Source organism: Qipengyuania sp. NPDC077410 (assembly GCF_044543405.1).
GTDB lineage: Bacteria > Pseudomonadota > Alphaproteobacteria > Sphingomonadales > Sphingomonadaceae > Qipengyuania > Qipengyuania pacifica.
In genome coordinates this window covers 1-112973 of the sequence record NZ_JBITWB010000001.1, presented here as the reverse complement: position 1 = coordinate 112973, position 112973 = coordinate 1, and the positions used below count along the sequence as shown (strand labels likewise).

General features: G+C 60.4%; 108 protein-coding genes, 1 tRNA gene and 1 pseudogene (1 of these 110 running past the window's edge). 42 read left to right on the top strand and 68 right to left on the bottom strand.

The genetic code is table 11. The features are described from left to right. Nucleotides 1–347, bottom strand: the beginning of a protein-coding gene (locus ACIGGE_RS00550; protein WP_397489096.1) for a hypothetical protein. The gene continues 421 nt to the left of window position 1, outside the view; the window shows 347 of its 768 coding nt (coding positions 1–347); its start codon is at nt 345–347; the stop codon falls past the left edge of the window. 38 nt (nt 348–385) lie between these two features. Between ACIGGE_RS00550 and ACIGGE_RS00545 the strand changes: the two genes are divergently transcribed. Further along, complete coding sequence (locus tag ACIGGE_RS00545) at nt 386–1108, top strand: hypothetical protein (RefSeq protein WP_397489095.1); 723 nt, start codon at nt 386–388, stop codon at nt 1106–1108. Here the strand turns inward: ACIGGE_RS00545 and mmsB are convergent. The 13 genes from mmsB to ACIGGE_RS00480 all read right to left on the bottom strand — a co-directional run bounded on the left by mmsB (nt 1095) and on the right by ACIGGE_RS00480 (nt 11866). Then, nucleotides 1095–1961 carry a 3-hydroxyisobutyrate dehydrogenase gene (gene mmsB / locus ACIGGE_RS00540; protein WP_397489094.1) on the bottom strand — a complete coding sequence of 289 codons (867 nt, stop codon included), beginning with the start codon at nt 1959–1961 and terminating at the stop codon, nt 1095–1097. The two genes, ACIGGE_RS00545 and mmsB, sit on opposite strands and share 14 nt — an antisense overlap. Before the next feature lie 40 nt (nt 1962–2001). Beyond that, nucleotides 2002–2784: an enoyl-CoA hydratase-related protein gene (locus ACIGGE_RS00535; protein WP_397489093.1), complete on the bottom strand. Its 783-nt coding sequence runs from the start codon at nt 2782–2784 to the stop codon at nt 2002–2004. Then, nucleotides 2781–3824, bottom strand: a complete 1044-nt coding sequence (locus tag ACIGGE_RS00530) for an enoyl-CoA hydratase/isomerase family protein (RefSeq protein ID WP_103022380.1) — start codon at nt 3822–3824, stop codon at nt 2781–2783. Before ACIGGE_RS00530 ends, ACIGGE_RS00535 begins: the two co-directional genes overlap by 4 nt. Further along, nucleotides 3821–4975: an acyl-CoA dehydrogenase family protein gene (locus ACIGGE_RS00525; RefSeq protein ID WP_221598035.1), complete on the bottom strand. Its 1155-nt coding sequence runs from the start codon at nt 4973–4975 to the stop codon at nt 3821–3823. Before ACIGGE_RS00525 ends, ACIGGE_RS00530 begins: the two co-directional genes overlap by 4 nt. A 111-nt stretch (nt 4976–5086) precedes the next feature. After that, on the bottom strand, nt 5087–5620 hold the full coding sequence (locus tag ACIGGE_RS00520; protein WP_272020023.1) for a DUF308 domain-containing protein: 534 nt from the start codon (nt 5618–5620) through the stop codon (nt 5087–5089). 172 nt (nt 5621–5792) lie between these two features. After that, nucleotides 5793–6326 carry a hypothetical protein gene (locus ACIGGE_RS00515; protein WP_397489092.1) on the bottom strand — a complete coding sequence of 178 codons (534 nt, stop codon included), beginning with the start codon at nt 6324–6326 and terminating at the stop codon, nt 5793–5795. A gap of 80 nt (nt 6327–6406) precedes the next feature. Further along, on the bottom strand, nt 6407–6805 hold the full coding sequence (locus tag ACIGGE_RS00510; RefSeq protein WP_397489091.1) for a RidA family protein: 399 nt from the start codon (nt 6803–6805) through the stop codon (nt 6407–6409). Then, nucleotides 6802–7104 carry an I78 family peptidase inhibitor gene (locus ACIGGE_RS00505; protein ID WP_397489090.1) on the bottom strand — a complete coding sequence of 101 codons (303 nt, stop codon included), beginning with the start codon at nt 7102–7104 and terminating at the stop codon, nt 6802–6804. The genes ACIGGE_RS00510 and ACIGGE_RS00505 overlap by 4 nt, the downstream gene beginning before the upstream one ends. Nucleotides 7105–7115: 11 nt before the next feature. Beyond that, a complete protein-coding gene (locus ACIGGE_RS00500) occupies nt 7116–7583 on the bottom strand; it encodes a hypothetical protein (RefSeq protein ID WP_397489089.1) in 468 nt (155 codons plus the stop codon). Nucleotides 7584–7610: 27 nt separating this feature from the next. Further along, nucleotides 7611–9104 carry a CoA-acylating methylmalonate-semialdehyde dehydrogenase gene (locus tag ACIGGE_RS00495; protein WP_301642221.1) on the bottom strand — a complete coding sequence of 498 codons (1494 nt, stop codon included), beginning with the start codon at nt 9102–9104 and terminating at the stop codon, nt 7611–7613. Between the two features lie 91 nt (nt 9105–9195). Beyond that, on the bottom strand, nt 9196–10410 hold the full coding sequence (locus ACIGGE_RS00490) for a DUF819 domain-containing protein (protein WP_397489088.1): 1215 nt from the start codon (nt 10408–10410) through the stop codon (nt 9196–9198). A 30-nt stretch (nt 10411–10440) separates the two neighbouring features. Then, entirely contained in the window at nt 10441–11514 is a 1074-nt protein-coding gene (locus ACIGGE_RS00485; RefSeq protein WP_397489087.1) for a PLP-dependent cysteine synthase family protein, read from the bottom strand. Between the two features lie 145 nt (nt 11515–11659). Further along, the gene (locus ACIGGE_RS00480) at nt 11660–11866 is read right to left on the bottom strand and encodes a hypothetical protein (protein ID WP_397489086.1); all 207 of its coding nucleotides are present in this window, start codon (nt 11864–11866) and stop codon (nt 11660–11662) included. A gap of 239 nt (nt 11867–12105) precedes the next feature. Between ACIGGE_RS00480 and ACIGGE_RS00475 the strand changes: the two genes are divergently transcribed. Next, nucleotides 12106–12179: transfer RNA gene (locus tag ACIGGE_RS00475), tRNA-Gly, on the top strand. A gap of 82 nt (nt 12180–12261) precedes the next feature. On the opposite strand, the gene ACIGGE_RS00470 is transcribed toward ACIGGE_RS00475, so the two are convergent. Continuing rightward, nucleotides 12262–13203, bottom strand: coding sequence for a LysR family transcriptional regulator (locus ACIGGE_RS00470; RefSeq protein ID WP_397489085.1), 942 nt, complete (start codon nt 13201–13203; stop codon nt 12262–12264). Between the two features lie 454 nt (nt 13204–13657). On the opposite strand from ACIGGE_RS00470, the gene ACIGGE_RS00465 reads away from it, so the two are divergent. Next, complete coding sequence (locus ACIGGE_RS00465) at nt 13658–14440, top strand: GGDEF domain-containing protein (protein ID WP_397489084.1); 783 nt, start codon at nt 13658–13660, stop codon at nt 14438–14440. Between the two features lie 78 nt (nt 14441–14518). Here ACIGGE_RS00465 and ACIGGE_RS00460 read toward each other — a convergent pair whose 3' ends face one another. Beyond that, nucleotides 14519–14707, bottom strand: coding sequence for a DUF1328 domain-containing protein (locus ACIGGE_RS00460; protein ID WP_103022701.1), 189 nt, complete (start codon nt 14705–14707; stop codon nt 14519–14521). 202 nt (nt 14708–14909) lie between these two features. Between ACIGGE_RS00460 and ACIGGE_RS00455 the strand changes: the two genes are divergently transcribed. Continuing rightward, complete coding sequence (locus ACIGGE_RS00455; RefSeq protein WP_397489083.1) at nt 14910–16109, top strand: MFS transporter; 1200 nt, start codon at nt 14910–14912, stop codon at nt 16107–16109. Between the two features lie 54 nt (nt 16110–16163). Here ACIGGE_RS00455 and ACIGGE_RS00450 read toward each other — a convergent pair whose 3' ends face one another. Beyond that, on the bottom strand, nt 16164–16424 hold the full coding sequence (locus ACIGGE_RS00450; RefSeq protein ID WP_397489082.1) for a hypothetical protein: 261 nt from the start codon (nt 16422–16424) through the stop codon (nt 16164–16166). Nucleotides 16425–16514: 90 nt separating this feature from the next. Here ACIGGE_RS00450 and ACIGGE_RS00445 point away from each other — a divergent pair, with 90 nt between their 5' ends. Then, nucleotides 16515–18386, top strand: coding sequence for an ABC-F family ATP-binding cassette domain-containing protein (locus ACIGGE_RS00445; RefSeq protein WP_397489081.1), 1872 nt, complete (start codon nt 16515–16517; stop codon nt 18384–18386). Nucleotides 18387–18534: 148 nt separating this feature from the next. On the opposite strand, the gene ACIGGE_RS00440 is transcribed toward ACIGGE_RS00445, so the two are convergent. Beyond that, the gene (locus ACIGGE_RS00440) at nt 18535–19329 is read right to left on the bottom strand and encodes an SDR family oxidoreductase (protein WP_397489080.1); all 795 of its coding nucleotides are present in this window, start codon (nt 19327–19329) and stop codon (nt 18535–18537) included. Between the two features lie 76 nt (nt 19330–19405). Here ACIGGE_RS00440 and ACIGGE_RS00435 point away from each other — a divergent pair, with 76 nt between their 5' ends. The 4 genes from ACIGGE_RS00435 to ACIGGE_RS00420 all read left to right on the top strand — a co-directional run bounded on the left by ACIGGE_RS00435 (nt 19406) and on the right by ACIGGE_RS00420 (nt 21675). Continuing rightward, on the top strand, nt 19406–19969 hold the full coding sequence (locus ACIGGE_RS00435) for a hypothetical protein (RefSeq protein ID WP_397489079.1): 564 nt from the start codon (nt 19406–19408) through the stop codon (nt 19967–19969). Nucleotides 19970–20061: 92 nt separating this feature from the next. Beyond that, nucleotides 20062–20523: a Dps family protein gene (locus ACIGGE_RS00430; protein WP_196846845.1), complete on the top strand. Its 462-nt coding sequence runs from the start codon at nt 20062–20064 to the stop codon at nt 20521–20523. A gap of 73 nt (nt 20524–20596) precedes the next feature. Continuing rightward, nucleotides 20597–21217 carry a 6-phosphogluconolactonase gene (locus ACIGGE_RS00425; protein WP_397489078.1) on the top strand — a complete coding sequence of 207 codons (621 nt, stop codon included), beginning with the start codon at nt 20597–20599 and terminating at the stop codon, nt 21215–21217. Nucleotides 21218–21237: 20 nt separating this feature from the next. After that, the gene (locus ACIGGE_RS00420) at nt 21238–21675 is read left to right on the top strand and encodes an NUDIX domain-containing protein (RefSeq protein ID WP_397489077.1); all 438 of its coding nucleotides are present in this window, start codon (nt 21238–21240) and stop codon (nt 21673–21675) included. Here ACIGGE_RS00420 and dinB read toward each other — a convergent pair. After that, nucleotides 21672–22793: a DNA polymerase IV gene (gene dinB / locus ACIGGE_RS00415; RefSeq protein ID WP_397489076.1), complete on the bottom strand. Its 1122-nt coding sequence runs from the start codon at nt 22791–22793 to the stop codon at nt 21672–21674. The genes ACIGGE_RS00420 and dinB overlap by 4 nt on opposite strands. Nucleotides 22794–22858: 65 nt before the next feature. On the opposite strand from dinB, the gene ACIGGE_RS00410 reads away from it, so the two are divergent. Further along, nucleotides 22859–24124, top strand: coding sequence for a multidrug effflux MFS transporter (locus tag ACIGGE_RS00410; RefSeq protein WP_397489904.1), 1266 nt, complete (start codon nt 22859–22861; stop codon nt 24122–24124). On the opposite strand, the pseudogene ACIGGE_RS00405 reads toward ACIGGE_RS00410, so the two are convergent. The 6 genes and pseudogenes from ACIGGE_RS00405 to crtY form a co-directional block, all read right to left on the bottom strand. After that, a pseudogene (locus ACIGGE_RS00405) lies at nt 24121–25672 on the bottom strand (acyl-CoA carboxylase subunit beta). The gene ACIGGE_RS00410 and the pseudogene ACIGGE_RS00405 overlap by 4 nt on opposite strands. Before the next feature lie 56 nt (nt 25673–25728). Continuing rightward, a complete protein-coding gene (locus ACIGGE_RS00400) occupies nt 25729–27600 on the bottom strand; it encodes an acetyl/propionyl/methylcrotonyl-CoA carboxylase subunit alpha (protein ID WP_397489075.1) in 1872 nt (623 codons plus the stop codon). A 151-nt stretch (nt 27601–27751) separates the two neighbouring features. Further along, nucleotides 27752–28753, bottom strand: a complete 1002-nt coding sequence (locus ACIGGE_RS00395; protein WP_397489074.1) for a phytoene/squalene synthase family protein — start codon at nt 28751–28753, stop codon at nt 27752–27754. 17 nt (nt 28754–28770) lie between these two features. Further along, nucleotides 28771–29352 (bottom strand): TIGR00730 family Rossman fold protein, encoded by a 582-nt coding sequence (locus ACIGGE_RS00390; RefSeq protein WP_221597999.1) that lies wholly within the window; start codon nt 29350–29352, stop codon nt 28771–28773. Between the two features lie 8 nt (nt 29353–29360). Next, nucleotides 29361–30899 (bottom strand): phytoene desaturase, encoded by a 1539-nt coding sequence (locus tag ACIGGE_RS00385; RefSeq protein ID WP_103022404.1) that lies wholly within the window; start codon nt 30897–30899, stop codon nt 29361–29363. Continuing rightward, nucleotides 30896–32071, bottom strand: a complete 1176-nt coding sequence (gene crtY, locus ACIGGE_RS00380) for a lycopene beta-cyclase CrtY (protein ID WP_397489073.1) — start codon at nt 32069–32071, stop codon at nt 30896–30898. The genes ACIGGE_RS00385 and crtY overlap by 4 nt, the downstream gene beginning before the upstream one ends. A 127-nt stretch (nt 32072–32198) precedes the next feature. On the opposite strand from crtY, the gene ACIGGE_RS00375 reads away from it, so the two are divergent. From ACIGGE_RS00375 to ACIGGE_RS00355, 5 genes are all read left to right on the top strand, one after another. Next, the gene (locus ACIGGE_RS00375) at nt 32199–33050 is read left to right on the top strand and encodes a MipA/OmpV family protein (protein WP_397489072.1); all 852 of its coding nucleotides are present in this window, start codon (nt 32199–32201) and stop codon (nt 33048–33050) included. Between the two features lie 66 nt (nt 33051–33116). Then, complete coding sequence (locus tag ACIGGE_RS00370) at nt 33117–34385, top strand: amidohydrolase family protein (RefSeq protein ID WP_397489071.1); 1269 nt, start codon at nt 33117–33119, stop codon at nt 34383–34385. A 127-nt stretch (nt 34386–34512) separates the two neighbouring features. Beyond that, nucleotides 34513–36336, top strand: coding sequence for a DUF885 domain-containing protein (locus tag ACIGGE_RS00365; protein ID WP_397489070.1), 1824 nt, complete (start codon nt 34513–34515; stop codon nt 36334–36336). A 6-nt stretch (nt 36337–36342) separates the two neighbouring features. After that, on the top strand, nt 36343–37503 hold the full coding sequence (locus ACIGGE_RS00360) for a glycosyltransferase family 87 protein (protein WP_397489069.1): 1161 nt from the start codon (nt 36343–36345) through the stop codon (nt 37501–37503). A gap of 47 nt (nt 37504–37550) precedes the next feature. Beyond that, nucleotides 37551–37700 (top strand): hypothetical protein, encoded by a 150-nt coding sequence (locus ACIGGE_RS00355; protein WP_173829935.1) that lies wholly within the window; start codon nt 37551–37553, stop codon nt 37698–37700. Between the two features lie 77 nt (nt 37701–37777). Here ACIGGE_RS00355 and ACIGGE_RS00350 read toward each other — a convergent pair whose 3' ends face one another. Beyond that, the gene (locus tag ACIGGE_RS00350) at nt 37778–39316 is read right to left on the bottom strand and encodes a sodium:alanine symporter family protein (RefSeq protein WP_103022410.1); all 1539 of its coding nucleotides are present in this window, start codon (nt 39314–39316) and stop codon (nt 37778–37780) included. Between the two features lie 254 nt (nt 39317–39570). Between ACIGGE_RS00350 and secE the strand changes: the two genes are divergently transcribed. Together secE and nusG are read left to right on the top strand one after the other, a co-directional pair. After that, nucleotides 39571–39774 (top strand): preprotein translocase subunit SecE, encoded by a 204-nt coding sequence (secE, locus tag ACIGGE_RS00345; protein ID WP_103022411.1) that lies wholly within the window; start codon nt 39571–39573, stop codon nt 39772–39774. 30 nt (nt 39775–39804) lie between these two features. Next, nucleotides 39805–40341, top strand: a complete 537-nt coding sequence (gene nusG, locus ACIGGE_RS00340) for a transcription termination/antitermination protein NusG (RefSeq protein ID WP_103022412.1) — start codon at nt 39805–39807, stop codon at nt 40339–40341. Between the two features lie 93 nt (nt 40342–40434). Here the strand turns inward: nusG and ACIGGE_RS00335 are convergent, their stop codons facing one another. Continuing rightward, a complete protein-coding gene (locus tag ACIGGE_RS00335) occupies nt 40435–40713 on the bottom strand; it encodes a metal-sensitive transcriptional regulator (protein WP_272020516.1) in 279 nt (92 codons plus the stop codon). Between the two features lie 69 nt (nt 40714–40782). Between ACIGGE_RS00335 and ACIGGE_RS00330 the strand changes: the two genes are divergently transcribed. Both ACIGGE_RS00330 and ACIGGE_RS00325 read left to right on the top strand, forming a co-directional pair. Beyond that, nucleotides 40783–42519 (top strand): copper resistance system multicopper oxidase, encoded by a 1737-nt coding sequence (locus tag ACIGGE_RS00330; protein WP_397489068.1) that lies wholly within the window; start codon nt 40783–40785, stop codon nt 42517–42519. Beyond that, complete coding sequence (locus tag ACIGGE_RS00325; RefSeq protein WP_397489067.1) at nt 42516–43442, top strand: copper resistance protein B; 927 nt, start codon at nt 42516–42518, stop codon at nt 43440–43442. The genes ACIGGE_RS00330 and ACIGGE_RS00325 overlap by 4 nt, the downstream gene beginning before the upstream one ends. On the opposite strand, the gene ACIGGE_RS00320 is transcribed toward ACIGGE_RS00325, so the two are convergent. Next, nucleotides 43443–44441 (bottom strand): retroviral-like aspartic protease family protein, encoded by a 999-nt coding sequence (locus ACIGGE_RS00320; RefSeq protein ID WP_397489066.1) that lies wholly within the window; start codon nt 44439–44441, stop codon nt 43443–43445. Between the two features lie 248 nt (nt 44442–44689). Here ACIGGE_RS00320 and rplK point away from each other — a divergent pair, with 248 nt between their 5' ends. Both rplK and rplA read left to right on the top strand, forming a co-directional pair. Beyond that, the gene (gene rplK, locus ACIGGE_RS00315) at nt 44690–45121 is read left to right on the top strand and encodes a 50S ribosomal protein L11 (RefSeq protein WP_103022417.1); all 432 of its coding nucleotides are present in this window, start codon (nt 44690–44692) and stop codon (nt 45119–45121) included. 4 nt (nt 45122–45125) lie between these two features. Beyond that, a complete protein-coding gene (gene rplA, locus ACIGGE_RS00310) occupies nt 45126–45818 on the top strand; it encodes a 50S ribosomal protein L1 (protein WP_397489065.1) in 693 nt (230 codons plus the stop codon). An 83-nt stretch (nt 45819–45901) separates the two neighbouring features. On the opposite strand, the gene ACIGGE_RS00305 is transcribed toward rplA, so the two are convergent. The 5 genes from ACIGGE_RS00305 to ACIGGE_RS00285 all read right to left on the bottom strand — a co-directional run bounded on the left by ACIGGE_RS00305 (nt 45902) and on the right by ACIGGE_RS00285 (nt 50589). Continuing rightward, nucleotides 45902–46612: a GNAT family N-acetyltransferase gene (locus ACIGGE_RS00305; protein WP_397489064.1), complete on the bottom strand. Its 711-nt coding sequence runs from the start codon at nt 46610–46612 to the stop codon at nt 45902–45904. 212 nt (nt 46613–46824) lie between these two features. Beyond that, the gene (locus tag ACIGGE_RS00300; RefSeq protein ID WP_397489063.1) at nt 46825–47793 is read right to left on the bottom strand and encodes a hypothetical protein; all 969 of its coding nucleotides are present in this window, start codon (nt 47791–47793) and stop codon (nt 46825–46827) included. 51 nt (nt 47794–47844) lie between these two features. After that, nucleotides 47845–48603: a competence/damage-inducible protein A gene (locus ACIGGE_RS00295; RefSeq protein ID WP_397489062.1), complete on the bottom strand. Its 759-nt coding sequence runs from the start codon at nt 48601–48603 to the stop codon at nt 47845–47847. Nucleotides 48604–48635: 32 nt separating this feature from the next. After that, nucleotides 48636–50144 (bottom strand): flavin-containing monooxygenase, encoded by a 1509-nt coding sequence (locus tag ACIGGE_RS00290; RefSeq protein ID WP_397489061.1) that lies wholly within the window; start codon nt 50142–50144, stop codon nt 48636–48638. Nucleotides 50145–50283: 139 nt separating this feature from the next. Continuing rightward, nucleotides 50284–50589, bottom strand: coding sequence for a hypothetical protein (locus ACIGGE_RS00285; protein ID WP_196846826.1), 306 nt, complete (start codon nt 50587–50589; stop codon nt 50284–50286). 131 nt (nt 50590–50720) lie between these two features. Between ACIGGE_RS00285 and ACIGGE_RS00280 the strand changes: the two genes are divergently transcribed. Together ACIGGE_RS00280 and ACIGGE_RS00275 are read left to right on the top strand one after the other, a co-directional pair. Next, nucleotides 50721–51749, top strand: a complete 1029-nt coding sequence (locus tag ACIGGE_RS00280) for a LacI family DNA-binding transcriptional regulator (protein ID WP_397489060.1) — start codon at nt 50721–50723, stop codon at nt 51747–51749. Nucleotides 51750–51777: 28 nt separating this feature from the next. Further along, entirely contained in the window at nt 51778–55104 is a 3327-nt protein-coding gene (locus ACIGGE_RS00275) for an amidohydrolase family protein (RefSeq protein WP_397489059.1), read from the top strand. A 42-nt stretch (nt 55105–55146) separates the two neighbouring features. On the opposite strand, the gene ACIGGE_RS00270 is transcribed toward ACIGGE_RS00275, so the two are convergent. From ACIGGE_RS00270 to ACIGGE_RS00230, 9 genes are all read right to left on the bottom strand, one after another. After that, nucleotides 55147–56493 carry a methyl-accepting chemotaxis protein gene (locus tag ACIGGE_RS00270; protein ID WP_397489058.1) on the bottom strand — a complete coding sequence of 449 codons (1347 nt, stop codon included), beginning with the start codon at nt 56491–56493 and terminating at the stop codon, nt 55147–55149. Between the two features lie 56 nt (nt 56494–56549). Continuing rightward, nucleotides 56550–58352: a methyl-accepting chemotaxis protein gene (locus ACIGGE_RS00265; RefSeq protein WP_397489057.1), complete on the bottom strand. Its 1803-nt coding sequence runs from the start codon at nt 58350–58352 to the stop codon at nt 56550–56552. After that, nucleotides 58349–59848 carry a bifunctional diguanylate cyclase/phosphodiesterase gene (locus tag ACIGGE_RS00260; RefSeq protein WP_234003034.1) on the bottom strand — a complete coding sequence of 500 codons (1500 nt, stop codon included), beginning with the start codon at nt 59846–59848 and terminating at the stop codon, nt 58349–58351. The genes ACIGGE_RS00265 and ACIGGE_RS00260 overlap by 4 nt, the downstream gene beginning before the upstream one ends. 145 nt (nt 59849–59993) lie before the next feature. Beyond that, nucleotides 59994–60857, bottom strand: coding sequence for a CheR family methyltransferase (locus tag ACIGGE_RS00255; RefSeq protein WP_397489056.1), 864 nt, complete (start codon nt 60855–60857; stop codon nt 59994–59996). Continuing rightward, nucleotides 60848–61942: a chemotaxis-specific protein-glutamate methyltransferase CheB gene (cheB, locus tag ACIGGE_RS00250; RefSeq protein ID WP_397489055.1), complete on the bottom strand. Its 1095-nt coding sequence runs from the start codon at nt 61940–61942 to the stop codon at nt 60848–60850. Before cheB ends, ACIGGE_RS00255 begins: the two co-directional genes overlap by 10 nt. Nucleotides 61943–61953: 11 nt before the next feature. After that, the gene (locus tag ACIGGE_RS00245) at nt 61954–62319 is read right to left on the bottom strand and encodes a response regulator (protein ID WP_103022429.1); all 366 of its coding nucleotides are present in this window, start codon (nt 62317–62319) and stop codon (nt 61954–61956) included. Between the two features lie 57 nt (nt 62320–62376). Next, nucleotides 62377–62811: a chemotaxis protein CheW gene (locus ACIGGE_RS00240; RefSeq protein WP_397489054.1), complete on the bottom strand. Its 435-nt coding sequence runs from the start codon at nt 62809–62811 to the stop codon at nt 62377–62379. Continuing rightward, a complete protein-coding gene (locus ACIGGE_RS00235; RefSeq protein ID WP_397489053.1) occupies nt 62808–65195 on the bottom strand; it encodes a chemotaxis protein CheA in 2388 nt (795 codons plus the stop codon). The genes ACIGGE_RS00240 and ACIGGE_RS00235 overlap by 4 nt, the downstream gene beginning before the upstream one ends. Before the next feature lie 62 nt (nt 65196–65257). Further along, the gene (locus ACIGGE_RS00230; protein ID WP_397489052.1) at nt 65258–66607 is read right to left on the bottom strand and encodes an MATE family efflux transporter; all 1350 of its coding nucleotides are present in this window, start codon (nt 66605–66607) and stop codon (nt 65258–65260) included. 119 nt (nt 66608–66726) lie between these two features. Between ACIGGE_RS00230 and ACIGGE_RS00225 the strand changes: the two genes are divergently transcribed. The 3 genes from ACIGGE_RS00225 to arsC are packed head-to-tail and all read left to right on the top strand — an operon-like array spanning nt 66727 to nt 68429. Then, complete coding sequence (locus ACIGGE_RS00225; protein ID WP_196846818.1) at nt 66727–67494, top strand: class II aldolase/adducin family protein; 768 nt, start codon at nt 66727–66729, stop codon at nt 67492–67494. A 22-nt stretch (nt 67495–67516) separates the two neighbouring features. Continuing rightward, complete coding sequence (locus ACIGGE_RS00220; RefSeq protein WP_196846817.1) at nt 67517–68062, top strand: (2Fe-2S)-binding protein; 546 nt, start codon at nt 67517–67519, stop codon at nt 68060–68062. Between the two features lie 22 nt (nt 68063–68084). Continuing rightward, nucleotides 68085–68429 carry an arsenate reductase (glutaredoxin) gene (gene arsC, locus ACIGGE_RS00215; protein ID WP_301642260.1) on the top strand — a complete coding sequence of 115 codons (345 nt, stop codon included), beginning with the start codon at nt 68085–68087 and terminating at the stop codon, nt 68427–68429. Here arsC and ACIGGE_RS00210 read toward each other — a convergent pair. Then, a complete protein-coding gene (locus ACIGGE_RS00210; protein WP_397489051.1) occupies nt 68426–69790 on the bottom strand; it encodes an MFS transporter in 1365 nt (454 codons plus the stop codon). The two genes, arsC and ACIGGE_RS00210, sit on opposite strands and share 4 nt — an antisense overlap. A 121-nt stretch (nt 69791–69911) precedes the next feature. On the opposite strand from ACIGGE_RS00210, the gene ACIGGE_RS00205 reads away from it, so the two are divergent. Beyond that, entirely contained in the window at nt 69912–70520 is a 609-nt protein-coding gene (locus ACIGGE_RS00205; RefSeq protein WP_345725382.1) for a methyltransferase domain-containing protein, read from the top strand. Here the strand turns inward: ACIGGE_RS00205 and ACIGGE_RS00200 are convergent. Continuing rightward, nucleotides 70517–71341, bottom strand: coding sequence for a glycerophosphoryl diester phosphodiesterase membrane domain-containing protein (locus tag ACIGGE_RS00200; protein ID WP_397489050.1), 825 nt, complete (start codon nt 71339–71341; stop codon nt 70517–70519). The two genes, ACIGGE_RS00205 and ACIGGE_RS00200, sit on opposite strands and share 4 nt — an antisense overlap. A 58-nt stretch (nt 71342–71399) precedes the next feature. On the opposite strand from ACIGGE_RS00200, the gene lipB reads away from it, so the two are divergent. Together lipB and ACIGGE_RS00190 are read left to right on the top strand one after the other, a co-directional pair. After that, the gene (lipB, locus tag ACIGGE_RS00195) at nt 71400–72071 is read left to right on the top strand and encodes a lipoyl(octanoyl) transferase LipB (protein ID WP_222828334.1); all 672 of its coding nucleotides are present in this window, start codon (nt 71400–71402) and stop codon (nt 72069–72071) included. Then, nucleotides 72068–72391 (top strand): hypothetical protein, encoded by a 324-nt coding sequence (locus tag ACIGGE_RS00190; RefSeq protein ID WP_397489049.1) that lies wholly within the window; start codon nt 72068–72070, stop codon nt 72389–72391. The genes lipB and ACIGGE_RS00190 overlap by 4 nt, the downstream gene beginning before the upstream one ends. Nucleotides 72392–72413: 22 nt before the next feature. Here the strand turns inward: ACIGGE_RS00190 and ACIGGE_RS00185 are convergent, their stop codons facing one another. Beyond that, the gene (locus ACIGGE_RS00185) at nt 72414–73526 is read right to left on the bottom strand and encodes an alkene reductase (protein WP_221597970.1); all 1113 of its coding nucleotides are present in this window, start codon (nt 73524–73526) and stop codon (nt 72414–72416) included. Between the two features lie 54 nt (nt 73527–73580). Between ACIGGE_RS00185 and ACIGGE_RS00180 the strand changes: the two genes are divergently transcribed. After that, the gene (locus tag ACIGGE_RS00180; protein ID WP_397489048.1) at nt 73581–74489 is read left to right on the top strand and encodes a DMT family transporter; all 909 of its coding nucleotides are present in this window, start codon (nt 73581–73583) and stop codon (nt 74487–74489) included. Nucleotides 74490–74491: 2 nt separating this feature from the next. Here the strand turns inward: ACIGGE_RS00180 and ACIGGE_RS00175 are convergent, their stop codons facing one another. The 7 genes from ACIGGE_RS00175 to ACIGGE_RS00145 all read right to left on the bottom strand — a co-directional run bounded on the left by ACIGGE_RS00175 (nt 74492) and on the right by ACIGGE_RS00145 (nt 82145). Beyond that, nucleotides 74492–75808, bottom strand: coding sequence for a DUF2254 domain-containing protein (locus tag ACIGGE_RS00175; protein ID WP_103022706.1), 1317 nt, complete (start codon nt 75806–75808; stop codon nt 74492–74494). A gap of 59 nt (nt 75809–75867) precedes the next feature. Continuing rightward, complete coding sequence (locus tag ACIGGE_RS00170) at nt 75868–77985, bottom strand: prolyl oligopeptidase family protein (RefSeq protein ID WP_397489047.1); 2118 nt, start codon at nt 77983–77985, stop codon at nt 75868–75870. A 21-nt stretch (nt 77986–78006) separates the two neighbouring features. After that, entirely contained in the window at nt 78007–78669 is a 663-nt protein-coding gene (locus ACIGGE_RS00165) for a hypothetical protein (protein ID WP_397489046.1), read from the bottom strand. Between the two features lie 8 nt (nt 78670–78677). Beyond that, nucleotides 78678–79664: a quinolinate synthase NadA gene (gene nadA, locus ACIGGE_RS00160; protein ID WP_103022442.1), complete on the bottom strand. Its 987-nt coding sequence runs from the start codon at nt 79662–79664 to the stop codon at nt 78678–78680. Nucleotides 79665–79734: 70 nt separating this feature from the next. Continuing rightward, a complete protein-coding gene (locus tag ACIGGE_RS00155) occupies nt 79735–80511 on the bottom strand; it encodes a hypothetical protein (protein ID WP_397489045.1) in 777 nt (258 codons plus the stop codon). Nucleotides 80512–80601: 90 nt separating this feature from the next. Continuing rightward, a complete protein-coding gene (locus ACIGGE_RS00150) occupies nt 80602–81288 on the bottom strand; it encodes a DUF4230 domain-containing protein (RefSeq protein ID WP_397489044.1) in 687 nt (228 codons plus the stop codon). Further along, the gene (locus ACIGGE_RS00145) at nt 81273–82145 is read right to left on the bottom strand and encodes an MBL fold metallo-hydrolase (protein WP_221597965.1); all 873 of its coding nucleotides are present in this window, start codon (nt 82143–82145) and stop codon (nt 81273–81275) included. The genes ACIGGE_RS00150 and ACIGGE_RS00145 overlap by 16 nt, the downstream gene beginning before the upstream one ends. 62 nt (nt 82146–82207) lie before the next feature. On the opposite strand from ACIGGE_RS00145, the gene ACIGGE_RS00140 reads away from it, so the two are divergent. Beyond that, complete coding sequence (locus ACIGGE_RS00140; protein WP_397489043.1) at nt 82208–83671, top strand: glycerol kinase; 1464 nt, start codon at nt 82208–82210, stop codon at nt 83669–83671. On the opposite strand, the gene ACIGGE_RS00135 is transcribed toward ACIGGE_RS00140, so the two are convergent. After that, nucleotides 83672–84127 (bottom strand): DUF1465 family protein, encoded by a 456-nt coding sequence (locus tag ACIGGE_RS00135; protein WP_103022447.1) that lies wholly within the window; start codon nt 84125–84127, stop codon nt 83672–83674. It lies immediately after the preceding gene. Nucleotides 84128–84221: 94 nt separating this feature from the next. After that, nucleotides 84222–84431: a YdcH family protein gene (locus tag ACIGGE_RS00130; protein ID WP_103022707.1), complete on the bottom strand. Its 210-nt coding sequence runs from the start codon at nt 84429–84431 to the stop codon at nt 84222–84224. 165 nt (nt 84432–84596) lie between these two features. Between ACIGGE_RS00130 and ACIGGE_RS00125 the strand changes: the two genes are divergently transcribed. The 5 genes from ACIGGE_RS00125 to tilS all read left to right on the top strand — a co-directional run bounded on the left by ACIGGE_RS00125 (nt 84597) and on the right by tilS (nt 90083). Beyond that, on the top strand, nt 84597–84752 hold the full coding sequence (locus ACIGGE_RS00125) for a YdcH family protein (protein ID WP_103022448.1): 156 nt from the start codon (nt 84597–84599) through the stop codon (nt 84750–84752). A 71-nt stretch (nt 84753–84823) separates the two neighbouring features. Further along, a complete protein-coding gene (gene ptsP / locus ACIGGE_RS00120) occupies nt 84824–87094 on the top strand; it encodes a phosphoenolpyruvate--protein phosphotransferase (RefSeq protein ID WP_221597962.1) in 2271 nt (756 codons plus the stop codon). Nucleotides 87095–87236: 142 nt separating this feature from the next. Continuing rightward, on the top strand, nt 87237–88064 hold the full coding sequence (locus ACIGGE_RS00115; protein WP_397489042.1) for a helix-turn-helix domain-containing protein: 828 nt from the start codon (nt 87237–87239) through the stop codon (nt 88062–88064). A gap of 104 nt (nt 88065–88168) precedes the next feature. Further along, nucleotides 88169–89098, top strand: a complete 930-nt coding sequence (locus ACIGGE_RS00110) for a tol-pal system YbgF family protein (protein ID WP_103022451.1) — start codon at nt 88169–88171, stop codon at nt 89096–89098. Nucleotides 89099–89162: 64 nt separating this feature from the next. After that, the gene (gene tilS, locus ACIGGE_RS00105; RefSeq protein ID WP_397489041.1) at nt 89163–90083 is read left to right on the top strand and encodes a tRNA lysidine(34) synthetase TilS; all 921 of its coding nucleotides are present in this window, start codon (nt 89163–89165) and stop codon (nt 90081–90083) included. Nucleotides 90084–90092: 9 nt separating this feature from the next. On the opposite strand, the gene ACIGGE_RS00100 is transcribed toward tilS, so the two are convergent. The 8 genes from ACIGGE_RS00100 to rimO form a co-directional block, all read right to left on the bottom strand. Continuing rightward, nucleotides 90093–90749: a L,D-transpeptidase family protein gene (locus ACIGGE_RS00100; protein WP_221597959.1), complete on the bottom strand. Its 657-nt coding sequence runs from the start codon at nt 90747–90749 to the stop codon at nt 90093–90095. Nucleotides 90750–90832: 83 nt separating this feature from the next. Further along, nucleotides 90833–91444: a bifunctional 4-hydroxy-2-oxoglutarate aldolase/2-dehydro-3-deoxy-phosphogluconate aldolase gene (gene eda / locus ACIGGE_RS00095; RefSeq protein ID WP_196846798.1), complete on the bottom strand. Its 612-nt coding sequence runs from the start codon at nt 91442–91444 to the stop codon at nt 90833–90835. Then, nucleotides 91441–92412, bottom strand: coding sequence for a glucokinase (glk, locus tag ACIGGE_RS00090; RefSeq protein WP_397489040.1), 972 nt, complete (start codon nt 92410–92412; stop codon nt 91441–91443). Before glk ends, eda begins: the two co-directional genes overlap by 4 nt. Before the next feature lie 2 nt (nt 92413–92414). Continuing rightward, nucleotides 92415–94232: a phosphogluconate dehydratase gene (edd, locus tag ACIGGE_RS00085; RefSeq protein ID WP_397489039.1), complete on the bottom strand. Its 1818-nt coding sequence runs from the start codon at nt 94230–94232 to the stop codon at nt 92415–92417. Then, nucleotides 94222–95664: a glucose-6-phosphate dehydrogenase gene (gene zwf / locus ACIGGE_RS00080; RefSeq protein ID WP_221597957.1), complete on the bottom strand. Its 1443-nt coding sequence runs from the start codon at nt 95662–95664 to the stop codon at nt 94222–94224. The genes edd and zwf overlap by 11 nt, the downstream gene beginning before the upstream one ends. 82 nt (nt 95665–95746) lie before the next feature. After that, on the bottom strand, nt 95747–96544 hold the full coding sequence (locus ACIGGE_RS00075) for a transglutaminase family protein (RefSeq protein WP_397489038.1): 798 nt from the start codon (nt 96542–96544) through the stop codon (nt 95747–95749). Nucleotides 96545–96743: 199 nt separating this feature from the next. Beyond that, on the bottom strand, nt 96744–99110 hold the full coding sequence (locus ACIGGE_RS00070; RefSeq protein ID WP_397489037.1) for an EAL domain-containing protein: 2367 nt from the start codon (nt 99108–99110) through the stop codon (nt 96744–96746). 237 nt (nt 99111–99347) lie between these two features. Further along, complete coding sequence (gene rimO / locus ACIGGE_RS00065) at nt 99348–100724, bottom strand: 30S ribosomal protein S12 methylthiotransferase RimO (protein WP_397489036.1); 1377 nt, start codon at nt 100722–100724, stop codon at nt 99348–99350. A 77-nt stretch (nt 100725–100801) separates the two neighbouring features. On the opposite strand from rimO, the gene ACIGGE_RS00060 reads away from it, so the two are divergent. Continuing rightward, nucleotides 100802–101200, top strand: coding sequence for a DUF1761 domain-containing protein (locus tag ACIGGE_RS00060; RefSeq protein WP_397489035.1), 399 nt, complete (start codon nt 100802–100804; stop codon nt 101198–101200). A gap of 1 nt (nt 101201) precedes the next feature. On the opposite strand, the gene ACIGGE_RS00055 is transcribed toward ACIGGE_RS00060, so the two are convergent. From ACIGGE_RS00055 to serS, 3 genes are read right to left on the bottom strand one after another with little or no spacing between them, the layout of a single operon-like run. Further along, nucleotides 101202–102320, bottom strand: a complete 1119-nt coding sequence (locus ACIGGE_RS00055) for a TrkA family potassium uptake protein (protein ID WP_103022462.1) — start codon at nt 102318–102320, stop codon at nt 101202–101204. A 48-nt stretch (nt 102321–102368) separates the two neighbouring features. Beyond that, nucleotides 102369–103133 carry a 5'/3'-nucleotidase SurE gene (gene surE, locus ACIGGE_RS00050; RefSeq protein ID WP_397489034.1) on the bottom strand — a complete coding sequence of 255 codons (765 nt, stop codon included), beginning with the start codon at nt 103131–103133 and terminating at the stop codon, nt 102369–102371. Beyond that, entirely contained in the window at nt 103133–104413 is a 1281-nt protein-coding gene (serS, locus tag ACIGGE_RS00045; protein WP_397489033.1) for a serine--tRNA ligase, read from the bottom strand. The genes surE and serS overlap by 1 nt, the downstream gene beginning before the upstream one ends. Before the next feature lie 125 nt (nt 104414–104538). On the opposite strand from serS, the gene ACIGGE_RS00040 reads away from it, so the two are divergent. Then, the gene (locus ACIGGE_RS00040; RefSeq protein ID WP_397489032.1) at nt 104539–105843 is read left to right on the top strand and encodes a sulfotransferase family protein; all 1305 of its coding nucleotides are present in this window, start codon (nt 104539–104541) and stop codon (nt 105841–105843) included. 61 nt (nt 105844–105904) lie between these two features. On the opposite strand, the gene ACIGGE_RS00035 is transcribed toward ACIGGE_RS00040, so the two are convergent. Then, nucleotides 105905–108226, bottom strand: a complete 2322-nt coding sequence (locus ACIGGE_RS00035) for a TonB-dependent receptor (RefSeq protein ID WP_397489031.1) — start codon at nt 108224–108226, stop codon at nt 105905–105907. Nucleotides 108227–108353: 127 nt separating this feature from the next. On the opposite strand from ACIGGE_RS00035, the gene ACIGGE_RS00030 reads away from it, so the two are divergent. From ACIGGE_RS00030 to ACIGGE_RS00020, 3 genes are all read left to right on the top strand, one after another. Further along, on the top strand, nt 108354–108977 hold the full coding sequence (locus ACIGGE_RS00030; protein ID WP_221597948.1) for a TetR/AcrR family transcriptional regulator: 624 nt from the start codon (nt 108354–108356) through the stop codon (nt 108975–108977). Nucleotides 108978–109030: 53 nt separating this feature from the next. Then, a complete protein-coding gene (locus ACIGGE_RS00025; protein WP_222828356.1) occupies nt 109031–109303 on the top strand; it encodes a hypothetical protein in 273 nt (90 codons plus the stop codon). Between the two features lie 419 nt (nt 109304–109722). Further along, nucleotides 109723–110709, top strand: a complete 987-nt coding sequence (locus ACIGGE_RS00020; RefSeq protein WP_397489030.1) for a tyrosine-type recombinase/integrase — start codon at nt 109723–109725, stop codon at nt 110707–110709. A 312-nt stretch (nt 110710–111021) separates the two neighbouring features. On the opposite strand, the gene ACIGGE_RS00015 is transcribed toward ACIGGE_RS00020, so the two are convergent. Together ACIGGE_RS00015 and ACIGGE_RS00010 are read right to left on the bottom strand one after the other, a co-directional pair. Next, complete coding sequence (locus ACIGGE_RS00015; RefSeq protein ID WP_397489029.1) at nt 111022–111261, bottom strand: hypothetical protein; 240 nt, start codon at nt 111259–111261, stop codon at nt 111022–111024. Between the two features lie 32 nt (nt 111262–111293). After that, a complete protein-coding gene (locus ACIGGE_RS00010; protein WP_397489028.1) occupies nt 111294–112034 on the bottom strand; it encodes a CPBP family intramembrane glutamic endopeptidase in 741 nt (246 codons plus the stop codon). 119 nt (nt 112035–112153) lie between these two features. Between ACIGGE_RS00010 and ACIGGE_RS00005 the strand changes: the two genes are divergently transcribed. Further along, nucleotides 112154–112801: a TetR/AcrR family transcriptional regulator gene (locus tag ACIGGE_RS00005; RefSeq protein WP_397489027.1), complete on the top strand. Its 648-nt coding sequence runs from the start codon at nt 112154–112156 to the stop codon at nt 112799–112801. Nucleotides 112802–112973 lie beyond the last annotated feature (172 nt).

The following is a 112973-nucleotide window of genomic DNA, read 5'->3' as shown; positions in this document are numbered from 1 at the left end:
CTCGCGCCATCGGCGCCTGCGAACATGCTATCGACCATGTCGAACGCTTCTGACGTGAACGCCAGCCGTCCTTTATCGACCAGTTTTGCAATCGACGGAATGGCTGCGATTTCATCGGCCTCGCGTGCGGCGATGTGGATTGCGCCGATGCGCGGGCTCTTGGCGGCATTCATGACAAGCCGCTCGATCATGGGCATGCCATCGACGGGAACCAGGTATTTGCGAGACACGCCCGCGCGTTCGGCCAGCTGATCGCGCGCGGGGGAGCTTGTCCCGGCCACGATCAGGGCAGTGACCTTGCCATCGTAAACGCTGCTCATCCCTGCGCAGATAGGCGCGACGGTCATGGTTGTCACTGTACCGGCCCTAGGGCACTGGAGGGGGCATGCGGATCATCTTTTCACGCAAGGGGTTCGATAGCGCGTCGGGTGGCGGGCCTTCGCCGATCGTCGGTGGGCGTCCGTTGAGCCTGCCGATACCCGCAGGAGCAGCCTCCCGCACCACATTTGGCGATCTCGGTCTCGGCGCTCACGCAAACAAGGCCAGCAGAGGGCGGCTTGGAGCAGACGATCTGTGTCATCACGACCCGATGTTCCTCAGCGATGGCACCTGCCTGTTCGGCCAGTGCGGCGCGGCGCAAACCCACCTTTCCAATCGCGGCGTAGGTGTGGGCGATGTCTTCCTGTTCTTCGGCCTGTTTCGCGAAGACGGGGGCGATCCGCATCATCGCATCTTCGGCTATCTCGAAGTGGAAGAGGTGATCGATCTGACAGGAGAGGTTCCGGACCGACTGATCGAGCATGGACACCCGCATGCCCTCGCCATGCACGCTTCGAACGATACGATATATTCGGGGCCGGGCGAAGAGGCACGGCGGGCCAGCGATGCCTTGCGCCTCACCGCTGCGGGCGCGTCGCCATCCGTGTGGGAGAGGCCGCCCTGGATGGCGCGCGGTGGGCTGAGCTATCATGACCGCGCCGACCGCTGGCTGCGGGGCGGGAGGTTGAAAAGCGTCGCCCGCGGACAGGAATTCGTAGCCGATGTCGGCCGGCGCAAGGTCCCGCGCGAATGGCTCGCGCGGGTACTCGATGAAATCAGAGCGTCTTGATGATCGCCGAGAAATCGAGGCCGGCGTTGTCCTTGGCGAACTGTTCGTAAAGCTCTTTCGCGTGGGCGCCCAATGGGGTGGACGCATCGGCGGTCTGTGCGGCTTCCATCGCGAGACGCAGGTCCTTGAGCATCAGACCGGTAGCGAAGCCGCCTTTGTAATCCTTGTCCGCAGGGCTTTCCGCGCCGACGCCGGGCATGGGCGTATAGGCGTTGAGCGACCAGCAGTAGCCCGACGACTGGCTGGAAATCTCGTAGAATTTCTGCGGGTCGAGGCCCAGCTTCTCTGCCATCTTCATGGCTTCGGCAGTGCCGATCATGGAAATGGCGAGCAGCATGTTGTTGCAGATCTTGGCGGTCTGGCCAGCGCCTGCATCGCCAGCGTGGATGACGGCCTTGCCCATGGCCTGAAGCACCTCTTCGGCACGTCCAAAAGCCTTCTCGGTCCCGCCGACCATGAAGGTGAGTGTGCCGCCGTTGGCCGCCGCGATCCCGCCTGAAACAGGCGCGTCGACCATGTCGTAACCGGCGGCCTCGGCCGCAGCGCTCACCTCCTTGGCGGTGGCAACGTCGATGGTCGAACAATCGAGCAGGACGGCCCCCTGCGGAGCCTTGCCGATCACGCTGCCTTCGTAGACCGACTTCACGATCTCCCCATTAGGCAGCATGGTCACGACGCCGTCGACGCCTTGGACGGCTTCGCCCGGATCTGCGAAAGTTTCACAGCCGTTGGACTTGGCCGTTGCCAGCGCTTCTTCCGACAGGTCGAAGGCGTTCACTTCGTGCCCCGCCTTGACGAGGTTCGCGGCCATGCCGCCGCCCATGTTGCCGAGGCCGATGAAGGCGATTTTCATGTTCTCTCTCCGGGTATTCTTTTATTCCGAGGGGATCGGCTTAACGGCCCTTCCACTGGCCTTCGCGCTTTTCGACAAAGGCGGCCATGCCTTCGCTCTTGTCCTCGCTCGCGGCGAGAATCTGGAAGATGCGGCGTTCGACGATCAAGCCCTGATCGAGGCTGGTTTCGAAAGCGGCGTTTACCATTTCCTTGTTCGCGATCGCGGCCATCGGTGGCATCGAGGCGATCTGCTTCGCTGTCTTCATTGCTTCATCGAGAAGCTGATCGTGCGGCACCACGCGGGCGACGAGATTGCTGCGTTCTGCTTCCTCGGCATCCATCATGCGCCCGGTCAGGCACATCTCCATGGCCTTGGACTTGCCGATGGCCTTTGTGAGGCGCTGCGAGCCGCCCATGCCCGGCGCAACGCCGAGCTTGATTTCCGGTTGGCCGAACTTGGCGTTCTCCGACGCGATGATGAAATCGGCCATCATCGCAAGTTCGCATCCGCCGCCCAGCGCGAAGCCGTTGACCGCGGCGATCCACGGCTTGCGGGTTTTCTTGACGATCTCGCTGGTCCAGGGCGCGAAGAAGTCCTCGAGATAGAAGTCGGCTGCTTCCTTCTCGCTCATTTCCTTGATGTCGGCGCCTGCGGCGAATGCCTTGTCGCCCGAGCCGGTCAGCACGGCGCACAGCTGGCTGTCGTCGGCCTGATAGGCGGCGAACGCATCGATCAGTTCTTCCAGGACCTTGCTGTTAAGCGCGTTCAGCGCCTTGGGGCGGTTCAGGGTGATCAGCGTTACGGCATCGCGCTGTTCGACCGTGATGGTTTCATAGCTCATAGGGGTCTCCATTCCTCGTCGGCGGGAAGCGGGGCGAAGATCTGGTCGAGCAGTTCCTCGCTCACGCCCTCGGGCGTCGCCGGGTCCCATTTAGGGTCGTTGGTCTTGTCCACGATCACTGCGCGCACGCCTTCCGAAAAATCCGGACGGGTCAGAACGCGGCTGGCGATGCGGTATTCCATGCGCATGTTGTCGGCGAAGCTGTCGAGCTGTTCGCTTTCCTTAAGCTGCCGCAGGGCTACCTTGCAGGTCTGCGGGCTCTTGGTGCGCAGCGTCGCGAGTTCCTTCGCTGCCCATTCGCTATCGTCCGCTTCAAGGCTTGCGAGGATGTCCTCGTAGCGGTCGGATGCGAAATGCTTCTTGATGGCAGCTTCGTTGCTTTCGAGCCGCGCAGCCGGCGGGGTCTTGGCAAGCGCGCTCAAGACCTGCCCCGGTTCGTGACCGGCGGCGATGCGCGATTTGGCTTCGGCCAGATCGGCTGGATCGAGATAATGCGTGGCAATTCCTGCCCACACGCATTCCGCGCCATCGAGCCGCGCACCGGTAAGCGCAAGGAATTGTCCGAGCCGCCCGCCGAGGCGCGACAGGTGCCAGCCGCCACCAACATCAGGAAACAGGCCGATCCCTGTTTCCGGCATGGCGAAGCGCGTGTTCTCGGTCGCGACGCGATATTTGCACGGCATGGCGATGCCGACGCCGCCGCCCATGGTGATGCCGTCCATGAAGGCCACGATCGGCTTTTCATATTCGAACATCTGGTGGTTGAGCTGGTATTCGTCGTGAAAGAATTCACGGCCGCTTTTACCGCCGTCGTTGAGCGCCGAATTGCGCAGGAGATTGATGTCCCCGCCCGCGCAGAAGCCGCGCCCTTCGGCGTGGTCGAGAATGATGGCCTGCACGGCTTCGTCATCCGCCCAGTCAGTCAGCGCCGCGCTGATTGCATGGCACATGTCGAGCGTCAGTGCATGCAGCGCCTTGGGGCGGTTGAGCGAAAGATGGCCGGCGTGGCCGTGGACATGAATGTTTACGTCTTCGGTCATTGTCTCAGCATCTCCCGCCCGACGATCATTCGCATGACCTGATTGGTGCCTTCAAGGATCGAATGGACGCGCAGATCGCGCCAGAAGCGTTCGATCGGATATTCCTTGAGATAGCCGTAGCCACCGAAGAGTTGCAGCGCGTCATTGACTACCTTGCTGCCGCTGTCGGTTGCGAGCCGCTTGGCCATGGCGGAGAACTTGCTCTTGTCCGGCGCGTTGTCGGTGACCTTGGCCGCCGCGAGGTAAAGCAGCGCGCGGGCAGCTTCCAGATCGGTAGCCATGTCGGCCAGCATGAACTGGGTATTCTGGAAATCCGCGATCGGCTGGCCGAACTGCTGCCGTTCCTTGGTGTATTTCACCGCTTCGTCGAGGCAGCGCTGTGCGCCGCCCAGCGAACAGGCGCCGATGTTGAGGCGTCCCCCGTCTAGGCCCGCCATGGCGTAGCGAAAACCATCGCCTTCCGGCCCGACACGATTGGCGACCGGCACCCGCGCATCTTCGAAGATGAGCTGTGCGGTGGGTGAGGCATTCCAGCCGAGCTTCTTCTCCGGTTTTCCGAAAGACACGCCGGGCGTGTCCTTGTCGATCACGAGGCAGCTTATCCCCTTGGTCTTGTGTTCGCCGGTGCGGACCATCGTGACATAGACATCGTTGAAGCCGCTGCCCGAGATGAACTGCTTGGTTCCGTTCAGCACGTAGTGGTCGCCATCGAGCTTCGCAGTGGTCTTGAGACCCGCGGCATCCGATCCGCTGCCCGGCTCGGTCAGGGCATAGCTGGCGACCTTGTTCATGGTGACGAGGTCGGGAAGGTACCGACCCTTGAGTTCTTCTCCACCGAAGCGGTCGATCATCCAGGCGGCCATGTTGTGGATGGATATGAAGGAACTGGTCGCCGCGCAGCCATAGGCCATGGCTTCCATGATCAGCGCCGCTTCAAGCCGACCGAGGCCGATACCGCCTGATTCCTCGCTGACGTAGATCGCGCCGAAGCCGAGTTCGGCGCTCTGCTTGATCACGTCGATAGGGAAGTGCGATTTCTCGTCCCATTCCCCGGCAAAGGGCGTGATGTTGTCGGCCGTGAAGCGCTGCGCCATTTCCTGGATCTGCAGCTGTTCTTCGGTGAGCTGGAATTGTCCTGCATTCGTCGTCATGGGGCGCGCTGTAGCGCCGCCGGACAGGCGAGGGAAGGGGGCGTCCGGAGGAGGGCGGTGCCCGATCAGATTACCAAGGTCGTTGGAATGGATCGGGCACAGCCAGTGAGATCAGAATTGCCCGCGGGTTTTTTCGGCCTGTGCAGCGATAGATGCCATGGAAAACATGGAGATGCTGCTGAAGAGAAGCTCGAAGCCCAGGAAAAGTCCCAGAATGCTCATGGCGGAAGCTGGGAAATCCGCGAAGATCAGAACTGCAAGGAGGACAGAGATAACGCCCGAGACGAGCATCAGCCAGAACAGGCGGGTGCCGCGCAGATGGAATGCGGAGAATATCCGCGCAATACCCGAGATGAGTATGATGCTGGCAACCAGCAGGGTAAGCGTCAGTACGCCGGCGAGCGGATTGGCGATCAGCGAAATGCCAAGGAGCAGTGCAGCAAGGCCGAAGATGGCCATGAACATCTTGTGGCGTCCCCTGTCGAGCTGGAACACGCCGACGAGGGCGAGAATGCCGAACATGATGAAGGACCAACCAGCGAAAAAGTTCACTGCGAGCGTCGCAGGTACAGGATTGAGAAGAGCGAAGAAGCCGCCGATCAGAGCGATTATTCCGCCGATTATCCACCAGACATGTGATTTCATTGTAATTGTATGCCCCCAATTATGCGTCGACCCAATCGAGCGATATCACGAAGGCCGCGCCGGATCATGCGGAAATCATGATAAGGCAGTGCTTCGCCGGAAAGGGGGAGGGGCGGCGTAATGCGGTAGCCGTGTGCAGCAGGATCAGTGCCGAATGCCGCCCGGGCGCGCTTCAGCCGGGACAGCGTTTGTAAACGCGCGCTTCGTCCCGCCCTTCGTTATCGGTAACCGTAAGCGTCCGGCTTTCCGGATCGACTGCGAATGTCAGATCCGCGCTGGTCGGCGTATCGGCATATGTCGTATCGAATATGGCGCGGACCATGCCCGCCCCGCGTTGCTTCACTTCGGTGGCCTTCCCGCGATTCTCGAAGACGCTGAAGCGGGTTTCGTCGATTTCCAGTACTTTGCCGATATTATCGCCTGTCGCCCTTTCGCATTGCGCTGCGGTGGGCGCAGGGCCATCGGTCAGACGCCATTTGCCACGCAGGGCGACAGGGAAGGTCCTGTCATTCGAGACGGGTGCTGTATCGCCCATCGCGTCAGGAGCGGCGGGGTTCGCCGCAGGTCCGTTCGGATCGGGTTCGATAGTTCCGGCCGGGGTGGGTTCAGCGGTCGCATCCGCGGCCGTTTCATTGGTATCGCCCGACGGGGAACAAGCGACGAGGCCCGCTAAAGCAATCGGGGCAAGATACAGCAGTGGCTTCATAAACAATCTCCGGGAATACCTTGGCGTTTGCGATCAACCGTTTGTGCTGTCCCACGTTCCGATCAGGACGATGGGCACAATCAGCCCGAGGGTGGCATGCCCAGTAAAGCTTCCGCTTCCATCTCGACCTTCCATTCCGGACGGCAGAGCCATGCGATGCCCGCCATGGTCGCTGCCGGACGCGCTTCACCGAAAAAGCGGGCATGGACCGCGCCCACAGCATCCTGATCGGCCGGATCGGTCAGCAGCATGCGGGTGCGTACGACATCATCGGCGCTGCCGCCCAGTTCTTCGATGGCGCGCAGGATGAGGACGCAACAGCGTTCGGCCTGAGCGGCTGCATCGCCGGGCGTGGACGAGCCATCGTCTTCGACCGGTCCCGTACCGGCCACGATTATCCGATTGCCTTCCCGCACCGCCCGAGCGAAGCCGAATTGCGCTTCGTAGGGCGATCCGGTGAAGGCGTGTCGGCGTGTCACCCGCAGGTGATTTCGGTGATTTTCATCTCGTCATCATAGCGGACATTCACGCGATCTTCGCGGTAATCCATCGTCCATGCCGAATTGGGCGGGCCCCAGCGCAGCGACCGGGCACCGCTTTCCTTCTGGATGGTGGCGCCGATTGCCGCCGAAACGGTGCTGCCAACATGCGACTGCGCAGCGTCAGCGTTGCATGCCCCGGCCATGGGCGGCGGTTGATCTGCCGGGGTATCGGGCCCCGGGGTGGTGGCACAGGCAGCAAGCGGGACGGCCATGAGGCCCAGGGTGAGAATGCGCATTACGGGGGCTCCTATTCGCACTTCGTCAGGGGTGTAGGTTCGAACTGTTCTTCGGGATCGACAGCGGACGGGGTTAGCGTCTGGCCGTTATTGGAAAGGGTGAACATACGCGCCATCTGCCATTGTTCGCCTTCGCCCTCCATCGCCAGCGAGACGACGATCTTTTCGGGACTGTCGACCTCGATACGGGTTACGTCGCCGTGCGATTCGTAGAACTGGAATGTGGTGGGCAGGATTTCCATCCGGGTGAGCGATGCGGGGGCGCAATCGCCGCCACCAGCATCCCACACACCCAGAAAAGCCGCGGGGATGGTGTCCGCCGTGACGGGTTCGGGCGGACCGGCCCCGTCGCCGATGCCGCCATCGGGTTCGACCGTCATCGTGGCATCGGGATCGGGCGCGGTGTCGGAATTGTCCGAACAGGCGGCGGCCAGCAGGACCACGGGCAGGGCGAAGGAGAAAGTTTTGCGTGTCATCATCAGTCCCCAACGCTCCTGCGAAAGGTCTTATCCCATCGTGGGGATGACGAAGGCGTTGGAACCATCGCCGCCGCCATCTGGCCAGCGCTGCGTGACCTTCTTGGCTTTGGTCCAGAACTTGAGGCCTTCCATGCCGTACTGGTCGGTGTCGCCGAAGCCAGAGCGCTTCCAGCCGCCGAAGCTGTGATAGCTGACGGGGACGGGGATCGGCACGTTGATGCCAACCATGCCGACATTCACCCGGTGGGCGAATTCGCGTGCAGCATGGCCATTGCGGGTGAAGATGGCGACGCCATTACCGTATTGATGCTCGCTCGGCAGGCGAACGGCATCCTCGAAATCCCGGGCGCGCACAATCTGCAGCACGGGGCCGAAGATTTCTTCCTGGTAGCTTTCCATGTCGGTGGTTACGCGGTCGAGCAGGGTCGGGCCGACGAAGAAGCCGTCTTCATGCCCCTGAAGGCTGAAGCCGCGACCGTCGATCACAACTTCGGCGCCTTCCTTTTCCGCCGTGTCGATCCATTGTTCGATCCGCGCCCTGTGTTCGGGCGTAACGACGGGACCGTAATGGGCGTCCTTGTCGGTGCTGACACCAACGCGCAGGGCATTGATCGCGGGGATGAGCTTTTCGCGCAACCTGTCCGCTGTATCCTCGCCGACCGGGACGACCACGGGCAGCGCCATGCAACGCTCGCCCGCCGAACCGAAGGCTGCCCCGGCCAGATCGTTGACTACCTGATCGAGGTCGGCATCCGGCATGACAATGCCGTGGTTCTTTGCGCCGCCCATGGCCTGCACGCGCTTGCCCGCAGCAACGCCGCGCTTGTAGACATAGTGGGCGATGTCGCTCGACCCGACGAAACTGACGGCGGCGATATCCTCATGATCGAGGATGGCATCGACCATTTCCTTGTCGCCGTGGACGACCTGCAGCAGCCCTTCGGGTGCGCCAGCTTCGACGAAGAGTTCGGCGAGGCGAACGGGCACGCTGGGATCGCGTTCGGACGGCTTGAGGATGAAGGCGTTGCCCGCCGCGATCGCCATGCCGAACATCCACATCGGGATCATCGCCGGAAAATTGAACGGAGTGATGCCCGCGCCGATACCCAGCGGCTGGCGCATCGAATAAACGTCGATGCCGGGGCCTGCGCCCTGCGTGTATTCGCCCTTGAGCGCCTGCGGAATGCCGCACGCATATTCGATGACTTCAAGCCCGCGCTGCACATCGCCGTGCGCATCGTCCACGACCTTGCCGTGTTCGCTGGCGAGCAGCTCGGCAAGTTGCTGCTTGTTTTCTTCGACAAGCCGCTTGAATTCGAACATGACCCGGGCGCGCTTCTGCGGATTTGTCGCGGCCCATTCGGGCTGCACCTTCTTGGCAGCCGCAACCGCCTGATCAAGCAGGGAAGCATCGCCCAGCGCAACTTCGGCCTGAACCTCGCCCGTCGACGGGTTCCAGATCTTGTGCTTGCGGGTGGCTGCCGGGCTGTTGCCGGCAATGAAATGGTCAACCTGACGCATGGGAAAAATCCTCTCTTTCGTTGGCAACGGCCAATACGCACGAGAGGTCCGAAATCAACCGGTATCGGCTGAAACCTTCACGAACTGCGGTCTAGCCGACCCCTGCCATCATCTGCGCGCACAGGATGGCGCCGTATGTTCCCAGTGCATAGCCAAGCACGGCAAGCAGCACGCCGACTGGGGCGAGGGCGGGGTGAAATGCAGCGGCTATGACCGGTGCGGACGCGGCCCCGCCGACATTGGCCTTGCTACCTACCGCGACGAAGAAAAACGGCGCCTTTATGATCTTGGCGACAACCAGCAGCAGTATCACGTGGAACAGCATCCAGATGAAGCCGATCGCCATGAAAGCAGGAGCATCCGCGATCTTCGTAACATCCATTCGCGTGCCGATTACTGCAACGAGCAGGAAAATGAACAGCACACCGAACTTGCTCGCCCCGATACCCTCCAGTTCGCGGGCGCGGGTAAAGCTGGCGGCAAGACCGAGAGTGGTCGAAATGACCACTACCCAGAAGAATTCGCTGGCCAGCGTCGCCTCTTCGCCCTGCAATTCGGCGAAGAAATTCCCGAGCCAGCCACCAAGCAGATGCGAGAGGCCGACGACCGCAAAGGTAATGCCGAATAGCAGGACATAGTCGTTTGCCTTGGCAACGCGTTCGATACTTTCGGTGTAGTCGGCCATGGTATCGCGCAGCTTGGCGATCGAAGAACTGTCCGCGCCCAGCCAGCGGTCGACACGCTCATGCGCGCCAGCGCCATACAGCAGGAAGACCATCCAGATTTCGGCGACAATGATGTCGACAGCCAGTAGCGCAGCAAAACCTTCGAGAGGATAACCATAGACTTCGAGCATCGCGGTCTGGTTCGCTCCGCCGCCGATCCAGCTTCCTGCGAGCGTTGCAAGGCCCCGCCATGCTGCCGTGTCGCCGGAACCGATAATCGATGGTTCGAACTGCGCAACGATCCACAGCGCCAGTGGGCCACCCAGGATAATGCCGACGGTGGCGGTAAGGAACATAATGATGGCCTTATTGCCAAGGCCCAGAATGCCCTTGATGTCGATGCTGAGCGTCATCAGGAACAGCGCGGCGGGCAGGAAATAGTCCTTCGCCACGGGCCACAGATTGCTCTGCGACACGTCGATCAGGCCGAAGGTCGTCATCAGGCTGGGTACGAGGTAGCAGATCAGGATGATCGGCACGAAGACATAGAATCGCTGCCAACCGGGCCTCTCGCGCGTGGCGAACACGAACGCGAGGACGAGAGCCAGCAGGCCAAGGATTATCCTGTCATCGCTGATCATGATCGTGCGGCCCCTTATCCTGCCTGAATGTCATTCGGCCGCGAATGTGCCGGTTTCGAAGAAATGCGCGATTTTCTTTTGCTGCGGCATGATGTCCAGACCACGCGCTGCGAGCCATGCGCTGTCGAAGATCGTATCGGAATAGCGCGCGCCATCATCGCAAAGGATGGACACGATCGATCCTTTCCAGCCGCGTTCGGCCATCTCCGCCGCGATCTTCGCGCACGCCCAGACGTTCGTTCCGGTAGATCCGCCGCAGCGGCGACCCAGGCGCTGGCTGACTTCGTGCGCCGCCGCGATCGAGCAGACGTCCGGCACGGCTTCCATGCGGTCGATCACATCGGGGAGAAAGCTGGGCTCGACCCGCTGTCTGCCGATGCCTTCTATGCAGCCCGCTGAATGATCCACCCGCTCGATCGAGCGATCCTGCCAGTGGCGGTGAAACACGGATCCTTCCGGATCGGCCACGCATACGCGCGTGTCGAAACGATTGTATCGTGCGAAGCGCCCGATGGTGGCAGACGTCCCGCCCGTGCCCGCACCGCACACGATCCAGCGCGGTACGGGATGCGGTTCGCGCTCCATCTGGGCGAAGATCGATTCGGCAATGTTGTTGTTGCTGCGCCAGTCTGTGGCGCGTTCGGCAAAAGTGAACTGGTCGATGTAATGGCCGTCCAGTTCATCGGCGAGCGACTGCGCTGCGTCGTAAATTTCGCATGGCCGATCGACGAAGTGGCATTCCCCTCCGTAGAAGGCGATGGCATCAAGCTTCGCCTGCGCTGTCGAGCGTGGAACGACGGCGATAAAACGCAGTCCGAGCATCCTGGCGAAATAGGCTTCCGAAACGGCAGTGGATCCGCTGGACGCCTCGACAATAGCGGTGCGTTCGCAAATCCATCCGTTGCACAGACCATAAAGAAATAGCGATCGGGCAAGGCGATGCTTCAGGCTGCCGGTCGGATGACTGGATTCGTCTTTCAGGTAGATGGCGATATCCGGAAGGGCCGGTACGGGCAAAGGTATGAGATGGGTATCGGCCGACCGATGGAAATCGGCTTCGATCCGGCCGATGGCCCAGTTCACCCATTCACGATTGGTCGACATTGGGGCCTTGTATAGCCCTCCTCCCAGGAGGGAACCCTCGCCGGACGCGTTTTCCGCGGTTGGTCGGAGATTGCGCTAGCGGCAGGTCAACGCCAGACGATACACGCGCCGCAAAGGACAAACGTGGCCGGCCGACAAAAGGCTATCAGGCCGTGCGCGCGATACGCCACACGGCAGAATGGGACAGACGTTCGATCCGACAGATATCGCCCGCTTCGTCGCGCAGCTTCGCCCACCGACCAGGCGCGATCGTCATGGCCCGATCCAGCGCGCCATTGGGCGTGAGAGCAGAAAACGAGATCGTCTGGGAGATCCCATCGTCATCCACATATTGGAGATTGTAGTCATGCATATAAGCTCGCTCCGATCGGGGAGTCCGCCAAGTGGTCGGTTGAAAGCCTGCGACTCCGTCCAGTGATGGTGAACGGCAGCCTAACTACCAGATGGTGACTTCATTCCCTAATTGGGTTTGGTGGGGTTCGCTGGTGCAACACGTAGGGGCAGCCAAGCCATATTGACTGATCGAGCCCTGTCGTGGCAGGCGCCTCGTCGCGTTGTATGGCCGATACGGCATGAAGTCGGACATGGTTCGCGGGTGTAGCTCAATGGTAGAGCAGCAGCTTCCCAAGCTGACGACGAGGGTTCGATTCCCTTCACCCGCTCCAGTTTTCCTAGCGTGCTTCAAGATAACCACCGGTTAGCGAACCGTAAGGTGTGCAGCCTTTGGTCTGGCACATCGGGAATTGGTCAGGCGGCGAAGGTCGCCCGGATCAGGCCGCGTAGCCATTGAAGTCCTGGATCGTCAGCGCGCTCTGTGGCCCAACCCAAGAAAATTTTGGTTTTTGGATATTCAAAGGGGACCGGAAGTATTCTCAGCCGATAGATCGGTGCCACCAGTTCGGCATAGCGTCGCGGCACTATCGCGATCAGGTTTGTCGTTGCGATCGTAACCGTCAGGCTGGCAGCATTCGGTACCACGGCTACGACCCGGCGTTCCAACCCGGCCGCCATCACCAGCCGCGCCGTGGGAAGGTGCAGGCGCATTTCCTTTTCGACCACGGCGTGCCCGTTCTCCGCGAACTGCTCTGGCGAGAGAGCGTGCCCGATCGTGGGGTGGGCTGCCCGGACGACGCAGACCGCCTCGCCGTCCATAAGCGGCTCGAGCGTGACACCGGGCTGATCGTGCAGGGAAATGTCGAGCATGATATCGGCGTCGCCATTGGTGAGTGCCTCGTGCGGTCGCGACCAGTCCGGCGTAATCACTTCGACCGAGCAAGATGACTGCGCATCATCGAGCGCTTTGATGATCGGCGGCAGAACCGACGGTACGCTGAAATCGTGCAAGAGCAGCCGAAACCGGCGATCGGCGGTAATCAGATCGAAGTCGGTTTCGAGCGATAGGCCGCGCCGCAAAGCGGTCAGCGCTTCTTTCACTGGAGGTAGGAGAGCCCGGGCGCGCGCCGTTGGCTTCATGCTACGATCCCGGTGCACAAAGAGCTGGTCGGAGAAATGATCTCGAAGGCGCGCCAATGCATTACTGACAGTAGGCTGCGTCATACCCAAAACCCGGGCTGCCTCGCTGACGCTGCCGGTCTTGTAGACGGTTTCGAACACGATAAGCAGATTAAGGTCGAGCTTGCGCAAATCGCGGCTCTGCCGCTCTTGTTGAGCCTCATCAGAGCTTGGCATTTATCGCCCCCGCAAATACCACGTCGTCGCTAGCATTGCTTCCGTCAGGGCAATTGCTTCAGAAGTTCAAGGCCTTCGTCGTTATTATTACCGATCGGAATATGCACTATTCTGATTTCTACGGTTTCCATGCGGAAAGGCAACTGCTTCATCGCGCGCGCAAGCCATGTGCGAATCCAGTTAGCGCAAGTTAGGCATGGGCGAAGCATTTGGGGTTTGAGCAGGGGAATTGGTCGTGGGTCTTATATGTGCGCAGCGAGAGGTCGTAGCTTGCCGGGTGCGTGGGTGGCCTGGGACGGCATTCAATCCGTAAGGAGCGGAGTTCGCCTCGATGCGGTTGGGCCAGAGAGACAACTCATACAACTTCGACAGCGATCCTTCCGGGGCCGTTCGGTCGCGGGGATGTTTGTCTCAGGCTCACTTGGGCTACGGCCTCTTGGCGGGGCAAATATTATTGACCCCCGCGCTGATCGCGGCGCCTCCCTCAGCAGCTGCACAGTGCGGATATCTGCTCTTCACGGCTTTCGCCTGTTGGCACTTCCGCAACCTGATTTCTCACCTGATCATCCTGTCGGCATGCGCTGTCTTGCTGGTTTCAGCGTGGGTCCATGACATGCCATGGGAAGCATATTTACTGGTCCCCATGACACTCGCTGCAGGAATGGGCGTCAGCAGAGCTAGATCTGGATTTAACGACGCCGAAAAGGCGGCGAATGTCGATAAGCTTACAGGAGCGCTTACACCGCGCGGTTTCGAGAAAATGCTTCGGACGGAATTGGCGAAGGCAAAAAGTGACGACCGCACGACAGCTCTGATATTTCTAGACCTTGATCACTTCAAATCGATCAACGACCGCTACGGACATTCGGGGGGCGATGAAGTACTGCGTCACGTGGTCACCGCCCTGCGAGGTGCCTTGCGGGAAAAAGACCATGTCGCGCGTATTGGCGGCGACGAGTTTCTTGTCTTTCTTCAGGTCGCAAATGATCCGGAGAGGCAGGAAAGTGTTCAAAGTTCGCTTGTTGGAGCGATCGAAACTCTACCGTGGGGAATCAGTACGAGTGCAGGCGGGATTGTAATCCCCCCCGATAACTACCCCAATCCAGGTTCGCTGATCCGACTGGCCGATAACCTTATGTACGATGTCAAACGGTCCGGACGGGGGCGCCTGGACATGCAACATCTCCCGACTACCGACCCGGGGTGTCTATCTGCGGCAAGCCCACAGTTGAATTGACCAGCATGGTCGACGACTGATCCGCAGATTCAGAACTCGCCAGCTATTAGGTTCGGTCATTCACTCACAGTAAGCGGCTCACTGTTTCAGCTTGTCTGCAGCCGCCTTCGCACCCTTCCAGCCCAGGAAGAAGAAGATCGCGCTCGCAATCAAGGCGACGACGAATATGATCAGGGCCAGATCTGCCAGAAAGCCTGCAACGCCTCCAAACCCGAGGATTGCTGCGACGAGTGCGATGATGGCAAGTGTAATGGCCCAACCGAACATGTTGATCTCCTTTGGTTTATCCAACGATGCGACGCGCCATCCCGTTCCGGAGGGGCAAACTCTCTGTACCAATATCGGGGACACGCCAGAGGCGGTTGGCGTCTAGGATAAATATCGGGAGACGTGCCGTGGGGCTTGATCGAAGCTGCGCCGCTACCGATCTAGCGCAATCTTCCCCTCACTCCCCGTGACAGACCACATCATGACCCATGCCGCAGATCCACTTTCAACGGGTCGCATAGCCTTCATCATTCTTGCTCTTGCCCTCGGCGGGTTCGCAATCGGCACGACGGAGTTCGCTGCCATGAGCCTTCTGCCGTTTTACGCAGCAGACTTCGCTGTCACCGAACCGGTCGCAGCGCATGCCGTAAGTGCCTACGCGCTCGGGGTGGTGGTCGGCGCGCCGATCCTCGGGCTGTTCGGGGCGAGTTGGCCGCGGCGGCGTCTGCTGGTTGTGCTGATGGTCCTGATCGCGATGGGTAATGCGGCGACAGTGTGGGCGCCTACTTATCATACGCTGCTCGCTTTCCGGTTCCTTAGCGGCCTGCCTCACGGCGCCTACTTCGGGGTGGCAGCGCTCTTGGCCGCCTCGCTTCTTCCGGAGAAGCGCGCCGCGGCCGCATCTTACGTGATGGCCGGTCTGGCTGTCGCCACGGTGATCGGGGCGCCTTTCGCCAACTGGCTTGGCCTGCATGTCGGCTGGCGCGTCGTATTCGGCGGTGTCTCGGGAATCGCCCTGGCGACCGCCACCGCGCTCCTGATCCTTGCCCCCCGAAAACCAGTGGAAGTAGGGCGGAGCATGCGGCGCGAGATGCATGCATTGGCGCATCCGCAGGTTCTGCTGACGCTTGGAGCAGGTGCGGTGGGCTTCGGCGGCCTGTTCGCAGTATACAGCTTTTTAGCACCCGTTCTTACTGAATATACCGGCGCAACGCCTGCATCGGTTCCGTGGGTGTTCGCGATATTCGGACTCGGAATTCTCGTCGGAAATCTACTGGGCGGTTGGATTGCCGATATTTCTTTAAAGGCTGCAGCGATCGGCCTGCTTGCATGGAGTGCAGTCTTTCTCGCGGCCTTCACTTTCGCTGCTACAAATTTCTGGCTGCTATCTCTCGTCTGCTTTGCCATCGGCATGGGCGGCGGCCTCGGCCCAATTCTCCAGGTTCGCCTGATGGATGTCGCCGGCGAGGCGCAGACTATGGCTGCCGCCCTCCATCATGCGGCCTTCAACATCGCCAATGCACTAGGTCCTTGGCTGGCGGGTTTGGCCATCACTGCCGGAATGGGCTGGACCGCTCCGGGATGGGTAGGCCTGTGCCTCGCGCTGGGAGGTATCCTGATCCTGTGCGTGGCATTCAAATTGGAACGTCACCGGGAGCGAAGCGCGCTGACAGCGAGCTAGCAGCAACGCGTTTGGTGGCGCGCAGTAGCTAAAGGCAACTTGTCTCCTGGGCCCTTAGTCTGGCGTGGCTGCGGCGATCATATCCATCATGTTGCGCGCTGCCTCTCGATCGGTTGCATCTTTGAATGCGACATCAAGGTCGGGCGCTGCATCCAGCATGTAAAGCAATGTCCAAAGCGCGAACCGCCGGCCGCGGTCGCGCTCAAGCCCGAGGTCGACAAGCATGCGATCGATCCCCGCCGGCATTGCAGCCGGATCGACGTTGGCCAGATCGGGCGTGCCGAAGTACCGCTGTAGCAGATCCTGCATCTCCATTTCGACGGGCTAGCGCACGACGTAAATCTTGCAAGTTTCACAATCCGTATTTTCTTTGGGGAACGACAATAGGCTGTTAGGGGGCCGCGCATGCTTACAATCGATGGTGTCACAGTGCGGCTTGGCGGCCGGGCCATTCTCGAGGGCGCCAGCGCGACCGTTCCGGTTGGTGCGCGCGTCGGCCTGATCGGCCGCAATGGCGCAGGCAAATCCACGCTGATGAAAGCGCTTATCGGCGAAATTGAACCGGATGAGGGCGAAGTCAGCAAACCGTCGCGCGCCCGCATTGGCTATATTGCGCAGGAAGCGCCCAGCGGCACGATGACGCCGGAAGAGGTCGTACTCGCGTCTGCTACCGAGCGGGCGCAATTGCTGGAAGAGCTTGAAACCTGCACCGACATGAACCGCATGGGCGATGTACACGATCGCCTGCTGGCGATCGACGCCTACAGTGCCCCGTCGCGCGCGGCCAAGATACTGAGCGGGCTGGGCTTCGATGAAGAGATGCAGAAACGTCCGGTCGAAAGCTTTTCGGGCGGATGGAAAATGCGCATCGCTCTCGGCGCGCTCCTGTTTTCCGAACCCGACATCCTGCTGCTGGACGAACCTTCCAACCACCTCGATCTGGAAGCGACGCTCTGGCTGGAGAATTTCCTCAAGTCCTATCCCGCAACACTCGTAGTAATCAGTCACGAGCGCGACCTCCTGAACAAGGTGGTCGATCACATCCTGCACCTCCAGGGTGGACAGTTGACGCTGTATCCGGGCGGTTATGATGCGTTCGAGAAACAGCGGGCCGAACGTGCGGCGCAACTAGCGGCTGCAAAGGCTTCGCAGGATGCGCAGCGCGCCAAGTTGCAGGATTACGTCGCCCGTAACAGTGCCCGTGCTTCGACTGCCAAACAGGCGCAATCGCGAGCGAAGATGCTGGCGCGCATGCAGCCAATCGCTGCGCTCATGGAGGACCCAAGCTTAAGTTTTGACTTCCCGGATCCTGAAGAGCTGCGATCGCCGATGATCACGCTGGAGCAGGCGGCCGTGGGTTACGGCGAAGCGCCGCCAATCCTCAAGCGACTGAACTTCCGGATCGAAGCAGACGATCGCATTGCGCTGCTCGGTCGTAACGGAAACGGCAAGACCACGCTCGCGCGCCTTCTGGCTTCGCAGCTCGCCGCAGCGGAAGGGGAGGTGAATGCACCGGGACGGCTGAAGGTCGGCTATTTTACCCAGTATCAGGTAGAAGAACTGGCTGGCGAAGACACGCCTCTCGACCTGATGAACCGCGCGATGGACGGCGCAGCCCAGGGTGCGGTTCGAGCACAACTGGGACGGTTCGGTTTTTCCGGCCCGCGAGCGCAGCAGCGAGTGGACAAGCTATCGGGTGGAGAACGCGCGCGGCTGGCGCTGGCATTGATCACGCGCGATGCGCCGCACTTGCTGATACTGGACGAGCCCACCAACCACCTGGATGTCGACGCACGCGAGGCCCTCATACAGGCGCTCAACGATTATTCGGGAGCCGTCATCCTTATCAGTCACGATCGCCACATGGTCGAACTGACTGCGGATCGGCTGATCCTTGTCGATAGCGGCACTGCGACCGAGTACGCTGGAAGCATGCAGGACTACATCGATTTCGTTCTGGGTCGGAACCAGCCCAAGGGAGATCGGCGCAGTGGCGGCGGAAAATCGCGCGGCTCGCGCGGGAATAAAACCGAGGCTCAGTCCCGCGAGGCCAAGTCCGAACTGGCCAAAGCCGAAAAAACCATGGAGCGGCTCACAGCGGAAGTCGAAAAACTCGACCGTTCGATCCTCGAAGGCAGCGCGAAGACATCCAACTTGGATGGTGTGTCGATGGAGGAGCTGTTGAGGAAACGAGCCGACGCGGTCGATTCCTTGGCGGTAGCAGAAGAAGCATGGCTGGCAGCCGGGGCCGCTCTCGAAGCGATCGGGCAGGTTTAGGGCCCTCCATTCCGGACATCTTTTTCGAAACTTAAAGCGCGGTGCTTGAGCTGCGCGTTTCTGGATTGGCGATATGTAAGATTTTCGTGGTCACACGTAGAACGAGAGCAAGTCCGGCCGTATGGATCTGCCAATCGCCTAAAATGGGTTACTTGGGCGGCATTCTTATCGCCCCGTCGAGCCTGAACTGGTGACCGTTGATATAGCTGTTGCGGGCGATTTCGCAGATTAGCGAAGCGAATTCTTCCGGGTGACCGAGGCGTTTGGGGAAGGGAACGCTCGCATTCAGCCGGTCCCACATCTGCGGATTACGTTCTTTCATGCCAAGCATCAGCGGGGTGGCGAAGATGCCAGGCATCACGGAGTTCACGCGAATGCCGATGTCCATCAAATCGCGTGCCATCGGCAGGACGAGCCCGTTGACGCCGGCCTTGCAGCTACCATAAATCACTTGGCCGATTTGCCCGTCCTGCGCCGCCACGCTGGCCGTCAGGATAATGCAACCGCGCTCGCCATCTTCGTTGAGCGGCTCGGAATTGGCCATGCCCAGCGCGGACAGGCTGGCAATGCGATAGGATGATACGAGGATGCCTTCGGCGCCAAAGGCATAGTCTTCCGTTTCCAGTCGCTTGTACCGAGATGCGTCCTTGTCCCAGCCCAGCGTTTTTCCGCGCCGGCTGGTCATTGCGCAATGTACGGTGACGCGCTCCTGCCCATTGGCCGCACGGGCCTTCGCAAAACCATCAACGACCGATTGCTCATCGGTGATGTCCACCAGCACGAAGGTTCCACCGATTGCTTCGGCGTGTTCTTCGCCCGTTTTTTCGTTCACATCGAAGATTGTGACTTTCAAGCCAGCGTCCGCCAGTGCCTGCGCGCTCGCCTTGCCGAGCCCCGAAGCGCCGCCTGTGACCACTGACGCCATGCCATCTGCGAGTTTCACATCGCTCTCCTGTTCGTTTTTCTGCGTGCCGTGCTATTGCAAGCATGGACGCTTAGGAAGATGGACGGGAGCGAGGATGACGGCACTGCTATTCGCCATGGTTGCCAGCTTCGTGGCCGCGATCGGTGCGCGCGACCAGCTGCTGGTGGCGCGCCTTGCGGGTGCTCTGGGTGCGGCGAATGGCTTGCTCGTGGTGGCATTGACGAGTTCTGCTTTGACCGCGATTACCGCGGCTTGGTTGGGAAGCCTTCTGGCGGGAACCATGTCCGAAAGCGCGGCAACCATGTTCGTGGCCCTCGCGCTTCTGCTGGCCGCCTTCGAGTGCGCCTGGCCCAATCGGGAGCGAGTGCCGCGGGAACCGACACGTTCGATGGGGGCTGCGTTCATCGTCTTGTGCTTCAGGCAAATGACCGACGCCTCGCGCTTCCTGGTAGCGGCGATGGCCGTAGTTTTCGCCTACTGGCCGCTGGCGGGATTAGGCGGCGCGATCGGGGGAGGGGCTGCAGTCACTATGGGATGGCTTTCCGGCACAGCACTCGAAGCGAGACTGCCGCTACGGCGGTTGAGGATCGGCCTCGCTGTCCTGCTTTTCGGCCTTGGCGTGATCACCGGGCTCAGCGCGAGAGGAATCATCGCCTGACCCGATCACAGCAACCGCCGCTAATCGGGAAACCGTAGTGGCGGAAAGCCGTTGATGAGGTGAACTTCAGAACGACGAAAGGGGTAAATACCATGGCAGAATTGGGCAACAACGCGAAAGCTGGACTGGTAAGCGCGCTGAACGGCGCACTGGCCGATACCATGGCGCTGTATTTCAAAACCAAGAACTTTCACTGGCATGTGGCGGGACCGCGTTTTCGCGACCTGCATCTGCTTTTTGACGAGCAGGCAGCGCAGCTGGTTGGCACAGTGGATGCCATTGGCGAGCGCGTCCGCAAGAATGACGAGTTCACCCTCACATCGATCGGCAGCATCGCCAAGCAGACAAAGATTGCCGATCAGGATGATGTGACCATCACTGCCGACGCAATGGTGGCAGAATTGCGTGACGATAACCGCAAGCTGCACACACGGCTCAATGAGGTAAAAGACGCCGCGGAAGAAGTGGGTGACAACGCCACCAGCGGTATCGTCGACGATTGGATCGATCAGTGCGAAGAACGCGTCTGGTTCCTCAATCAGACTACCAAGTAAGCACATACCTATTCGTGTGCGCCTATGCCGCCTTTCCCCTTGGGGACGGGCGGCATTGGTGTATCAATACAGTATGGAAAATTTGACTATCATCGAGGGTCAGGGCGATGCTGCTATTGCTGACTGGCTGGCGTCCCAGCTGCGCGAACGGATGGATCAATCCGATGGGCCGGTGACGATCACGGTTCCCGGGGGATCCACTCCCTTTCCGATCATGGAAAAATTGCTTGGCCACGAACTGGACTGGACGCGACTGGTTGTGTGGCCGGGAGACGACCGTATCGTTTCCGAAGATCATGCCGCATCGAATACAGGGAAGCTGCGCAAACTGTTCGAGCCTGCGGGGGCCGAAGTCGTCACTCTGAACGAGATGGAGGCCGTGCCGCCTTTCGCTCTTGCCTGGCTTGGCATGGGCGCTGACGGGCATGTCGCTTCGCTATTTCCGAATACGGATCCCAAGGTCGATGACGCGCGACCGGTCGTGCGTTTGACGCCCGATCCGCTACCTCCCGAAGCTCCGTTCGATCGGATCAGCCTGACGATGCCATCGCTTCTCGCAAGCGACCGGTTGGTCTTCGTTCTTCGCGGTGCGGAAAAACGCAGCGTACTCGATCAGGCTATTGCAGGTGATAACGATCTTCCGATTGCGCGATTGCTCGCTGCGGCCCGGCAACCGGTGACATGTTTCACCTGATCCCCAGGCCGCTCGACCGAGTGGCACTGAAGGTTGCGCACCGGTTGCGCCATCACTGGCGCAAATTCAGCGGGATCACGGCAGAGGGCGTCACCATCATTGCGTCCAATCCGCAGGGTGAAATCCTGTTGGTACGGCATAGTTACGGTCCGCAAGGGTGGTATTTTCCGGGCGGTGGTATCGGGCGGAAAGAAACGCCGGAGCATGCGGCGCGGCGAGAAATGCGCGAAGAAACAGGCTGCCTCGTGACCGATCTGAAACTTGTCGGCATATTGAACGAGGAAATTTCGGGCGCACCGCACCGCGCTTATATTTTCAGCACTGTCGTGGATGCGGCACCCGAACCGGACGGGCGAGAAATCGTGGAAGCGCGTTTCTTTGCGATACGCCTGCTTCCCGAAGCAATGAGCGCGCTCACCAGAAGGCGGCTGGAATTATGGCAGTCCTGGGTAAATTAGAGCAGCGATAACTGCGCATCGGGTCGCGGTTGCTGGTCACTGTTCCCCTCCAGTTTCGAAAGCGTCAGTCCCATAAGGCGGATCGGCATGGGCAGGGGGAGGACCTCCTCCAGCAGGGCGCGGCCGATTGCCGCAAATTCCTCTTTGTTCGCGATTGGCCGATCCATCGTCTTGGCGCGGCTGAAAATCTGAAAATCGGTGAATTTCATCTTGAGTGTGACAGTGCGACCTTCTGCTTCCGCGCGCTCGATATAGCCCCAGACGATATCGATGATATCCTCCATTGTGTCGCGCAGCTCGCTACCCGACGAAAGGTCGCGGTTGAACGTCCTCTCGCCGCCGACGGATTTACGGATGCGGCTCGACCGAACGGGCCGCAAATCGATGCCTCTTGAAGCACGATAGAGATAATCGGCGAAACTTCCGAAATGAGCGCGCAGCCATTCGATATCCTTTTCCGCCAGATCGCCACCGGTCTCGATGCCGAGCCGCGCCATTTTTTCGGCGCCCTTGGGACCGACGCCGTGGAAGCGCCTGATCGGTAGGTCGGCGACAAAGGCGGCCCCTTCGCCGGGACGGATCACGCACAGGCCATCGGGCTTGTTCTGGTCGCTCGCGATCTTGGCGAGAAACTTGTTGTAGCTGACCCCTGCGCTGGCGGTCAGTTTCGTCTTCGCGCGGATTTCCTGCCGGATCAGTTCCGCTATCCGGGTGGCGCTGCCAATGCCCAGCTTGTCTTCGGTGACATCCAGATATGCCTCATCAAGGCTGAGCGGTTCGACCAGGTCGGTGTGGTGACGAAAGATTGCGCGGATCTGCTGACTGACCTCGCGGTAGACGTCGAAACGGCTCTTGCAAAAGATAAGGTCGGGGCATTTGCGCTTGGCCGTGACAGAGGGCATGGCGCTGCGCACACCGAACTTGCGCGCCTCGTAGCTGGCAGCAGCGACAACGCCGCGCCCGCTCGATCCACCCACGGCGACAGGCTTGCCGCGCAATTCTGGATGGTCGCGCTGCTCGACGCTGGCGAAAAACGCATCCATGTCGACGTGAATGATCTTCCGCAGCCCATCGGCTTCGCTGTCATCCGCATCGGTACGCACTTCGCCATCGTTCATGAGAGAATAGATAGCGACGCGGGTTGCAAATCGGAACCTTGTCGGCCAACTGCCATTTTGTGCAGATGCGAAGCGAACAGTTGGCTGGCGGCGAGCGCCCGATTTCGAGCGCTGCGCGCGGTAAAAGCATCGGCGAGCGCGAACTGATCTGGATGATGGCTCTGCTGATGGCGTGCAACGCCTTCGGTATCGATGCAATCCTTCCAGCTCTCGATGCCCTGGCCAGCGATCTCCGCGTGGAAGGCAACAACCGTCAGTTCGTGGTCGGCGCCTATCTGCTCGCCGCTGGGATTGGTACGCTCATTCCTGGAGCTTTCGCCGACAGGTACGGCCGCCGCCCGGTGCTTTTCACGGCCTTGTTCTTCTACATCGCCCTGTCGATTGCCTGCGCCTTGGCGACGAGCTTCGATATGCTGATTGCTCTACGCGCAGCGCAGGGTTTCTTTGCTGCAGGTATCATCGCTCTGCCGCCCGCCATCATTCGGGACCGTGTGGGCGGCGATAAAATGGCCCGCATGATGAGCCTGATTTTCGTGATCTTCCTGCTGGTTCCGGCGGTCGCACCGAGCATCGGGCAGGGCGTCTTGATGCTAATGGGCGACTGGCGCTGGATTTTCGGCGTCATGGCCCTGGCGGGTGTTGCTATGTCGGCGTGGGTATATGTGCGATTGCCGGAAACCCTGCATGAATCGGACAAGCAGCAGATTCACCTGCCAACGATCACGCGCAATATGGCAAGTGCCGTGACCTTGCGGGAAACCATCGGTTATACCCTCGGCAGTGCGCTGGTTTTTGGCGGCTTGTTCGGCTTCATTAATTCCAGCCAGCAGCTGATCGGCGAAGCCTTCGGCGCGGGCGACAAATTCCCCATGATCTTTGCCATTTGCGCTGGTTGCATGGCGATTTCAAACTGGTCGAACAGCCGCATCGTCGAGCGGTTCGGTGCACGGCGTGTCAGCCATGTGGCGCTGTTCGCTTTCATCGCCGTGGCCGCTGCGCAGTACTGGTTTGCAAGTCAGCCGGATGAGAGCCTGTGGACGTTCGTGCCTCTGATGGCCGCCAATATGAGCCTGCTCGGCTTCATCGGTGCGAATTTCGGGTCCATCGCTCTCCAGCCGTTCAAGCATATCGCCGGTGCAGCTTCGTCGGCGCAGGGCTTCTTGCGCATGACGAGCGGCGCGGCGCTGGGGGCTTATATCGGCTATCTTTACGACGGGACGGCGCGGCCGCTCGCAATCGCTCTTCTGGGTACGGCGGTGCTGAGCCTCGTATTCGTGCTGATCAGCGAGCGCGGCACGCTCTTCGGGCCGCCCGAGCCGGAAGAAGACTAGGCTTCGGCGTATAGCTTGCGCCAAGCAAGATCGGCGAATTCGCATAAGAGCGGGCGGGTGTCGCGCGGAGCGATTATATCTTCGACGTTGAAGCGTTCCGCGCTGCGGAAGGGCGAGGTGACCTTGTGCAGGCGCTCGCGGATCGCTTCGAGTTCCGCTGCCGGGTCGTCGGCGGCTTCGAGGTCCGATTTGTAGGCGACCTCCAGCCCGCCAGCGATGGGGAGCGACCCCCTGGTCGCCCGAGGGCCAGCAATAGCGATACTGGAAATTCTCGGCGTTGCTCATCGCGCTGCCGGCGATGCCGGAGGCGCGGCGTAAAACCACGGAGGCGAGGGGCACGCTTGCCTTGTAAATCGCGGTCATGGCCTGGACGCCGTAGCGGATGGTGCCGGCCATTTCCGCTTCGCGACCGATCATGAAGCCGGGGTTGTCGACCAGGTGGACGATGGGCAGGCGGAACTGGTCTGCAAGCTTCACGAAGCGTTCCACTTTTTCGCTGGTCTTCGCTTCCCACGAGCCGCCCAGGTAGGACGGGTCGCTGGCCAAAACCATCACGGGCCAGCCGTCGAGGCGGGCAAGAGCTGTGATGCAGGCGCGCCCCCACATGCGACCGATCTCGAAAACCGTGCCCTTGTCGAAGACCATGTCGAGGCAGCGGCGCATGGAATAAACCTGCTTCGGATCGCGAGGCACAAGTGAATCAAGCGTATGATCGCGCCGCCGAACAGGGTCCGAACAGTCTGTCCGGCGGGCAAGCTGGCCGACATGTTCGGGCATGAACGATAGGAAGTGCCGCGCGCGGGCGAATGCTTCGGCTTCGCTCCCCACTTCGTCATCGACCACGCCGTTGCGGGTGTGGATCGCGCTGCCGCCGAGATCTTCCTTGGCCTGCTGGTGATCAGTCGAGCCGCGATAGCTGTCGCCTAGGCCATCGACCACGGCAGGCCCGGCGGCGAAGAGCTGGCTGAGACCCTTCACCATGATCGAATAATGGCTGGCGACGGTGCGGGCGGCGCCGAGACCGGCGGTCGGGCCAAGCGCCAGTGCGACCACCGGCACCGTGTCGAGATTCTTCACGACGTCCGACCAGCCGGGCACGGCGGGGATGTACGTTGCGCCGATCTGTTCCAGCGTCTTGACGCTGCCGCCGCCGCCAGTGCCGTCGATCATGCGGACGATGGGGAGCTTGAGCTCGTGCGCCATCTTTTCCGCCTGCACCATCTTGCGGCTGATCCCGGCATCGGCCGCGCCGCCGCGAATGGTGAAATCGTCCGCTGTAGCGACGACGGGGCGACCGTTTATCTCCGCCTTGCCGAAGAGGAAAGGGGCCGGAAGAATGTGTTCGAGATTGCCGTCCTGGTCATAGGAAGCCTTGCCCGCGATCTTGCCGATTTCGCGAAAACTGCCGGGATCGACGAGTGCGGCGAGCCGGGCGCGGGCATCCATCTTGCCGCGCGAATGCTGACGCGCGACTTTTTCCTCGCCGCCCATCTGCTCGGCCAGTCTTTCGCGGTGGCGGAGTTCCTCGAGTTCCTTGTCCCAGCTCATTCGTGCCCTCTCTCTTCGGGGGACACGCTCGCAATGAGGAGAGGCTTTGTGAAGCCTTATTCTTCTTTCGGCTCGACAACTGCGAGAACGGCTTCGACCTGCACCTGCCCGCCCTCGCTCGCGGCCAGTTCGGTTACGGTGCCATCGAAGGGCGCGGTGAGGGCGTGTTCCATCTTCATCGCTTCGAGTACCATGAGGCGCTGACCCGCGGTAACCGTATCGCCTGCGGCAACATCGACCGCGATGACTTTGCCCGGCATGGGGGCAAGGATGGCGCCGTCTCCCGCTGCTGCGGCACCCGATCCACGGGACTGACGTTCGAAAACGAAGCTCTGCCCATCGGCAAAGACCACGGCCCTGGCGGGATCGACAAAGCCCGTCGCGAAGCTTTCCGTGCCGGCACGAGCGGCGGAGACGGTGCGGGTTTCGCCCTTGTGCGTGAGCGTTGCCGACAGCACGCCGGGGGCATTGAGGCGCAGGCCGATGGGCAGGTCCTCATAGTCTTCGGTTTCGGCCAGAGCGATGAAATCGGCCGCGCTCTGCCAGATGTCGTCGTCTGCTTCGTCGGACGACACGAGATCGTCGAGCTTGGTTTCGATGAAGCCGGTGTCGAGATTGGCCTGTTCGAAATCCTCGTCGCGAAGGCAGTTCGCGATGAACGCGGCATTGGTCTTTACCGGCCAGATTTCGACATTTTCCGCAATACCGGCGAGTTGATCGATAGCATCGCCGCGAGTTTCGCCCCAGACGACCAGCTTGGCCACCATGGGATCGTAGAAAGGCGAAATCCGATCGCCTTCCTCGACGCCGGTTTCGATGCGGCCTTCAACGCCAAGGTCGAAGTGATCGAGCGCGCCGGTCGAAGGGAGGAAGCCGCCAGCCGGATCTTCTGCGTAAAGGCGCGCTTCGATGGCATGACCGTCGATGAAAAGATCCTCCTGCGAGAGCGGGATTGGCTCCCCACTTGCGACGCGCAGCTGCCATTCGACCAGATCGACGCCGGTGATTTCTTCGGTCACGGGGTGTTCGACCTGAAGGCGCGTATTCATTTCCATGAAGAAAATGCGGTCGGCGCGCAGGCCTTCGCTGGCGTCGGCAATGAATTCGATCGTACCTGCGCCTTCGTAATCGACCGCCTTGGCCGCGCGCACGGCAGCCGCGCAGATATCCTCGCGCGTTGTATCGTCCATTCCGGGAGCGGGTGCTTCCTCGATGACCTTCTGGTGACGGCGCTGCAGCGAGCAGTCGCGTTCGAACAGGTGGACGACGTTGCCATGGCTATCGCCGAACACCTGCACTTCGATATGCCGGGGCGAGGTGATCCATTTTTCCAGCAGCACCTCGTCATTGGAGAAGCTGGCCTTGGCTTCGCGGCGGCAGCTTTCCAGCATCGCTTCGAAATCGGCTGCAGCATCGACCTTGCGCATTCCCTTGCCCCCGCCGCCGGCGACGGCCTTGATGAGTACGGGGTAACCGATCGCATCGGCTTCCTGCTTGAGGCGTTCGACCGACTGATCCTCGCCCTCGTAGCCTGGAGTCACCGGCACGCCTGCTGCGCGCATCAGCTTCTTCGCGGCATCTTTCAGCCCCATCGCTTCGATGGAAGAGGGCTTGGGGCCAACCCAGATCAGTCCGGCATCGATGACGGCCTGCGCAAAGCCTGCATTTTCGCTGAGGAAGCCGTAGCCCGGGTGGATCGCTTCCGCCCCGGTCTGCTGCGCCGCGGCGATGATCTTTTCGCCCAGCAGATAGCTTTCGGCAGCAGGCGAAGGGCCGATATGGACCGCTTCATCAGCCTGACGGACATGGAGCGCCCGGGCATCGGCATCGGAATAAACGGCGACCGTGGCGATCCCCATTTCGCGCGCGGTGCGGATGATGCGGCAGGCGATTTCGCCGCGATTGGCGATGAGAAGCTTCTGGATCATGGGCGGGGCGCTAACCCATTTTTCAAGTCATTGCGAGCGGTAGGCGAAGCAAACCAACGTCAGCCCTGTCGGCGGCACAGGAAGCTGCGTGATGGATTGGCGCGACGGCCCATGGGCTTTCTTGCAATGACTGCTGCGACAGCCCCGGGCCTTACCAGCCGGTGACCGGCCTGAAATCGTGGCGGCTCCACAGGATCGGCTCCGACGGACCCTGCGGCCGGTTCACGATCGCTTCGAAGAAGGCGGCCGTCATGTGCCACAGTTTTTCCGGGCCACTGACCCTGGTGCGGCTGTCCCATGCGAGCTGCCCGCGGGTAAGCACCTTGCGCCCGATGGCGCCATATATGCGTGCAGCGGCCAGCACGGCCCAACGCTGACGGAAACGCAGGCGCCTGGCGCCGAGCTTCGACGCGGCTTCGTATTTTTCCATCATGGCGATGAGGCGCGGCATCAGGCTGGCTAGGCGGAAACGGTTTTCGGGCAATGCGTGTTCGCCCTGTTCCCAGCCCATTTCGTCGAGCCAGGTGCGGGGCAGATAGCAGCGCCCAGCCTGCGCATCTTCGACGATATCGCGTGCAATATTGGCGAGCTGGAAAGCCAGCCCCAGATCGCAAGCGCGATCGAGCGTTTCGCCATCGTCGGGATGAACCCCCATGATACGCGCCATCATGATGCCAACGGCACCGGCGACATGGTAGCAATAGCGCATCATGTCGGTTTCTGTCTTCGGGCTCCACCCGGTGGCGTCGAGCGCGAAACCGGCAATCACGTCGTTCGCTTCTTCCAGCGTCAGGCCGCATTCGTCCGCGACAAGGCCAAACGCATCGAAGGCGGCATCCGCCGTGGGCTGTTCTTCGAACGCACGGCGGGTCAGGACGCGGATCGCCTGGACGCGGTCTTCCGCATCCTTTGGCGTGCCCTGATCGCCGAGGGGGCCGCCCTTGTCCTGGTTATCGGCAATATCGTCGCACCGGCGACACCAGGCATAGAGCAGCCAGCTGCGTTCGCGCGTCGTGCGATCGAACAGCTTCGAAGCCGCGGCAAAACTGTGCGAACCCTCTTCGATCGATTCGAGCGAGCGATCGACGAGCACGGCACGATCGCGCCCGCCGCCAGCCCTTGCGGGGGTGGGGCGCAAATAGCGCGACTGCACGAGGGTACGGGGCTTGTTCAGAGGTCGTCGGCCTTCATCTGGAAGATGGGGGTATGGGGTTCGTATGCTTCCATACGGTTAAGCAGCCCATCCAGAGTTGTATCATGGACCAGGATATTCTGGTGCACGGGCCGCACGAAGCCGACTTCGGCCATGTGGCGGTTGAATGCGATCAGGTGATCGTAGAAGCCGAAGGCGTTGAGCAGGCCCACCGGGTTATCGTGATAGCCAAGCTGCGCCCAGCTCATCGCTTCCCACAGTTCATCCATGGTGCCGACGCCGCCCGGAATGGTGATGAAGCCGTCACTCAGGTCGGTGAAGCGCTGCTTGCGTTCGTGCATGCCGCCGACCGTGTAGAGTTCGGTGCAGTCGTGATTGGCGACTTCGCTATTGGCCAGTGCATCGGGAATGACGCCGATAACCTCGCCGCCCGCTTCCAGCGCGCCGCGGGCCGTGGCGCCCATCAGGCCCAGTCGTCCGCCGCCATAGACCACCCCGATGCCGCGCTGCGCCAGCCCCTTGCCCACATCGTAGGCAAGCTGGATGAACCGCGGATCCTGCGGCGAGGCGGAGCCGCAGTAGACGGCCAGACGGTTCATAGTTCGGGTCATGCCAAATCCTCCAGCATCAGTCCGGCAGTCGCCTTGGCGCTGCCGACCACGCCGGGGATGCCGGCGCCGGGGTGGGTCCCTGCCCCGACGAGATAGAAATTGTCCAGCACGTCATCCCGGTTGTGCCCGCGGAAATAGGCGCTTTGCGTGAGGACGGGTTCAAGGCTGAAGGCGCTGCCCATATGCGCGTTGAGATCGGTGGCAAAATCGCTGGGGGCATAATGGAATTTGGTGACGATCCGATCGTGGAGGCCGGGAATGAGGCGGCGTTCGAGTTCGTCGAGAATGCTCTTTTCGAGCATCGGCCCCATTTCTTCCCAGTCCACCGCCAGCTTGCCCATATGGGCCACCGGAACGAGGGCGTAGAACGTGCTCATCCCCTCGGGCGCCATGGACGGATCGGTGACGGTCGGGTGATGCAGATAGATCGAGAAGTCCTGCGGCAGCACGCCGTGATCGTAAATGTCTTCCAGCAGGCCTTTGTACCGCGGGCCGAACAGGATCATGTGATGGGGGATGCCGGGCCAGCTCCCCTCGATCCCGAAGTGGACCACGAACAGGCTGGGGCTGAAGCTCTTGCGTGACAGCCGCTTGGCGTAATCGGCACCGCGTTTCGCGCCAGCGAGCAGATCCTTGTAACTATGCATGATGTCGGCATTGCTGGCGATGGCATCGAAGCGCTGTTTCCAGCCCGACCGCGTTTCGACCTCGGTCACCTGTTTGCCGAGCGTGTGGATCTGGACCACCGGATCGTTCAGCCGGACAGTGCCGCCAAGGCGTTCCAGATGAGTGACCATGCCCGCGATCAGGCGATTGGTGCCGCCCCTGGCCCACCACACGCCGCCGTCGATTTCGAGCTTGTGGATCAGCGCGTAAATGCTGCTGGTCTTCATCGGATTGCCGCCGACCAGAAGCGTGTGGAAGCTCAGCGCTTCGCGCAGCTTTTCATTATCGACATAGCTGGAAACGACCGAATAGACGCTGCGCCACGCCTGCTGTTTCGCGAGCGCCGGAGCGGCCTTGATCATCGACTTGAAGTCGAGGAAGGGCACATGGCCGAGTTTTACATAGCCTTCCTGATAGACCGCTTCGGAATATTCTAGGAAGCGCTGGTAACCGGCGACATCGGCCGGGTTGAGCTGCGCGATTTCGCGGAACAGCTGCTCTTCATCGTTGGAATAATCGAACTGCGTTCCGTCCGGCCAGGCGAGCCGGTAGAAGGGCATGACCGGCATCAGATCGACATCTTCGGAAATGTCGTGGCCGGACAGTGCCCATAGTTCCTTCAGGCAGTTCGGATCAGTGATGACGGTGGGGCCCGCATCGAAGGTGAAACCGTCTTTCTGCCAGTGGTAGGCGCGGCCGCCGGGCTTGTCGCGCCCCTCCACCACGGTGGTGGCGATGCCGGCAGATTGCAACCGGATGGCGAGGGCGAGCCCGCCGAAGCCCGCGCCGATGACGCAGGCGGTGCGGCCCGGCGGAACGGGCGCTGGGGTTTGGGCCGCCTGGGGGGCAGGGCTTGTCTGTGCGGTCATTGGGGCTTCTCATGGACGAGCGGGCTGCCCTTGCCAAGCAGCGCGCGGACGGCATCGGTCACGGGGACGGGGGGCTTGCCGGAAAGGATGCGCAACTTGTCCCCATATGTCGGGGCTCCGGCATAGAAGCGTTCGATCAGCGGTTCACGCAGGCGATAGAACCGTTCGAAGATGCGATAGCGTTCGTCCGGGCGGGCGGCGTCGAACAGCATCCGGCCAAGCCGGCGGAAGAACCGCATCGTCCGCCAATGATCATGCGCGCGTTTTTCGAACAGGGCGGCAAGCTGTTCGCCCGGCAGCATGGCCTCGCGGGCCAGCACCAGCGCATTGGCAACGGCAAATGGCAGCGTGTAGCTGGTGAGGGGATGCGTAAACCCGCCGCGCGCGCCAATCTGCACCACGCCCGGTTCGCGCAGGTCGCGCCGGTATGCGGCAAAATCGCCACCGGTAATGACGGGCAGGACGCCCGTTTCGCCGCCGAGGATATCGCCATGCCAGCCCATGGCGGCGCAATAGCGGTCGATCCGGCCCGAAAGCGCGTTGCGGTCCAGCACGGGGCTGTCCGAGTAATAGGTATCTTCGACGAACAGCTCTTCGGCGCCGAGCGGTAGCGTGTAGACGAAGCGATAGGCATCGTGCTGCGCAACGCGCGCATCCATCACGATCGGCCGGGCAAGGCCATGCGGCGTATCGGTGCGCAGGTGGCGGCCCATGAAGACCTGCCAGCCACCGCGCAGATGGGGCGAAGGTTGGAAATCCCGGCAATCGACCACTGTCCGGGCGGAAATATGCTCGCCATTATCGAGCGTGATTCCGTTTGCTGCCAGTGCGACCACACGGGACCGGGTGCGGATCGCTTCCTGCGGCAGCTCGCGCCGCAGCGCCGCGTCGAAGTCCCGGCTGGCGAGCGAGCGATAGGCCGAGCCCAGCGTCCGGCTGTGGGCGGGGAAGGCGACGTCGTAGCCCGCGGGCCATTCGGTCTTGCGAAAGGGTGCGAGCAAATCGGTGCCGGCGTCATCCAGATCGCTGGCAAACCAGCTCCAACGGTGATTTCCGCCGAAAACCTCCCCCGCTTCGAACAGGGCAAGGCGCAATTGCGGATGTGCCCGGTGGACTGCCAGCGCGGTAAGCCCGCCTGCAAGCCCACCTCCGACGATTGCGATATCGAACATGCGCTCAGTCATCGCCAAAAGGCTTAGAGGCGAAGCGCACAGGGGACAATCGTCTTGACGATGCTGGCGGGAACAGGAGCGCGAACCGGGTGTTTCAATGCAAACAGGGAACCTCGAGGGAAATCAAATGAAAGCCATTCTTGCCGCTGCGGGCGCTGCCGTCGCCCTGTGCGCATCACCTGCCGCCGCCCAGGAGGCGGACGAAATCTCTGCGGCTAGCGGCAATGCCGAACCCACGGTGTTCGACGGCGACTGGCTGAGCGTCGGCGCCGGCGTGATCTATGGCCCGAGCTACAGAGGTTCGGACGACTACGTCTTCTCCCCGATCCCCGTGGTTCAGGGCAATCTGGGCGGGGTCGGCATCAGTCCGAGAGCCGGCGGGATCGCGCTCGATTTCATTCCCGACAGGGACGGCGAAGTGTCGTTTTCCGCCGGCATCGCTGCAAAGCTGAGCCGCAACCGCGCTGCCCAGATCAAGGATCCGGTGGTGAGGAGCTATGGAGAGCTGGAAACGGCGATCGAAGTGGGGCCAAGCGCAGGGGTCAGCGTTCCGGCGCTGCTCAACCCCTATGACAGCCTGAGCTTCAACATCGATGCGGTCTGGGACGTGGCCGGCGCGCATAACGGCATGTCGGTCAACCCGTCCATTACCTATTTCACGCCGCTGAGCCGCGGTATCGCCGTATCGCTGTCCGTCAGCGCAAAGCATATCGACGATGACTTTGCCGACTATTACTACTCCGTCCCGGCTGGTGGGCCGCTGCCCGAATTCCAGGCGGAAGGCGGTTTCGAAAGCGCCGGGGTCAACCTGCTGGGTGTATTCGACCTCGATGGCGACGTGACCAATGGCGGGCTCGCCCTGATCGCATTGGGCGGTTATTCGCGCATGCTTGGAGACGCGAAACGCACCCCGTTCACCTCGATCCGCGGCGATGCCGACCAATGGATGGGGGCGGTAGGCGTAGGCTATACGTTCTGACACCTGCTTTTGCTTGCCCTCGCCGATGAGGGCAGGCATCCCCTTGCGCCAAAAGGGGAGAAACATATGAGAATCGCCGCACTGCTTGCGCTCGGCGCAGCAATCATTGCCACGCCTGCGCTGGCTGACACGACGGTCATCCATGCCGGTGCGGTCGTGGTGGATGCCGACAGCCAGCCGCGGGGGCAATCGACCGTTACGGTCACCGACGGGCGGATCGTGAGCATAGAGGACGGTTTTGCCGATGCTCCGGAAGGAGCGACGGTGGTCGACCTCAGGACCAAGACCGTGGCGCCCGGCCTGGTCGACCTGCACGTTCATTTGACCGGCGATCCTGGGGGCGACTTCTGGAAAGAAGCCGTCGAACCCGACGAATGGGGCGTGGTCGTGGGCGCCAAGAATGCCCGACTGACGGCACTGGCAGGGTTCACGACCGTGCGCGAGGCAGGCAGCGGCCGCGAATCCGCTTTCGCCCTGCGGCGCGGCACCGAAGAAGGCTTCATCGCCGGACCGCGTATCGTGGCGGCGGGCCCCCCACTGGCGATTGTCGGCGGACATGGCGATGTCAGCGGCTTCCGTCCCGAAGTGAACGAGGTTCTCGACACGGGGTTCACCTGTACCGGCGCAGTGGAATGTGCCGAGAAAGTGCGCCTCGCCAGCCAGAACGGTGCCGATGTCATCAAGATCACCGCCACCGGTGGGGTGTTAAGCCAGCAGGGGCGCGGGCTGGAAGCGCATTTCAGCGATGCCGAAATGAAAAGCATCGCGGATACTGCTCATTCGCTGGGTCTGCAGGTCATGGCACACGCCCACGGTGCCCGCGGTGTGGAGGCCGCGAGCCGAGCAGGCATCGATACGATCGAACATGGTACGTATCTGGACGAAGCGGCCGCCAACGAAATGAAGAAAAACGGCACGGTGCTGATCCCCACGCTCATGGCTTTCCAGGGTGTGACTGAACGGCTGGGCAAAGGAATTTACACCCCCGTTGTCGAAGAGAAGATCCGGGCAGTTGCCGAAACGGCGCGGGTATTCATGGGCAAAGCGATGCGTTGGGGCGTGCCAATCGCTTTCGGGACCGATGCCGGCGTTTTCGGTCATGGGCGCAATGCCGGCGAATTCGCGCTCATGGTGGCGCAGGGTATGGGCCACCGCGAAGCCTTCGCCACGGCGACGACAAATGCCGCCAAGGTGCTCGGCATGGAAAATGAAATCGGTCGGATCGCGCCGGGATATTCCGCCGACCTGATTGCGATCGATGGCAACCCGCTGGAAGACACGGCTACGCTCGAAAATGTGGGTTGGGTAATGGTTCGCGGGCGCGTGATCGACTGACCTACGCGTCGGGGGACACCGACGCCGGCGTTCGGTCGATGCGTTTACGCCATCGGTCGCAAACCCTGCTTGTCCGCCATATCAAACCAGTGTTGTAACGGAACTCAGAGGTTTCAGGGGAATTGCGATGAAATACGTCAGCCATGCATTCGCTTCAGGTGCAGCTTTTGCGCTCGCGCTCTCGGCAGTTCCGTCCATCGCACAGGACCGGCAGGATGATGCTGCGGTTGCCGCCGAGGCTGGCGAACATGATAAACTGTTCGCGCTTTTCGCCGATGCGGACGAGCGCGAACTGAAGTTGAACCCTGTCGGCGCCCTGTTTCGTGGCGATATGCGGTATGCCGACCGGCTGGGCGATTACCTGACCGACGAATATCTCGCTGCGAGCAAGGCGGATAATGCGAAGAACATCGCCATGCTGGCAGAAATCGACCGCAGCAAGCTTTCGGCCACGGACCAGCTCGCTTATGACGTGTTCGCCTACAATCAGCAAAGAACGCTGGCAGGCTTCGCCCCGGAAATCCTGGCTGTCACACAGGTGCGCCCGATCAATCATTTTTCGGGTTTCCACACGTTCTATCCGAACTTTGCCAGTGGACAGAGCGCGGCTCCGTTCAAGACAGTTACGGATTACGAAAACAATCTCAAACGGCACAAGGACTATATCGCGATCACCGACCGGGCGTTCGACAGGTTTCGCGAGGGAATGGAAACCGGCGTTTTAGAAACGAAACTGACCATCGGCAATGTCGTCAGCCAGCTTGACACGCAACTGGCCATGCCGGTGGAAGAATCGCCCTTCTTCATGCCGGTGAAGAATTTCCCCGAAGATTTTTCAGATGAAGACAAGGCCCGGCTGACCGAGGAATACAGAGCCGGGACCGCTGAAATCTATGCAGTTCACGCTCGCCTTCGCGATTTCCTGCGGGACGAATATATGCCTGTCGCGCGCGACACGGTGGGCCTGTCGCAGATGAAGGGTGGAGCTGAACTCTATAGACAGCTTATCGAAGATACGACCACGCTGCCCCTGGAACCGGACTATCTGCACAATCTCGGTCTGACCGAAGTCGCGCGGATCAAGAACGGGATGGAAGAAATCAAGCGAGAGGTCGGTTTCGCAGGCACGCTCAACCAGTTTTTCGACTACGTTCGCACCGACGCGAAGTTCAAGCCGGAAAGCCGCGAGGCGCTGACGCAGACTTACTACGATATCGGCAAGCAGGTTGATGCGAAGATCGGCGACTATTTCTCGCTCGTTCCCAAGACACCGCTCGAGATCAAGCCATACGAAGAGTATCGTGAAAAGTTCGAAGCAGGCGGATCGTACAATTCCGGCGGCCCGGATGGATCGCGCCCGGGCACGTTCTATTTCAACGCCTATGATTTGCCGAGCCGCCTGACGACCGGCAATGTCACGCTGTATCTGCACGAAGGCGCGCCTGGCCACCATTTCCAGATCAGCCTTGCGCAGGAAAATACCGATCTGCCCGCCTTCATGCGGTTTGGCGGCAATACGGCCTATGTCGAAGGCTGGGCCCTGTATGCCGAAACACTGGGCTACCCGATGGGCTTTTTCGACGATCCGTGGAATCGCTATGGCACCCTGCAGGACGAGCAATTGCGCGCCATGCGGCTGGTCGTCGATACCGGCCTGCATGCGAAAGGCTGGACCCGGCAGCAGGCAATCGATTTCATGCTCGAGAACAGTGGCATGACCGAAACCGAGGTGGTGGCGGAAGTGGAGCGCTATATCGCGATCCCCAGCCAGGCGCTCGCCTACAAGGTCGGAGCGCTGAAAATTCAGGAACTGCGCAAGCGCGCGGAGGAACAGTTGGGTGACAAATTCGACATCCGCGATTTCCACGCCGAAGTGCTAGGCACTGGCAGCCTCCCCATGCCGGTACTGGAAGCGAAGATCGACCGCTGGATCGCAGCCAAAGCCGGATAGGCGAAAGTGGATTGGCTGCGCAAAGCCGAATGGCTCACGAGGGACCGGGTCCGCGGCTATTCGTGGTTGGTTGCGCTGGCGGGCCTTGCGCTGGTGGGTCACGCTTACCTTCAGGCAACGGGCCCTGTCGGCACGGATTTTCTGGCATTCTGGGGTGCAGGCCATGTGACGGCAGCAGGCGATCCGGCCGCGGCATACGATCTCGCGGTTCAGGAGCAAGTGCAGATTGACACCGGCAGCGATGGGTGGTTCGCGTTCGTTAATCCACCCCCGTTCCTTTTCGCGGCGGTGCCATTCGGGGCACTGCCGTTCCCGATCGCATGGATCGCCTGGGTCGCCGCGACATGGGGACTATGGGCATGGGCGAGCTTGCGGGCATTTCCTCGCCTGTGGCCGCTGGTAATCGCGTATCCCGGTGCAGTGATTGCGGCAACGCATGCGCAAACGGGACTGCTCACTGGCGCCCTGTTGGTTTTTGGCGCCCATGAACTGGGCAAACGTTCGGCATTGTCCGGAGCAGCGATCGGAGCGCTGGTGATCAAGCCGCATTTAGCGGTGCTTGCCCCGATCTGGTTCGCTGCCGGTGGGCGGTGGCGAGCATTCCTGTCGGCAGGGGTGGTGACACTGGCTTTGCTTGCCTCTTCCGTGCTGGTTTTCGGAAAGGGCATCCTTGGCGATTACGCCACAAGCTGGCGCGCGAGCGGGGCGCTGATGGAAGTTGTCGAGGCCGATTTCCTCCTGCGGATGGCGACGTTCTTCTCACAGGTACGGCTTTGGGCGGGGGATTTGCCCGCGAGCATTGCCGGGCTTGCATCTGGCGGCCTGGCTGTCGCCTCGGCGATATTCGCATGGCGGCGGTTCGATGGCGATGCCAGGGCAACGGGCGCGGTCGTGCTGGCGGCGACCGCTCTCGCGTCGCCTTATCTCTTCAACTACGATTTGCCATTTCTGGTCTTTCCCACGCTGTGGCTGGTCACTCAAGGTCTGGAACGAGGATTCCGGCCATTTGAAAAGCTTGCATTGGTCATCCTTTACTTCGCGCCCTTCGCCACACGGGCTCTGGCATTCCCGCTGGGTGTAAACCTGATGCCGCTCGCAGCGCTGGCGTTGCTGGCGCTGGTCTGGAGCCGCGGAAGCCGCCCACCGGGAACAAGCGTGCAACCCTAGGGTTTTTACTCATCAGGACGGTGGGAGAGATTTCATGGAGGTTTGCCATGTCAAGTTTGTCCTTCCACAGCAGTAGCCCGGATCGCTGGGCCAAGCCGAAACCCTATAGCGACAGCTCGCTGCGTTATCAGATGCACGGCAAGATCCTGCCCATGGAGGAGCCAGGTTTCCTGGCTCGCCTGTTCGGGCTGCGCTGAGGGTTCAGTCGTACCAAGGACGAGGGGCCGGAGGTCTGTTGACCCCCGGCCCCTTTTTCGTGCCAGTCTAATGACCGTCAGTATTCTTCCGGTTCTTCCGGCGTGTCTTCCGTATGGGTAGGCCCTGCGTCACGCTCGCCCTTGGCAAGCTTGAACACGACGCCGCTCAGCAATGCGAGAGCCAGCAGGTTGGGCAGGGCCATTGCCGCATTGGAGATATCGCCCAGACGCCAGACCAGCTGCGAAGGTTGGGTCGCCCCGACGAAAATGCCGATGCACCAGATTACCCGCCAGATGATGTGCAGGATCTTCTCGCCGCCCCGGGTGGAGCCCGGAATACGGTCGTAAAGGAAGGTAATCGCCCGCTCGCCGTAATAACTCCACGTCAGCAACGTGGTGAAGACGAACAGGATCAGCGCCACCGATGCCACCAGCGTGCCGAGCGGTATGCCCGCGATGAGCGTTGGAAACGCCGCGGCGAATGCCCCTGAGGTGGTAACGAAGCCGGACATCTGCGTCGTGCCGAGATCCGATTGCCAGACATGCTGCACTGCCTGCCCCTGATAAGTGAAATCGCCTTCCACCGTCAGGATCACGAGTGCGGTCATGGTGCAGATGACGATCGTGTCGATGAACGTGCCCAGCATCGCCATGCGGCCTTGCTGCTCGGGATCATTCGTCTGTGCGACAGCGTGCGCAATGGCCGTCGAACCTTGACCAGCTTCGTTGGAGAATAGGCCGCGAGCAACGCCAGCACGGATTGCGATAATGATCATCGCCCCGGCGAAACCGCCGCTTGCGCTCTGCATGTTGAATGCACCGCCGAAGATGCGGCCGAAGGTTTCGGGCAGGTCCTGGAAGTTCAGGATCAGCGCGATCAACGCCATCGCAATATAGGTTGCGGCCATGAAAGGCACGACCTTTTCTGCAACGTTGCCGATCGACTTGATGCCGCCGATAATGACGATGAAGACCAGAATGGCGACGATCAGACCGCCCATCCAGCGTTCGATCCCGAACAGTTCGTTGAGGCCACTGGCCACTTCGTTCGACTGGATCGAATTACCGGTTACCAAGGCGGAAAACAGCGTGCCGAGGCAGAACAGCACGGCGAGCCATGTCCATTTCTTGCCAAGACCCATCATGATGTAGGTCATCGGGCCGCCGCGCAGCACGCCGTCACTCGTCTTTTCGCGGTAGCGGATGGCAAGGCTGCCTTCCGCAAACCCCAGCGCCATGCCGAACAGGGCGGTAATCCACATCCAGAAGATCGCACCGGGTCCGCCGAGTGCGATGGCCGTCGCCACACCGGCAAGATTACCGGTTCCGACCTGGCCCGAAAGCGCCGTCGACAGGGCCGCAAATGGCGAGATTTCGCCCGCACCCGCGCTTTTCCTGCCTTTGAAAAGGCCGGCAAATGCGTTGCCGAGATTGCGAATGGGGTAGAATTTCAGTCCGACCATGATCCACAGGCCGATGCCGAGCAGTACGATCGTCATGGGTGGGAAGGGCAGTACCTCCGCACCGTTCCATGTGCCCACCCAGATAAAATCGGAAATGTTGGTGACCGGCTCGATCAGCCGCTCGCCCAGACTTGCCGTCTGGCCTGTTGCCATGTCGTAAATTCCCCTCATGCGTCCCGTTAACTGGAAAGCGGGCAGGCTAGTCGCGCTTGCCACGCTTGCAAAGGGGGGCTTTGAACTTCAGTCCCCGGCTTGCCTTTTTGCGCGCGGCAAACTAGACGCTGCACCGTCTTCCGACATTGGGATCGATAAAAGCCCCTCCCGGACTTGAACCGGGGCGGCGAGAGACCCTACCTGAAAGGGACGTGGCGGAAGGCGGCACGATTTTTACGCGAGAGACGTGAGCGATGGCAGACGAAAAGAAAACCAGCCCGGCGGAATTCCTCCGGCAGGTCCAGGCCGAAGGGCGCAAGGTCGTATGGCCGACGCGCGAGGAAACGGTACGCACGGCGATTTTCGTTTTCATCATGATGGTCATTCTCTCGGTCTTCTTCCTCGGCGTCGATTCGCTGTTCAGCGCCGTGGTGCGCTGGCTGCTGACAGTCGCCTGAGCAGTAATTCGACAGGGTAGTTAGGAACACATGGCACGCTGGTACATCATCCACGCTTATTCCGGATTCGAGAACAAGGTCCGCGATTCGATCATCGCCGAGGCCGAGCGTCTGGGCCTGTCGGAAGGCGTCGAAGAAGTTGAGGTTCCCACCGAGACCGTCACCGAAGTGAAGCGTGGCAAGAAGGTCCAGATTGAGCGTAAGTTCATGCCCGGCTACGTCCTGGCCAAGCTTAACATGACCGACGACATCTACCACCTCGTCAAGAACACGCCCAAGGTCACCGGTTTTCTTGGCAACAACAACAAGCCGCAGGCGATCTCCGAGAAGGAAGCCGCGCGCTATTTCGGCGGTGTGGAAGAAGCGAAGTCGGCACCCAAGAAGGACATCAGCGTCGATTACGAGATCGGCGATCAGGTCAAGGTTCTCGACGGACCTTTCGCCAGCTTCAACGGCCTTGTCGAGGAGCTCGATTTCGACAAGCAGAAGGTCAAGGTTTCGGTTTCGATCTTCGGTCGCGCAACGCCGGTCGAACTCGACTTCGAACAGGTCGAACTGGTCAAGTAAGACCGCTGACAAACGCGTTTGAAAGGCCCCGTCCGGATCTGCCGGGCGGGGCCTTTCCGTTTGCGCTGTCAGGTTCCGTGGTTGCCGCCGGAATTAACGTTTTGCCTTGGCGAACAGATCGATCAGTTCGCCGAATTTCTGTCGTTGCTCGTCCGCATCGCCAGATGCGATAGCTTCGGCCACACAGTGCGAGGCGTGATTCTTCAAAATTTCGTCCTCTGCGCGGGCCAGGGCGGACTTCACCGCTTGCAACTGATGCAGGATGTCGATGCAATAGCGATCGTCTTCCACCATCTGCGAAATCCCGCGCACTTGACCCTCTACCCTGCGAAGCCGGTCGACGATCCGGCGCTGTGCTGACTTTTCCGGCATGGGAATTCCTGCTTGTGTGATACCCCCTGGGGGTATAGATGCGCTGCAAGACGAGAGTTTGCAACGGTAATGAGCGCATTATTTACTACCCGCCGGGCGATCCTCAAGGGTGCAGTTGGTCTTGGCGGCCTTGCGGCAATTCCTGCGTGGGCCCGGGCGATGCCGCATGGACCAATCCGGCAAGGCTTTGACGAAGTATCCGGCAGAGTGATCGACCTTGCGGTCGGGCAGGGGGCAATCGAGGTTGGCGGGCGAAGTGGGCACGCTTTTGCTGTGAACGGCAGCGTGCCTGGCCCGCTGGTGCGTCTGAAGGAAGGCGAAGCCGTCACACTGCGCGTAGCCAATCATCTTGCGCAGGACACGTCCATACATTGGCATGGCCTGCTCCTTCCGTTTCAGTTCGACGGTGTGCCCGGGGTAAGCTTTCCGGGCATCAAGCCCGGCGAAACCTTTGTCTACGAACTGCCGGCGTTGCGCCAGTCGGGCACCTACTGGTGGCATAGCCATTCGAATCTCCAGGAACAGGCGGGCCATTACGGCCCAATCATCATCGATCCTGCGGGTCCCGATCCGGTGCAGGCTGCTCGCGACTATGTGCTGCTGTTAAGCGAGTTCAGCCCGCTTCACCCGCATACGATCATGGCAAAGCTCAAGAAGGGCGAGGAGTATTTCAACCGTCAGAAGACCAGCTGGACGGACGATTATCGCCTGAGCGGAAGCGATCGCAGGATGTGGGCGGGTATGCGAATGATGCCGACCGACATCGCCGATGTGACCGGATCGACCTACACTTATCTCATCAACGGCCACGCGCCCGAAGACAGCCTCGAATATCTTTTCAGTCCGGGCGAACGCGTTCGCCTGCGCATCATCAATGGCAGCGCGATGAGTTTCTTCAACATCCGCATTCCCGGGGTGCGGATGAGCGTGGTTCAGGCGGACGGGAAGAACGTGCGTCCGATAGAGGTGGACGAGTTTCAGATCGGAACGGCAGAGACTTATGACATCGTCGTCGAGCCGACGGCCGAAGCGCATACTATCGTTGCTGAGGCAATGGATCGGTCAGGCATGGCTGTCGCCACGCTCGCATCGCGGGCTGGCGCGCGGGCACCGGTGCCATCGCTGCGCGATCCGGTTCTGTTGACCATGACGGACATGGGTCACGGCGGGATGGACCATTCGGGTGGCGATCATTCGAACATGGGCCATGCCCCATCGGCCGGGGGGATGGACCATGGCTCGATGAAAATGCGCGATACATCCAGCCTGCCGCCGAATGTGGCTGTCGGCCCTGGGATCGACATGGTCAGCGCAAATCCTGCCGACCGGATGGGCGACCCGGGTCTCGGGCTCGACAAGGTGGGACACAAGGTGCTGACGTACCGCGATCTCACCGCGCGGGAACCCAACGACGATCCGCGCAAACCCAGTCGCCACATGCAAATCCATCTCACTGGCAACATGGAGCGATATATGTGGTCGTTCGATGGACGGAAGTTCAACGCCGTCGCCGACCAGCCCATTCGTTTTGGCTATAATGAGCGGGTCCGTGTGAAGCTGGTGAATGACACGATGATGGCCCACCCCATCCATCTGCACGGCCATTTTTTCGAGCTGGTCAATGGCGCTGATCGCATGCACCAGCCGCAAAAGCACGCGGTGATCGTGCAACCCGGCGGTAGCGCGACATTCGATCTCACTGCTGACGAGCCGGGGGACTGGGCGTTTCACTGCCATTTGCTCTATCACATGCATGCCGGCATGTTTCAGGTAGTTACGGTTGCTTCGCCGGATGGCGAGGCATGAGATACGCGCTTATCCTTGCGCTCGCCTGCGCCAATGTCGGCACTGCAGCTTTCGCCCAGCACGAAGGGCATTCCGACCATTCCGAACCTAAACATGTGCAGCCGGTAGATCGTGAGCAAGTGGACCATTCCGAAATGGACCATGGCCACCAGCATTCGCAAAACACGGCCGAGCCGAAAATGCTGGCGCGGCCCCCTGATTCGGCTGGCAGTGGACCTCCGCGAGCCGCAGATGCGATCTGGGGAGCGGACGCAATGCAAGATAGCCGCGCAGCGCTCGCCCGCGAGCATGGTAGCATGCAGCTACTGTGGGTACAGGGCGACCGGCTGGAATTGCGGACACGCGAGGGGCGAGACGGATTTCTGTGGGACCTGCAGGGCTGGTATGGCGGCGACATCGACAAAATATGGGTCAAAAGCGAAGGGGAGGGTGAATGGGGCCGCCCGCTGGAACAGGCCGAAGTCCAGACGCTCTGGTCGCACGCCATTGGCCCCTGGTTCGATTTTCAGGCAGGCGTCCGGCAGGATCTGAATAGTCCAGCGCGAACTCACGCAGTGATCGGCGTGCAAGGGCTAGCACCATATCTCTTTGAATTGGACGCTGCAGCCTTCGTTTCGAACAAAGGGGACGTAACGGCGAGAATCGAGGCGGAACTCGACCAGCGTATTACACAGCGACTAATTCTGCAGCCTCGCACAGAATTGGCGCTGTCGGCGCAGGACATTCCCGAACTGGGTGTGGGAGCCGGCATCGATCATATCGAAACTGGCCTTCGTCTGCGCTATGAATTCGTCCCGGAATTCGCGCCTTATGTCGGTGTCGAACAGGAATGGAAGGTGGGCAGGGGCGCCGATTTCTCGCGTGCGGCTGGCCGGGATGTATCGGTCACCAGTGTTGTGTTCGGACTTCGCTTCTGGTTCTGACTAGCGGGCGCAGGCGCTTTCCTCGGTCGTGCTGATCCGTGTTGCCCGCGCAGATCGAAGAATGGTGCTGGTCTGACGGCATTTACGCAATTGAAAGCGGACCTTCCTGTCCTTGAAGTCGAGCGACACGCGGCGGAAGCTCTCCATCAGATCCATACCGAGCAGCAGTGCGGGCTTCTTTTCGAGACCGAAGACGGCGAACGGAGGGATGTCGGCGAATGCGATCGGCACATTCTGCAGAGTGATGGGGCCGAGCTTCAAAGTCGGAATGACTGCGAATTCGATTTCGATTTCTTGGCCTGTTACACCGAACACCTTGATGGTGGCGAACGCCTTTTTGCGCTTGCGCAATAGCTTGTCCCGCAAGGCAAGATTACCGATCGTGACCTCTGAACCCGTGTCGACGACCGCTTCGACTTTCTGACGACCGGCCGTGACCTGCGTAAGAATGAGCTGGCCGCGCCGAAGCCGGCCTGTCACGACGATTACTCCGTCCCTGATCTCACCCAAATCGACCTTGTCATCCACCGTGATGGTTCGCTCTTCCAGGTCGATCATCAGGCGCTGGTTAACGAGGGCGTCCAGGCCGACCATGCCATCGCCGCCCATTGCCCGTTCGTCGAGTATCGGCACTTCCAGCCCGGTGGTAACCGTAGGCCCCAACTGCAGTTCGTCTATAACCACCCGATCGACGAAGCTGCTACCCGTTACACTGTGCAACAAGGCGCGATCGGTTGCTGGAAGAGCCAGCTTGCCAGCCAGGGCCGATCCTATCGCAGAACTGTCGGCACCGCTGTCGACGACGAACTCGTAAGGGCCTTCGCCGTTGATCTTTACCTCGACAGTCATACGGTTGCGCAGCTTGCTTGCCGCAATTTCCTCGCCGCGGATCTCGAGCGCTTCGTCGATGACGGCCGTGGGAGGTTTTGGGAGACTGCCGGAAGGCGCTGCCGAATTCTGCGCAAACCCAGGCGAAGCTGCGCACACAAGGGCAGCCATTATCGCTGAGTTGGCAGATCGTTTCATCCCAGTTCACACTATACTGGCGAAATGTGGCACGCGATGGGCTTTCGACAAAGGCCGGACGCGAAACGACTGCTTGCATTGAGATGCGAAGACGCTATGTGCGCGCCTTCCCAAGTCATCTTCGGGAATCGTGCGGGAGGCTTGCAACAGCAGGCCGCTGACCGCTTACCATGAGCCTCGGTTCGAAAGTGCCGGGGCGACAGTGAGAAAGGAGGCCAGTTATGGCCAAGAAGATCGACGGCTATATCAAGCTGCAGGTGCCTGCGGGCACCGCCAATCCCTCGCCGCCCATCGGCCCTGCGCTGGGTCAGCGCGGCGTGAACATCATGGAATTCTGCAAGGCGTTCAACGCGGCGACCGACAGCCTTGAAAAGGGCATGCCGATCCCGACGACGATCACCGTCTATGCGGACCGTTCGTTCACCTTCGTCACCAAGAGCCCGCCGGCCAGCTTCCTCATCAAGAAGGCCGCCAAGCTCAAGTCGGGCTCGAAAGAGCCGGGCAAGGTTTCGGCCGGATCGATCAAGCGTTCGGCGCTGAGCGAAATCGCCGAACAGAAAATGGCCGACCTGAACGCGAACGACATCGAACAGGCTACCAAGATCATCGAAGGCAGCGCGCGTTCGATGGGCCTCGACGTGGTGGAGGGCTAAGATCATGGCAAAGCAGACCAAGAAGCAGCAGATCGTCGCCAAGCTCGACGCTGAAAAGCTCTATAGCGTTGACGAAGCTCTCGCCACGCTGCGTGAACACAAGGCAAAGTTCGACGAAACCGTCGAAGTCGCGATGAACCTCGGTGTCGATCCGCGCCACGCCGACCAGATGGTCCGCGGCATGGTTTCGCTTCCGAGCGGTACCGGCAAGGACGTCAAGGTTGCCGTGTTCGCCAAGGGCGACAATGCAGAGAAGGCCCTGGCCGCAGGTGCGGACAAGGTCGGTGCCGAAGATCTCATGGAAGACATGCAGAACGGCAATCTCGACTACGATCGCGTGATCGCAACGCCCGACATGATGGGCGTCGTCGGCCGCCTCGGTAAGGTGCTGGGCCCCAAGGGCCTGATGCCGAACCCGAAGCTGGGTACGGTTACGCCGAACGTGGAGCAGGCCGTTAAGGACGCCAAGGGCGGCCAGGTCGAATTCCGCGTCGAGAAGCAGGGCATCATCCACTCCGGCATCGGCAAGCTGTCGTTCAAGGATGAGGACCTGAAGACGAACTTCAAGGCTCTGACCGAAGCGATCGTGAAGGCGAAGCCTTCTGGCGCCAAGGGTAAGTATGTCCGCAAGGTAACGCTGACCTCGTCGATGGGTCCTGGCCTCAAGGTCGACCTTGAGGAAATCGAAGGCGCGTAATTCCCGCGCTGACGGATCGCCGATCAAGGTCGGCGGAGACAGATCAGAAAGGGCCGGCGGGTGCGAACCTTCCGGCCCTTTTCTTATGTGCGTAGAGCGCGGCGCAGGAGGTGCTCGGCCCCGGTTCGCGCTGCCAGTGATCGCGCATTTCCCACCGCCGCGTCGAAGGCCTTGAGGCTCGACAGCAGTGCACGGTTGGCCAAGGTAGGGCGCAACAGAAGAAAGCTTGCGCAGGGTGCGCTGCGAGTGCCGAACAGGCGCTTGTGTGCCCCCTCTCCTTCCGTGAAGTCGAAATAGCGGTAGCGTTGCTCTGCAAACAGCCTCTCGAGTGCTGCCATTTGCAACACAGTTCCGGGCGAAAGGTTGGCGTGGGCCGGATCGTAGCCGAGATAGGCATAGACCAGAGTTTCGCCGATCACCGGTAGATAGAGATAGGCAACTGGCTCGCCATTCAGGAAGAGCAGAAAGGCGCGGACGCGATCTTGCCAGGCGAGCTCGCGCATTTCGGCGCGGGCTATTTCGCTTTCGGGCAACCCTGCGTCGAGCAGGCGTGCCTGATAGGTGATCCGGGATAGCGGAACGGCATGGTGGACGAACTCGTCCATTTCCTCAGGTCGGGAATAGAGGCGCAGGTCGAGCGATCCGCCGCTTTCGTTTTCCATCTTGCGTCGTTTGCGCCGCAAGGTCGATCGGGTCTTTCCGGAAAAGCGCGCCAGGTAATCATCGTAACTACCGGTCATGTCGATGTAATGGCGCTCGTAATCTTCCCGCCCACCCATGAGAAATCCCGGCATAGCATCGCGCAGTTTTGCTTCAGCTGCCGGCGGCGCCGAGAGAATCCGGAACCCATCAGCATGAGTAATGGATGGGATCGTAGGAATCCTGCCTACAAGCACATCCGCAAGCGAAAAGGCAACTGGGACGACATTGCGTCCGACTGTAATCAGGCGACGCGAACCGATGGCATAGGAAATTCGGTGCGGTGCAGCCTGCGGCTGCGAACCAGTCACGAGGCCCCGTAGATAGCGTTCGATACAAGTTGTTCGGCAACGCGCGCGGCACTGCGAAGTTCGCTTTGCGGCAAACAGGCCGCGCCTGTCGTTTCGCCGATACGTGGCGGCTTGCTGGCGAAGGTGGCTCCTTTGGCGCCGGGCGTTTCGGCAATGGTTCGACAGAACCTCTCGAACCGTGCGCGAATGATGGCGTTGGCGCGCTTGCGTTTGCGGCACATCAGTTCGAAGCTGTGGCACACGATGTTGAAGAGGGGATAGTCCTTGCGCAGGCAGTGGTTGAGCGCGGCTGCCATCTCCCAATGCGAAAGGGCGGTAATCTGCGCATGACGCCTGCCGCGGAAGCTTCGAATGGCTCCGACGGGCACCTCGATGGTGCCTTCATGTTCGACTACGCGCTGGTCGGTTTCCCTTAGCGAGATGCGGCATTCGGACCGGCTGATCCCCGGGACATGACTGCTGTCATAGCGGATGCCCACGCGTGCCAGCGCGCGAAGGGTGGCATCGTTAGCGCCGTAATTGCCTGCTCGAAATGCGGTGGGTGCGGGCGCCCCGGCTCGCATGAGGTGGTCGCGCGCGATTTCGAGCAGTTCGACCTGCTCTTCTTCGGTAAACTGATGCATGTTGCGGCCCGTCCGGCCGGGCAGGGGATTGGCGTCTCCTGCGATTTTCAACCATTCGGGATGCAGGTGGAGTTGGATTTCGTGACCGCGCTTCAGGATCGGCTCGACTACGGCTGCGATGGCTGACGTGCCCCAGACAAGTGCCGGCATTGGATCGACGAAGAAGATTCCCTTCATCCCGTACTCTTCCATCACGTCCATCTGGTAACCGACGCCCACGTCGCCGAAGTCCGTCACGCAGGTAATCGAGCGTTCGAAGACTTCCTGGCGCGCATGCAGGCCCAGGCGCGTGGCAAGTCGCGCGGAGTATTCGGTATCGATCGTCATGTAGACTGCAGTCATTCTCGATACCTACAACAGGGGAGTTAACAGTTACTCCAGATCCGGATGTTCTTAAATTCCGCCTGGGGTAAAATCAAACCCCGCCATCGCGAGGCCATCGCAGAGACTGTCGACGCAGCTTTTCAGTTCTTGTGCGCTGGTCGAACGAACCACGAAATTGGCACCCACACGCCCATCGCGGAAGAAAGGATAGCTGCCGATCTGGCAATGTTCATGCGCCTTCTCGACCTGCCGGAGGATGTCTGCGACTTCGCTTTCCGGTGTCCAGCACCCCACCGTTTCCGAGAGGAGCGGGGCGCCGCCTTCCAGCGTTCCGGTGAGTGCATCGAGCATGCCTGCCGTGATGTGCGGGACGCCCGCCATGAGGTGGACATTGCCGATCTTGATGCCGGGCGCCCCCGACATCCGGTTCGGGATCAGGTCCGCTCCTTCGGGCACGCGCGCCATGCGCAGCCGCGCATCCGTCAAGCCGCCGGGCTTGTCGGCATAGTACTTTTCCAGGATCGCGCGTGCCTGCGGATGGACGACCACGTTCACACCCAGTGCCTGGGCCACGGCATCGACGGTAATATCGTCATGGGTGGGACCGATGCCGCCCGTGGTGAACAGGTAATCGTTGCCTCCGCGCAGCGCGTTCACCGCTTCGACGATCCGTTCCATCACATCCGGCACGACGCGCACTTCGGCGAGCCTGATGCCCTGGACCTGAAGCCAGCTTGCGATCTGAGCGATATTCTTGTCGTGCGTTCGGCCCGACAGGATTTCGTCACCGATGATGACAAGTCCTGCGGTAAAGATGCGTTCGGTCATGGGAAGGGCGTAACGCGGTCGGCGGGCGAATGCTACTCTGCAGCTTCCAGTTGCTGATCGGCAAATTTCGCATTCGCCCCGTGACGACGGAATTGGAGCAACCCGTCATCGACCGGGTCCTGCTTCATACGCTTGCGGTCCAGCACATATTCCTGATTGAGGCGCCAGGGATAGGCCACTGCGTTCCGCGGCATGATATGCTTGCTGCGCTGGATGTAGCCCGATGAGAAATCGAAAATATCGTCTTCCTCGATCGCGGCTTCCGCTTGCGGCGTGAGTATCGGTTCGGCCACGTCGACACCCTGTTTGCGCGTTTCGTTCAGAACACGGCAGATGAAATCCGAATTGATGTCAGCACGCAGCGTCCAGCTGGCGTTGAGATAGCCGAAGACCACTGCAAGGTTCGGCACGTTCGAGAACATGCAGCCCTTGTAGTAGAAGTGCTGGGCGAGATCGATCGGCTGACCTTCTTTCGAAAGCGCGATCTTGCCCGCGACAGCCAGTTTCAACCCTGTCGCCGTAACGACGATGTCGGCGGGTAGGAAGCGATCGTCCTTCAGGCGCACGCCTCCCTTTTCGAAAGCCTTGATGTGGCCCGTCACAACTTCGGCTTTCCCGTTCTTCATGGCCTGGAACAGATCGTCGTCCGGAACGAGGCAAAGCCGCTGGTCCCACGGATTGTAGGGCGGGGTGAACGGCGCCAGATCGTAATCCTCGCCCATGGATTTGCGGATGCGCTTGTGCAGCCCTTCCTTCACCTTCTCCGGCTTGTTGCGCGCCATCTTGAAGGCGAAATCCTGCATCGTGATGTTTTTCCACCGGGTCAGCCGGTAAGCCAGTTTCTCGGGCAGGATCTTGCGCAGGAAATTCGCGAGGGCATCCTTTGCCGGACGGCTGAACATCCAGGTCGGGGTGCGCTGAAGCATGGTGACCTTCGCCGCCTTGTCCGCCATCGATGGAACGATCGTGACGGCAGTCGCGCCCGAGCCCACGACGACGACCTCCTTATTCGAATAATCGAGATCATCCGGCCAGAACTGGGGGTGGAGAACCTGCCCTTCGAACCCGCCCAGATCGAACCCCGGATCGTAAGGTTCGTCGTAATCGTAATAGCCCGAGCCGAGATACAGCCAGTTGGCGGTCAGATGCTTGCGCTCGCCTTCACCGGTTTCCAGCGTGACATGCCAGCGTGCATCGCTTTCGCGCCAGTCGGCGGCAAGGACCTTGTGTTCCAACCGGATATGGTCACGGATTTTACGCTCATCCACGATCCGTTCGAGATATTCGAGAATCGAGGGACCGTCCGCGATCGATTTTTCATGGCGCCACGGTTCGAAATCGAAGCCAAGCGTGTGCATGTCGCTGTCGGAGCGGATGCCGGGATACCGAAAGAGGTCCCAGGTCCCGCCGAGACTTTCGCGGCGTTCCACGATGACGAAACTGTGGTCAGGCGCCTTCTCTTTCATATGCGCAGCCATACCGATGCCAGAAATGCCCGCACCGACGATCAAAACATCGAAATCGGTCGCCGTGTTCTTCATGTCACTCTCCCAAGTGTGGAAGAGCCTAACCCAGACTTCGCTTCAGCGCCAGCCTCGGTTGCAGTGAGAAACCTAAATGCTTCCCGGTCGCCCACGCGGATGTGCCGGGACGATGCGAGAACATTGGGACGCCAGAGGTCTATTCTTCGCCCTGATCCATTTCGCGGATGATATGTTCGAGCACGCTGGGATGCAGCGGCTGCTCGAATTCCGCGCCGACGACATGACCCTTGCGCCATTTCACGTCAGCCGGGATCGGCCCGACGTTCCCGACTTTGACGAGGATTCCGGCTTCCGTCTGAAGAACCGAGAACTTGTCGAAAAACCGGCAACCGTATTCGGAGATGTCCTTGATCCAGACATCGCGCGCGCCGCCTTGCCGCGCACGATAGCGCCCTGCAACAGTGACGGTATGCCGCGTTTCTCTACGATACTCCTTGGACATTTCCGATTCTCGTAGTGACCCTTTTTTTCCACGATAGCGACGGCAGAAGTATTTAGACAAGAAATGCTTCGCTATCGCTTTCGTGAAGCGGCTGCGTTAGGGCATCGATCATAGGGGAGAGCCGGTTAACAATGAATAATAACGACAAACCCCCTTTACGTAGAGTGACATCGATCGATGTTGCCGAGCGGGCCGGGGTCAGCCAATCGACCGTGAGCCGTGCCTTGTCGGGCAGCGAGACGATCACCGAAGCGACCCGCCGCCGTGTCGAACTGGCGGCCGAGCAATTGGGATATCATGTCAACGCGCGCGCTGCCGGTCTGAGGCGCGGGGAAACCGGAACGATCGCCATCGTAGTGATCGGGCGCGAAGGGCAGGGGCCGGCGGCAATCAATCCATTCTACTACAGCCTGCTGGGCAGTACCTGTGCCGCCGCAGCGGAGCGAGGGTACGAGGCGCTGGTATCGTTCCAGGCGCGAGCGGAGGAATTCTTCGGCCATTATGTGGCCCGCAGGCAGGCCGACGGCGTGGTGGTCATCGGGACCGCGACCAACGAGGCGGCATGGGATTATTTCCGCACCTGCGCCGAGCAATCGAAAGGCATGGCCTTTTGGGGATCACCTTTCGACGACAGCGTCTGGGTACGTTCCGACAATCGGGAAGCCGGGCGCCTGGCGGTCGAGCGGCTGGCGCGTAGCGGGTCGGAGCGGATCGTTTTCGTCGGCGATACGGCGTCATCGCAGCGTCAGTTCCGGGAACGATACGAAGGGTATCGCGACGCCATGGAGCAGGCTGGCCTGTCGCCGGTCGAGCCGGTCATCAGCGACGGCGAGGATCGCGTGTCCCAAGGACGCAACGCGATCAGGCAGATGGCTGACAGCGGCGCAGGGTTCGACGGGCTCTTTTTCGCCTGCGATGCCATGGCGCTCGGTGCGCTGGAGGAACTGGCCTCGCTCGGGATCGCAGTGCCCGATCAGGTCGGCGTGATCGGATTCGACGGACTTGGATCCGGCGAATTCAGCGCTCCCCCGCTCACCACCGTACAACCCGATTTCGCTCAGGCCGGCATGACGCTGGTCGATACGGCTCTCGCATCCGGGGAAGATCGCCCCGAACGACGTGTCAAGGTTCACCTCGTCGAACGCGCCAGTGTGCGTTGATCGTCGCATTCGCTTTCAGGGGAATATCATGAAGACAAGTATTGCTTCCGTTCTTGCCGTCCTATTCGCGGGACAGGCTGCGTATGCCCAGGATTCCGAACCGAGCCCCAATCCCGTCGAGGAGCAGGAGGTCGAGGCGTCTTCGCAGGATGGCCCCGCAGAAGGCAGCGGCCAGACAGTCCAGGCGGCCGCGGCGACGGCCAACCCTGCAGCCGAGCGCACGGATGAAGCGAAGTGGGACGTCACTGCGCCACGCGGCGCCAATATCCGCCAGGTGCCGATACGTACCGACGAGGGTACGTGGATGGATGTCGATGTGTCCCCCGATGGCCGAATACTGGCGTTCGCACTGCTGGGCGACATCTACACCATGCCGATCACGGGCGGAACGCCAACCCGTGTGGCGGAAGGTCTGGCATGGGAAGTGCAGCCGCGGTTTTCACCCGATGGCCGCCGCATCGCCTTCACCTCCGACAGGGGCGGCGGCGACAACATCTGGATCATGAATGTCGATGGTTCGGACAAACGCCAGCTGACCAAGGAGGATTTCCGCCTCATCAATCAGGCAAGCTGGTCGCCCGACGGCAATTACATCGTCGCCAAGAAGCATTTCACCACCCAGCGTTCGCTCGGCACAGGCGAGATCTGGATCTACCATGTTTCGGGTGGGGGCGGTGTCCAGCTGGTGAAGCGGGCGAGCGACACGTTGCAAAAGGAACTGGGCGAGCCCGTCTATTCGCCCAATGGCGATGCGGTGTATTATTCGCGCAACGTCACATCCGGGCCGATTTTCGAATATGCGCAGGATTCCACGCAGGGAACCTTCGCCATCGAGCGCTACGACCTGGCAACCGGCGAAGTGACGACAGCCGTCAGCGGATATGGCGGCGCGGTTCGCCCGCAGCCTTCGCCCGATGGCAAGAACATCGCCTTTATCCGCCGGGACAAGGACAAGACCGAGCTCTGGGTCAAGGATCTGGCGAGCGGTCAGCAGCGCATGATCTATGGCGACCTCGACATGGACATGCAGGAAACCTGGGCCGTGCATGGCTTCTATCCCTTGATGGACTGGATGCCGGACGGCAATTCCATCGTGCTGTGGGCAGGCGGCAAGTTACAGCGCGTCGCCGCCGATGGCAGCGGCGCCAGTGTCATTCCCTTTAGCATCGACGATACGCGCGGCGTTGCCGATGCACCCCACCCGGTAATCCCGGTTTCGCCCGACAGCTTTACGGCCAAGATCCCGCGGTTCACGAGCGTATCGCCCGACGGACGAACAGTGGTGTTCGAAAGCCTGGGCAAGCTGTATTCGAAGCCGGTGGCGGGCGGAACGGCGCGGCGAGTGACGTCCGCCGATGACGGTGCACTTGAACTGTGGCCGTCATGGTCCCGCGACGGGCGGCGGCTCACATATGTGCGCTGGACCGATGCGGGCCTCGGGCAAATCATGACCGCCAATGCCAATGGATCCAATGCGCGCGTGGTCACCAGCATGCAGGGCCACTATGCGCAGCCCAGCTTTTCGCCGGATGGCAGCACGATCGTTTTCGAAAAACGTTCGGGAGGCTATTTGACCTCGCCAGAGTTTTCGGAGAATGCCGGGGTTTACCGCGTCAGCGCGAGCGGCGGCGTACCGGAACTGATCGCGCGGGATACGACCAATCCCCAGTTCGGTGCCCAGAACGACAGAGTGTTCATGCTTGGCAGGCAGGACGGCAAGCTCCAGCTTCTGTCTGCCGATCTCGATGGCGATGCGAGGCAGGTCCATGCCGAAGGCGAACTGGCGACCGAATATCACGTCAGTCCGCGCGGCGATTTCGTAGCTTTCCGGGAGAATTACGAGGCATTCGCCATGCCGCTGCTGCCGGGCGGACAGGCGGTCACGGTCGGCGAAGAAGCAAGCTCTCTACCGGTCGTGCGGGCATCCAAAGGCGGAGCGGATTATATCGGGTGGACCGAAGGCGGCGATATGCTGACCTGGTCGATGGGACCCGTTCTCTATCGCGCCAGCCTGGCATCGATGTTCGCCAGCGCACCGAAGGACAAGGACGCACCGAAGTTCGTGCCGCCGACCACTGGCACGTCGCTGGAGCGTACGGTCAGCGCGGACAAGCCGCGCGCAACCGTGGCGATCACTGGTGCGAAGATCCTCACGATGACGGGCGACGGTGCGGGCGAGATTGCCGATGGCACCATCGTCATCGTCGGCGACAGGATTGCCGCGGTAGGTCCAGCCTCGTCCGTCGAGATACCGCAGGGCGCGACGATGATCGACGCTGCGGGCAAGACCATCATGCCGGGGCTGGTGGATGCCCATGCGCATGGGCCGCAAGGTGTGGGCGACCTGGTGCCGCAGCAGAACTGGTCGCTCGTCCAGAACCTGGCGATGGGTACGACCACGATCCACGATCCGTCTTCCAGCGCCAGCATGATCTTCTCCGCCTCGGAGCGGCAGCAGGCGGGCAACATGCTGGCACCGCGTATCTTTTCGACTGCGGAAGTCGTGTACGGGGCCAAGGCCCCCGGCGTTTATGCCCGCATCGACAGTTACGAGGATGCGCTGGCACACATCCAGCGGATCAAGGCGCAGGGCGGTATTTCGATCAAGAACTACAATCAGCCGCGGCGTGAACAGCGCCAGCAGGTCGTCGCCGCCGCCCGTGCGGAAAACATGCTGGTGGTGGCAGAGGGCGGTTCGCTGTTCGGCATGGACATGAACCTCATCGCCGATGGCAATTCGACCATCGAACATAATGTCCCGGGCGAAGTCTTTTACGAAGACGTGCTGCAGTATTGGGCCGGATCGCAGTCCAATTACACGCCGACACTGGTCGTCACCTATGGCGGGCTGGCGGCCGACCCCTACTGGCGTCAGGCGACCGATGTGTTCGACAATCCCCTGATGGTCCACACCCCGCCGCGGCAGCTGATTGCGGAAACCGCGCGCAGGGTCACGGCCCCCGAATGGGCCTTCGTCGACGACGAGGCGGCGCGCGAAGCCAAAAAGCTGGCGCAGCGCGGGGTGAAGGTGAGCATCGGGGCCCATGGCCAGCAGGCCGGTGTCGGCTCGCACTGGGAGCTGTGGAGCTTCGTGCGTGGCGGCATGACACCCGTCGAATCGCTACGCGCAGGGACGATCGAATCCGCACGATCGCTGGGCATGGACCGCGATATCGGAAGCCTCGAGGCAGGCAAGCTGGCCGACCTGATCGTACTCGATGCCGATCCGAGCGAGAACATTCGCAATTCGGACAAGATCGAGCGCGTGATGATCGGCGGGCGGCTGTACGATGCCCGGACCATGAACGAGGTCGAGACGGGCGACGCGCGGCGCCTGCCGTATTGGTGGGAGTGAGATATCAGGGGCGGCGCGCAGCTAGCTACGCGCCGCTCTGCTTCAGGCTGCGCGGATCTGGCCGAGAAACGAGTCGACGCGGCTCTTGAGAGCGCCAGCCTGCTCTTCCAGCTCGCTTGCGGAATTGAGAACCTGGCTCGCGGCGGTTCCGGTCGCAAGGCTGGTCTCGCGGACCTGTCCGATGTGAGACGAAACCTCGTCGGTCGAACGTGCGGCAAGATCGATGCTGCGTGCCAGGTCCTGGCCTGCCACGGATTGCTGATCGACGGCACTGGCGATCGAGATGGCGGTCGATTCCAGTTCCTTGATCTGCCCGGCGATCGAACGCAGGGCGCCGACACTTGCTCCGGTGGATTGCTGCATGGCACGGATCTGCTCGGCGACTTCCTCGGTCGCGCGGCTCGTCTGGGCGGCCAGTTCTTTCACTTCGCTGGCAACGACCGCGAAGCCGCGGCCGGCCTCCCCGCCGCGTGCAGCCTCGATCGAGGCATTCAGCGCGAGAAGGTTTGTCCGCTGCGCGATCGACTGGATAAGCTCGACGATCTTTCCGACTTGTTCAGCCGAAGAGGCGAGAGCTGAAATGGTTTCGTCCGCACCGTTGGCAGTATCGGTCGCTCGCCGTGCAAGGTCGGCGGAATGTGAGGCCTGGCGGCTTATTTCGCCAATCGACATGGCAAATTCGTCGGACGCGGCAGCGGCAGCAGTGGCGCCGTTGTTGGCCTGCTCCATAAGCGAGGTGACCAGTTGCGATTTACTCGAGGCTTGTTCCGCCGATGTGGCCATGCCCGATGCGGTAGCATTGAGCTGGCTGGCGGCGGCGGCGACACCGCCTACAACGTCACCGATGCCATTTTCGAATTCCTTGGCCATGTGCATCAGTTCTTGCTTGCGCGCTTCCGCGTTTGCCTTGCGGCCGGCAAAGAGTTCGTCGAGTTTGTGACCAGACCTGAGAAAGACCGCGAACGTGCGGGCAAGATCGCCAATCTCGTCCGGGCGATGGGTATTGGATACGGTGAAATCGCGATCGCCGTTCGCGAGGCGGGACATGTCCGCGGAGATTTGCAGATAAGGTTCGATGACATGCCTGAGCACGAACCGGACGCTGGCAATTCCACTGACGAATGCCGCACTTAATATAGCGATCATGAGTATCTGTGCGGTTGCCGCAAAGGACGGCACGTAAAATCCAGCCAAGGCGAGGGCGGTGATTACCGTCATGCCGCCGAGCGAGAAGGTCGCTGCAAGCTTCGCCTTATTTGCAAGCGGCTGTTCCATCAGCCAGCGGCTCCATCCACGCATTGCGCGGACGTCCGCGGCGTTCACGATCTCGACATCTGCGATTTCGCGCGCGAGTTCCTCGTCGTAGATCAGCGAACTATGAGCATTCATCCCGGCATCCCCCTCAACGTCACGTAAACTGTACGGGGCGAATGCTTGAAATCGCGTTAAGCCGCTTTCACGTGCAGGAGGAAGTCGGCTGCCTGCGATTTCAAGGTACGCGCCTGAGCCTCGAGTTCCGTGGAGGAATTAAATACCTGACTCGCAGCAGCGCCGGTCGCCAAACTCGTCTCGCGTACATGGTCGATATTCGACGCAACTTCATCGGTCGAGCGAGCCGCAAGATCGATGCTGCGTGCCAGATCCTGACCGGCAAACGACTGCTGATCCACAGCGCTGGCGATTGAAACGGAAGTTGTTTCGAGTTCCTTGATCTGACCTGCGATCGAACGCAGCGCGCTGACGCTGGCCCCGGTCGAATCTTGCATCAAGCGGATCTGGCTGGCGACTTCCTCTGTCGCTTTGCTCGTCTGAGCCGCCAGTTCCTTAACTTCGCTGGCAACGACCGCGAAGCCCCGGCCCGCTTCGCCGCCCCTGGCAGCTTCGATCGATGCATTGAGGGCCAAGAGGTTGGTGCGCTTCGCGATCGACTGGATAAGTTCGACGATCTGCCCGACCTGGTCTGCGGATACGGCAAGCGCGGAGATCGTCTCGTCGGCTCCATTTGCTGCGTTTGCCGCATTGCGGGCAAGTTCTGCAGAATGGGCAGCCTGGCGACTGATTTCCCCGATGGACATGGCGAACTCGTCGGACGCGGCAGCCGCTGCGGTAACGCCGCCGGATGCCTGCATCATAGAATCCGACACAATAGCTGCCTTCGAAGTCGTCTGTTCTGCGGTGGTTGCCATCGACCCCGCAGTTGTCTGTAACTGAGCGGCTGCAGCGGCAACACCGTTGACGACTTCGCCGACGGTGGCTTCGAAACGCTGTGCAAGGCGTACAAGCTCTTGCCCGTGCTCACGGCGCGATGCTTCTCGCTCCTGAGCAAACTCTTCGATCTGGCGCGACGTATGAAGAAATACCTCGAGCGCCCGCGCGAGTTCGCCGATCTCGTCCTTTCGGTGCGTTGCGGGAATATGCATGTCTTTTTCGCCTTCGGCCAAGCGGCCGGCAACGTCGGTCATCTGGCGAAGGGTGCCCGAAACGTCGCGCGCGAGAACGCGATGACTGATCCAGGCGACTACGCTTCCCACGACTGCGGCCAAGAGGAGCCCGACCAGCAACCACGTTATCATGGCGCGCGCTTCTGCGTCGGCAATATTGCCGATACGTTCGATCTCTTCGCGAGACATAACGGCCAGATCGACGATCTTCTGGCCCTCGGCGTCAATTGCATCAGCGAAGGCATGTCGGCTAGCGTCCGAGAAGCGCAGGCTCTGCGCCCCAGTGATCCGAACCCGCAGTCGTTCAAGCATCGCGCCCTGTTGCCGCAATTTCGGCAGAACCGTGGGAGCGTGACTGACGGCTCGATCTTCGAAAAGTTCGACGTCGCGATCAGCGCGGTCGAGCGATCGCAGGGCCGAGGTCAGATCGTCCCGGTCACCGGAAATGGCGTAGCGCTGGACGAAGAGCCGTCCTTCGTTGGTGTCGGCCACGAGCCGCTCAGCCGCGATGGCCGCCGAAGACAACGCCATGCGTTCGATGCGGGCACTGATTGCGAAGTACGCGCAGACCAGCACCACAAGTAGGGTAGCCAGAACTATGCCGGCGTTGATGAACGAAATGGCTCGCAGCTTCTCCCCTACCGATTGCCGGTTGAGCCATGCAGCAACGCCACCTGCCCTTTCATGATCGGATCTTTCTGAGATGTTCGGGGGCACGCCAACTGTCGCAATTTCAGGCACGTGCTCTTCGGGCCGAACGCTGCGTTCGGCCACAAAGCCATTTGCCATATCCTGAAGCGCACTCATGCGACTTTGCTTTCCCTGTCATTCGTCTTGAGCGGAAGGCCGATTGGCTTGCCCAGATGTTGCGTGATTTCCTCTGACGGCATCGCTTTGAAATAGAGCCACCCCTGGATCTGGTCGCACCCGGCGGCACGGACCATATCGGCCTGCTCTTCGGTCTCGACCCCCTCGGCGGTGACCCCCATCTTCATGGCGCGAGCTACCGTTATACTGGACAGCATCATCGCGCGGCTGCCATCGTCCTGACCTGCCTGAACGACCAGGCTGCGATCGAGTTTAAGCTTTTCGAACCGGAACTGACGCAGGAAGCCGAACGATGCATAGCCGGTTCCGAAATCGTCGAGCGCTATGCGCACCCCAAAGCCCCGTATGACTGCCAGGCTGCGCTCTGCGACAACCGGATCCAGAACCAGGCACGTTTCCGTGATTTCGAGTTCCAACCTTCCAGCAGGAAAACCGGTTTCTTCGAGAATGTGGCCAAGTTGAATTGGGAATTCGGGATTGCGTAGCTGTGCTGCCGAAATATTGACCGACAGCGAGATGCCATCCCATTCGAGCGCGTCGCAACATGCCTGCCGCAGCACCCAAAGGCCGATCGAATTGATCAGACCGCTTTCTTCCGCAACGGGAATGAAGACATTCGGCCCGATGCGTTTGCCGTCCGGCCTGTCCCAGCGCATCAGGCATTCGGCGGACACGATCATGCGCGTCGTGCTATCCACCAGCGGTTGATAGTGAAGCCGGAATTCCTTGTTGACGAGCGCGCTACGTAACTCGTCGTCCATTTCCTTGAGCTGTTCACGGCTCTGGTCGAACGCCGGGTTGAACCACGTACAACGCATCTTGCCGCCGCGTTTGGAGGCATACATTGCGATATCCGCGCGGCGTAGCAGTTCCGACGACGTGGCATCATCCTGCGGAGCGCGGCGGGCCAGCCCGATACTGGCGCCGATCGTCAGACGCCTGTCTTCGACGTGGATCGGCTTGGCGAGCCGTTCGATGATCCGGCGGCTCAAGCCTTCCAGCAAGGTGCCGGCGACTGCCCCCCCGATCATCATGGCGTATTCGTCACCGCCCAAGCGGTAGACGCGAGCTTCGCCATCGCTGATCTGCTTGAAGATTTCCGCGCACTGCCGGAGGGCGGCATCGCCGACGAAATGCCCGTAGTGATCGTTGGTCAGCTTGAAGCCGTCGAGGTCTATCATCGCCAGCGCGACTTCGTGTCCCTGGCGGATTTCATCCTGAATATCGCTATGCAGCGCACGCCTGTTGGGCAGCTGGGTGAGGCTGTCACTTCGTGCAAGTTGATCGATAGCGCGCAACTGGCGAAGACCGAAACAGGTGCTGAGCGCTGTCGTTGCAGCAAACAGAACGGTACCGACGCCAAGGACGGCATAGGGCGAAGTGAAGCCGTAAAGCCGGTTGGCAACAGCAACCGCCCAAGTCAGGACGAATATGCTGGCTAGCGCCGCAATCGGACCGAAGATGACGGTCCGCAAGCCTGCTCTATGGACAGAAGTTTGCGAACCCGCAGTCATTTTCCGCTATGCGCCCCACGTTTGCGACCTTTTCGAAGGGGCTAGAGTGCATTCGCTAAGGAACGGTAAAACAAGACTTAAGGCTAACCGTTGTCCCGCCGGTGCCTCATCGCATGGCTGCCCGAAGACTTGGCTGCGCCATCGACAGATCGACCTGAACGGGCCGGTATAGGGACGAACCACAATTGGCCGGCCTGAAGCGTTCGGTCTGGCCGACAACCGTTTCGCCGGCCCCAAGCATCAGCCAGCCATCGCTTGCGATACCAGTGGCCACGCGGTCAAACGCAGCGGACCGTGTCGCAGGATCGAAGTACAGCAATACGTTGCGGCACATGACCAGATCGAACCGGCCAGGCGATGGCGGATAGTCGAGGATATTGTGCTGCTGGAAACGCGTCATCGAACGGATCTTGTCGGACGCCTGCCATTGGCCTCCGCAATCCGCGAAGAAGTTCAGCATCTGCGCCACGCTGATGCCGCGTTGAATTTCGAATTGAGTGTAAAGGCCGCTGCGAGCAGTCTCGACGGCCTTCCCCGAAACGTCGGTACCAAGGATTTCTATCGTCCAGTTTTTCCAACGGGGCGACTGTTCGGCAAATATCATCGCGAGGCTGAGCGCCTCCTGCCCGGTCGAGCAACCGGCCGACCAAATCGATAGTCGCTTCGACTCGGCCCGGCTACGCGCCAGATCAGGCAGGACATGATTGGAAAGCTGCGAGAAATAGGCCTGATCGCGGAAAAAATAGGTCTCGTTGTTCAAAAGCGATTCGACGACCTTTGTCGCCAGACGCTGTTCGCCAGGTCGTTCGAGCATGCAGGCGAGCTGGTCCACATTCTCGATACCCAGTTCGCGGAAGAGGCCGGACAAGGCGCTCGACACGCGCCAGCGACGGCCTTCCGTCAGTTGCTGACCGGTGCGCTGGGTAAGAAGTTCACCGATGATGCGGTGCGAAGCATCATTTATTTCCACGCTCCGGCTCCTGCGTTGTCCACGAGCGCATCGGCCAGTTCCGCAGGCGGCAGGACGGCCGTCGCAAGTCCCAGCTCCGTTACCGCTCGCGGCATTCCCCAGACAGCGCAGGTTTCCGCATCCTGGGCATACATCGAGCCGCCTGCGTTTACGATCGACTGCGCGCCATCTGATCCATCGCGGCCCATTCCCGAAAGAAGCACGCCGGCGACTTTGCCATCGAACGATTCGGCAATGGTTTCGAACATGGGATCGACCGAGGGCATGCAGCCACTCTTGACTGGATGATAGGCGAGCCCGAGTACGTGTCGCCCGGCGGATTTGCGTACGACCATATGGCCGTGACCCGGAGCGATATAAATCTTGCCGCGCAGTATTTCGACGCCCTCGTCGGCCAGGATCGCTTCTCGACCTGCGGCCATTTCCATCTGCTTGGCGAAGACCGGAATAAAACTCGACGGAAGATGCTGAGTGATCAGGATCGGGAGATCGAAATTCTTCGGCACGTTGCGCAGGAACAGGTTCAGGGCATGAATGCCGCCGGTCGACGCGCCTATGGCGACGACCTGGGGCGATTTGGTTGCGCGAGTGGAGAGAGGCTTGCTTGCAGCCGTGGCTGCCTCTGCTGGCCTGATCCCTTTCAGCGCGCGTATCTTGCCAAGCAGGCTCGCCTTGTAATCATCGTCGAAGCCGCCGGGGCGCGGCTTGAGCATCGTGTCGGCTGCGCCAAGCGAAAGCGCCTTGATGGTCGCTTCGGCTCCATCAGCGGTGAGGGAAGATATTACGAGCACCTTGGTATCGGGTGCCGCTTCCATAATCTTGGGGAGTGCCTCGATACCCCCCATGCCCGGCATTTCGAGATCGAGGAGCATGACATGCGGGCTGGTTGCGGCCAGCTCTGCAATGCCGCTTTCCGCTGTGCTGGCGGTCCCCACGACAATCATGTCGTCTGCCAGCTTGATCATGCGAGAAAATACGGTGCGCACGGTCAGCGAATCGTCGACGATCATGACCCGCACAGTGTCGGCGGCAGGCCGGGAAGATGGATCCGCCATTACGTGATCGGAGTGGAGAAGCACGCCCATGTCACGCTACCTCAGGCCATGCCGACAAGCTGGAGCTTGATCTGCAGAGTCTCATGATCAAACGGCTTCATGACATATTCGTCGGCGCCAGCACTGATGGCTTCCCGAATATGAGCGACGTCGTTCTCGGTAGTGCAGAAAACCACCTTGGGCTTGTCGCCGCCTTCGCGCACGCGCAGCTGCGTGATGAACTCGATGCCTGTCATGACCGGCATGTTCCAGTCCAGCAGAACCACATCGGGCATCGCTTCGGTGCAGCGATCGAGCCCTTCCTGTCCGTTCTCCGCTTCCTCGACCTGGAACCCAAGCGTTTCGAGAATGTGTCTCGATACCTTGCGGATTACGCGCGAGTCATCGACGATAAGGCAGGTTTTCATTTCAAATGACCTCTGGTGCTTTCACGCGATTCGTACCTTCGGGAGGTAACTATTCGCTTAAGCTGCCTGTGCGACCCGCCCCTTCACGAGCACTTCCACATCGATAAGCACGGCCGGGCCTCCATCGGTTTCGACCATGCCGCGCGCTGCGGTCTGCCACCCCGGGCCGAAGCCGCCAGGGACATCGACTGGTTCGCTGCGCGCTTCGCCGACATCATAGGCCTCGTCCACCAGCAGCGCATAAAGGTGCCCTTCGACATCGACGACTGCGGCGCGCCGTCCGGTAATGTCGCCGCAGCTTTCGAAGCCCAGCGCTGCCGAGCAGTCGATCACAGTCAGAGCCTGGCTGCGCAGGGCCGTAAGCCCGAGAATAAACGACGGCACCCCGGGGATCGGGGTGATCTCTTCGATTTCGATGACGGATTGCACGCGGATGGCAGGGATCGCTGCGCGATGCCCGCCGATGATGCACATCAACAAAAGTTCGCTCATGCTCTGGTCCCCGTGCGAGCTTGTTTAAGCGCGGCCAGCAGAGCATCGCGATCGTAGCGATAAATGCTGCCGAGGTCATTTTCGCCAACCTCGGGCTCTGGTCGCAAATGGATCACGCGGCGTGCCGGTCCGAACACTTCTGCAGTATTTTCCGCCAGACGGATCGCCACGTCCGTTTCCTCGCTCTCGTCGGTCGAGATGCGATAACCGGCTGCTTCGACCAGGGGTTCGAGAATGGTGCGTACCCATTCGCTGTCGGTCGGAAGGCGGCAAGACAGCGGCTGGCAACCACGGTCGGTGGGCCGATGAACGGAAAAGAGGGCGTGCCCATCGATAACGGGAACCAGCCCGTTATCGATAAGGGTCGTTCCTTCGATCAGCGGCTCGTCGTTCGAGGGAACGATCTCGCCATTAATGTTCGCTGCGTCCAGCACTTCGCGCACGATATAGGCGATTTCGCATTCACCGTCCGACAAGCGCAGCAAACGGCATTTGTCCTCTGGTAGCGCGCCAAATTCATGCCCGACCAGCGTAAAGATCGAGCCGTCGATGACGGCCTGTGCGCGCACGCCTTCGATATCAATGGCATCTCGCGAGACTGTGTCTATTCGCCGTACAAGTTCCAGGCGCACGGCGCGCCGCCGCCCGTCAAGGCCAAGGAAGAGCATGACGGGGAGCGTTTTGCGCTGCTCGACCTGATCCTGCTCGGCAACTCGCGCCGTGCTTCGCATCTCGTTCACAAGGCGATGCGTCTGGGCGATATTCGGCAGGTCGAGAAGCATCATCGGCCGTCCATCGTCTAGCAGGGTCGTGCCGGCGTAGAGACCGGTTTCCATGATGGCCGGTGCGATGGGCTTAACCACCACGTCTTCGTGATCGTAAACCCTGTCGACGGCGAGGGCGAAGACGTCATCGGTGGCAAGCCGAATGAGGACGAGAGTGGTGTTCTTCCACTCGACCTCGTCGTTAGCCTCGGTGCCAAGAATATGGCCAAGCGACAGACACGGCACGCGTTTGCCGCGGAAGGTCACCAAACGACGGTCTCCTGCATCGGCGAAATCGACATGGTCGCTCGATCCAAAAACGATTTCCTCAATGTAACTGCGTGGGATGGCATAGCGCTGACCGCCACTGGCGACGGTCAGGGCGGCAATAATGCTGAGGGTGAGGGGCAGCCTCAAAAAGAAGCTCGTCCCTTCGTCCGGCTTGCTCGACACGGCGATCGAGCCGCCTACGCGCTCGATATTCGCTCGCACGACATCCATGCCCACGCCGCGGCCCGACACGGAACTGACCTGTTCGGCTGTGGAGAGGCCCGGTTCAAAGATCAGATAATGTCGACGGCGCTCGGACATTTCGTCGACTTCGGACTGGCTGTAGATTCCTGCCGCGACGGCCTTGGCCGCAAGGCGGTCTGTATCGATACCGCGACCGTCATCGGTGATGACGATCGTTATCTGATTACCTGCCTGGCGCGCGGCAAATTTCAGCAGACCGATTTCCCGCTTGCCGGTTTTCAGGCGTTCGCCCGGCCCTTCCAGTCCGTGATCGATTGCGTTGCGGATAATGTGCGTCAATGGATCGCGCACCATTTCCACCATCTCGCGGTCGAGTTCGACCTCGCCACCTTCGAAATCCACCATGACTTGCTTGCCGAGTTCGGTCGACAGATCCCGCACCAGTCGCGGGAAGGTGGTGAAGAGGTGCTCCAGTCGCTGCATGCGCATTCGAGTGATCGATGCTCGAACATCGGTCAGGATGGCGCTGAGGCGATCGAACGGTCCATCGATGCCAGGCTGTTCGCCCGCTTCGCGCAACCGACGGGCGAGGTCGTTTCTTGCCAGGACCATGTCGGAAACGCCCTTCATCACCTCGTCGAGCAATTCGGTCGAAAGGCGGATCGAACGCTGGACGGATGTGCGCGCAGTCTTGGGTGTGGACGGATCGTCGCTGATCTCGGTGGTCAGGTGATCCGTTTTTGCTGAGGCAAGATCACCCACCATGTCGATGGTTTCCCTAGGCTGCAGTGCGTTGATCAGCGCATCGTCGCCGCCTTCGGGAAACTCTTCGCCGGCCCCGATCGCATCGGTCATCTCGCTGATGCGATCGATGATGGCGAGGACTGCCGAAACGAGCGTGCTGTCCGGTTCGCGGCGCTCGGCACGACATTCGGCCAAGGCATCCTCGGCAGCGTGGCTGAGCTTTTCCAGGCGAGGAAAATCGAAGAAGCCGCAATTGCCCTTCACGGTGTGAACGAAACGAAAAATTGTATCGAGCCGCGTCCGATCCGTGGGATCGGCTTCCCATGCGACGATCTCGCCGCCGCTCGCTTCCAGCATCTCGCGGGTTTCTGCTACGAAATCCGCCAGCAGGTCATCCATCATGTAACGCCCCTCGTACGATCAGGAGAGGCTATGGACGACGATGGTTAACGTTTGGTTTGACGCTACCTGACCTTTTCGGGTCCGGCGCGAAGAATGCGCCAAACGATGAAGGCGGCCAGTGCGCCGCCTGCGAGATTGGCAATCAGTTCGGCGGCATAGATGGCATCGGAACCATAGCTCGCTCTCAACAGCCAGCCGAAAGGCAGCATTACGAGAAAGACGCGTGCCGCGCTCTGCGCGAGGGCGAAACCTGCCTTGTCGACTGCATTGAGTGCACCGTTGGCTACTATGAGCAAGCCGAAGCCAGCGTAGCCCCAAACCGACATTACGAGATAGCGATCGAATTCCTCGATGACGGCTGGATTGTCGGTAAAGAAATCGGCGAACCAATTACCGGTTAGAAACAGAACGATGGCCGTTGCCAGCCCGTATACGACGCAAAAGAGGCCCGACCACCACATGGCTCTTCGCGCGCGGTCAGGTCGGTTCGCGCCCCAGTTCTGCCCAACGATTGCGCCAATCGAGCCAGAGAGTGCCAGTAGCGGCACGACAGCGAAGCTTTGTAGACGACCGGCCGCGCCGAACCCCGCAACTGCGGCTTCACCCTGACTTGCAAGCAAGGCGGTGAGTACGGACAGGCCGACTGGGTTGATGGCGTTGGAGAAGGCAGCGGGGCCCGCGACTGACAAGATCGCCTTGCTCGAAGCGCGCATATCACATTCGCGGATCGTTCCTGGATGGATCTGAAGCTGAGCGCCCTTGATCAACCACAGAGCCACCAGGATGGCGATGAAGAAGCCGATGATGGTGGCATAGGCTGCGCCAGCCACGCCGAAGCCTTCAAAACCGAATGCGCCAGTAATCAGGATCGGGTCGAGTATCCAGTTGGCGACCGAGTAGGTCAGCGAAACGTAACTCGTTTTCCTTGCTTCACCCTGTCCGCGAAGGACACCGTTGAGGCCCATCTGGAGAAGAAGGACAGGGAGGCCAAGGGCGTAGGGGCGCATATAGTCCCCGATCAGTGGCAACAGCGCGTCGGATGCCTGCATCAATCGGAATAGCGGATCGAGCAATACATACAGCACCAGCCCCAGGACGACGCCGGTAGCGAGTGCAAAGATCGCTCCGAAGTTCGCCCGTCGCTCCGCGCGCGCGACATCGCCTTCGCCGAGCGCCCGGGCAATGACCGAGTTGATTCCGACCATTACGCCGACGCCAAGACTGGAGAGCGCAATGGTTATAGGAAAGATAAAGCTGACGGCTGCAAGTTCGCGCGCGCCCAGCTTGCCGATGAAATAAGCATCGATGAGCCCGACCGACATGATGGCGGCAACGCCGAATATCATCGGCAAGGTCTGTCCCACGAGATGGCCGCGAATACTCCCGCGGGTGAGTTTGGCCGTCTCGCTCATCGGTCGGGGCGTTAGCGGGGTGCGCCAGGCTTGCCTAGCGCGAAGTCGGCTCGCTTGCGCAAAGGTGCGGCGCCATGCGATACAGGTCCCGAAACAAAACCTCTTATGGAGAGAGCGCCATGGCAACCCAGATGAAGACACGCGATTTCGAATGCAGCGATGCGGAATGGCAGGCGCGTCAGGACCTTGCGGCCTGCTATCGCATCTTCGACCATCTCGGCTGGGGCGAGAGCATCTACAATCACATTTCGGTTGCCGTGCCTGGCGAAGAAGACGTGTTTCTGATCAACCCGTTCGGCCTGCTGTATGACGAAGTGACGGCTTCGAACCTCGTCAAGATCGACGTGGAAGGAAACAACGTCGGCCAGTCGCAATATATGGTCAACAAGGCCGGCTTCACGCAGCACGCCTATTTCCATAAACATCTGGGCCGCCGCGCAGACGCGATCTGCCACGTGCACACTACAGCGACCATGGCGGTCTGCAGCCATAAAGACGGACTGGTTCCGACGAATTTCTATGCCTGCAACTTTCAGAACCAGATCGGTTATCACGATTTCGAAGGTGTCACGGTGCGCGCAGAGGAAGGCGAGCGACTTGTCGAAAACCTCGGCGATCATTCGATCTTGATGCTGCGCAATCATGGCCCGGTAGTCATGGACAAGACCATTCCAGGTATGTTCGTGAAAATGTGGGCATTGCAGCGGGCCTGCGAAATTCAGGTGGCTACGCTCAGCCAGGGCGAGGCGAACATCATCTCGCAGGACGTGGTCGATGTTCATCAACGCGACCTTTCGGTCATGGCATCGCAGGGCGGTGCTGGCGTGTTCGATTTCGAAGCGTGGAAACGCCGCGTGTCGAAGATCGACGATAGCTGGAAATATTGACTTCCTGAGCTAAGCCCGTTTCATGACCAGCATGACAGTCAATGGGAAACCGGTGCGTTTCCTACTGGAACCGGATACCCCGCTCCTATGGGCGTTGCGTGATGCGGCAAACCTGACCGGCACCAAATATGGGTGCGGTGAGGGTGATTGCGGTGCCTGCATGGTACACGTCGATGGCGAAGCGCTGCGTTCCTGCCTGATCACCATCGCCGAAGCCGAAGGTCGCTTCATCACGACGATCGAAGGGCTCAGCCGCGACCGATCGCACCCTGTCCAGCAGGCTATGGTAGCAGAGCAGGCGATCCAATGTGGTTATTGCACGCCGGGGATAGTCATGGCGGCCAGCGCTCTGCTGGCAAAGAACGGTTCTCCGTCGGAGGCAGAGATAAAGGCTGCAATCCCCAACCTATGCCGTTGCGGGGTGTATCCGCGGTTAGTCCGGTCCATCCAGCGCGCGGGACGCGTCGCCAAGCGGCAAGAGATCATTAGCGCGGCGCCGGCGCCAGGGATAAGCGCGAGCGACGCAGCGCGCGAGATTCCGGCATTGTCGGACCCAAGCGAGAACTGAACAGAACCATGGAGATCGAGGCGTGAAAGCGACCATCTGGCATAATCCGAAGTGTGGCACATCGCGCAAGACGCTGGCCATTCTCGAAAACCTGTCTTCAGTCGATGTCGAAGTGGTGGAGTATCTCAAAAACCCGCCCAGCGCGGAAAAGCTCGCGCAGCTGTACCGGGATGCAGGGATCGCACCGAGAGACGGTTTGCGAATTCGCGGGACCGATGCCGAAGAACGCGGACTTCCCGATGCTTCGGACGAGAAAATCCTGGCGGCAATGGCGAACGATCCGATCCTGATCGAACGGCCACTGGTGGAAACGGAAAAGGGTGCGCGTCTGTGCCGTCCGCAGGATCTGGTACTCGAAATCCTCTAGCGGCGATCCTGTGTCAGCGTGCTGTCGGCCTGCAAAGCGGTCCAGCCGTAAACCAGTACGATGCTACAGAGCGCTACGATCAAACCAAAGCCGAGCCAGTCGGAATGGTTGTAGAGCCAGACCCCTAGAGCCGGCGCGTAGATGAAGCTCGCACCGGCGACCGACGCCGTAATGCCGCCCGCTCGACCCTGCTCCGCACGGGTCAGGGCCAAGGATGTTCCGGATGTGGTACCCGGGCGAAAAAGTCCGAAGCCCAAGGAAGCGATGGAGTAGCCGAGCGCGATCGTGTGCAGGTTCTGTCCCAGGGCGAGAACGATCGTGCCGACCGCGGCAATGGCGATGCCCGAAAGCGAAGCTGCCCGGGGGCCGAGATTAAGGCGCGGTATCAGACCCCATTGCGCAAGAAGCGTGGCGATTGCACCAGCCATGAGAACCAGACCTACAGGCCCCGCCCCCGCCATGGGATCGCTACGAAGTCCCAACCTGTCGAGAACCAGAAACCCTGCAATGCCCAAAACCATCGCCTGCGCATGTCCACCAAGAAGGCCACAGATGACCCAGGGGCGCAGCCGCGGCTCGAACCAGCGTAATTTGCCTGGTTCAGGCCCGTAATCCTCATCCTCGTCGTCATCGCGGGTTTCCTCTGCAACTTCGGATGTAGGGCTGCCGGAATAGGGCGATTCATACGCGCTACCGCGAGCGGCGAACTGGGGTTCGTCGTTCGGAAGGCGCAGCCTCAGTGCGATCAGGGTGACCGCCCCGATCAGGGCAAAAACGAGAAACGGCCCAGCAAGGCCAAGCACCGGCATGACCATCAGGGGCGCAAGCGCCGGCCCGATCACCGTTCCAAGGCCGAAGCTGGAGGCGATAAGGGAAAGCGCCTGCGTGCGTTCCGACCTTGGCGTACGGCTAGCCACATAGGCCTGGACTGCAGGCGGCGCAGCACTGCCGAAACCGCCGTACAAACTGCGCGCTGCGGCAAACAGCACGAGCGCCCAGAAGGCGGGGAGAATGCCGGCAAGGCCCAGCCACAGCATCAGCCCGCACAGCAGGAAGCTGGCAATGAAGCCCGATATGCCGAGCGCCATCATCGCCTTGCGTCCCCTTCTGTCCGAACGTTCCGCCCAGATCGGAGCGCAGACCACCCAAAGCAGCGCCGACCAACTGTAAGCCAGGCTGATCCACACATCGTCCACGCCGAGCGAGGTGCCGATCGAAGGCATGACGGATTGCATGGCGGTATTGCCCGCGGCGGTCGTCAGCATGACCATGAATAGCAGCGCCATGCGCGAACGCGGGATAGCGTGCGAACGCGACGCTGGAGGCGCGGTCCTGGTTTTCACGGGGTCAAAGTCGGCCATGGTACCGGCGGTACGCCGCCGTCAGCGACCTTGCAATGGGTTGGACAGGCTGGCACAGGCGGGGTTCGATGAAACAGTCACAGGGTACGCAATTTTGACCGGACATCACGGTGCTGGTGCCATCGCACGGCCGAGTTTGCGCAAGCGGGCTTCGCGGCTTTTCGGGCAGTGGGGCGTATTTTTTCGCGGGTTCGTCGAAGAACCGCGGATGGTGGGTTCAATTATCCCATCCTCGCGCTTTACGATCAACAAGATGCTGGCGCCGGTGGATTGGCAACGTTGCGAGGTGTTCGTCGAATACGGCCCCGGTGTCGGAACGTTCTGCCAGCCTGTGCTCGACCGGCTTCGGCGCGATGGTTCGCTGATCGTCATCGACACCAACCCGCTCTATATCGACTATCTGAAGAAGCATTTCCGCGACAGCCGGTTTCATGCCGTACATGGCTCTGCTGCCGATGTAATCGACATCGTGAAGGCGCATGGTCATGACGGCGCGGATTACGTCCTGTCCGGCTTGCCTTTTTCGACGCTCCCCGACGGCGTAGGGCCCGCTATAGCCGAAGCGACGCACGAAGTCCTGCGTCCAGGCGGCGCATTCCTGGTTTACCAGTTCTCGGCCAAGGCACGCGATTTCATGGCGAAACACTTTCGCAGGATCGACCGCGGTTTCGAGCTTTGGAACGTGCTCCCCTGCCAACTCTTCTGGGGCTGGAAAGACGCTAAGGACTAGTCTTCCGCGCCCGCCGGACCATGGCTGGCAAATCTCGATAGCTGGGTGTGCACCGCCGCCATGACGCAAACCATGGCGATGATCATTGCCGCGTTTACAATGCCCGAAACTACGGCGTCGCCGAACAGTGCCGCCTGCTCGCCCGCAAATGCGAAGGCCAGCCCCAGTACGAGCGAAATGACCGCGGAGAGAACGATGAACGCGACCAGTAGCAGCAGATAGAAGAAAAACAGGCGAACGCTGTTGCCGCGTGTCAGCGCCCAAGATCGCCTCAGCACCTTGACCGGGTTCAATTCCCCTTCGATTGCAATGATCGGTGCCGCTAGCGACAGTTTGACCACGACGTAACAGATCACGACAAAGCCGATTATGCCGCCCAGCGCCGCGAGCGCAGAGACGCCCGTCACCGCCCCGATACCAACGAGCAATGCGGCTATGAGGGCGATAAGGGCCGTCTGTAGAAGCTGCGCAGCAATATAACTGGGCACCGATCGCAAACCGGTGGAGAGCGCCTCTCCCACCGTCGGATTGGCGCGGCGTCGCACCAGCGCGAGCATCGAAAGAAGTCCGATCCCCTGAAGAATCGCGATGATCAGGAAGGCCCACCAGTAGGTTTTATAGAGGTCGGTGACAGCAGCCATCATGGCATCGACATTTCCGCTCGCCTGTGCCGTTTCGAGTTCGCCCATCCCGGGCAGCGCGATGGCAATCCCAGCATAGGGAATGAAGAAGAAGACCCCGGCTATGACTGCCAGAAGCCCGAGGTTCCGGGTCAACAGGCTGGTGGTGTCTTTCCAGGCGGTGTCGAGATCGAATTTCATGCAGCTTCCCTCTGTTTGCCCCTTGATAAGCGCTTCGTCAGTCGCCACGCAATCGCACATGTCGACCATAGCCCCCGAAAACGTCGAATGGCGGAGCGAGATAGCGCCTGTAGGCTATCGTGAAGCGCTAGACCAAATGACTGTACGCAACCGCGCCATTGCCGAAGGGGAGGCGCGGGAAATGGTGTGGCTGTTAGAGCATCCCCCCGTTTATACGGCAGGAACAAGCGCGACCGGTTCCGAACTGCTCGATCCCAGATTTGAAGTTGTCGAAGCGGGCCGCGGGGGGCGCTACACCTATCACGGGCCCGGTCAGCGGGTTGGGTATGTCATGCTTGACCTGAAGGAACGCGGGCGTGACGTGCGCTGCTTCGTTCATGCGGTTGAAGGATGGGTCATCGACACGCTCGCCGACATCGGTGTCGAAAGCTGGCGCAGTGAAGGGCGGATCGGCATCTGGACGCGTGACATTGATGGGCGCGAGGCCAAGATCGGTGCCATCGGCGTGCGTGTCCGCCGATGGGTCACCATGCACGGCTTTTCCGTCAATCTCGCCCCGGACCTGTCGCATTTCACGGGGATCGTCCCGTGCGGCATTGAGGAGTTTGGTGTGACCAGTCTGCAGCGGCTTGGAATCGATCTTGCACCCGCAGCCTTCGATGAGGCATTGCGGGCGCGCTTCGCGGATTTTCTCGGAGCGCTCGATGGAAAGGCCTGTGCGCAGCCATGAATTATCGTTCGACACTTTGTCTCGTCGCAGGTGCGATCTTGCTGTCCGCCTGCGGCGACGATGCCCCACCTGAGGAAACCGAGGCGGAAGCCGGACGAGGTGCGAAAGGGGAAGTACTCGGCGGAACGATCAGCGACGCTATGATCCCGCTCGATCAGCTGCGTTCTCAATCGCCGCCCATGCCGGAAACTCCGTCACGCTCAAGTGGAGAGACAGCGGCTGAAGCCAGCGAGTTTACAGAACCGGGTGTCGATCCGGAAACGGATGCCGCATCGGCGTCGATCGAACCGGATGAGGCTGCCGAGCCGGCCGAGGATTGAGATCCCCGACCGGCAACGGAGATCATTCTGCGGCGGTCTGCTCCGCTTCGCTCAACGCCGGATAATCGACATATCCTTCAGGCCCGCGACCATACCAGCTATGCGGTACGTTCACATTGGGGCTGATTTCCGCCCCGATCCGGAAGCGGGTCGGTAAGTCGGGGTTCGAAATGAAGTCCCGGCCCCAGCTTACCGCATCGGCACGTCCGGCATCGATATCGGCAGTCGCTTCCTCGGGCGAATAGTCGCTGTTGAGGATAAGCGCGCCGGAATAGATTTTGCGAATGAGCGGGCTCTGCTTTGGCACGTCGGTGCTACCAAAGGTGCCGTCTGGACCCGGCTCGCGAAGTTCCAGGAACGCGAGGCCGAGCTCTTCCACGACCTTGGCAGCCGCACCGAAAGTCGTCGCGGGATCGCTGTCGTCGCAGCCTTGCGTTTCGCCATTGGGCGACAGACGGACGCCGACGCGATCGGCACCCCACACATCGACAAGGGCGGTCAGCACTTCGCGCAGGAATCGAGTGCGGTTTTCGGCACTGCCGCCGTATTCATCGGTCCGCAGATTGGTGCTGTCCCGCAGGAACTGGTCGACGAGATAGCCATTCGCTCCGTGCAGTTGCACTCCATCGAACCCGGCCTTTTTGGCGTTTTCTGCGGCGTGGCGATAATCTTCCACGATACGCGCGATGTCTTCCTTCGTGGCTTCGCGCGCCTGTTCGTAATCTTTACGTCCTTCGAAAGTATGCGCGTGGCCGGGCGCTTTGGTTGCGCTGGCGGAAACTGGCGGATTCCCGCCGAGGAACAGGGGGTGCACCAGTCGGCCCATGTGCCACATTTGCAGGACGATCAGACCGCCTTCTTCATGAACGGCACTAGTGACCTGCTTCCAGCCTTCAACCTGCTCATCGCTCCAGATACCAGGCGCAGCGGGCCAGCCAAGGCCTTCGACGCTGATACCAGTAGCCTCGGTGATGATGAGCCCTGCGCCGGCACGTTGACGGTAATACGTTGTCATCATGTCGTTGGGGATGGATCCGGGCTGGGTCGATCGACCGCGGGTCAGCGGGGCCATGAATATGCGATTAGCGGCTTCGAGCGAGCCCATGGTGAGTGGTTGAAACAGACTTTCGTGCATGCGGGGCAAATCCTTTTTGCTGGCGCGACTTGGCCTTTGAGCTAGGGGCGCGTCATGGACGAGACAAGCAGCCGGCCGGACAAGAATGGCTTTCAGGCAAGTGCATGGCACTTTGCAGCGTTGCTGGCGGGAAATGCGGCATTGGCGCTCGGCCCATGGCTGGTTCGTCTGTCCGATACCGGACCGGTATCGGCAGGGTTCTGGCGTCTCATCCTGCCGGTCCCGATACTGGCTTTTTTGGCCTGGAGGTCCCGTTCGGCCGGGCCCTTGGACAAGAAGCTGACAGTGCTTTGCCTGATCGCCGGAGGTTTCTTCGCGGTCGATCTGGCAAGCTGGCACATCGGGATCGAGCGAACCCGTTTGGCAAATGCCACATTGTTCGGAAACGCCGGCAGCATCATATTGATGGTCTGGGGCCTGATCGCTGCCCGTCGCGCTCCTTCGGGCCGGGAAGGAGTGGGCGTATTTGCTGCCATTACAGGAGCAGGGATCCTGCTGGGCCGTAGCATGGAGATTTCGGCAACGACCTTTATCGGCGACCTGTTCTGTCTAGCGGCCGGCATATTCTATGCGTTCTATCTGTTGCCTGCCCAGCGGGCGCGAGCGGTCCTCGGATCCTGGTTTGTCCTGTTGCTGGTCAGCCTGACGGCAGCGCCGATATTGCTGGGCATGGCCGTCGCGGCAGGCGAACCCGTTTGGCCCGGTGCCGCTGGATGGACACCCATTCTGGTGCTCGCCCTGAGTAGCCAGGTCATCGGCCAGGGGTTGCTGGTATTCTCCCTTCGAAATTTCCCGCCGCTGGTCATCGGCATGGCGCTGCTGACCCAGCCTGCCATCGCGGCAACCGTGGGATGGCTGGCATTCGGCGAATTGCTCGAGCCGCTCGATATTTGTGGTATGGTGCTGGTCGGCGCAGCACTTGTCTTGGCACGAGCCCCGGGCAAGGCTGGGCGCGTTCGATAGGATTACCAGAAGGCCTTGTTGAAAGTGCTTACGTGGCGTTCGAAACGGTCGAGGTCGGGCCCGACCAAAGATAGGCGAGCCTGACCTGCAAGCTTGTCCGCTTGGTCTTTCAGAAGGGCGCGACGGCGCTCATCCTGAACCGGGATGGCTGCGTTGGCGAGCGTATCGAGCATCACTTCTGCTGCAATCGGGGAATCCGCAACTGCGCTGCGGATCGCTCCGAAACCGCGACTAACATAATGGGCGAAATCGTCGGGCAGGGGGATGACCGGGCAATCGTCCGCATCCTTACCACAGATGTCCTTACGCAGATCCCGTCGCCCGATTTCTGCTGTCGCTGCCCCCAACCAATGCAGGGCTGTTATGGCGGTGAAGGGATCGTTAATCCCTGGCGATAAGGCCCGCAGTCCGATCTCTACCAACTCGTCGATCAGGAATTGCGGATCCTGCTCGGGAGTGCGTGATGGGCCCAGGGTAAAGCATTTGCGAACCCGCTCCTCGACGTCGTCCGGGTTGCATCCGTCGACATCGATAAAGGGCATCTCGCAATGGACGAAATCGCCGGTGCGTATGCGTAGCGAAAAGGTACAGCCGCATTCTTTGGCGATTTTCTCCAGATCTTCGAAATCGATCAGCTGCACATACCCGGTATGCCAAGCTCTCAGCGGCTCGCCGCCTTTCTGTTCCACCGCGTCGCGAAACTCTTCCTCGACAGGATATGTTTCCCGGATTGCCTTGAGTAATCTCTCTCCGATCCCCTCGAGAACCTTGTTGATGCGAATGCTGGAAGGGATGTGATTGAGGAAATAAACGAGGACCGCCACGCACATGCCCATGAGGGCATAGGCCACAAGCAGTGATAATTGCGGGACGAAACCGGGAAGGGCCGTGGTTGCTGCATCGAGGGCATTCGTCGGCGTTTCGTCTTCTGTCCTGACAGCGCGCAGAACGACGAGAGCATAAACGAAACTGCCGATGAAGGTCGCCAGACTCAGTTGGTTGCCACGATCTTCCATGAAATTCGTGAGCAGCCGCGGACCGTAATTGCCGCTGGCATAGGCAACTGCAGCGATTGTAATCGAAAATACGGTCGAAGCGACGCCGATCATGCTGCCCGCCATGACCGTGAGCATGTCGGACGCGCCCTTGGGACGTGCAGGGACGATCCAGCTTATGTCGTTCAGAAACTCCGCGAAGCCTGCGCGGTCGAGGGCGACCATAACGAAAGCCAGCACTCCCGCGACGATGGAAAACAACGCCGGATAGAACCAGTAATTCGCGTTAAGCCGTGCCCAGAAAAAACGAATGTCGGCGGTCAAGCGGCCATCCCCTGCCAATGTTGATCAGGGGATGAACGCTTCACCTGCAATTGCGTGCCTTAATCCGCATCCTTGCCGATTTCCCGGTTCAGATAGGAGAGGAGCAGGGCCGCGCGCTTCGCGTCTTCTTCATGGTCGGAACCGACCGAATGCCCACCTTCGCGGTATTCGTGATAATAGAATGTCTGGCCGTACGCTTCGTGCTTGGCGGCAGCCTTGCGAGCATGACCGGGATGCACCCGGTCATCCAATGTGGACAGATAGTAGAAGGCGGCCGGTACGTCGGGCCCGTCCGACATATTCTGGTAGGGGGACCATTCCTTCATGAAGGCCCAATCCTCGGGAACATCGGGATTGCCGTATTCCGCCATCCAGGACGCACCCGCGAGAAGCTTGTTGTAACGGCGCATATCGATCAGCGGGCTTCCGCTGATGATGGCGCCGTAAAGGTCGGGCCGCTGGTTGGCGACGGCGCCCACCAGCACACCGCCGTTCGACCGGCCGCTCGCAGCGATGTGGCCCGGCGTCGTCAGACGGCTCGCCACGAGATCGTCGGCCACCGCATGGAAATCATCGAAACTGTTCTGCCGCTTTTCGCGCAGGGCGTCCTCATGCCAGCGTGGCCCGTATTCGCCGCCGCCCCGGATATTGGCGAGCACATAGGCATTGCCGCTTTCAACCCAGAACAGCCCCAGCGGCCCGCTTCGATAGGGTTCCGCCGTGAGGTACTTGGGTGTCTGCGCCGCGCGGAAGCCGCCATAGGCATGGATTAACGTGGGCAGCGGTCCCTGCGCATCTTTCGGCCGAACGAGGTAATAGGGAACCTTGGTGCCATCCTTCGAAGTGGCGAATTTCTGTTCGACCGTGAACTTGCTTGCGTCGAACTGGGCGGGCTCGCTGGCGATGGCGACCGCTTCGCCTTCGCTGGGAACGGCGTAGAGCGTGGGAGGCGTGAGCATGCTCTCTACCGTGACGAAGGCAGTATCGCCCCTGCCGCTGGTTTCGGCAATCTGGACCGTGCTGTTCGCAGGCAGTTCCATGTCGCGCGCCGTCCATCCGGACTGGCCGGGCGAAAGTTCGATCAGCTTTCCTGAAACGTCATCGAGAACCTTGACCCACAGCTTGGTTTCCGAAGCGGCCACTTCTTCGATCGCCTGCGTGTCGCTCGGCCGGAAAACGGCGAAGGGCGCAGGGTCGGAGCCGTCGAGAACGCTTTGGAGCGACCATGCAACCAGGGCTCCCGGCTGTTCGGTGCCGCCTGTCGTTTCGAGCGCGGAATTGAGCTTCGCAATGACAAGGCCGTTTAGCACCGCCTCGAATTCGGCATCCTCGGGCAAGGGCAGGGGAACCGTGCTGCCATCCTCTTTTACGAGGGAGATCTGGTTGGTCCAGAAGCTCGGGCTGCGATTGACGAAGCGCCAGCGTGTATCCCCGTCGAGCACCGAAAAGCCCGAAGCGCTGATATCGGCCTGCTCGCCTTCCGCAATCTGGCGCGCAGTGGAGAAATCCGTGCCACGATCCCAGAGTTTGACCAGGCGCGGATAACCCGAATCCGTCAGCGATCCCTCGCCTTCGTCCGTGCCGACGAACAGCGTATCCTCATCGAACCACGCGACGTTCGACTTCGCTTCCGGCAAGCTGAAGCCGCCATCGACAAAGCGGCCGGTGGTGACATCGAATTCACGGACGACATCAGCGTCGGTGCCACCGGGGCTGAGCGCGATAAGGCAGCGGGCGTATTCGGGGGCAAGGCAATTGGCCCCGTGCCAGACCCAGCTCTGTCCTTCGTCTTCGCCCAATTTATCGACGTCGATCAGAACCCGCCACTCAGGGGCCCCGGCCATATAGCTTTCCAGGCTGGCGATCCGCCACAGCCCGCGGGGGTTATGCGCATCGCGCCACAGGTTGGTCACCATGTCGCCCTGGATGGCATCGGGCAGGGCGATCTGACGCGTATCGTCGAGGATCTGCTTCGCCCATGCCTTGGCAAGCGGATATTCTGGCTGAGCCGTCAGGACGGCTTCGGTATCGGCGTTCCACTGATCGACCTTTGCCAGGGCCCGTTCGCCCTGAATTTCCTCAAGCCAGATATACGGATCGTCTGCGTCCGTATCCTGTGCGGCTATCGTCGTGGGAGCGAATGCGAGTGCGGCGGCCAGCGCCCAGCGTGCGACCATGATATATTCTCTCCAGTCAAGTTATCTGTGTTCATCGTAAAGGTATTCGACACCGGAATTAATGACCTCGGCCCAACTCTTGTTGTTGACTAGCCTGGATTTGGTGAAACGTAGGTCGCTACAGCCCGGTAGTGCCGTTGCAATTTCACGAAGCGACTGAGCGAGAGTATCTGGCATGCCGGGACCAAGCACGATGCGATCAATCGACGAAAGGGAGATTGGAATTCGGTAAGTGTCGAGAGCGAAAAACTCATCTGACCAAGCAACGATGCGATACTCCTGCTCGGCTTTGAATGTGTCGCGCTTCAGAAAAGGAAGATCTCCTAGAGGTATGTTCCCGAGCTCTCTGATTTGCTTCAGATTTCTATATTCGACCGGTCCATGTACCACTTCGTCATACGTCTTGGCCCGCTCCAAATCCACTACAAGCTTCTCCTTAGCGAACTGTATAGCAACACCATGGGTGCCGCTCGCAAAAATCTGCCAGTGGTGTGCCTGCTCGTACCCCTCCGCAAAGCAGAGAGCATAGACAGAGCCCTTGCCACGCAGATCAGAGTACGCTTTCAGGCCTAGAGCGTCGTTCTGGTCGAACCAGCGGGTAGGCGGCAACAAGGTCAGTTTTTCGCTCTTTAGCATGTCCAAAAGCGAAAGAACGTTGGTGTATCGGCGAAGGCTTTCGGCCATTAGTCGGTTCAGACTTTGCCCAGATCGCCTTTGCCGATCGTTCCGCTGGCCATTTCCAGCATGCGGTCGAGGCTCTGTTTGGCTTTGAGGCGTAGGCCTTCCTCGATCTCGATGCGCGGTTCCAGATCCCGCAGGCAGGCGTACATCTTTTCCATCGTGTTCAGCGCCATATAGGGGCAGATGTTGCAGCTGCAGTTTCCATCCGCACCGGGGGCGCCGATGAAATTCTTTTCAGGCAGCGCCTTTTCCATTTGATGGATGATGTGCGGCTCGGTCGCGACGATCAGCGTATCGCCTTCGAAAGTCTGCGCGAATTGCAGGATGCCGCTGGTCGAGCCGACATAATCGGCATGATCGACGATCGTCGGCGGGCATTCGGGGTGGGCTGCGACCGGGGCGCCGGGATGCTGCGCCTTGAGCTTCAGCAGTTCAGTTTCGCTGAAGGCTTCGTGCACGATGCACACGCCCGGCCACAACAGCATTTCGCGGTTGAACTTGCGGCTCATATAGCCGCCCAGATGCCGGTCGGGGCCGAAGATGATTTTCTGGTCTTCAGGAATCTGGCTGATGATCGTTTCTGCGCTCGAACTGGTGACGATGACGTCGCTCAGCGCTTTCACTTCCGTCGAACAGTTGATGTAAGTGAGCGCGATGTGATCCGGATGCGCTTCGCGGAAGGCTTTGAACTTTTCGGGCGGGCAGCTGTCTTCAAGACTGCAACCGGCGTCCATGTCCGGCAGGACTACGATTTTTTCAGGGCTGAGGATCTTGGCCGTATCGGCCATGAACTTCACGCCGCAAAAGACGATCACGTCAGCATCGGTATCGGCAGCCTTGCGCGACAGTTCGAGGCTGTCGCCGACGAAGTCGGCAATATCCTGAATATCGGCGGTCTGGTAATAATGCGCGAGGATGATCGCGTTCTTCTCCTTGCGGAGGCGGTCGATCTCGGCAAGCAAATCCTGTCCGGTGGGCAGGTCGGTCTGTGCGGTCATTGCGTGTCCCGTTGGTCCAATTGTGGCCTCTATAGACCGAACGGGCCGGAAGGCGAGGGCGTTCCGGGTTTCACATGGTAAAGCCAGGCGGAAGATAAGCCCCGATCGGGCGTTCGGCTCCGGGCGTGCCTGCAATCACCCAATTGGTGATGGCATAGCCGGCCGGAGAGAAAGCCAGAACCATCGATGCGGCGAAACTTCCGATGAGGATCCCCATGCCCCACCAATAGGCGGGATGGACGCGCCCGAACTTGCGCTTGTCGGCCACCATGCCGATCACGGGAAAAATCAGCGTCACGCAAAAGGAAATTGTCCACGCATTGGGTATCAGGAGGGGCATGGGCAAAAGCCGCCCGATACCCGGGCCGGTCAGAATGCTCATGGCGACCAGCATCAGCCGTCGGTGCCATCCCGTGTAGCGTTGGATTCTGAGCGCCCACCACGCCAGACCGCCAAAGGTCATCACTCCGACGAGATTGCCAATCAGAAATTCGCTGACATTGAAGAAGAATGGCCCACCGGTACGCCGTGCGATGAATATCATGATCGTACAGCCCGCTGCCACCATGGCAGGCACCCAGAAATAGGAGATTTTGCCCAGCGATCTGTGCAAGGCCCATTGTCCGCGCGAGGCCGTGACATGTTGGGCTACATACAGGCCGACCCAACCCATGAAGATCATGGCATGGACATGAAAAACGACAGGCGATGCGAAGGTTGATCGGCCCATCGCCAGATTGAGCGAGAAACCGGCAACAATGACCGCCGCCATTGCGAAAGCCATTGTGGTGAAAAAACGAGTATTGCCGCGATCGACAAGAACCTGCGGCGCTGCAGCAGTGGCCATACTCGAAATCCTCAGGCGATGAACCGAGCGACCTTGTTCTGTGTGCGCAGATTTACTCCCAGAGGTGCCAGTGCGTCAATCCGGGATGGATCAGCCCGGCTGTTTCTCGCCGTCGAACCGCACATTCACGGTGACATTGCCATACCCTGCCACTTCGAGTGGAATGGCGAGATTCTGGCGCACCGCGTCCTTGGCCGCCTGGCGTGCCAGGGCGAGCACCTCTGGATTCTTGGCAAACTCCGCCGCCTTGCGTTCGGCCTGACGGGAATTGTTCCGTGCTAGATCGGCGCTGGCATCGCGGCTCACATAGGTGCCTTCGGTGAAGGTCTTCTGCGCGGCCTCGTCGAGATTGGGGCGCGAAATGCGCAACTGCGGTATCACCACCGTCATCGTGTCGTTGCTGTCATTCCATTCGAACCGGTCGCGGTCCATGGTCGAAAGATCGAGCCGATATTCGACTGTTGCGGGTATGATGGCCGCCTGTCTGCTCTTCAGCAGATCCACTCCCATGATGCCGCGTCGATCCTCGCTTTCCGCCACGACTTCGAAGCGGCTGGAGAAGACGGTCAGCGAATTCTGCTTCTCGAAGGCCAGCATGGCGCTTCCCACCGGATCGCCTTCCTCGTGATAGAAAAAAGCACGCCAGCCGAGCCAGGCTGCCGCTGCAAGCAGCACGATGACGATCAGCCACGGCACCGCCTGCGTGCGAGCGAGTGACTGTTCGCGCCTGACTTGGGGCTCTACGGTAGTTTTGCGGGTCTTCAGATCGTCTGCCATATATCGCCCGAACGAGCGACTAGGCCGCGCTGTTCCAGATCGATGAGATGGGCCGTCACCGACATCTCTGCTGCCTTGAACAGTTTGGGATCGAGACCCTTGTACATCTTGGGTATGAAATCGGCCGCCCGGTGTGGCCCTTCGGCAAGATGCCGAACAATCTGATTCTCCCGCTGGCGACGATGACCGATCATGCCGCGTACCAGCTGACGAGGCTTTTCGACCGCTTCGCCATGGGCAGGATAGAAAACCGTGTCGCTACGGGCGTAGAGCTTCTCGAGGCTCTTCATATAGTCGTTCATGTCGCCATCCGGCGGAATGACCACGCTGGTCGACCAGCCCATGACGTGATCGCCCGTAAACAGTGCGCCACTCTCCTCCAGCGCAAAGCACAAATGGTTGGATACATGCCCCGGCGTTGCGACGGCGGAAAGCGTCCAGCCCGGGCCGGTCATCTGTTCGCCATCTTCCATCACGCGATCGGGTTCGTACGTCCGGTCGAAGGCGGCGTCGGCACGCGGGCCGCTATCGTCCAGCACCAGGGGGGCACAACCTACGATGGGCGCACCGGTCCGTGCTGCGAGTGTTCTGGCGGCGGGCGAATGATCGCGATGCGTATGCGTGCACATGATCGCGCAGACATGCTCATCGCCAATGGCCGCCTCCAGTGCAAGCAGGTGCGCTTCCTCATCCGGTCCGGGGTCGATAACCGCGCATCCATCGCCCATGCCGACAATGTAGGTCTGGGTGCCGGTATAGGTATAGGGCGACGGGTTCGGCGCGAGTACGCGGCGCACCAGCGGCTCGAGCTGCATTGCCTTGCCCGTGGGCCACGGTTTGGGAGGAGGTCCAGCCATGGTCTTGCATATGGGGGCTGGGGTGCGCCATGTCACGTCCAGCCTGATGCAAGGGAGAGAGCATGGCCGACTGTATCCTCGTCCTGGACGCCGGGACCACTTCCACCCGTGCAATGGTTTTCGCGGGCGATGGAACGATGGAGGCAGTCGCACAGGCCGAATTGACCCAGCACTACCCGCGGCCGGGCTGGGTAGAGCACGATGCAGGCGAAATCTGGGACAAGACCCTGAAATGCGCGCGAGAGGTCGTCGGCCAGGATGCTCCGCGGATCGCCGCCATCGGGATCACCAATCAGCGCGAAACAGTTGTGGCCTGGGACCGCAATTCGGGCGAACCGCTCGCTCGCGCGATTGTATGGCAGGACCGGCGTACGGCGGATTTCTGCGCTACCATGAAAGCCGATGGCCACGAAGTGATGGTCCAAAAGCGAACCGGCCTGTTACTCGATCCGTACTTTTCCGGCACCAAGATGCGATGGATGCTGGATCACGACGCCGCGGTGCAGGCTGCCGCTCAAAATGGTTCGCTCGCATTCGGCACGATAGAGAGCTGGCTGGTCTACAAGCTATCCGGCGGGGCACATATCAGCGATGCCAGCAATGCCAGTCGATCGTTGCTGCTCTCGCTCGATGGGGCGCAGTTCGATAGCGATCTATGCGAATTGTTCGGGGTCCCGCCTGCTGCCTTGCCCGAAGTGGTGGATACGCATGGGAGGCTCGCCGATTGCGATCCGCAATGGCTGGGCGCCGCCGTTCCCATTTGCGGTCTCGCCGGCGATCAGCAGTCGGCGACAATCGGGCAGGGTTGTCTGTCCTTCGGGGAAACCAAGGCGACATATGGTACCGGTGCTTTCGTTCTCACCAACAAGGGACGGGAGATTCCGCATTCGGATAACCGCCTGCTGGGCACCGTGCTCTATCAGGAAAATGGTGAGAGGACCTATGCGATCGAAGGGGCGTGTTTTGTTGCGGGCAGTCTGATCCAGTATCTGCGCGATCAACTGAACCTTATTGGCAGTGCAGCGGAAACGGAAGAACTCGCGCGCTCGATAGCCGATAGCGGGGAGGTGGTTATTGTTCCGGCTCTGGCGGGGCTCGGTGCGCCGCACTGGCTGCCCGATGCGCGAGGGGTCATCTCCGGGCTCAGTTTTGCCAGCGGACGCGCGCAGATCGCCCGGGCCGCGCTGGAGGCGATGGCCCATCAGACGCACGATCTCGCATCGGCCTTCGCTGCCGATGGTGCTCCCTGGACGCATTTGAGGATCGATGGCGGGATGAGCGCCAATGACTGGATGGCGCAGGACCTTGCAGATATTCTCGAAATAGAAGTCGAACGACCGGACTTTATCGAAACCACGGCTCTCGGGGCTGCCATTCTGGCCGCGGTTGGATGCGGTCTCCACGCCGACCTCGAAACGGCAGCTCTCACCATGCGCAGTGAAACGACTACATTTTCGCCGAAGATGGATGGCGATGTGAGAACGTCGCGCCTTGCCCGCTACTCGAAAGCGCTCAGTGCGGCCTGATCAGCCTGTGGCAAACGCCTTGGCAATGCGGCCCTGTAGGGAGGCCACGGGCATCTTTACGGCAATATCTGCGCGCCTTTCGCGATCGAGTCGCGCGACCCGGGCATGCAGCCGTTCGCTCTCCTCGATCAACGCGCGCGTTTCCGGTTCCAGCCGGGCAAGATTGTCGGCATCGGCCTGTCGTTCTTCCGGCAAGGTGCCGCAATGCTCAAGCTGCGTATCGGACAATTCGCCAGCCATGTAGGCGCGGTGATTGAGAAGCCACGCCAGTACATGCATCAGGCGCGTGGTGGTGCGCAGACCTTCAATCGACAGTGCAACGCGCGTCAGATCATTGCAGTCGGCTGCATTGTCCTGAAAGCGGAGGTCGAAGGCTGCCCGTGCGTCATCCGCCAGGACCAGCGCTTCCGAATACAGTTCTTCGATGATTTCGTGATTGATATTACGTGCCGACATGGTGGGGGCCGATAAACCCAACCAGTCGAAGGCTCCAGCGGATTAATCTTTGTTGTCCCGGCCTGACGCACTCCGGCGGCGTGCGCCGGTCCGTCTACGCGATGATATCGGGCAGGAGAACGTCTTCGATCGCGGCGATGCGATCCTTCAGCACTAGCTTGCGCTTCTTCAGCCGCGCCATTTGCAACTGGTCCACGAAGCCGCGCTGGTCGCCGGCTTCGGTCAGTGCGGCTATTGCCACGTCGAGGTCGCGATGCTCGCTACGGAGCAATGCCAGCCTCTTGCGCAGTTCCTGTTCGTTCACCACGACCTTCCCGGACAATCGCCCCAATCGACCGCCTTGCCGCATGCCCGCAAGATGCCCCTTTGTAAATTGCCAATCCTATGGTTTCATGCTCTCCCGGCGGCTCGTTCCGCACAAGCAAACGAGTCGTTCCTGGGGTCGCACAAACGTCAAGGAGACAACCCGATGCAATCATCCCATGTCGACGCGCTCAAAGCCAAGCACGCCGGGCTCGAGGCTCGCCTGCACGAAGAACAGATCAGGCCTTCGCCCGACATTGCGATGATGCAGCAGATCAAAAAACAGAAGCTGCGCATTAAGGAAGAAATCGCTTCCTGCTGACTTTGACCAAAACGAAGCGGGGCCATGCGTCCCGCTTCCGCCTTTCGGTATATTTGCTATAGGCTGTAGCCATGTCAGCTGCAGCATCCGCCCGCCAGATCCTCACGCGCCTTCACGAGATCATGGCTGGGCGTACCCACGCGCAGCACAAGCTCGACCGGGTCGTCGAAATCATCGCCGAAAGCCTGTTGAGCGAAGTCTGTTCGATTTACCTGCTTCGTGAAGGCGCTCTCGAACTTTACGCGACGCAGGGCCTCAATCCCGAAGCCGTCCACGTCACGCGCCTTGCAATCGGCGAAGGCCTGACCGGCACGATCGCGAAGAATATCGAGACGCTGAACCTGGCAGAAGCCAAGGCGCACCCCGATTTCGCCTATCGCCCCGAAACGGGCGAAGAAAAATTCCATTCCTTCGCCGGTGTGCCGATCGTCTACCGGGAACGCGCCGTGGGTGTGCTGTGCGTCCAGCATGTCGACCCTCGCCGCTACGAAGAGGTCGAGATCGAGGCGTTGCAGACCACCGCCATGGTGCTGTCGGAGCTTATTGCCCACAAGGAACTGGTCGATGACGAGGAGCAGATCGACCTCGAAATCGCGCATGTCGAAAACGACGTGCTCGAAGGGCTGACCCTGGTGAAAGGTCTGGCTGCGGGCAAGGCGGTCTTCCACCAGCCCCGGATCGAGATCGATCAGGTCGTGGCCGAGGATATCGAGGCCGAACGCCAGCGCGTCTACCGCGCGTTCGACAAGATGCGCGACCAGATCGACACGCTCGGCCGGGAAGCCGAATTCGGCAAGGGCGGCGAACACATCGAGGTTCTCGAAACTTACAAGATGTTCGCTTACGACGAAGGGTGGAGCCGCCGGATCAACGAGGCGATCGACAGCGGCCTCACCGCCGAAGCGGCGATCGAGCGCGTCCAGCAACGCACCCGGATGCGCATGCGCGAAATCGACGACCCGCTGCTGGCCGATCGCATGCATGATCTGGAGGATTTGTCGAACCGCCTGCTGCGCATCGTCTCGGGCCAGCTCGGCACCGCCGCGACGCAAGGTCTGCGGCGCGATGCGATCCTGTTTGCGCGCAACCTCGGCCCGGCGGAACTGCTCGAATACGACCGGCGCCGCCTCAAGGGTGTGGTGCTGGATGAGGGGTCGCTCACTGCTCATGTGGTGATCGTGGCGCGCGCCATGGGCGTGCCGGTGCTCGGGCGCGTCACCGGGATCCGCTCGCGCGTCGCCGAAGGGGACGAGGTGATACTCGATGCCGACCGCGGCATGGTCACCCTGCGTCCGAACCAGCAGGTCCTCGAAGCGTTCGAAACACGCTTCGCCAAGACGCGCGAGAAACAGGCCGCCTATGCCGAACTGCGCGAGGTGGAGCCGTTCACCCGCGACGGGACGCGCATAACCGTCATGATGAATGCCGGCCTGCGCGACGATATGAGCGCGCTGGCGATGAGCGGTGCCGACGGCGTCGGCCTGTTCCGCACCGAATTCCAGTTCCTCGTCTCCTCGACCCTTCCCCAGCGGGACCGGCAGATGCGCCTCTATCGCGATGTGCTCGACGCCGCTGGCGACAAGCCGGTCGTGTTCCGCACGGTCGACATCGGCGGCGACAAGGCGGTGCCCTATCTCGACAATGCCGTGGCCGAGCGTGACGAGAACCCGGCCATGGGCTGGCGCGCCCTGCGTCTCTCGCTCGAACGCGAAGGCCTGCTGAAAGCACAGGCCCGCGCCCTGCTCGAAGCGGCAGCCGGGCGCACGCTGTCGGTGATGTTCCCCATGGTTAGCGAACCGTGGGAATTCGACGCCGGCCGCCAGGTCTTCGAAGACCAGCTGAAATTCCTGCGCGATCGCCGCAAAGTGGTGCCCGAAACGATCGAATACGGCTGCATGCTCGAAGTACCCGCGCTTGCGGACGTGCTCGATCTGCTAGCGCCCAAGCTGTCCTTCATCTCGGTCGGGACCAACGACCTCACCCAGTTCCTCTTTGCGGCCGACCGCGCCAATCCCAAACTGGCGGAGCGTTACGACTGGCTGAGCCCCGCGATCCTGCGGTATCTGGCGCGCGTCTCGCAATCGTTGATCGGCCAGAACGTCAGACTGGGCGTGTGCGGCGAAATGGGTGGGCGGCGGCTGGAAGCATTGGCGCTGCTCGGCATCGGTTACCGTCGCCTGTCGATCACTCCGGCTGCGGTCGGCCCGATCAAGGAACTGGTCCGCAAGGTCGACCTTGGCGAGATCACCGAATTCATGAATCGTCTGCTGGCATCGCCGCCCCCCAACATGCGCGCCGAACTGCAGCAGTGGGCGAACGAGCGGGATATCGAGTTCGACTGATTTCGTCTCGAATGCGCCTCTTTTGGTCGGTCGTTCGGATATGTGTTATTAAGCATGCTTGACAGTTGCCCGGCAGGTTCGCTTTGCGTGGCAACAGGACTACATGCGGAACAACCGCAGGATCGGATAAATCGGGGATCGCATGAGCGACGAAGAAACTCTTGAACACGAAGCGGTGCCAGAGGCTGGCGGCGTCGGTGCGCGGCTCAAGCGCGCGCGCGAACAGGCCGGGCTCGATCTCGAACAGGTCGCCGCCGAAACGCGCATTCCGCAGCGGCACCTGCTGACGATAGAAGAAGGCGCCCTGACAGATCTGCCGGCGCGCACCTATGCCGTCGGCTTCTCGCGTACCTATGCCCGGCTTGTCGGGCTGGATGAACGTGAAATAGTCGATCAGGTGCGCGAAGAACTGGCGCAGGGCAACGATCGCAGCATCACCCCGGCCAAGTTCGAACCGGGCGATCCTGCGCGTGTACCCGGCCGTGGTCTTGCATGGTTTGCGCTGTTCGCCGCCGTGCTTCTGATGGGCGGGATCTACGCCTTCTACAGCAGCTATTTCGCGCCGGGCCTCGGCCCCGCACCGCTGAAGGGGCCCGAAGAACAGGTGGCGGCGAATGCCGAGGGCGCTGCCACGCCTGCCCCGGCACAGACTCCGGCTGCGACCGGGCCCGTGGTCTTCACCAGCGAAATGGACGATACCTGGGTCAAGTTCTACGACAGCAAGGGTGATCGGCTGTTCGAAGCGCAGATGGCCAAGGGCGACAGTTTCACCATTCCCGCCGATGCCGAAGGGCCGCAGGTCTGGACCGGGCGTCCCTACGCCCTCGCAATTACGGTCGGCGGCCGCGCTGTTCCCAAGCTTTCTGAAGAGGACGAGATCATCAAGGATGTTCCGGTGACGGCAGAGGCATTGCTGGCGCGCGCCGATCAGCCTGCCGGTCCTGCGACACCGGCGCCCAGCGGCGGCTGAATCGCCCTTCTGTCGAAAGGGGATAAGCCCCTTCATGGCCTCGACAGCTTCGCGGCCCTAGTGCAGTTTTGGTTACTATAAATACTCGTGTGGAGCTTCTCCCGATGACTTTCGGATCGTTCGCCCGTCACCTCTCCTTCGTGGGTGCGGGTTTTGCCCTGCTGGCCACTTCGACGCCTGCCTTGCCGCAGGACGGCAATGACGAAGCGCGCCTGCGCCGTCTCGAATCGGAAGTTCGCGCGCTTCAGCGCAAGGTATTCCCCGGCGCCGACGGGCGCTTCTTCGAACCCGAAATCAGCGCACAGCCCACAGCGCGGCCCACTGCTCCGTCGACATCCACCACTGCAGTCACGGATATTCTGGCCCGGCTCGATGCGCTGGAAACGCAGCTCCAGCGCCAGACTGCTCTGAACGAAGAAAACGGCAATACCATCCGTCTGCTGGCGGAACGGGTCGAAGCCCTCGAAGCGGCGCGGTCGGGCAGCATGCCGGCGCCTTCGTCGACTTTCACTCCGGTACCCACCTCGACCTCGTCGTCCAGTGCCGGTGCGACGCCCGCACCGGCTCCAGCCCCTGCGGCCCAGGCCGGGCCTACGCAGGAACGACTGGCGAAGGTCCAGGCCATCGCCAAACCCCAGACGGACGATCCGCTCGACGATGAATATTCCTATGGCTTCCGCCTGTGGGAAGCGAAGCTTTATCCCGAAGCGCAGCAGCAGCTGACCATGTTCGTGGAACAGAACCCCAATCACTGGCGCGCTACCTATGGCCGCAACCTCCTTGGCCGTGCCTATCTCGACGATGGGAAGGCCAAGGAAGCGGCCCCCTGGTTCCTGAAAAACTATCAGGACGACAAGACCGGTGCGCGCGCTGGTGACAGCTTGCTGTATCTGGCGGAATCGATGATCGCGCTGAACGATACGCGCCGTGCATGTATCGCCCTGGCGGAATTTGCAGAAACATATCCCGCGCTCGCCTCTGGCCGCCTGCAAGGCCAGTACGACGCCAATCGCGGCAAGGTGAAGTGCAATTGACGGATCGCTCGATCCGCCGCTGATCGAGCGTTTTCGGGGCGACCTCGCTCCTCTCTGGCCGGGAATGGACAGCCCCGGGGCCACATTGGGCCTCGCTGTTTCAGGGGGCGGGGACAGCCTCGCCCTGCTCCTGCTCGCCCGTGCGGCATTGCCCGGCAGGGTAAAGGCGGCAACTGTCGATCACGGCTTGCGTCCGGAAAGCGCCGATGAAGCGGACAGGGTCGCCCGTTACTGTGCCGAACTCGGCGTGGCACACACGACGCTCACCGTATCCGTTGCGCGCGGCAATACGCAGGAACAGGCGCGCAAGGCCCGTTACGCGGCGCTCGGCGATTGGGCCAAAGAAAACGATCTCGGCGCCTTGGCCACGGCTCATCAGATGGATGACCAGGCCGAAACATTCCTGATGAGGCTCAATCGCGGCAGCGGTCTGGCCGGGCTGTCGGCAATCCGGGCCCTTGGCTCGGTCCCCTCCGCTCCGGTCAGGCTTGTCCGTCCCTTGCTGCGCTGGCGCCGCGATGAACTGGCGGCGATCGTCGAACGGTTCGGCTGGTCGGCTGTCGATGACCCGTCGAACCATGACGATCGATACGACAGGGTGCGCATGCGCCGTGCGCTGGCCGAATGCGACTGGCTCGACATTTCGGCGATCGAGAAAAGTGCCGGTTTCCTTGCCGAAGCCAACGACGCGATCGAATGGATGGTCGGCCGTGAATATGCCGAATGCGTGACCCCGGTCGACGACGCGGTTTGCTATGCGGCCCTGCGCACCGGCGTTCCGCATGGTTTGATCAGGGCAGGCGTGATCCGCACGATCTACCGCCGGTTCGGCAAAAGCATCGGGCAGGGCGAGGCGGCGGAACTGGCGGACAGTCTGGTCGCCGGCAGAAAATCGAATGTCGGCGGCTTGCAGGCTCATGTGGAAGACCGTGGGGGCGAACGTCTTTGGGTCTTTCGCCCGGAAATCCCGCGCCGGACCGGATGACCCGGATCGCTAGATGATGCTGTCGCCGTGGCTCATCCGCTGGCCATTGGTAATCACGACTTTGTCGCCTTTCTTGGCAATGGCGAACAGCCGCTCGGCGATCTCGTCCGGCACGCCGACGCAGCCGTGGCTGGCATAGCCGTTCTGGACTTCGCTACCGCCATGAATGGCAACGCCGTCGGATGTCAGGAACATGCTCCATGGCATGGGGGCATTACCGTATTTCTCGGACACATTGTGCCGCTGCTTCCACAGGATCGGGAATACGCCAGTGGGGGTCGGATGGTCGTCCGTGCCCAGCATGACTGCAGCCGCGCCGATTTCATAACCGCCCCGGAAGATCGAGATGACCCGCGCTTCCAGATCCACCGTGACCAGCAGCGGGCCGTCCGGCACGCCTTCGTCGTCCCAATGCCATTCGCCGTATTTGATCGGCCCTTCGATCGGAAGGATGCGGCGCACGGTATAAAGCCGCTTTGCATCGGCAATGGCCTTTGCAGCGATCGCACCATGGGCATGAACCGGTTTCGCCGCGACAGGCGCCTTGGATACGGATGCGCCGGCAAGCGGGTTTTCGGCGGACGCTCCGCTACCGATCGCAACGCCCGCCAGAACGAGCGCAGCCGCGACGGTTCCGCCGCCGATCCACTTCAGAATCACATCCATGAACAGGTTATGCCCGCAAAACGCTTAATGTTCCACTTTGCGCAAAAAGCCGTCCCATCGGGGCACGATGGAAAGCGGTCGCGCTAACCGCGCAGCGCGCACGCCTCACGGGCGAGCTGTTCGACTTTGGCTTCATCTACCGCTCCGCGCGGCGCGACCCAGCTGCCACCCACGCAGAGCACGGGATCGAACGCCAGCCACTCTGCCGCATTGTCCAGCGAAACGCCGCCGGTCGGGCAGAAGCGACACTGGCCGAAGGGCGCTGCCAAGGCCTTGAGGGCCGGCAATCCGCCAGCCGCCATCGCGGGGAAGAACTTGAAATGCGTCAGACCCAGATCGAGCCCGCGCATGATGTCTCCGGCATTGGCGATGCCGGGCAGAAACGGAATGTCGTCGCGGATTGCCGCCTTGCCCAGCGGCTTGGTCAGGCCCGGCGAAACGATGAACCGGCTTCCCGCATCGACCGCGCTGGCAAGGTCGCGCTCATTGGTCACAGTACCTGCACCCACGATAGCACCTTCGACCTCGCTCATCGCGCGGATCGCATCCAGCGCGACAGGTGTCCGCAAGGTCACTTCCAGGATGGGCAGGCCACCAGCGACCAGCGCCCGTGCCAGCGGCTTGGCATGTTCCAGATCGTCGACCACGATCACCGGGATTACCGGGGCGGTCTGCATGATGTCGGCTATGGTCATGGGTGTTCCCTGACGAAGGCTGCGGCGGCCCCGAACAGGCCGGGCTGCGGATGAACGATGAGCTTGACCGGGATCGAGGCCATCAGCTCCTGGAAGCGTCCCTTGGACTTGAACCTTTCGGAAAAGCCCGATTTGAGCAGCGTATCCCGGATGCGATAACCAAGGCCGCCTGCGATCACGACCCCGCCGAAACCGCCTTGGGCAAGGGCGATGTCGCCCGCAACACTGCCCAGCGACATGCAGAAACGATCGACTGCCGCAGCAGCAAGGCTGTCGCTGCCATCCTGCCCGCGCTTCCAGATCGCGATGTCGTCTTCCTCGGCGACCGGTCGGCCTTCCATGGATGCCAGCGCCTGATAGATGTCGGAGATGGCCGGGCCCGCCACCACGCGCTCGACCGATACCCGTACGTGCCGCTTGCGCAGACGCGCCAGGATGGCATCGTCGATCTGGTCGAGCGGGGCGAAATCGATATGGCCGCCTTCGGTCGCCGACACGCGGTATGTGCCGTCAGCCTCGCGATAGAGATGCGCCACCCCCAGGCCGGTACCGGGGCCGAGCACGCTCAGCCGGCCCGTCGGTGCCAGCGGTTTGTCGGGGCCGGTCAGGTGGATGAACTGGTCCTCGTCGACACGCGCGACCGCATGGGCGACCGCTTCGAAATCGTTGACGATGCAGTATTGTTCGACGCCCAGCTTTTCCCTGACCAATGCCGGGCGAATGATCCAGGGATTGTTGGTAAAGCGGATGACTTCGCCGCCGACAGGGCCCGCGATCGCCATCGACACGCGCGGCGGCAGGGATCCGCCCATCCGGCCGCGAAAATCCTCCCACGCCGTCTGAAAGCTGGCGTGATCCTCGGTATGCAGCGTTTCCGGTTCGCTCAGGCTGATCGTGCCGTCGTCGGCAACGGTTGCAATGGCGAAGCGTGCGTGTGTGCCCCCGATGTCGACGCTGACCAGTTCCATTGTCACAGGCCTGCCATCGCCATCATCGAAGACGCTCCCTGTTCGGCTCCGTCTGCATTGCTGCGGAACATGGCGAACAGTTCGCGGCCCATTCCGGTTTCGGGTTCGGGCGCAGGGGCCGGCTCGCGTGCATCGAGATCGGCATCAGTGGAAAGCTGACCCGTAGCTGCGCAAACGCGCACGATATCGCCGTCGCGCAGTTTCGACAGCGGCCCGCCGCCCAGCGCCTCGGGCGTGCAGTGGATTGCCGCGGGCACCTTGCCCGATGCGCCCGACATGCGACCGTCCGTCACCAGCGCGACCTTGTACCCACGGTCCTGCAGAACGCCGAGGGCAGGGGTCAGCTTGTGCAATTCGGGCATACCGTTTGCTCTCGGCCCCTGAAAACGCACTACAACCACTACATCACACTGTAGTTCGCCCAATTCAAACGCTTGATTGACATCCTTTTGCGTTTCGAAAACCCGGCAGGGCGCTTCGATGGTCCAGCGCTCGCGTTTCACGGCGGAGGATTTGAAGCAGGCCCTTCCTAAATTCCCCTGCACGAGACGCATGCCGCCGTCTGCCTGAAACGGGTCCGAAGCCGGCCGCAGCATCTCCGTATCCCCCGACGGTCCCGGGTCGCGCCACGTCAGATCGTCGCCGTTCATGCCGGGTTCTTTGCTGTAGCTTTCGAAGCCGCCGTCCCAGATGGTAAGGATATCGCGGTGCGCCAATCCTTCATCCAGCAGCGTGCCGATCACATAGCCCATGCCGCCAGCTTCATGGAAATGGTTCACGTCGCCCGACCCGTTGGGGTAAACGCGCGCTACCAGCGGCACGGCGCTGGACAGCTCCGACAGATCGTTCCAGTCGAACCGGATGCCTGCCGAGCGTGCCATTGCCGGTATGTGGATCGCATGATTGGTCGACCCGCCCGTCGCCAGCAAGCCGATGGCCGCGTTCACGATTGCCTTTTCATCCACCACGCGCGCCAGCGGACGGAAGTCTTCGCTCGACTTCCCGATTGCGGCAAGGCGGTGGGTAGCTGCGCGGCTCAGCTCCTGCCGTAACTTGGCGCCAGGCTGCACAAAAGCTGCGCCCGGGACGTGCAGGCCCATCATTTCCATCATCATCTGATTGGAATTGGCGGTTCCATAGAACGTGCATGTGCCCGGCGAATGATAGCTGCCCATTTCGCTCGCCAGCAATTCATCGCGGGTGGCCTTACCCTCCGCGTAGAGCTGGCGGGTGCGCTGCTTCTCCTTGTTGGAAATGCCTGTGCCCATCGGTCCAGAGGGCACAAAGATCGCTGGCAAGTGCCCGAAACGCAGCGCCCCCATGAGGAGCCCCGGAACGATCTTGTCGCAAATGCCCAGCAGCGCCATGCCATCGTACATCGCATGGCTGAGGGCGATCGTCGTCGAGAGCGCGATCGTATCGCGGCTGAAGAGCGAAAGCTCCATTCCGGCCTCGCCCTGAGTGACGCCGTCGCACATCGCCGGGGTCCCGCCGGCCACCTGCACCGTCGCGCCCACTTCGCGCGCCCAGATCTTCATCCGCTCGGGATAGCGATAATAGGGCTGATGCGCCGACAGCATGTCGTTGTAGGCGGTCACGATGCCCAGATTGGGTCCCCTCGCGGCACGGATGGCTTCCTGATCCTCTTCCGCCCCGGCAAAGGCATGGGCGAGGTTGGAGCAAGACAGGGAGCCGCGATTGACCTGCCGCTCGCCCTCCCGATCCATCAAGTCAAGATAGTCGGCCCGGCTGTCCCGGGAATTCTCGATCACGCGCTGGGTAACGCGATGAATAGTATCGTTGAGCGTTTTATTCGTCATGCCAGCTCACCCCGTCCCGTTCTGCAAGAGCGATGGCGGCATTTGGTCCCCAACTGCCCGCCCCATAGGTTTTTGGCTTTATGCCTTTGTCTGCCCACAATTGGCGGATGGCATCGATCCATTCCCACTGCGCCTCGATCTCATCACGCCGCACAAACAAGGTCTGATCGCCCTCGATGAGGTCAAGCAGCAAACGTTCATAGGCGATGCGCCTCACGGTCCCGGAAAAAGCATCCGGCATGGCAATGTCGAGCGGGATCTGGCGCAGCCTGATCCCTTCGCGATCGAGCCCGGGGACCTTTGCCATCATAGAAAGCTGGACATTTTCTTCCGGCTGGATTCCGATGACGAGGCGGTTGGGCTGAGTGGTCGCACCCCGGCCTTCGAAAATCGAATGCGGGACACACCGAAACTGCACGACGATCTCGGTTACCCGCTCGGGCAACCGTTTGCCGGTTCGTAGGTAGAAAGGGACTCCCTTCCAGCGCCAGTTGTCGACATGCGCCTTCAGCGCAACGAACGTCTCGGTATCGCTGTCCCTGCCTAGCTCTTCATCATAGCCGGGGACCGGGCTGCCATTGACTGCGCCTGCCCTGTATTGGCCGGTAACGGTTTCATCGGCAGCTACTGGACGAAGGGCGCGTAAAACCTTGACCTTTTCGTCGCGCACTGCGGTAGAGCCAAAGCTCGTCGGAGGCTCCATCGCCACCAGCGCCAGCAGCTGCAGCATGTGGTTCTGAACCATGTCACGCAACGCACCGCTATCGTCATAATAGGCTACGCGCGATTCCAGGCCGACGGTTTCCGCTACGGTGATCTGGACGTGATCGATATAGTTCGAGTTCCACACCGGCTCGAGCAGTATGTTGGCAAACCGTAATGCTAGAAGGTTCTGGACCGTCTCCTTGCCAAGATAGTGATCGATGCGAAAAATGCGGTCTTCGCTGAACGCCTTGGCGACTGCATCGTTTATTTCTTCGCTCGATGACAGATCGATGCCGAGAGGCTTTTCCAGACCGATACGAACATTGCCTTTGGTCAGCCCTGCGTGAACAAGACCGTCGATCGTCGCTTCGAACAGGCTTGGTGCGGTCGAAAGGAAGATCGCCAACCCCTTCACGTACTCGCCCACCTCGCGGGCAAGTTCGTCATAGCCTTCGAGCGTGGTAGCATCGACCGGCACGTAGCTTAGGCGATTGAGGAATTCGGCTACGCCGCCGCGTCGGTGATCCGGCAGGTATTTTTCGAGCGCCTCCCGCGCGAAATCCCGAAACTCCTTCGTGGACATTTCCGATCGAGCCGTCCCTACGATCTTGAGGTCGGGTTCGAGCAGCCCATCGGCGTCGAGAGCGCATAAGGATGGAAGCAGCATGCGCTGCGACAAATCGCCAGTCGCGCCGAACAAAAGCAGTCGATCTGCGGTCAAGGTCATGCCTGGGGCCACCCACTCACATCTTTTCTCCCTCGAGCGGCGGTTATCAGGGGCACGCAATGCATGCCAGTCGGCTGCATTCCTATTCTTTCGTAACGCGAACCGAACTTGAACGGAAATCATTGGCGCCGAAGCTTGTCAGAAAGCTGACATCGGCGGCGTCCCTGCCTACGCCGATCTTTATGGTTTCGGCGGGGTCGGCCATGCCCGTAGCATCCACAAGCTGCCATGTGCCCCCATCGCGCGTAAACGGATCGGCCAGGAAAACTTCCGCTACCGCGTGAAAGTCTGGCGGATCGACGCCAGGCGCGTAACACGCGACATAGCGGGCAGGAATGGTGCTCGCGCGCGCAAGCGTTACGAGCATATGCGCGTAGTCGCGACAGATGCCTTGGCGAGCGATGAAGCTTTCGGCCGCACCGGTCTTGGTCGTCGAACTGCCAGGAACGTAGCTGAAATGTTGGTTGATCCAGTCACGGATTGCCGCGACCCTTGCTCCACCGGTTGTATCGGCGAAGCGCGATTCCACGAATGTCTGAAAGTCGTCGGCTGGGCAATAACGGCTATCGAACAGATACTCGACCACATCTCCGGGCATTTCATGCGGGGGAAGGCGCGAGAGATCCTCCAGCGGGGATAGCTGTCGGTCGAGTTGGACCTCGGCCCGATACGCGACTTCGAAGTCGCCTTCGGTACGGACCCAGATCCTCTCACCGATGTCGTCTTTCGCAGGGACGCGCGCGCAATGGACACTGCTTCCCAGTCGAGTTTCGGTCGAAAGTATTCTCTGTTCCGGAATTTCCGCCGCTTCGAATTGCAGCAAGACATCTGTCGGGGCGCCGAGGTGAAAGGCGAAGCGGGTTTCTATGATGATCGGCATATGCGTGGTGAACGCTGCACGGGGGCGTTCGTTTCACCAAGCCCAGAAACGATAAAGGGCTCCACAAGGGAGCCCTTTTAGATTCTCTCTTCGATTGTGCTTAGTCAGCAGTGAAGAGCCACTTCCAGATATTCCACATAGCCATAGCCTCCTGTTGGTCCAGGAGTTAACTGCCATTAACCATGTTTGTTTGTAAAGTCTAAACTGCGTTCGCCGAGGCTTGGCTATCCATTGCATCCTTTAATTCCAGAAGGTTAGATAGAGAAACGGGTCGAGAATACGCATACCCTTGTACCTGTTGGCAACCGATCACCTCAAGTAGATGAATGTCCTGCGGATTTTCGAGCCCCTCGGCCACCACATTGATTCGCGCTTCCCGGCCCATCGACGCGATGCTGGCTACAATTGCGCGAGCCTTCGGATCCTTGGCCATGTTGGAAACAAACAAGCGGTCGATCTTGATCTCGTCGAACGGTAGTTCGTAGAACGCCTCATAACTTGCAGATCCGATCCCGAAATCATCCATCGATACTTTGACGCCAATGGTCTTAATTTCATCTAGGATGCTAGCAGCTATTGAATAATCGGATATGCGTGAAGTCTCGGTGATTTCCAAAACAAGGTACTGGGGATCAAAATCGGCTGCCTGAAGCGCGTTTCGAACTAACCCAGCAATTCGCATATCTCCCAATAACGTCGCGGATATATTGACCGACATTGTGATTTTGTGACCGCGAAAGTGCAGTAACCTTCCTGCTGAGCATGCGGTTTGCAATACGAAGCGCGTGAGATGCTCCATGCGCCCCGCCTTTTCACATTGCTGGATGAAATGAACAGGCGATATGAAACCTCGCGCTGGATCGTGCCATCGCACTAATGCCTCTACGCCAGCGACACTCTTGGACACTAAATCGATCTTCGGTTGGTAAACACAATAGATTTCACCAACTTCCATGGCTTCGTCGATGCGCGCTCGAAGAGAAATGTCCCAGAGAAGGTCGCTCTGCGATCCGGTTTCTGAAATGGTAATTGGATTGTGTGCTTCAGACGTCTCTTCCGCCGCTGCTACTGCTGCGGCAAGGCGTGCGGCAGGATCGCCTTCGACGGTAGCCACGCCAAATGTAATACCCACATCAACTGAATAACCACCAACCTGTATTGGTGCAGCAAATATAGCGCGCAAGCCTTCAAGATGTTCGATGACGTCGTCAGTCACGTCATTTGCGACATGCCAGCCCAAGTGGTGGCCTTCACTGTAAATGGCTAGCTTGGGGTCAGCTGCTCGAAGGCGGTCTACGAATTTCAGTACATATTTACCTTTATCTTCCGCTTTTAGTGTTTTTAAAACACGTTCATAATTTTGAATTCGCGCGATAACAATATGGCCGGAACAAACATTGTCCCTTAATAAGCGAGCTTCGAGTGCACGGAGTTTTGGCAGACCTGTTTCGCCGTTGACCATCTCAACACGGCGCTTCCAGCGGCTACGCGAGCGAAACCCTGCAAAGATTATTAGAAAACCCACCGTATACGAGAGGTCAACTCGAATACCCAACTTCGCTGTAACAAACAGCAATATTGGTGCGAGTAGAGCTAATATTACGTAGCTTATCCATCGACGCTTTCTAGTGATACCGAGAATAAGAGCTGCGCTCAAAAGCGACGCAAAGGCACACAATACCACAGCACCGCTGAGGTATTGTGTGTGACCTGCCTTTAGCGTTTCACCGGCGTAAATGTCTACGAAGCTGGCCGGGGCATTAATCATCATCGGTATTGGCTGCTGCGTGCCTGCTACACGATTGCTGTGCCCCAAGACCACGACTTTGCTTGTCACGTCGATCGGCGAACTAGAGAGGCCAGAAGCCTCACGGTCCAGACTTTGCATAGCTAGGATGGGAATTTTTAAATGAGCAAAGCCATAATCCACGATGTAGGGAGAATTGGCGTCACCTTGTGCACCAGCAATCGCTGATCCGAAGCCACGAAAAGCAGCTCCATCGTATTTGTAAGCGTGGTGCAGTTCCCACGCAAAGCCAAACCAGTTTCTGTCAGTTTGGTCGGAAACTACTCTATCCGCCCCCCCGGCAATTGAGTTGGCTGTTGCTCGGCGCTCCTTAGTTAGGCCTGGTCCGGAAATCACGCGATCAACAAGAGTGATACGGGGCCCGAGGTGAGCGATAGCCTTCGCCAGTTCCTCATCTGCCTGCGCATCACTAGACTTTGGAAATGTTACATCCAGAAAAACCTTGCCTACGCCGCGTCGATCTAGTTCGTTCAGAGCGGAAGCGACCTTGAAACGGGCTTTCGGATCATCGGGGTCGTTCAACACCTCGTCGGAAGAGACAAATATCACGTCCCCCGACGGGCTACGATCAGCAATACGGGACTGGGTCAACCACAAGAATTGATCGATCGGATCGAAAAAAGTGATAGCAAATAGGGCAAGGCTGATCAGTCCGGCCCAAAGTACGTGGCGCAGACGTTCGAACACACGGCCGCTAGAACGCGTACGTGTCCGGGCAAGGAGATGCCTGGCAGGGTTCGAGGTGCGTGTTTCGCCCATCGAGTACCCTTATGGAGGTCTTAAGTTTAAAAAAGGTTTGACGAAGGGTGAGAGAGTCCACCGGGTTCCCACCAAACCGTGGGTTTCAGTGGTAAATTTGGCTTTAGGAATTACCGGTAAAGAACGCTGATACGTCGACAGGCAGTTGCGAACGCGCCGGCAAATTACCCTTGTTGCTGAACGGCATAAGGGTTGTGGTGTCGAAGGAGCGCATTCGGGCGACGCCCTAAAATCGCATTAGGCGCAGGCTGCTCCGAAAAGATCATGCGCATCGCTATCTTCGATCAAAACATCCACGATGTCGCCTGCCGATAGGTCTGGAGGTACATTGCGAAGGTAAACCGCGCCGTCGATTTCTGGCGCGTCGGCTTGGCTGCGACCGGTTGCGCCAATGTCGCCATCTTCGTCGGGCTCGCCAACCTCGTCGATTATCACGGGGATCGATTTGCCGATCTTGTCGCGAAGCTTGGCGGCACTGATACGCTCAGTCACTTCCATGATGCGGGCATAGCGGTCTTCTTTGACGGATTCCGGCACCGGGTCGGGCAGATTGTTGGCCTGTGCACCATCGACAGGTTCGAACCGGAATGCGCCCACACGGTCCAGTTGAGCCTCTTCCAGCCAGTCGAGCAGGTACTGGAAATCCTCTTCGGTTTCTCCAGGGAAGCCGACGACAAAGCTAGAACGAATAGCGATTTCAGGACAAATTTCCCGCCAGCCCTTCAAGCGTTCCAGCACCTTCGCCTCATTGGCAGGACGCTTCATTGCGCGAAGGACCTTGGGGCTCGCATGTTGAAAGGGTATGTCGAGATACGGCGTCAGCAACCCTTCGGCCATGAGCGGAATGACCGCATCTACATGGGGGTAGGGGTACACGTAATGCAGCCGAACCCACGGAGGGGTGCCGCCGCCAATGTCGAGCTGTCCCAGTTCCCGCGCAAGATCGGTCATATGCGCACGAACATCACGACCCTTCCAGGTGCGGGTTTCGTGGCGTGTGTCGACACCGTAGGCGCTGGTATCCTGACTGATAACAAGCAGTTCCTTCGTTCCTGCGGCAACCAGCTTCTCTGCTTCGCGCAGCACCGCATCGATCCTGCGGCTGGCTAGCTTGCCACGCAGATCCGGAATGATGCAGAAGGCGCAGGAGTGGTTGCAGCCCTCGGAGATCTTCAGATAGCTGTAATGGCGCGGCGTCAGTTTGATATCCGGCTGGGGGATCAGGTCGACATACGGACCTTGGGAGGGCGGGGCATAGGTATGAACCGCGTCCACCACCTGTTCGTACTGATGCGCACCTGTTACGGCGAGGACCTGCGGATGGGCAGCGCGGATGGCGTCGGCCTCCTCACCCATGCAGCCGGTCACGATCACACGACCATTTTCTGCGATTGCTTCGCCTATGGCAGCAAGGCTTTCTTCCTTGGCCGAATCGAGAAAGCCGCATGTATTCACAAGGACCACATCGGCACCGGCGTAATCCGGGCTCATCGCATAGCCATCCGCGCGTAGACGGGTTAGAATGCGTTCGCTGTCGACCAGCGCTTTCGGGCAGCCGAGGGAAACCATACCGACCTTCTTCTGGTCGGGGATCGGGGTGGTAGTGGTGGTCATGATTGCGCGCGCCTCTACACCTCTATGCGCCATTGCGCTAGCGTCGTGCGTACTGCGCAATAGCGGAAGGCTGGAAAATGGGCGAAATCAACTGGTTGGCGGTGGTGCTCGGTGCCGTGGCGTTCTTTCTGGTCGGCGTCATCTGGTATGGACTGGTGTTCGGAAAGGCTTGGCAGAAAGCGGCAGGCCTTTCCGGTGAACAGTTAAAGCGCGGCAACATGGGCCTGATTTTCGGTCTCGCCTTCATCGCTGAACTGATGATCGCACTTACACTTGGACATTCGATTGCGCGTAGCGGGGCGAGTGATCGTGCTGTGATGATGATGGCCGTTGGCTTCGGCGCCACAATCATGGTGCCGGCGATCGGCATCAATTATCTTTTTATGCGCAAAACGCTGACGCTCTTTCTTATCGATGCCGGGCACTTCATTGTCGGCATGGCAGCGATGGGCGGAGTTTTTCTGCTGTTCCGTTAGTCTATGCGTCGATCAGATCGTCGCGATCCCGCCCATCGCCATTGGTTTCGCCATTCGGCGTGGGTATGATTTCCACCACGACATCGCCGCTCTGAAGAGTTTGGCATTCGTCTTCCCAGAAACCGAGCGCCCGCCCGTTGCGATAAACGCGCAAGCCGCGGCCGCCTGTTTTTAGCTCGCTGATGGCCAGGCCGCACTCTTCATCGGTAATCCGGCGTTCGACAAGCTGCACGCGGCCCGAAACGCTGGCGAGGTCGGCAAGATATTCAGCGATATGTTCGCCCTTTGCGCTTCCGGCGAGAAGCAGTCCGGTAAAACGAACAGGGTTGATCACATTGTTTGCGCCAGCCTGCCTGGCCAGGGATTCGTTATCGTCCGCCCGCACAACCGCGCTGATGGGCACATGCGGCGCAAGGGCGCGCACGGTCAATGTGATCAGTATCGTCGTATCATCGCGACCCGCGGATACCAGAACGTTCTGGGCTTCGCTGATGCGGACGGCCTTCAGCGTCTGATCGCGCGTCGCATCGGCAGCCATTATGTTGCAGCCCAGGGCTTCTGCCTCGTGAAGCCTTTCCTCGCTTGGATCGATAACGACGATGCAGGACGGGTCGGTTCCACGTTCGATCAGTTCACCGACAGCTTCGGAGCCGGAAATGCCGTAGCCGAGCACCACGATGTGGTTGGAAAGCTGTTCCTGAATGCGGGCCATGCGCCATTTCTCCCAGCTGCGCTTGATGATGAAATTGTAGGCCGTACCCACAAAAATGAAGAAAACCGCGAAGCGAATGGGCGTGACGATCACCGCCTCGACCAGCCGCGCGCGATCCGAAATGGGGGCGATGTCGCCAAAACCAGTCGTGGTAATGGAGATCATCGTGAAATAGATGACGTCGAGAAAGCTTACTTCGCCGTCGAGATTGTCGACCAGCCCTTCACGGTCCCACCAGTGGATCATGACGACCACGAAGATGAGGAACAGCGCGAGACCGAGGCGGATACCAAGGTCCCCCCACACCGGTATCTTTAACGCGCGCCTTAGCGGCTGAAAGCGCGGACCGCGATAGGTGCGCACCGTGGTGCTGGCGGCAATCCGGTCGACCTGCTTATTGCTGCTCATGCTTACGCTAGGTGGGCGGGGAACGGTGCAAGGTCAACATAATCGCGCTTAGGAAGTAAAACGGTTTGCGAGCGCGCCGAGCGACGAGTGGTGGGTCAGGTCCAGCTGGAGGGGGGTGACCGAAATATAACCTTCGTCGATCGCCTCCAGATCAGTGCCATGATCCAGCGTGTGTTCAATCGCTTCCAGGCCAAACCAGTAGTATTTGAACCCTCGCGGGTCGCGGCCCTCAACTACGGTTCCGCGCGAGTAGTCATGGAAACCTTGCCGAACTGCGCGGATACCTTTGACTTCCGCTGGGGGAAGGGGTGGGAAGTTGACATTGACGAGGGTGCGCTGCGGCAGCGGTGTATCGAGCAGCGGAGCCAGCACTTTGGCACCCCATTCGATGGCGGCGCTGAACGGGACGTCCGCGCCCATGCCTTCCTTCGCATAAACCTGACTGAGCGCGATTGAGCGGATGCCGGCTAGTGCTCCTTCAATCGCGGCCGAGACAGTGCCGGAATAGGTGATGTCGTCAGCCAGATTGGCACCGCGATTGACGCCTGACAAAATCACATCAGGTTGCGCGTCCATGACCTTGCGCATGCCCATGGTCACTGCGTCGGTGGGTGTCCCGGTCACGGAAAAGCGGCGATCGTCGTGCTTGCGGAGCCGCACGGGGCGCGCGAGCGTGAGGGCGTGTCCCATACCCGACTGTTCTTCGTCCGGGGCGCAGATCCAGATATCGTCGCTGAACTGGCGTGCGATGCCTTCCAGAACCTTGAGGCCAGGAGCGTGAATGCCATCATCATTGGTAAGGAGGATACGCATCAGGACACGGCCTCCAGCCTGTCTACTCCGCCCATATAGGGCGTGAGCGCATCCGGCACGGTAACGCTGCCATCGGCGTTCTGGTAATTTTCCATCACAGCCACCAAGGTGCGCCCGACTGCGAGGCCCGAGCCGTTGAGAGTGTGAACGAAAGCGGTCTTCTTTTCACCTTCCGGGCGATAGCGTGCATTCATGCGGCGAGCCTGGAAATCTCCCGTATTCGAGCACGAGGAGATCTCGCGCCAGGCGCCCTGGCCAGGCAGCCAGACTTCCAGATCGTATGTCTTTCGCGCGCCGAAACCCATGTCGCCGGTGCACAACAGTACGCGACGGTATGGCAGATCAAGCGTTTGAAGTAGCTGTTCGGCACACTCTGTCATACGCTCGTGTTCGGCAGCGCTGTCTTCAGGGCGGCAGATACTGACCATCTCCACCTTTTCGAACTGATGCTGGCGGATGAAGCCGCGCGTATCGCGGCCCGCGGCGCCTGCTTCCGAGCGGAAGCACAAGGTGTGCGCCGTCAGGCGGATCGGTTGGGTGAGATCGGGCAGAATCTCACCCGCAACGGAAGCCGTCAGCGAAACTTCCGACGTTGGTATCAGCCAGCGGTCGTCGGTCGTGCGGAAGCTGTCTTCGGCAAACTTGGGCAGTTTGTCGGTGCCGTACATGGCGTCGTCATTGACCAGGACCGGCGGATTGCATTCGGTATAACCGTTCTTGCGGGTCTGCGTATCCAGCATGAACTGCGCCAGCGCGCGGTGGAGCCGCGCCATGTCGCCGCGCAGGAAAGTGAACCGGGCGCCCGACAGCTTGGCCCCGGTTTCGAAGTCCATACCCAGCGCAGGGCCGAGATCGGCATGTTCCTTCGGTTCGAAATCGAATGCGCGCTTTTTGCCCCATTGATAGACTTCGACATTGTCAGCCTCGTCCTTCCCATCGGGCACGTCGTCGGCTGGAAGGTTGGGAAGCGTAGCGAGCAGATCGTCGAGTTCGCTGCCGGCGGCACTGGCGGCATCTTCCCATTGCGGCATGCTGGCCTTGATTTCGGCAACTTCGGCCTTGAGCGCTTCGGCCTTGTCTTTGTCGCCTTGGCCCATGGCCTGTCCGATCGCCTTGGAGGCATCATTTCGGCGGCTCTGCGCCTGCTGGACCTTGGTGCTCGCTTCGCGCTTTTTCGCGTCGAGGGCGATAATGCGATCCGCCACAGGATCGGCGCCGCGACGTGCAAGAGCGGCGTCGAAAGCTTGCGGATTGGCTCTGATATAGGCGATGTCGTGCATGGTCGCGGCCTATGCCTTTTCGTACCACGATTGGCCAGTCACTTCCCACGTGGCCCCCCTTTTGCGGGCACGACTTGTCGAAGAATACGTTGAGGGGCACCTAGCACAGTTCGAGAGGCCCCACCTTGATCGACCAGCCAATCCAGCCGCCGCGACGTACGCATTTCATCGATGTGGCGGATGGCGTGATAAGAGCGGGTCGCAAGCTAGGGGCGATAGATCCTGCACAACTGGATAAGAATGCATTGCTGGACGGTGCGATGCAGGCAACCGGTCTCGATGATTTCGGCGATGATTGGTTCGAGCGGCCCTTCGATGCGCTACTGGACAGCGTGAAGGGCGAGGCGCGGCTCAACGCGGCGGGCGACCTGTCCGCGATGAAGCAATTTCACCATATTTTGCGCGATCGGCTGTATGCGCAGATGTGGTTCAAACGGCACCCTGAAATTCTCGCTCGGCCATTGAGGAACCCGGTCGTTATCGTCGGGCCCATGCGATCCGGAACGACGCGCCTTCATCGTCTGTTGGCGGGAGACAAACGTTTCGCGCATCTGCGCAGTTTCGAGACGATCAGCCCGGTACCACGTCCGGAGTTCGAACAGGTGCTGGCCGGAGAAAAAAAGGATTTCCGCCCGAAGCTGGCCAGCCGGATCATGAAGGTTGCGCGGCTGGCCAATCCGCGCACTCTCTCCATCCATCCCACCGGCCCGTATGAACCTGAAGAGGAACTCGGTCTGCTGGTGGCAAGCATGTGGAGCATGAAACACGACGCCCAGTGGCACGTGCCCTCCTATGCGCAGTGGTGCGAAGACGAAGACCCGGTCCCCGCATATCGTCACATGGCGAACCTTCTGCGTCTGATCGGCTGGTCACAGCAGGAAAGTTCCCTGCGCCCGTGGATCCTGAAAACGCCGCAACATATGCTCGACCTGCCAGCCTTGCTCGAAGTGTTTCCCGATGCACGGTTGATATTCACTCATCGCGATCCGAAGCAGTTCGTGGCCAGCGCAGCCTCGCTGGCCTGGAATCAGCAGATCATCTATTCGGATCACTGCGACGCTGCGCGTACGGGCCGGGAGTGGCTGGGCAAGACCGCCACCATGATCGAACGGATGCGATCTTCGCGCGACCTGATTCCGGCCAACCGCATGATCGACATCCAGTACGAGGATATGGAAAGCGACTGGCGGGGAACGATGGAACGTGTCTACCGCTTCCTCGGATTCGATATGGCGCCGGCAATCCCCGCCATGCAGCGCTATCTCGACCGTTCGGCGAGGCTCAAGCGCCGACCGCACCGTTACAGTCTGGAGCAATTCGGGCTAAGGGAACAAGAGGTGAGCGAACGGTTCGCCGATTATACCGAGACTTATGGTATTCCGACTGGCACGCCGATCAGCGACGCGAAGCGTCTTCTGTCGGGCGCATGACGAAAGGGGCGGAGCAATCGCTCCACCCCTTGCATTTACAATTCGCCGAGTCTCGGTGTGGTCAGAATTTGACCTGGCCAGTCACGAATACGCGGCGTGGATCGCCGTAGAAGGCAGTCAGGTTCCCCTCCAGCCCGAGGACGGATCCGGTGACGAAATCGTATCCGGACACGATGTAGCGCTGATCGAAGAGGTTTTTCCCATGGATGCCGATGGACCAGCGATCACTGTCGTCGGTGTAGACGATGCTGGCATCGACCAATGCATAACCATCCTGATCAAGCGGCCCGGGCAGTTCGAACTGGCTCGCGTCTGAGCGCAGCGAAACCGAACCGAGGAAATCCACGATCCCGCTGGCCACGGGAATGCCCAGATCGAACCCGGTATTAACGGTTACGTCGGGGGTGTTCTGGAATACGCGCTGATCCGCAACGTCATTGCCAAAAGCATCGATGAATGTGTTGTATTTGGCATCCAGCACGCCCAGCGCCCAGTTGAAGGTCAGGCGGCTGCCGGGTCCGGCAAAATTGCGACCGACGACGGCCCGGCCTTCGAATTCGACGCCGTTGACGTCCGCATCGCCCGCATTGGACGTGATGCCTACGAAGCTGTCGCTGATGCCATCGCCGTTGCTGTCGACGCCGACCGAGCCGGGGATCTGAACGTCGGTGTAATCGCCTTTGAAAGCGGCCAGGCTGATGAACAGACTGTCGTCGAGCAGGGAGGCTTTCCAGCCGATTTCGTAGCTGTCGACCGTTTCGGGCGCGAAGCTGAGAAATTCATACTGGTCCGCATAGTCGATATCGCCATCGCCATCGAGGTCCGGCGCCTGGCTGGTCTGGCCGCGCGGATCGAAACCGCCGCCCTTGAAGCCTTTCGAATAGGTGGCGTAAAAAGTGTGATTAGCGTTCGGTTTGAAAGAGAGCGAGGCGCGCGGGGTGAATTCCTTGAACGTAGCACTGCCGTTGAAGTCGCTCGTGACGGCAATCGGGACCGCGTCAGTGGGCGGGAAGAGATCGGAATACCCGCCGACGAACGTGGTACGCAGGATGCGACTGGTCCGCTTGTCCCATGTATATCGGCCTCCGACCGAGAGACTGAACTGATCGGTCAGATCGTAGGTGAAATCGCCGAATATCGACCAGGTCTTGGTATCGACATCACCCAGCGTCTGCGCATTGAGGCCGGGAAGATTCACGGACGGAATGGCGCCCGTCGTGAACAGTGCCACATCGAATGCAGTGAAGGCACTGGCATCGAGATAGTAGGCACCAAGGACGCCCGATAGGCGATCACCTTCATAAAGGAACTGGAGTTCCTGGCTGAATTGCTTGTTGCGGTAGATGGCGGGCACATCGAGATCGGCCTGGGGCAGGCTGTCGAAATCGATGGGAGTGGTCGAATGATCCTTGCGGTAGCCGGTGATCGACTTGACCGTCATGGTGTCATTCAGCTCATACGCGATGGTCAGGCCGCCGCCATAGGCTTCGACCTCCTGATCCACGACATCAAGCCCGGCGCGGGTATCATAGACATCGTCGAGGACGGGGGCGCCGGAAAATGCGCCGGGCAGCAGGCGGTGACCCTGGCGCGGGTCCGAATTGTCTTTCACATAATCGCCAGACAGGCGGATGAAGAGAGGGCCATTGTCGAATTCGATCGTGCCGCGGGCCCCCCACACATCCTTGTTGTAGTTTTCGACACCTTCCTGAACCAGATTGTCGCCGAAACCGCCGCGCGACAGCCGGGCACCGCTGACGCCCACCTTCAGGCTATCGGACACTGGTGTCGATGCGGTGACGATCAGATCTGCCTGATTATAAGATCCGTAGGTCCCACGGACCTTGATCTCGGTCTCGTCGGGCAGGGCGGCCGTGACGTATTTGATCGCGCCGCCGATCGTGTTGCGGCCGTACAGAGTGCCCTGCGGTCCGCGTAGAACTTCAATCCGCTCGACATCGTAGATATCGAGCACGGCACCTTGCGGGCGGTTCAGGTAGATGTCGTCAACATAGAGTCCCACTCCGGCTTCGAAGCCAGCCACAGGATCCTGCTGACCGACGCCGCGAATGAATGCGGTCAAGGTTGTATTGGTGCCGCGGCTGACCTCGAGCGTGAGGTTGGGCACTTCCTGCGCTATCTCAGTAATCTCGAGTGTGCCACTTTTGGCCAGTGCTTCGCCGGAAATGGCAGTGATGGAAAGCGGTACGTCCTGGATGCTCTCCTCACGCCGGCGCGCTGTCACCACGATAACGTTATCGTCATCCACGACAGGGGCCGCCTGGTCTTCATCCGTGGTCTGGGCAGACGCGGGCGCTGCAAGGAACGCGGCGGTTGCGGCGCTGCCAAGCAGGCCCGCAACGAGGAATCTGGTGGTTTTCATAATGTGGATCTCCCTCCCAATATCTTTATATGTTTCCCCTGATACTGAAACCTGAACCACCTTTCAAGTTTGTTGTTGCGTCGAGTGGATGGCATCGGTAGCGTCGAGCCATGCGAGGGGGATTGAAATGAAGGCTGAGCAGGGGCCCGACCAAGCCAAGGCGCCCCGTACGGAACGTGGGCGAAAGACGCTGCGCAAACTGCTCGATGCAGCGACGAGGGAGTTCGCAGATCACGGATTTCACGATGCGTCGATCAGCGGCATTACCCGCCGTGCGGGGGTGGCGCTGGGCAGTTTCTACACCTATTTCGATAGCAAGGACGCGATTTTCCGGGCGCTGGTTTCGGACATGAGCGAAGGCGTGGGCCGGGCCGCGCGCCAGGCCCTCTCGCCTTCGATGGGGGCGCTGGAAATCGAACATGCGGCGCTGCACGCGTTTCTTTCCTTCGCGTCGGAGAACAAGGAAATCTACCGCATTATCGACGAGGCGGAATTCGTCGATCCCGACAGCTACCGCGCACATTACGAAACCATCGGCACGCGTATTGAAGAGCGGCTGAAGGCAGGCGACGATAGCGGCGAGTTCATATCCGGTCTCGGCGCGCCGGAAGCCTGGGCGGTTATGGGGATGAACGTATTTCTGGGGTTACGCTATGCGATATGGGCGCGAGAGGGCGACCCGGCTTTCGAAGAAATCGCACGGCGCGCCAACGATTTGCTGGCGCATGGCATCGCTTCATCCGGGGATTGATCCGCGGAACTCCCGACGGGCCAGACCGTTCAGTGCCCAAAGGAGAAATCGACATGATCGGCAAGATTATCGGAGCAGTCGTCGGCGACAGGGTCGCCAAGCAAACCCGCGGCGTCGGAGGACCGGCAGGTGCTGCGCTCGGTGTAGTAGCCGCTACGGCCATCCGCCGTCTCAGCCTGCCTGCAATGGTGGTACTGGGCGCAGGCGGCTATTTCGCGAAGAAGCATTTCGACAAGCGGAATGCGGAGAACGAAGCAACTACGCCTCCTGCGACATCGACAGCCCCGCACAAGACAAAGTCCGCAAAGTCCGCGAAAGTCGCCTGATCGATCGACGACGCGATGCGAAGGCCGTCCCGCCGGGGCGGCCTTTTGCATTTGTAAGGGCGGAAAATGGTGGGCGCGGCAAGGATTGAACTTGCGACCCCACCCGTGTGAAGGGTGGGAAGTAGTACATTGGCGACTTTACTAGGACAAATAATGCTATAAAATCAATCTGGGGAGTTCGGTGACGTCCACCCAAGTTTTTCATGTTTTTTTCATAGATTTGGAATTAGCGAAATTTGCCCGATTTGAGCCGAATTGGAGAACGGGACAAGCTGAAGCCAAGGCCTGGCGATGAGCCTTATTGGCAACGATTAAGGCAAGGTTGTTACGTTGGCTTTCGCCCCTCCAGGAAAAAGGTTGGAGGTACTTGGTTCGCCCGAGCCTACAATACAGAGACAAAACGCAACTCACGTAAGCGGTTGGGCGACTACGGCACACTCTCCGGTCATGAGATATTCAAGCAGGCGAAATTGGATGCCGAGATTTGGGCCGAAACCGTTGAGAGCGGGGGTGAGCGCCCGCGAACCATCGCGACGGTCAAGGATGCTTGCATAGCGTATCTGCAAGAAAAGCCAGGATCGATTGCGGAGGGTGTCTTTCGGCGACATGTCAATCACGACCCGATAGGAATGGTAAAACTCGACAAGCTCCGACGACACCATCTTCGAGCCTGGCGTAGACGATTGGAGGAAACTCCAGCTCTCGTCTCACGCAACAAGATCGGTCAAAAGCAAACCAAAAAGCGAGCCAAGGCTACGGTCAACCGTGATATGGTTCCATTGCGGGCTGCGCTAGGACGAGTAATCAAGCCGGGCGAGCCAAATACTGACGCCGCCTGGCAAGAAGCGCTTCGGCCTTTCAAGGGTGCTGATAGGAGGCGAGAACTCTATCTTGATCGGGAAGAACGGAAGAGCCTTCTCGATGCCAGCGATAGCGCGGCAAATCCATTTATCAAAGCTCTGTGCCTCTTGCCTCTTCGTCCAGGCGCACTTGCGTCATTAAGGGTCCGTGACTTCGACAAGCGGACACGTTCGCTCACCATTGGAAGCGACAAGAACGGTAAGCCTCGACAGATTACAACTCCACAATCGATCTCTGCCTTCCTGGCCAAGCAAGTGGATGGCAAAGCTTCCGATGCGCCGATCTTCGCCCGATCGGATGGCTCGGCATGGAACAAGGACGCTTGGAAGTACCCAATAAAGGAAGCAGTGAAGGCCGCTGGCCTCCCCGCTGCCACCACTGCCTACACCCTGCGCCATAGCGTTATCACTGACCTAATCCGCGCTCGTCTTCCTATCCTAACCGTGGCGCAACTATCTGGTACGAGCGTCGCGATGATCGAGAAGCATTATGGTCATTTAGTGCGTGATGACGCCGAGGAGGCTTTGGCGACGCTTTTCATCTGATGGTTTAAGCGGGCCGTCGTCGCTAGGGGGGTACCGAAGAGCGAGAGTGCCGCTTGCATAGACAGGGCAGTTCCATTGCGCTGCCGTAGAACCTGGAGGTTTTTTCGCACAAGCAGTATTCAGATCGCCGCACCAGCAACGAGAATCTAAAATGTGCGGCTTTTGGGCCGATTACGGACCGTCCGCATTTGGAAGAAATTACGCGTATGCAGTCATTCGCCTAGGGCATGACGGCGGGGCACCCAACTGTGAGCGGCGAAGCGGAGAAAGGGTCGCTATTCAACAGAGGACGACCCTCTCAAATCTTGGCTGTTACCGGTCCCCAAATGGCGCTCGAATACGAGCCCAGATGCGCTTGCGGCTTTCGATCACGCTCAAACCAAGGATGGCGGCGGTGGTCCAAACAGCGACTTCGGAAATGATCGCCGCGCAGGCGACGGTGCCGACCCAGAGCGCTTTCGACGGATCGGTGAAGTAAATCCCGACTACGGCTAGCCAGGCGAGCGCAACGAGCGACCAGAGGCCAACAAGGGTGGGTTTCTTCCAGTTCATGGCGGTTCTCCTTCGTGTCAGTGTGCTCTGGTTCAGCCGAGGCCGCTGGTGTTGATCGCGCCGGTCGCCTGCAGGTGCAGCACGGTGATTCCGAAAGTGTTGACCAGCCCGTGGCCGATGATTGTTGGCCAGAGATTGCGCCGCGCGACGAAATAAAGCAGCCCGAAAGTGAGGCCGATGAGGCCGGTGGTCAGGATCCCGCCGATCCCCTGATAGGCGTGGACGAGGCCGAACAGCACGGCCTGGAAGATTGCGGCGAGGATCCAGGCGATGCGGCTGGATCCGAGCATTTCCACTGCACGGTGCATCAGGAAACCGCGGAAGACCATTTCCTCGCAGAAGGAAGCGGTGGTCCATACGATCCCCATCATCATGAGATATTTTGGAAAGGTGGAGACATCCATAAATTCGCGTTCGGCCTCCGCGCCGAGCAGCGAGCCAAGCACGACCATCGAGATCGCATTGGTCAGCGCCGCGCCGAGAAAGACGAGAACCACCATACCCGCCCCCTTGAGCACGTCGCGTGCGCTTTGCGGCCCGCGTAAGCCCAGCGAGCTCCATCCCGTCCCACGCAGCCGGAGAAGGACGGTGATGACCAGCACCGATGCGATCAGCGCCACCGGACCGGTATATTCGATCCCGGGGATTTCGCGCACGATGCAGAAGGTGGAGATCACCAGCAGGATTTCGGCCCAAGCGGGAACGGGGGTGCGGCGTTGGGTCGGCTGCGCGAGGTCAACCACGTTAGCCGTCCCGGGGGTGGTCATGGTCATGGAGGGTCCTTTCGAATCAGTCTTGCAAACGGTTCTCTCGCCTAATACTGAATATGAATTCAGATTCAATATCGAATTGAGGCTTGCGGGATGCGTGCCGATGCGAAAGGAGCGATGCGATGGCGAAAGTTAAGCAGAAGCGCGCAGCGAGAACCCGGGAAAACATCCTCGCTGCGCTCGAACAACTGCTCGAAAGCAAGGAATTCGAAGCGATCAGCATCGCCGATATCGCGCGCCAGGGTGAGGTGGCGGTCGGATCGATCTACAGCCATTTCGAGGACAAAGAGGCGCTGCTTCCAGCGCTGTTTGATCGCTATGTCGAGCGTATCGACGCACGCATGGCCGAGTTCGTCGAGCATGGCACTATTGACGGCGAGAAATACGAGCCCGGCGACACGCCCGACCTGCGCGAAATGATCGAACAATCGATCCGCGGGGCGCATCGGCAGGTGACCGAGACGCTGGGACTGCGCCGGGCGCTGTTGACGTATCGACGGCTCAACCCCGATGTCGAAGTTCCGCTGGTCTCCAAGCTTGGCCATGACGCAATCGAACTACTGGCCGCAGAACTGATCAGACACCGCGACGAGATCATCCACGACGACTTGCACGAAGCCGCGCGAATGGTGAGCTATTTCGTCAACATCGCTTTTCTCGATCGCATCGTGCTTCCGGGTGCGGCGACCAAGGATGATTTGCGGCCCTCGGATGAAGCCCTAATTAAAACATATACAGGTATGGTCTTGCACTATCTCACTGGGCGTTAAGGGTTACCCATCTCTGTCAGTGCTCGCGTATGCCGTTAAACAGGCGGTATAACCCCTAAGGGGCCGACCGCGGACTGTCGGCTTGTGGAGATAGGTAGCGCAGAACAGACGTTCGGCTCATAGTGCTATTTTGCTGAGAAATTTTTCACCAGAATATAAGGCGCAAGCGTTC

Excerpts from the sequence above, each read along its gene's own strand:
- ACIGGE_RS00545 (WP_397489095.1), top strand. The coding sequence starts at position 386 with ATGCGGATCATCTTTTCACGCAAGGGGTTCGATAGCGCGTCGGGTGGC.
- mmsB (WP_397489094.1), bottom strand. The coding sequence starts at position 1,961 with ATGAAAATCGCCTTCATCGGCCTCGGCAACATGGGCGGCGGCATGGCC.
- ACIGGE_RS00535 (WP_397489093.1), bottom strand. The coding sequence starts at position 2,784 with ATGAGCTATGAAACCATCACGGTCGAACAGCGCGATGCCGTAACGCTG.
- ACIGGE_RS00530 (WP_103022380.1), bottom strand. The coding sequence starts at position 3,824 with ATGACCGAAGACGTAAACATTCATGTCCACGGCCACGCCGGCCATCTT.
- ACIGGE_RS00525 (WP_221598035.1), bottom strand. The coding sequence starts at position 4,975 with ATGACGACGAATGCAGGACAATTCCAGCTCACCGAAGAACAGCTGCAG.
- ACIGGE_RS00520 (WP_272020023.1), bottom strand. The coding sequence starts at position 5,620 with ATGAAATCACATGTCTGGTGGATAATCGGCGGAATAATCGCTCTGATC.
- ACIGGE_RS00515 (WP_397489092.1), bottom strand. The coding sequence starts at position 6,326 with ATGAAGCCACTGCTGTATCTTGCCCCGATTGCTTTAGCGGGCCTCGTC.
- ACIGGE_RS00505 (WP_397489090.1), bottom strand. The coding sequence starts at position 7,104 with ATGCGCATTCTCACCCTGGGCCTCATGGCCGTCCCGCTTGCTGCCTGT.
- ACIGGE_RS00500 (WP_397489089.1), bottom strand. The coding sequence starts at position 7,583 with ATGATGACACGCAAAACTTTCTCCTTCGCCCTGCCCGTGGTCCTGCTG.
- ACIGGE_RS00495 (WP_301642221.1), bottom strand. The coding sequence starts at position 9,104 with ATGCGTCAGGTTGACCATTTCATTGCCGGCAACAGCCCGGCAGCCACC.
- ACIGGE_RS00490 (WP_397489088.1), bottom strand. The coding sequence starts at position 10,410 with ATGATCAGCGATGACAGGATAATCCTTGGCCTGCTGGCTCTCGTCCTC.
- ACIGGE_RS00485 (WP_397489087.1), bottom strand. The coding sequence starts at position 11,514 with ATGTCGACCAATCGTGAATGGGTGAACTGGGCCATCGGCCGGATCGAA.
- ACIGGE_RS00480 (WP_397489086.1), bottom strand. The coding sequence starts at position 11,866 with ATGCATGACTACAATCTCCAATATGTGGATGACGATGGGATCTCCCAG.
- ACIGGE_RS00470 (WP_397489085.1), bottom strand. The coding sequence starts at position 13,203 with ATGCCAAGCTCTGATGAGGCTCAACAAGAGCGGCAGAGCCGCGATTTG.
- ACIGGE_RS00460 (WP_103022701.1), bottom strand. The coding sequence starts at position 14,707 with ATGTTCGGTTGGGCCATTACACTTGCCATCATCGCACTCGTCGCAGCA.
- ACIGGE_RS00455 (WP_397489083.1), top strand. The coding sequence starts at position 14,910 with ATGACCCATGCCGCAGATCCACTTTCAACGGGTCGCATAGCCTTCATC.
- ACIGGE_RS00450 (WP_397489082.1), bottom strand. The coding sequence starts at position 16,424 with ATGGAGATGCAGGATCTGCTACAGCGGTACTTCGGCACGCCCGATCTG.
- ACIGGE_RS00445 (WP_397489081.1), top strand. The coding sequence starts at position 16,515 with ATGCTTACAATCGATGGTGTCACAGTGCGGCTTGGCGGCCGGGCCATT.
- ACIGGE_RS00435 (WP_397489079.1), top strand. The coding sequence starts at position 19,406 with ATGACGGCACTGCTATTCGCCATGGTTGCCAGCTTCGTGGCCGCGATC.
- ACIGGE_RS00430 (WP_196846845.1), top strand. The coding sequence starts at position 20,062 with ATGGCAGAATTGGGCAACAACGCGAAAGCTGGACTGGTAAGCGCGCTG.
- ACIGGE_RS00425 (WP_397489078.1), top strand. The coding sequence starts at position 20,597 with ATGGAAAATTTGACTATCATCGAGGGTCAGGGCGATGCTGCTATTGCT.
- dinB (WP_397489076.1), bottom strand. The coding sequence starts at position 22,793 with ATGAACGATGGCGAAGTGCGTACCGATGCGGATGACAGCGAAGCCGAT.
- ACIGGE_RS00410 (WP_397489904.1), top strand. The coding sequence starts at position 22,859 with ATGCGAAGCGAACAGTTGGCTGGCGGCGAGCGCCCGATTTCGAGCGCT.
- ACIGGE_RS00400 (WP_397489075.1), bottom strand. The coding sequence starts at position 27,600 with ATGATCCAGAAGCTTCTCATCGCCAATCGCGGCGAAATCGCCTGCCGC.
- ACIGGE_RS00390 (WP_221597999.1), bottom strand. The coding sequence starts at position 29,352 with ATGAACCGTCTGGCCGTCTACTGCGGCTCCGCCTCGCCGCAGGATCCG.
- ACIGGE_RS00385 (WP_103022404.1), bottom strand. The coding sequence starts at position 30,899 with ATGACCGCACAGACAAGCCCTGCCCCCCAGGCGGCCCAAACCCCAGCG.
- crtY (WP_397489073.1), bottom strand. The coding sequence starts at position 32,071 with ATGTTCGATATCGCAATCGTCGGAGGTGGGCTTGCAGGCGGGCTTACC.
- ACIGGE_RS00375 (WP_397489072.1), top strand. The coding sequence starts at position 32,199 with ATGAAAGCCATTCTTGCCGCTGCGGGCGCTGCCGTCGCCCTGTGCGCA.
- ACIGGE_RS00370 (WP_397489071.1), top strand. The coding sequence starts at position 33,117 with ATGAGAATCGCCGCACTGCTTGCGCTCGGCGCAGCAATCATTGCCACG.
- ACIGGE_RS00365 (WP_397489070.1), top strand. The coding sequence starts at position 34,513 with ATGAAATACGTCAGCCATGCATTCGCTTCAGGTGCAGCTTTTGCGCTC.
- ACIGGE_RS00355 (WP_173829935.1), top strand. The coding sequence starts at position 37,551 with ATGTCAAGTTTGTCCTTCCACAGCAGTAGCCCGGATCGCTGGGCCAAG.
- ACIGGE_RS00350 (WP_103022410.1), bottom strand. The coding sequence starts at position 39,316 with ATGGCAACAGGCCAGACGGCAAGTCTGGGCGAGCGGCTGATCGAGCCG.
- secE (WP_103022411.1), top strand. The coding sequence starts at position 39,571 with ATGGCAGACGAAAAGAAAACCAGCCCGGCGGAATTCCTCCGGCAGGTC.
- nusG (WP_103022412.1), top strand. The coding sequence starts at position 39,805 with ATGGCACGCTGGTACATCATCCACGCTTATTCCGGATTCGAGAACAAG.
- ACIGGE_RS00335 (WP_272020516.1), bottom strand. The coding sequence starts at position 40,713 with ATGCCGGAAAAGTCAGCACAGCGCCGGATCGTCGACCGGCTTCGCAGG.
- ACIGGE_RS00330 (WP_397489068.1), top strand. The coding sequence starts at position 40,783 with ATGAGCGCATTATTTACTACCCGCCGGGCGATCCTCAAGGGTGCAGTT.
- ACIGGE_RS00325 (WP_397489067.1), top strand. The coding sequence starts at position 42,516 with ATGAGATACGCGCTTATCCTTGCGCTCGCCTGCGCCAATGTCGGCACT.
- ACIGGE_RS00320 (WP_397489066.1), bottom strand. The coding sequence starts at position 44,441 with ATGGCTGCCCTTGTGTGCGCAGCTTCGCCTGGGTTTGCGCAGAATTCG.
- rplK (WP_103022417.1), top strand. The coding sequence starts at position 44,690 with ATGGCCAAGAAGATCGACGGCTATATCAAGCTGCAGGTGCCTGCGGGC.
- rplA (WP_397489065.1), top strand. The coding sequence starts at position 45,126 with ATGGCAAAGCAGACCAAGAAGCAGCAGATCGTCGCCAAGCTCGACGCT.
- ACIGGE_RS00305 (WP_397489064.1), bottom strand. The coding sequence starts at position 46,612 with ATGCCGGGATTTCTCATGGGTGGGCGGGAAGATTACGAGCGCCATTAC.
- ACIGGE_RS00300 (WP_397489063.1), bottom strand. The coding sequence starts at position 47,793 with ATGACTGCAGTCTACATGACGATCGATACCGAATACTCCGCGCGACTT.
- ACIGGE_RS00295 (WP_397489062.1), bottom strand. The coding sequence starts at position 48,603 with ATGACCGAACGCATCTTTACCGCAGGACTTGTCATCATCGGTGACGAA.
- ACIGGE_RS00290 (WP_397489061.1), bottom strand. The coding sequence starts at position 50,144 with ATGAAGAACACGGCGACCGATTTCGATGTTTTGATCGTCGGTGCGGGC.
- ACIGGE_RS00285 (WP_196846826.1), bottom strand. The coding sequence starts at position 50,589 with ATGTCCAAGGAGTATCGTAGAGAAACGCGGCATACCGTCACTGTTGCA.
- ACIGGE_RS00280 (WP_397489060.1), top strand. The coding sequence starts at position 50,721 with ATGAATAATAACGACAAACCCCCTTTACGTAGAGTGACATCGATCGAT.
- ACIGGE_RS00275 (WP_397489059.1), top strand. The coding sequence starts at position 51,778 with ATGAAGACAAGTATTGCTTCCGTTCTTGCCGTCCTATTCGCGGGACAG.
- ACIGGE_RS00270 (WP_397489058.1), bottom strand. The coding sequence starts at position 56,493 with ATGAATGCTCATAGTTCGCTGATCTACGACGAGGAACTCGCGCGCGAA.
- ACIGGE_RS00265 (WP_397489057.1), bottom strand. The coding sequence starts at position 58,352 with ATGAGTGCGCTTCAGGATATGGCAAATGGCTTTGTGGCCGAACGCAGC.
- cheB (WP_397489055.1), bottom strand. The coding sequence starts at position 61,942 with ATGGGCGTGCTTCTCCACTCCGATCACGTAATGGCGGATCCATCTTCC.
- ACIGGE_RS00245 (WP_103022429.1), bottom strand. The coding sequence starts at position 62,319 with ATGAAAACCTGCCTTATCGTCGATGACTCGCGCGTAATCCGCAAGGTA.
- ACIGGE_RS00240 (WP_397489054.1), bottom strand. The coding sequence starts at position 62,811 with ATGAGCGAACTTTTGTTGATGTGCATCATCGGCGGGCATCGCGCAGCG.
- ACIGGE_RS00235 (WP_397489053.1), bottom strand. The coding sequence starts at position 65,195 with ATGATGGATGACCTGCTGGCGGATTTCGTAGCAGAAACCCGCGAGATG.
- ACIGGE_RS00230 (WP_397489052.1), bottom strand. The coding sequence starts at position 66,607 with ATGAGCGAGACGGCCAAACTCACCCGCGGGAGTATTCGCGGCCATCTC.
- ACIGGE_RS00225 (WP_196846818.1), top strand. The coding sequence starts at position 66,727 with ATGGCAACCCAGATGAAGACACGCGATTTCGAATGCAGCGATGCGGAA.
- ACIGGE_RS00220 (WP_196846817.1), top strand. The coding sequence starts at position 67,517 with ATGACCAGCATGACAGTCAATGGGAAACCGGTGCGTTTCCTACTGGAA.
- ACIGGE_RS00210 (WP_397489051.1), bottom strand. The coding sequence starts at position 69,790 with ATGGCCGACTTTGACCCCGTGAAAACCAGGACCGCGCCTCCAGCGTCG.
- ACIGGE_RS00200 (WP_397489050.1), bottom strand. The coding sequence starts at position 71,341 with ATGAAATTCGATCTCGACACCGCCTGGAAAGACACCACCAGCCTGTTG.
- lipB (WP_222828334.1), top strand. The coding sequence starts at position 71,400 with ATGTCGACCATAGCCCCCGAAAACGTCGAATGGCGGAGCGAGATAGCG.
- ACIGGE_RS00190 (WP_397489049.1), top strand. The coding sequence starts at position 72,068 with ATGAATTATCGTTCGACACTTTGTCTCGTCGCAGGTGCGATCTTGCTG.
- ACIGGE_RS00185 (WP_221597970.1), bottom strand. The coding sequence starts at position 73,526 with ATGCACGAAAGTCTGTTTCAACCACTCACCATGGGCTCGCTCGAAGCC.
- ACIGGE_RS00180 (WP_397489048.1), top strand. The coding sequence starts at position 73,581 with ATGGACGAGACAAGCAGCCGGCCGGACAAGAATGGCTTTCAGGCAAGT.
- ACIGGE_RS00170 (WP_397489047.1), bottom strand. The coding sequence starts at position 77,985 with ATGGTCGCACGCTGGGCGCTGGCCGCCGCACTCGCATTCGCTCCCACG.
- ACIGGE_RS00165 (WP_397489046.1), bottom strand. The coding sequence starts at position 78,669 with ATGGCCGAAAGCCTTCGCCGATACACCAACGTTCTTTCGCTTTTGGAC.
- nadA (WP_103022442.1), bottom strand. The coding sequence starts at position 79,664 with ATGACCGCACAGACCGACCTGCCCACCGGACAGGATTTGCTTGCCGAG.
- ACIGGE_RS00155 (WP_397489045.1), bottom strand. The coding sequence starts at position 80,511 with ATGGCCACTGCTGCAGCGCCGCAGGTTCTTGTCGATCGCGGCAATACT.
- ACIGGE_RS00150 (WP_397489044.1), bottom strand. The coding sequence starts at position 81,288 with ATGGCAGACGATCTGAAGACCCGCAAAACTACCGTAGAGCCCCAAGTC.
- ACIGGE_RS00145 (WP_221597965.1), bottom strand. The coding sequence starts at position 82,145 with ATGGCTGGACCTCCTCCCAAACCGTGGCCCACGGGCAAGGCAATGCAG.
- ACIGGE_RS00140 (WP_397489043.1), top strand. The coding sequence starts at position 82,208 with ATGGCCGACTGTATCCTCGTCCTGGACGCCGGGACCACTTCCACCCGT.
- ACIGGE_RS00135 (WP_103022447.1), bottom strand. The coding sequence starts at position 84,127 with ATGTCGGCACGTAATATCAATCACGAAATCATCGAAGAACTGTATTCG.
- ACIGGE_RS00125 (WP_103022448.1), top strand. The coding sequence starts at position 84,597 with ATGCAATCATCCCATGTCGACGCGCTCAAAGCCAAGCACGCCGGGCTC.
- ptsP (WP_221597962.1), top strand. The coding sequence starts at position 84,824 with ATGTCAGCTGCAGCATCCGCCCGCCAGATCCTCACGCGCCTTCACGAG.
- ACIGGE_RS00115 (WP_397489042.1), top strand. The coding sequence starts at position 87,237 with ATGAGCGACGAAGAAACTCTTGAACACGAAGCGGTGCCAGAGGCTGGC.
- ACIGGE_RS00110 (WP_103022451.1), top strand. The coding sequence starts at position 88,169 with ATGACTTTCGGATCGTTCGCCCGTCACCTCTCCTTCGTGGGTGCGGGT.
- tilS (WP_397489041.1), top strand. The coding sequence starts at position 89,163 with ATGGACAGCCCCGGGGCCACATTGGGCCTCGCTGTTTCAGGGGGCGGG.
- ACIGGE_RS00100 (WP_221597959.1), bottom strand. The coding sequence starts at position 90,749 with ATGGATGTGATTCTGAAGTGGATCGGCGGCGGAACCGTCGCGGCTGCG.
- eda (WP_196846798.1), bottom strand. The coding sequence starts at position 91,444 with ATGACCATAGCCGACATCATGCAGACCGCCCCGGTAATCCCGGTGATC.
- glk (WP_397489040.1), bottom strand. The coding sequence starts at position 92,412 with ATGGAACTGGTCAGCGTCGACATCGGGGGCACACACGCACGCTTCGCC.
- edd (WP_397489039.1), bottom strand. The coding sequence starts at position 94,232 with ATGACGAATAAAACGCTCAACGATACTATTCATCGCGTTACCCAGCGC.
- zwf (WP_221597957.1), bottom strand. The coding sequence starts at position 95,664 with ATGACCTTGACCGCAGATCGACTGCTTTTGTTCGGCGCGACTGGCGAT.
- ACIGGE_RS00075 (WP_397489038.1), bottom strand. The coding sequence starts at position 96,544 with ATGCCGATCATCATAGAAACCCGCTTCGCCTTTCACCTCGGCGCCCCG.
- ACIGGE_RS00070 (WP_397489037.1), bottom strand. The coding sequence starts at position 99,110 with ATGGGCGAAACACGCACCTCGAACCCTGCCAGGCATCTCCTTGCCCGG.
- rimO (WP_397489036.1), bottom strand. The coding sequence starts at position 100,724 with ATGACCACCACTACCACCCCGATCCCCGACCAGAAGAAGGTCGGTATG.
- ACIGGE_RS00060 (WP_397489035.1), top strand. The coding sequence starts at position 100,802 with ATGGGCGAAATCAACTGGTTGGCGGTGGTGCTCGGTGCCGTGGCGTTC.
- ACIGGE_RS00055 (WP_103022462.1), bottom strand. The coding sequence starts at position 102,320 with ATGAGCAGCAATAAGCAGGTCGACCGGATTGCCGCCAGCACCACGGTG.
- surE (WP_397489034.1), bottom strand. The coding sequence starts at position 103,133 with ATGCGTATCCTCCTTACCAATGATGATGGCATTCACGCTCCTGGCCTC.
- serS (WP_397489033.1), bottom strand. The coding sequence starts at position 104,413 with ATGCACGACATCGCCTATATCAGAGCCAATCCGCAAGCTTTCGACGCC.
- ACIGGE_RS00035 (WP_397489031.1), bottom strand. The coding sequence starts at position 108,226 with ATGAAAACCACCAGATTCCTCGTTGCGGGCCTGCTTGGCAGCGCCGCA.
- ACIGGE_RS00030 (WP_221597948.1), top strand. The coding sequence starts at position 108,354 with ATGAAGGCTGAGCAGGGGCCCGACCAAGCCAAGGCGCCCCGTACGGAA.
- ACIGGE_RS00025 (WP_222828356.1), top strand. The coding sequence starts at position 109,031 with ATGATCGGCAAGATTATCGGAGCAGTCGTCGGCGACAGGGTCGCCAAG.
- ACIGGE_RS00015 (WP_397489029.1), bottom strand. The coding sequence starts at position 111,261 with ATGAACTGGAAGAAACCCACCCTTGTTGGCCTCTGGTCGCTCGTTGCG.
- ACIGGE_RS00010 (WP_397489028.1), bottom strand. The coding sequence starts at position 112,034 with ATGACCATGACCACCCCCGGGACGGCTAACGTGGTTGACCTCGCGCAG.
- ACIGGE_RS00005 (WP_397489027.1), top strand. The coding sequence starts at position 112,154 with ATGGCGAAAGTTAAGCAGAAGCGCGCAGCGAGAACCCGGGAAAACATC.